At 70.1% G+C, this 113,649-nt stretch carries 105 protein-coding genes and 2 pseudogenes (2 of these 107 cut by a window edge); 68 read left to right on the top strand and 39 right to left on the bottom strand.

The window, feature by feature from the left end; translation table 11 throughout:
• The 3 genes in view from OG729_RS06445 to OG729_RS06435 are tightly spaced (each overlapping or abutting the next) and all read left to right on the top strand, a layout consistent with a single transcriptional unit that may run on beyond the window.
• Positions 1-914, top strand: the 3' portion of a protein-coding gene (locus OG729_RS06445) for a glycosyltransferase family 4 protein (protein ID WP_405804843.1). It extends 208 nt beyond the left edge of the window; the window shows 914 of its 1,122 coding nt (coding positions 209-1,122); its start codon lies off the left edge, out of view; its stop codon occupies positions 912-914.
• Positions 842-1,756 carry a class I SAM-dependent methyltransferase gene (locus tag OG729_RS06440; protein WP_405804841.1) on the top strand — a complete coding sequence of 305 codons (915 nt, stop codon included), beginning with the start codon at positions 842-844 and terminating at the stop codon, positions 1,754-1,756. The genes OG729_RS06445 and OG729_RS06440 overlap by 73 nt, the downstream gene beginning before the upstream one ends.
• On the top strand, positions 1,753-2,871 hold the full coding sequence (locus OG729_RS06435) for a lysylphosphatidylglycerol synthase transmembrane domain-containing protein (RefSeq protein WP_360881122.1): 1,119 nt from the start codon (positions 1,753-1,755) through the stop codon (positions 2,869-2,871). The genes OG729_RS06440 and OG729_RS06435 overlap by 4 nt, the downstream gene beginning before the upstream one ends.
• Here the strand turns inward: OG729_RS06435 and OG729_RS06430 are convergent.
• Both OG729_RS06430 and OG729_RS06425 read right to left on the bottom strand, forming a co-directional pair.
• Positions 2,863-3,513: pseudogene (locus tag OG729_RS06430) on the bottom strand (RibD family protein); the annotation flags it as partial. The gene OG729_RS06435 and the pseudogene OG729_RS06430 overlap by 9 nt on opposite strands.
• A complete protein-coding gene (locus OG729_RS06425; RefSeq protein ID WP_360881124.1) occupies positions 3,510-4,256 on the bottom strand; it encodes a creatininase family protein in 747 nt (248 codons plus the stop codon). The pseudogene OG729_RS06430 and the gene OG729_RS06425, both read right to left, overlap by 4 nt.
• A gap of 127 nt (positions 4,257-4,383) precedes the next feature.
• On the opposite strand from OG729_RS06425, the gene ribA reads away from it, so the two are divergent.
• The gene (ribA, locus tag OG729_RS06420; RefSeq protein WP_360881126.1) at positions 4,384-5,034 is read left to right on the top strand and encodes a GTP cyclohydrolase II; all 651 of its coding nucleotides are present in this window, start codon (positions 4,384-4,386) and stop codon (positions 5,032-5,034) included.
• A gap of 197 nt (positions 5,035-5,231) precedes the next feature.
• Here the strand turns inward: ribA and OG729_RS06415 are convergent, their stop codons facing one another.
• A complete protein-coding gene (locus OG729_RS06415) occupies positions 5,232-5,597 on the bottom strand; it encodes a LuxR C-terminal-related transcriptional regulator (RefSeq protein WP_405804838.1) in 366 nt (121 codons plus the stop codon).
• 395 nt (positions 5,598-5,992) lie between these two features.
• Between OG729_RS06415 and OG729_RS06410 the strand changes: the two genes are divergently transcribed.
• Complete coding sequence (locus OG729_RS06410) at positions 5,993-6,685, top strand: hypothetical protein (protein ID WP_360881130.1); 693 nt, start codon at positions 5,993-5,995, stop codon at positions 6,683-6,685.
• 214 nt (positions 6,686-6,899) lie between these two features.
• Complete coding sequence (locus tag OG729_RS06405) at positions 6,900-7,379, top strand: hypothetical protein (RefSeq protein WP_405804836.1); 480 nt, start codon at positions 6,900-6,902, stop codon at positions 7,377-7,379.
• Positions 7,380-7,427: 48 nt separating this feature from the next.
• On the opposite strand, the gene OG729_RS06400 is transcribed toward OG729_RS06405, so the two are convergent.
• From OG729_RS06400 to OG729_RS06385, 4 genes are all read right to left on the bottom strand, one after another.
• On the bottom strand, positions 7,428-10,289 hold the full coding sequence (locus tag OG729_RS06400) for an NHLP bacteriocin export ABC transporter permease/ATPase subunit (protein ID WP_405804834.1): 2,862 nt from the start codon (positions 10,287-10,289) through the stop codon (positions 7,428-7,430).
• A 1-nt stretch (position 10,290) separates the two neighbouring features.
• On the bottom strand, positions 10,291-12,558 hold the full coding sequence (locus tag OG729_RS06395; RefSeq protein ID WP_405804832.1) for an NHLP family bacteriocin export ABC transporter peptidase/permease/ATPase subunit: 2,268 nt from the start codon (positions 12,556-12,558) through the stop codon (positions 10,291-10,293).
• Complete coding sequence (locus tag OG729_RS06390; protein ID WP_405804830.1) at positions 12,555-13,361, bottom strand: HlyD family efflux transporter periplasmic adaptor subunit; 807 nt, start codon at positions 13,359-13,361, stop codon at positions 12,555-12,557. The genes OG729_RS06395 and OG729_RS06390 overlap by 4 nt, the downstream gene beginning before the upstream one ends.
• 224 nt (positions 13,362-13,585) lie before the next feature.
• A complete protein-coding gene (locus OG729_RS06385; RefSeq protein WP_360881140.1) occupies positions 13,586-13,822 on the bottom strand; it encodes a type A2 lantipeptide in 237 nt (78 codons plus the stop codon).
• 611 nt (positions 13,823-14,433) lie between these two features.
• On the opposite strand from OG729_RS06385, the gene OG729_RS06380 reads away from it, so the two are divergent.
• Positions 14,434-16,305, top strand: a complete 1,872-nt coding sequence (locus tag OG729_RS06380; RefSeq protein WP_405811069.1) for a cellulase family glycosylhydrolase — start codon at positions 14,434-14,436, stop codon at positions 16,303-16,305.
• A gap of 1 nt (position 16,306) precedes the next feature.
• Here the strand turns inward: OG729_RS06380 and OG729_RS06375 are convergent, their stop codons facing one another.
• The 5 genes from OG729_RS06375 to OG729_RS06355 all read right to left on the bottom strand — a co-directional run bounded on the left by OG729_RS06375 (position 16,307) and on the right by OG729_RS06355 (position 19,411).
• The gene (locus OG729_RS06375; protein WP_405804828.1) at positions 16,307-17,104 is read right to left on the bottom strand and encodes an N-formylglutamate amidohydrolase; all 798 of its coding nucleotides are present in this window, start codon (positions 17,102-17,104) and stop codon (positions 16,307-16,309) included.
• Between the two features lie 68 nt (positions 17,105-17,172).
• On the bottom strand, positions 17,173-17,601 hold the full coding sequence (locus OG729_RS06370; RefSeq protein ID WP_405804826.1) for a DUF6234 family protein: 429 nt from the start codon (positions 17,599-17,601) through the stop codon (positions 17,173-17,175).
• Positions 17,602-17,725: 124 nt separating this feature from the next.
• On the bottom strand, positions 17,726-17,881 hold the full coding sequence (locus OG729_RS06365; RefSeq protein WP_405804824.1) for a hypothetical protein: 156 nt from the start codon (positions 17,879-17,881) through the stop codon (positions 17,726-17,728).
• A gap of 7 nt (positions 17,882-17,888) precedes the next feature.
• Positions 17,889-18,182, bottom strand: coding sequence for a DUF397 domain-containing protein (locus OG729_RS06360; RefSeq protein WP_405804822.1), 294 nt, complete (start codon positions 18,180-18,182; stop codon positions 17,889-17,891).
• Positions 18,179-19,411, bottom strand: a complete 1,233-nt coding sequence (locus OG729_RS06355) for an SGNH/GDSL hydrolase family protein (protein ID WP_405804821.1) — start codon at positions 19,409-19,411, stop codon at positions 18,179-18,181. Before OG729_RS06355 ends, OG729_RS06360 begins: the two co-directional genes overlap by 4 nt.
• A 244-nt stretch (positions 19,412-19,655) precedes the next feature.
• Between OG729_RS06355 and OG729_RS06350 the strand changes: the two are divergent.
• The 4 genes and pseudogenes from OG729_RS06350 to OG729_RS06335 form a co-directional block, all read left to right on the top strand.
• Positions 19,656-19,829: pseudogene (locus tag OG729_RS06350) on the top strand (SAM-dependent methyltransferase); the annotation flags it as partial.
• Between the two features lie 88 nt (positions 19,830-19,917).
• Positions 19,918-20,355, top strand: coding sequence for a hypothetical protein (locus OG729_RS06345; RefSeq protein ID WP_405804819.1), 438 nt, complete (start codon positions 19,918-19,920; stop codon positions 20,353-20,355).
• On the top strand, positions 20,352-22,601 hold the full coding sequence (locus OG729_RS06340) for an NACHT domain-containing protein (protein ID WP_405804817.1): 2,250 nt from the start codon (positions 20,352-20,354) through the stop codon (positions 22,599-22,601). The genes OG729_RS06345 and OG729_RS06340 overlap by 4 nt, the downstream gene beginning before the upstream one ends.
• Positions 22,601-23,662, top strand: a complete 1,062-nt coding sequence (locus OG729_RS06335; RefSeq protein ID WP_405804815.1) for a DUF6801 domain-containing protein — start codon at positions 22,601-22,603, stop codon at positions 23,660-23,662. The genes OG729_RS06340 and OG729_RS06335 overlap by 1 nt, the downstream gene beginning before the upstream one ends.
• A 63-nt stretch (positions 23,663-23,725) precedes the next feature.
• On the opposite strand, the gene OG729_RS06330 is transcribed toward OG729_RS06335, so the two are convergent.
• Positions 23,726-24,019 carry a hypothetical protein gene (locus OG729_RS06330; RefSeq protein WP_405804813.1) on the bottom strand — a complete coding sequence of 98 codons (294 nt, stop codon included), beginning with the start codon at positions 24,017-24,019 and terminating at the stop codon, positions 23,726-23,728.
• 538 nt (positions 24,020-24,557) lie between these two features.
• Here OG729_RS06330 and OG729_RS06325 point away from each other — a divergent pair.
• The gene (locus tag OG729_RS06325) at positions 24,558-25,112 is read left to right on the top strand and encodes a hypothetical protein (RefSeq protein WP_405804812.1); all 555 of its coding nucleotides are present in this window, start codon (positions 24,558-24,560) and stop codon (positions 25,110-25,112) included.
• A gap of 226 nt (positions 25,113-25,338) precedes the next feature.
• Here the strand turns inward: OG729_RS06325 and OG729_RS06320 are convergent, their stop codons facing one another.
• The gene (locus OG729_RS06320; RefSeq protein ID WP_405804811.1) at positions 25,339-26,463 is read right to left on the bottom strand and encodes a S8 family peptidase; all 1,125 of its coding nucleotides are present in this window, start codon (positions 26,461-26,463) and stop codon (positions 25,339-25,341) included.
• 234 nt (positions 26,464-26,697) lie between these two features.
• Here OG729_RS06320 and OG729_RS06315 point away from each other — a divergent pair, with 234 nt between their 5' ends.
• From OG729_RS06315 to OG729_RS06285, 7 genes are all read left to right on the top strand, one after another.
• Positions 26,698-27,603 carry a LysR family transcriptional regulator gene (locus OG729_RS06315; protein ID WP_360881282.1) on the top strand — a complete coding sequence of 302 codons (906 nt, stop codon included), beginning with the start codon at positions 26,698-26,700 and terminating at the stop codon, positions 27,601-27,603.
• A 108-nt stretch (positions 27,604-27,711) separates the two neighbouring features.
• Positions 27,712-28,281, top strand: a complete 570-nt coding sequence (locus tag OG729_RS06310; RefSeq protein WP_405811068.1) for a cysteine dioxygenase — start codon at positions 27,712-27,714, stop codon at positions 28,279-28,281.
• Positions 28,281-29,324 carry a YeiH family protein gene (locus OG729_RS06305; protein WP_405804810.1) on the top strand — a complete coding sequence of 348 codons (1,044 nt, stop codon included), beginning with the start codon at positions 28,281-28,283 and terminating at the stop codon, positions 29,322-29,324. The genes OG729_RS06310 and OG729_RS06305 overlap by 1 nt, the downstream gene beginning before the upstream one ends.
• A 256-nt stretch (positions 29,325-29,580) precedes the next feature.
• Positions 29,581-30,099 (top strand): toxin-antitoxin system, toxin component, encoded by a 519-nt coding sequence (locus tag OG729_RS06300; RefSeq protein ID WP_405811066.1) that lies wholly within the window; start codon positions 29,581-29,583, stop codon positions 30,097-30,099.
• A gap of 3 nt (positions 30,100-30,102) precedes the next feature.
• Entirely contained in the window at positions 30,103-31,299 is a 1,197-nt protein-coding gene (locus OG729_RS06295; protein WP_405804808.1) for an MAB_1171c family putative transporter, read from the top strand.
• Positions 31,296-32,750 (top strand): FAD-dependent oxidoreductase, encoded by a 1,455-nt coding sequence (locus OG729_RS06290; RefSeq protein ID WP_405804807.1) that lies wholly within the window; start codon positions 31,296-31,298, stop codon positions 32,748-32,750. The genes OG729_RS06295 and OG729_RS06290 overlap by 4 nt, the downstream gene beginning before the upstream one ends.
• A 13-nt stretch (positions 32,751-32,763) precedes the next feature.
• Positions 32,764-33,966 (top strand): MAB_1171c family putative transporter, encoded by a 1,203-nt coding sequence (locus OG729_RS06285; RefSeq protein ID WP_360881294.1) that lies wholly within the window; start codon positions 32,764-32,766, stop codon positions 33,964-33,966.
• Between the two features lie 90 nt (positions 33,967-34,056).
• On the opposite strand, the gene OG729_RS06280 is transcribed toward OG729_RS06285, so the two are convergent.
• Positions 34,057-34,587 (bottom strand): toxin-antitoxin system, toxin component, encoded by a 531-nt coding sequence (locus tag OG729_RS06280; RefSeq protein WP_360881408.1) that lies wholly within the window; start codon positions 34,585-34,587, stop codon positions 34,057-34,059.
• A 105-nt stretch (positions 34,588-34,692) separates the two neighbouring features.
• Positions 34,693-35,325: a helix-turn-helix transcriptional regulator gene (locus tag OG729_RS06275; RefSeq protein WP_360881296.1), complete on the bottom strand. Its 633-nt coding sequence runs from the start codon at positions 35,323-35,325 to the stop codon at positions 34,693-34,695.
• A gap of 369 nt (positions 35,326-35,694) precedes the next feature.
• On the opposite strand from OG729_RS06275, the gene OG729_RS06270 reads away from it, so the two are divergent.
• The 15 genes from OG729_RS06270 (at position 35,695) to OG729_RS06200 (ending at position 55,325) form a co-directional block, all read left to right on the top strand.
• Positions 35,695-36,645: a transcriptional regulator gene (locus tag OG729_RS06270; protein ID WP_360881298.1), complete on the top strand. Its 951-nt coding sequence runs from the start codon at positions 35,695-35,697 to the stop codon at positions 36,643-36,645.
• Positions 36,646-36,904: 259 nt separating this feature from the next.
• Complete coding sequence (locus OG729_RS06265) at positions 36,905-38,725, top strand: glycoside hydrolase family 15 protein (RefSeq protein ID WP_405804804.1); 1,821 nt, start codon at positions 36,905-36,907, stop codon at positions 38,723-38,725.
• A gap of 354 nt (positions 38,726-39,079) precedes the next feature.
• Entirely contained in the window at positions 39,080-40,855 is a 1,776-nt protein-coding gene (locus tag OG729_RS06260) for a fatty acyl-AMP ligase (RefSeq protein ID WP_360881302.1), read from the top strand.
• The gene (locus tag OG729_RS06255; protein WP_405804800.1) at positions 40,852-42,684 is read left to right on the top strand and encodes an acyl-CoA dehydrogenase family protein; all 1,833 of its coding nucleotides are present in this window, start codon (positions 40,852-40,854) and stop codon (positions 42,682-42,684) included. Before OG729_RS06260 ends, OG729_RS06255 begins: the two co-directional genes overlap by 4 nt.
• A complete protein-coding gene (locus tag OG729_RS06250; RefSeq protein ID WP_405804799.1) occupies positions 42,678-44,429 on the top strand; it encodes an acyl-CoA dehydrogenase in 1,752 nt (583 codons plus the stop codon). The genes OG729_RS06255 and OG729_RS06250 overlap by 7 nt, the downstream gene beginning before the upstream one ends.
• 28 nt (positions 44,430-44,457) lie before the next feature.
• The gene (locus OG729_RS06245; RefSeq protein WP_360881308.1) at positions 44,458-44,787 is read left to right on the top strand and encodes an acyl carrier protein; all 330 of its coding nucleotides are present in this window, start codon (positions 44,458-44,460) and stop codon (positions 44,785-44,787) included.
• A gap of 2 nt (positions 44,788-44,789) precedes the next feature.
• The gene (locus OG729_RS06240; RefSeq protein ID WP_405804797.1) at positions 44,790-47,690 is read left to right on the top strand and encodes a beta-ketoacyl synthase N-terminal-like domain-containing protein; all 2,901 of its coding nucleotides are present in this window, start codon (positions 44,790-44,792) and stop codon (positions 47,688-47,690) included.
• On the top strand, positions 47,687-48,739 hold the full coding sequence (locus tag OG729_RS06235; RefSeq protein WP_405804795.1) for a 3-oxoacyl-ACP synthase: 1,053 nt from the start codon (positions 47,687-47,689) through the stop codon (positions 48,737-48,739). The genes OG729_RS06240 and OG729_RS06235 overlap by 4 nt, the downstream gene beginning before the upstream one ends.
• Positions 48,736-50,673: an HAD-IIIC family phosphatase gene (locus OG729_RS06230; RefSeq protein ID WP_405804793.1), complete on the top strand. Its 1,938-nt coding sequence runs from the start codon at positions 48,736-48,738 to the stop codon at positions 50,671-50,673. The genes OG729_RS06235 and OG729_RS06230 overlap by 4 nt, the downstream gene beginning before the upstream one ends.
• A complete protein-coding gene (locus OG729_RS06225) occupies positions 50,652-50,879 on the top strand; it encodes a phosphopantetheine-binding protein (RefSeq protein WP_405804791.1) in 228 nt (75 codons plus the stop codon). The genes OG729_RS06230 and OG729_RS06225 overlap by 22 nt, the downstream gene beginning before the upstream one ends.
• Complete coding sequence (locus OG729_RS06220; protein ID WP_360881318.1) at positions 50,876-51,727, top strand: 2-oxo acid dehydrogenase subunit E2; 852 nt, start codon at positions 50,876-50,878, stop codon at positions 51,725-51,727. The genes OG729_RS06225 and OG729_RS06220 overlap by 4 nt, the downstream gene beginning before the upstream one ends.
• Positions 51,624-52,490, top strand: coding sequence for a 4'-phosphopantetheinyl transferase family protein (locus OG729_RS06215; protein ID WP_404722292.1), 867 nt, complete (start codon positions 51,624-51,626; stop codon positions 52,488-52,490). Before OG729_RS06220 ends, OG729_RS06215 begins: the two co-directional genes overlap by 104 nt.
• On the top strand, positions 52,487-53,737 hold the full coding sequence (locus OG729_RS06210; RefSeq protein ID WP_405804788.1) for an FAD-dependent oxidoreductase: 1,251 nt from the start codon (positions 52,487-52,489) through the stop codon (positions 53,735-53,737). The genes OG729_RS06215 and OG729_RS06210 overlap by 4 nt, the downstream gene beginning before the upstream one ends.
• Positions 53,734-54,855: an alpha/beta hydrolase gene (locus tag OG729_RS06205; RefSeq protein ID WP_405804786.1), complete on the top strand. Its 1,122-nt coding sequence runs from the start codon at positions 53,734-53,736 to the stop codon at positions 54,853-54,855. Before OG729_RS06210 ends, OG729_RS06205 begins: the two co-directional genes overlap by 4 nt.
• The gene (locus OG729_RS06200) at positions 54,852-55,325 is read left to right on the top strand and encodes a DUF4260 family protein (protein ID WP_360881326.1); all 474 of its coding nucleotides are present in this window, start codon (positions 54,852-54,854) and stop codon (positions 55,323-55,325) included. The genes OG729_RS06205 and OG729_RS06200 overlap by 4 nt, the downstream gene beginning before the upstream one ends.
• Before the next feature lie 12 nt (positions 55,326-55,337).
• On the opposite strand, the gene OG729_RS06195 is transcribed toward OG729_RS06200, so the two are convergent.
• A complete protein-coding gene (locus OG729_RS06195; protein WP_360881328.1) occupies positions 55,338-56,537 on the bottom strand; it encodes a cytochrome P450 in 1,200 nt (399 codons plus the stop codon).
• A gap of 126 nt (positions 56,538-56,663) precedes the next feature.
• Here OG729_RS06195 and OG729_RS06190 point away from each other — a divergent pair, with 126 nt between their 5' ends.
• Entirely contained in the window at positions 56,664-57,269 is a 606-nt protein-coding gene (locus tag OG729_RS06190; RefSeq protein ID WP_360881330.1) for a response regulator transcription factor, read from the top strand.
• 23 nt (positions 57,270-57,292) lie between these two features.
• Here the strand turns inward: OG729_RS06190 and OG729_RS06185 are convergent, their stop codons facing one another.
• The 3 genes from OG729_RS06185 to OG729_RS06175 all read right to left on the bottom strand — a co-directional run bounded on the left by OG729_RS06185 (position 57,293) and on the right by OG729_RS06175 (position 61,222).
• Positions 57,293-58,510 (bottom strand): sensor histidine kinase, encoded by a 1,218-nt coding sequence (locus OG729_RS06185; protein ID WP_405804784.1) that lies wholly within the window; start codon positions 58,508-58,510, stop codon positions 57,293-57,295.
• A 137-nt stretch (positions 58,511-58,647) separates the two neighbouring features.
• Positions 58,648-60,900, bottom strand: a complete 2,253-nt coding sequence (locus tag OG729_RS06180) for a TOMM precursor leader peptide-binding protein (RefSeq protein ID WP_405804783.1) — start codon at positions 60,898-60,900, stop codon at positions 58,648-58,650.
• A 7-nt stretch (positions 60,901-60,907) separates the two neighbouring features.
• A complete protein-coding gene (locus OG729_RS06175; RefSeq protein WP_405804782.1) occupies positions 60,908-61,222 on the bottom strand; it encodes a hypothetical protein in 315 nt (104 codons plus the stop codon).
• A gap of 329 nt (positions 61,223-61,551) precedes the next feature.
• On the opposite strand from OG729_RS06175, the gene OG729_RS06170 reads away from it, so the two are divergent.
• The 3 genes from OG729_RS06170 (at position 61,552) to OG729_RS06160 (ending at position 64,164) form a co-directional block, all read left to right on the top strand.
• Positions 61,552-62,394, top strand: coding sequence for an AfsR/SARP family transcriptional regulator (locus OG729_RS06170; protein WP_360881338.1), 843 nt, complete (start codon positions 61,552-61,554; stop codon positions 62,392-62,394).
• A gap of 118 nt (positions 62,395-62,512) precedes the next feature.
• Complete coding sequence (locus OG729_RS06165) at positions 62,513-63,280, top strand: thioesterase II family protein (protein ID WP_405804780.1); 768 nt, start codon at positions 62,513-62,515, stop codon at positions 63,278-63,280.
• 23 nt (positions 63,281-63,303) lie between these two features.
• Positions 63,304-64,164 (top strand): AfsR/SARP family transcriptional regulator, encoded by an 861-nt coding sequence (locus OG729_RS06160; protein ID WP_360881342.1) that lies wholly within the window; start codon positions 63,304-63,306, stop codon positions 64,162-64,164.
• A gap of 57 nt (positions 64,165-64,221) precedes the next feature.
• Here the strand turns inward: OG729_RS06160 and OG729_RS06155 are convergent, their stop codons facing one another.
• From OG729_RS06155 to OG729_RS06135, 5 genes are all read right to left on the bottom strand, one after another.
• Positions 64,222-65,394: a hypothetical protein gene (locus tag OG729_RS06155; RefSeq protein ID WP_405804778.1), complete on the bottom strand. Its 1,173-nt coding sequence runs from the start codon at positions 65,392-65,394 to the stop codon at positions 64,222-64,224.
• A 52-nt stretch (positions 65,395-65,446) separates the two neighbouring features.
• A complete protein-coding gene (locus OG729_RS06150) occupies positions 65,447-66,856 on the bottom strand; it encodes a DUF6002 family protein (RefSeq protein ID WP_405804776.1) in 1,410 nt (469 codons plus the stop codon).
• Positions 66,857-66,935: 79 nt separating this feature from the next.
• Positions 66,936-68,291 carry a condensation domain-containing protein gene (locus tag OG729_RS06145; protein ID WP_405804774.1) on the bottom strand — a complete coding sequence of 452 codons (1,356 nt, stop codon included), beginning with the start codon at positions 68,289-68,291 and terminating at the stop codon, positions 66,936-66,938.
• 3 nt (positions 68,292-68,294) lie between these two features.
• A complete protein-coding gene (locus OG729_RS06140; RefSeq protein WP_405804773.1) occupies positions 68,295-69,569 on the bottom strand; it encodes an MFS transporter in 1,275 nt (424 codons plus the stop codon).
• Between the two features lies 1 nt (position 69,570).
• Positions 69,571-70,953 carry a hypothetical protein gene (locus OG729_RS06135; RefSeq protein WP_405804771.1) on the bottom strand — a complete coding sequence of 461 codons (1,383 nt, stop codon included), beginning with the start codon at positions 70,951-70,953 and terminating at the stop codon, positions 69,571-69,573.
• A gap of 286 nt (positions 70,954-71,239) precedes the next feature.
• Here OG729_RS06135 and OG729_RS06130 point away from each other — a divergent pair, with 286 nt between their 5' ends.
• The 11 genes from OG729_RS06130 to OG729_RS06080 are packed head-to-tail and all read left to right on the top strand — an operon-like array spanning position 71,240 to position 80,967.
• Entirely contained in the window at positions 71,240-72,493 is a 1,254-nt protein-coding gene (locus OG729_RS06130; protein WP_360881354.1) for an aldehyde dehydrogenase family protein, read from the top strand.
• A 26-nt stretch (positions 72,494-72,519) separates the two neighbouring features.
• Positions 72,520-73,080, top strand: coding sequence for a hypothetical protein (locus OG729_RS06125; protein WP_405804770.1), 561 nt, complete (start codon positions 72,520-72,522; stop codon positions 73,078-73,080).
• The gene (locus tag OG729_RS06120; protein ID WP_405804768.1) at positions 73,077-74,786 is read left to right on the top strand and encodes a thiamine pyrophosphate-binding protein; all 1,710 of its coding nucleotides are present in this window, start codon (positions 73,077-73,079) and stop codon (positions 74,784-74,786) included. Before OG729_RS06125 ends, OG729_RS06120 begins: the two co-directional genes overlap by 4 nt.
• Positions 74,783-76,177, top strand: a complete 1,395-nt coding sequence (locus OG729_RS06115) for a class I adenylate-forming enzyme family protein (protein WP_405804767.1) — start codon at positions 74,783-74,785, stop codon at positions 76,175-76,177. The genes OG729_RS06120 and OG729_RS06115 overlap by 4 nt, the downstream gene beginning before the upstream one ends.
• Positions 76,177-77,577, top strand: a complete 1,401-nt coding sequence (locus OG729_RS06110; protein ID WP_405804765.1) for a beta-ketoacyl synthase N-terminal-like domain-containing protein — start codon at positions 76,177-76,179, stop codon at positions 77,575-77,577. Before OG729_RS06115 ends, OG729_RS06110 begins: the two co-directional genes overlap by 1 nt.
• Positions 77,574-78,800, top strand: coding sequence for a hypothetical protein (locus tag OG729_RS06105; protein ID WP_405804764.1), 1,227 nt, complete (start codon positions 77,574-77,576; stop codon positions 78,798-78,800). The genes OG729_RS06110 and OG729_RS06105 overlap by 4 nt, the downstream gene beginning before the upstream one ends.
• Complete coding sequence (locus OG729_RS06100) at positions 78,779-79,117, top strand: TcmI family type II polyketide cyclase (RefSeq protein WP_360881366.1); 339 nt, start codon at positions 78,779-78,781, stop codon at positions 79,115-79,117. Before OG729_RS06105 ends, OG729_RS06100 begins: the two co-directional genes overlap by 22 nt.
• The gene (locus OG729_RS06095) at positions 79,114-79,374 is read left to right on the top strand and encodes an acyl carrier protein (RefSeq protein WP_360881368.1); all 261 of its coding nucleotides are present in this window, start codon (positions 79,114-79,116) and stop codon (positions 79,372-79,374) included. Before OG729_RS06100 ends, OG729_RS06095 begins: the two co-directional genes overlap by 4 nt.
• Positions 79,371-80,126 (top strand): SDR family oxidoreductase, encoded by a 756-nt coding sequence (locus tag OG729_RS06090; RefSeq protein ID WP_360881370.1) that lies wholly within the window; start codon positions 79,371-79,373, stop codon positions 80,124-80,126. Before OG729_RS06095 ends, OG729_RS06090 begins: the two co-directional genes overlap by 4 nt.
• A complete protein-coding gene (locus OG729_RS06085) occupies positions 80,126-80,506 on the top strand; it encodes a SchA/CurD-like domain-containing protein (protein ID WP_360881372.1) in 381 nt (126 codons plus the stop codon). The genes OG729_RS06090 and OG729_RS06085 overlap by 1 nt, the downstream gene beginning before the upstream one ends.
• 5 nt (positions 80,507-80,511) lie before the next feature.
• Entirely contained in the window at positions 80,512-80,967 is a 456-nt protein-coding gene (locus tag OG729_RS06080) for an anthrone oxygenase family protein (RefSeq protein WP_360881374.1), read from the top strand.
• A 58-nt stretch (positions 80,968-81,025) separates the two neighbouring features.
• On the opposite strand, the gene OG729_RS06075 is transcribed toward OG729_RS06080, so the two are convergent.
• Positions 81,026-82,453 (bottom strand): multicopper oxidase family protein, encoded by a 1,428-nt coding sequence (locus tag OG729_RS06075; RefSeq protein WP_405804762.1) that lies wholly within the window; start codon positions 82,451-82,453, stop codon positions 81,026-81,028.
• 10 nt (positions 82,454-82,463) lie between these two features.
• Positions 82,464-82,853, bottom strand: coding sequence for a SchA/CurD-like domain-containing protein (locus OG729_RS06070; RefSeq protein ID WP_360881378.1), 390 nt, complete (start codon positions 82,851-82,853; stop codon positions 82,464-82,466).
• Between the two features lie 205 nt (positions 82,854-83,058).
• On the opposite strand from OG729_RS06070, the gene OG729_RS06065 reads away from it, so the two are divergent.
• Genes OG729_RS06065 through OG729_RS06015 form a run of 11 tightly spaced genes read left to right on the top strand, consistent with a single transcriptional unit; the run spans position 83,059 to position 92,048 of the window.
• Positions 83,059-83,493 carry a cupin domain-containing protein gene (locus OG729_RS06065; RefSeq protein WP_360881380.1) on the top strand — a complete coding sequence of 145 codons (435 nt, stop codon included), beginning with the start codon at positions 83,059-83,061 and terminating at the stop codon, positions 83,491-83,493.
• Positions 83,490-84,767 carry a beta-ketoacyl-[acyl-carrier-protein] synthase family protein gene (locus tag OG729_RS06060; protein ID WP_360881382.1) on the top strand — a complete coding sequence of 426 codons (1,278 nt, stop codon included), beginning with the start codon at positions 83,490-83,492 and terminating at the stop codon, positions 84,765-84,767. Before OG729_RS06065 ends, OG729_RS06060 begins: the two co-directional genes overlap by 4 nt.
• A 3-nt stretch (positions 84,768-84,770) precedes the next feature.
• Complete coding sequence (locus tag OG729_RS06055; RefSeq protein WP_360881384.1) at positions 84,771-86,003, top strand: ketosynthase chain-length factor; 1,233 nt, start codon at positions 84,771-84,773, stop codon at positions 86,001-86,003.
• Positions 86,004-86,053: 50 nt separating this feature from the next.
• Positions 86,054-86,524 carry an SRPBCC family protein gene (locus OG729_RS06050; protein ID WP_360881386.1) on the top strand — a complete coding sequence of 157 codons (471 nt, stop codon included), beginning with the start codon at positions 86,054-86,056 and terminating at the stop codon, positions 86,522-86,524.
• Positions 86,525-86,534: 10 nt separating this feature from the next.
• Positions 86,535-86,996: a DUF1772 domain-containing protein gene (locus OG729_RS06045; protein WP_360881388.1), complete on the top strand. Its 462-nt coding sequence runs from the start codon at positions 86,535-86,537 to the stop codon at positions 86,994-86,996.
• Positions 86,997-87,024: 28 nt separating this feature from the next.
• A complete protein-coding gene (locus OG729_RS06040) occupies positions 87,025-87,777 on the top strand; it encodes an SDR family oxidoreductase (RefSeq protein ID WP_360881390.1) in 753 nt (250 codons plus the stop codon).
• Positions 87,777-88,106: an antibiotic biosynthesis monooxygenase family protein gene (locus OG729_RS06035; protein WP_360881392.1), complete on the top strand. Its 330-nt coding sequence runs from the start codon at positions 87,777-87,779 to the stop codon at positions 88,104-88,106. The genes OG729_RS06040 and OG729_RS06035 overlap by 1 nt, the downstream gene beginning before the upstream one ends.
• Entirely contained in the window at positions 88,096-88,407 is a 312-nt protein-coding gene (locus OG729_RS06030) for an antibiotic biosynthesis monooxygenase family protein (protein ID WP_405804758.1), read from the top strand. The genes OG729_RS06035 and OG729_RS06030 overlap by 11 nt, the downstream gene beginning before the upstream one ends.
• 31 nt (positions 88,408-88,438) lie before the next feature.
• Positions 88,439-90,175: an acetyl-CoA carboxylase, carboxyltransferase subunit beta gene (gene accD, locus OG729_RS06025; protein WP_360881396.1), complete on the top strand. Its 1,737-nt coding sequence runs from the start codon at positions 88,439-88,441 to the stop codon at positions 90,173-90,175.
• On the top strand, positions 90,172-90,702 hold the full coding sequence (locus OG729_RS06020; RefSeq protein ID WP_404722256.1) for an acetyl-CoA carboxylase biotin carboxyl carrier protein: 531 nt from the start codon (positions 90,172-90,174) through the stop codon (positions 90,700-90,702). Before accD ends, OG729_RS06020 begins: the two co-directional genes overlap by 4 nt.
• Positions 90,703-90,704: 2 nt before the next feature.
• Entirely contained in the window at positions 90,705-92,048 is a 1,344-nt protein-coding gene (locus tag OG729_RS06015) for an acetyl-CoA carboxylase biotin carboxylase subunit (protein ID WP_360881400.1), read from the top strand.
• Between the two features lie 58 nt (positions 92,049-92,106).
• On the opposite strand, the gene OG729_RS06010 is transcribed toward OG729_RS06015, so the two are convergent.
• The 4 genes from OG729_RS06010 to OG729_RS05995 form a co-directional block, all read right to left on the bottom strand.
• Positions 92,107-94,224 carry a multicopper oxidase family protein gene (locus tag OG729_RS06010; RefSeq protein WP_405804755.1) on the bottom strand — a complete coding sequence of 706 codons (2,118 nt, stop codon included), beginning with the start codon at positions 94,222-94,224 and terminating at the stop codon, positions 92,107-92,109.
• Positions 94,225-94,304: 80 nt separating this feature from the next.
• A complete protein-coding gene (locus OG729_RS06005) occupies positions 94,305-94,931 on the bottom strand; it encodes a hypothetical protein (RefSeq protein ID WP_360881404.1) in 627 nt (208 codons plus the stop codon).
• 38 nt (positions 94,932-94,969) lie between these two features.
• On the bottom strand, positions 94,970-96,613 hold the full coding sequence (locus tag OG729_RS06000; protein WP_405804753.1) for an FAD-dependent monooxygenase: 1,644 nt from the start codon (positions 96,611-96,613) through the stop codon (positions 94,970-94,972).
• Between the two features lie 79 nt (positions 96,614-96,692).
• The gene (locus tag OG729_RS05995; RefSeq protein WP_405804752.1) at positions 96,693-98,453 is read right to left on the bottom strand and encodes an MFS transporter; all 1,761 of its coding nucleotides are present in this window, start codon (positions 98,451-98,453) and stop codon (positions 96,693-96,695) included.
• Between the two features lie 151 nt (positions 98,454-98,604).
• Here OG729_RS05995 and OG729_RS05990 point away from each other — a divergent pair, with 151 nt between their 5' ends.
• Positions 98,605-99,084: a MarR family transcriptional regulator gene (locus OG729_RS05990; RefSeq protein ID WP_360884623.1), complete on the top strand. Its 480-nt coding sequence runs from the start codon at positions 98,605-98,607 to the stop codon at positions 99,082-99,084.
• A gap of 79 nt (positions 99,085-99,163) precedes the next feature.
• On the opposite strand, the gene OG729_RS05985 is transcribed toward OG729_RS05990, so the two are convergent.
• The 3 genes from OG729_RS05985 to OG729_RS05975 all read right to left on the bottom strand — a co-directional run bounded on the left by OG729_RS05985 (position 99,164) and on the right by OG729_RS05975 (position 102,158).
• A complete protein-coding gene (locus OG729_RS05985) occupies positions 99,164-100,225 on the bottom strand; it encodes a methyltransferase (protein ID WP_405804749.1) in 1,062 nt (353 codons plus the stop codon).
• 29 nt (positions 100,226-100,254) lie between these two features.
• Complete coding sequence (locus OG729_RS05980) at positions 100,255-101,268, bottom strand: methyltransferase (RefSeq protein WP_405804747.1); 1,014 nt, start codon at positions 101,266-101,268, stop codon at positions 100,255-100,257.
• A gap of 92 nt (positions 101,269-101,360) precedes the next feature.
• On the bottom strand, positions 101,361-102,158 hold the full coding sequence (locus tag OG729_RS05975) for an SDR family NAD(P)-dependent oxidoreductase (protein WP_360884614.1): 798 nt from the start codon (positions 102,156-102,158) through the stop codon (positions 101,361-101,363).
• 331 nt (positions 102,159-102,489) lie between these two features.
• Here OG729_RS05975 and OG729_RS05970 point away from each other — a divergent pair, with 331 nt between their 5' ends.
• The 5 genes from OG729_RS05970 to asnB all read left to right on the top strand — a co-directional run bounded on the left by OG729_RS05970 (position 102,490) and on the right by asnB (position 107,407).
• Positions 102,490-103,521 carry a methyltransferase gene (locus tag OG729_RS05970; RefSeq protein WP_360884611.1) on the top strand — a complete coding sequence of 344 codons (1,032 nt, stop codon included), beginning with the start codon at positions 102,490-102,492 and terminating at the stop codon, positions 103,519-103,521.
• 67 nt (positions 103,522-103,588) lie between these two features.
• Entirely contained in the window at positions 103,589-104,791 is a 1,203-nt protein-coding gene (locus OG729_RS05965) for a cytochrome P450 (RefSeq protein ID WP_405804744.1), read from the top strand.
• 13 nt (positions 104,792-104,804) lie between these two features.
• Positions 104,805-105,047, top strand: coding sequence for a ferredoxin (locus tag OG729_RS05960; RefSeq protein WP_405804742.1), 243 nt, complete (start codon positions 104,805-104,807; stop codon positions 105,045-105,047).
• 2 nt (positions 105,048-105,049) lie between these two features.
• Positions 105,050-105,538 (top strand): hypothetical protein, encoded by a 489-nt coding sequence (locus tag OG729_RS05955; protein ID WP_360884602.1) that lies wholly within the window; start codon positions 105,050-105,052, stop codon positions 105,536-105,538.
• Positions 105,539-105,565: 27 nt separating this feature from the next.
• Positions 105,566-107,407, top strand: coding sequence for an asparagine synthase (glutamine-hydrolyzing) (asnB, locus tag OG729_RS05950; RefSeq protein WP_405804740.1), 1,842 nt, complete (start codon positions 105,566-105,568; stop codon positions 107,405-107,407).
• 72 nt (positions 107,408-107,479) lie between these two features.
• Here asnB and OG729_RS05945 read toward each other — a convergent pair whose 3' ends face one another.
• Entirely contained in the window at positions 107,480-108,679 is a 1,200-nt protein-coding gene (locus OG729_RS05945) for a cytochrome P450 (protein WP_405804739.1), read from the bottom strand.
• Between the two features lie 232 nt (positions 108,680-108,911).
• Here OG729_RS05945 and OG729_RS05940 point away from each other — a divergent pair, with 232 nt between their 5' ends.
• A complete protein-coding gene (locus OG729_RS05940; protein ID WP_405804737.1) occupies positions 108,912-110,423 on the top strand; it encodes a peptide MFS transporter in 1,512 nt (503 codons plus the stop codon).
• A 103-nt stretch (positions 110,424-110,526) separates the two neighbouring features.
• Here OG729_RS05940 and OG729_RS05935 read toward each other — a convergent pair whose 3' ends face one another.
• Positions 110,527-110,841: a hypothetical protein gene (locus tag OG729_RS05935; RefSeq protein WP_405804736.1), complete on the bottom strand. Its 315-nt coding sequence runs from the start codon at positions 110,839-110,841 to the stop codon at positions 110,527-110,529.
• Positions 110,842-110,925: 84 nt separating this feature from the next.
• On the opposite strand from OG729_RS05935, the gene OG729_RS05930 reads away from it, so the two are divergent.
• Complete coding sequence (locus OG729_RS05930; protein WP_405804734.1) at positions 110,926-111,816, top strand: hypothetical protein; 891 nt, start codon at positions 110,926-110,928, stop codon at positions 111,814-111,816.
• Positions 111,817-112,043: 227 nt separating this feature from the next.
• On the opposite strand, the gene OG729_RS05925 is transcribed toward OG729_RS05930, so the two are convergent.
• The 3 genes in view from OG729_RS05925 to OG729_RS05915 are tightly spaced (at most 15 nt apart) and all read right to left on the bottom strand, a layout consistent with a single transcriptional unit that may run on beyond the window.
• Positions 112,044-112,736 carry an SDR family NAD(P)-dependent oxidoreductase gene (locus OG729_RS05925; protein ID WP_360884587.1) on the bottom strand — a complete coding sequence of 231 codons (693 nt, stop codon included), beginning with the start codon at positions 112,734-112,736 and terminating at the stop codon, positions 112,044-112,046.
• A 15-nt stretch (positions 112,737-112,751) separates the two neighbouring features.
• Positions 112,752-113,606: an LLM class flavin-dependent oxidoreductase gene (locus OG729_RS05920; RefSeq protein ID WP_405804732.1), complete on the bottom strand. Its 855-nt coding sequence runs from the start codon at positions 113,604-113,606 to the stop codon at positions 112,752-112,754.
• A protein-coding gene (locus tag OG729_RS05915) for a nucleotide disphospho-sugar-binding domain-containing protein (RefSeq protein WP_405804730.1) crosses the window boundary here: on the bottom strand, positions 113,606-113,649 show its 3' portion. Its footprint extends 1,168 nt past the window's final position; only the last 44 of its 1,212 coding nucleotides appear in the window; its start codon lies off the right edge, out of view; the stop codon is at positions 113,606-113,608. The genes OG729_RS05920 and OG729_RS05915 overlap by 1 nt, the downstream gene beginning before the upstream one ends.

The raw sequence follows: 113,649 nt of genomic DNA, 5'->3' as shown, positions 1-113,649 counted from the left end.
CCCGCGTCCTGGCCCACGCCCCGGACGGCGCCGTCGTGCTCCTCGACGGACTCGTCGCCTGCGCCGTACCCGACATCGTCGTCCCCGAGGCCGAACGGCTGCGGCTGGCGGTGCTGGTGCATCTGCCGCTGGGCGACGAGACAGGACTCGCCCCCGCCCGGGCGGCGGACCTGGACGCCCTCGAGCGGGAAACCCTGCGCGCCGTGCCGGTCGTCGTGGTGACCAGCATGTGGGCCGCCCGCAGGCTTGTCGCCCACCACGGGCTCGCCCCCGGCCAGGTCCATGTCGCCGCACCCGGCGCCGACATCGAACCCGAGGCGCCCGGCACCGACGGTGTCTCGCGACTGCTGTGCGTCGCATCGGTGACCCCGCGCAAGGGACAGTACCGGCTGGTGAAGGCACTTGCGGCCGTCGCCGACCTGCCCTGGGTCTGCGTGTGCGCCGGCGGCCTCGACCAGGACCCCGGCTATGTCGCCGGGCTCAGACAACTGATCGAGAAGTCCGGCCTCGGCGACCGGGTCCAGCTCGTCGGACCGCAGACCGGTGCGGAGCTGGATGCGAGCTACGCCGCCGCCGACCTCATGGTGCTCACCTCGTACGCCGAGACATACGGCATGGCCGTGACCGAGGCGCTCGCGCGCGGCATTCCGGTGCTGGCGACGACCGTTGGCGGTCTCCCGGAGGCGGTCGGGCAGGCGCCGGACGGCAGCGTGCCGGGCCTGCTCGTACCGTCGGCAGACCCGGCGGCACTCCCCGCGGCGCTGCGCAGCTGGTTCGGAGATCCGGGCCTGCGCAGTCGCCTGAAGGCGGCCGCAGCAGAGCGGCGCACCGCGCTGGACGGGTGGGAGACGACGGCCCGGAATCTGGCCGGCGCGCTGGAACGCATACGAATCGAACCCCGGAGGGCCGCGTGAGTACGACCGACGCGCCTGGTTATGCCCCCGAGTGGCTGGAGCTGCGGGAGGGCGCCGACGCCACCGCCCGCGCCACCGGACTCCTCGAACCGCTCCAGCACTGGTTGTCGGGCCGGGACCGAGATCACGCCGGGCAGGTGATCCGCGATCTCGGCTGCGGGACCGGCTCCATGGGGCGCTGGCTCGCACCCAGGCTGAACGGCACCCAGCACTGGATCCTGCACGACCGCGACCCCGCTCTGCTCGACCTGGCCGCCGTGCGGACGCCCGACACGGCGGCCGACGGCAAGCCCGTGACGGTCACCACCGAACGCGGCGAAATCGCCCGCCTGAGCGCGCGGGACCTGGCCGGCGCCTCCCTGTTGACCGCCTCCGCCCTGCTGGACGTGCTCACCCGAGGCGAGGTGGACGGGCTGGCCAAGGCGTGCGCGGGGGCCGAATGCCCCGCGCTGCTGACGATCTCCGTGGTGGGACGGGTCAAGCTGACGCCTGCCGAACCGCTGGATGCCGAGATCGCCGCCGCGTTCAACGCCCACCAGCGCCGCAACGGCCTGCTCGGACCCGACGCCGTCACGGTGGCCTCCGAAGCCTTCGCACGGCAGGGAGCGACGGTACGGACCCACGCGAGCCCCTGGCGGCTCGGCGCCGACGATTCGGCGCTGATCGCGGAGTGGCTGCGGGGCTGGGTGGGTGCGGCCTGCGAGCAGCGCCCGGCCCTCGCGTCGCGCGCCGACACGTATCTACTGCGCCGCCTGGCGGCGTGCGCGTCGGGCGAGTTGCGGGTGGTGGTGCACCACAGCGATCTGCTGGCGCTGCCCCGGCCGACGGGCGGGACCTCATGAGCGGGCAGACGCTCCGGGCCCGTGTCGGCACGCTGGCCGGAGCGGGCATCCTCGCGGTGCTGGTCTGGCGTCTTGGCACCGGCGCATTCCTGGACGGGCTGCGCAGGATCGACGGACCCACCCTGCTCGCCGCGCTCGGACTCGGCCTGCTCACGACCGTGTTCAGCGCCTGGCGCTGGTGCATCGTCGCCCGCGGCCTGGGCATCCGGCTGCCGCTGGGCCGGGCGGTCGCCGACTACTACCGCGCGCTGTTCCTGAACGCGGCGCTGCCCGGCGGCGTACTCGGCGATGTGCATCGAGCGGTACGACACGGGCAGCACACCGGTGACGTCGGACGAGGCGTTCGCGCTGTCGTCCTCGAACGGACCGCGGGCCAGCTGGTCCTGATCGCCGTCGGTGTGGCGGTACTGCTTGCCCAGCCGTCCCCCGCCCTGGCGCAGCCCCGCCACCTGGCCACCTCACCGGGGACCGCCCTTGCGCTCGCCGTGGTGTCCGCGCTGGTGATCGCGGTCGCCCTCCGGCTCAGAGGCAAGCCGGGCACATCGCGATGGCACCGGGCGGTCCGCGCCACGCTGGCCGAGGCACGCCTCGGACTGCTCGCCCGCAGCAGCTGGCCGGGCGTCGTGATCTCGTCCGTCGTAGTGCTGGCGGGGTACCTCGGTACGTTCCTTCTCGCCGCCCGGGCCGCTGGGTCGACCGCGCCGTTCGCCGAGCTGGTGCCCCTGATGGTGCTGGCCCTGCTCGCCATGGCGCTGCCGCTGAACGTCGGCGGCTGGGGCCCCAGGGAAGGCGTCACCGCGTGGGCCTTCGGCGCCGCCGGCCTGGGCGCCGCCCAGGGCCTGACGGTCGCCGTCGTCTATGGAGTGCTCACCTTCGCCGCGAGCCTGCCCGGTGCCGGGGTGCTCGCCGGCCAGTGGCTCGCCCGCTCACGGCGCCCGCAACTCCAGCTCGAAGAGCGTGTCCTCGCCGAGGGCGGCACGTCGCGCCGGTGGACGGAGCGCGTCCCGCATCACCGGCGTACCCGCGAAGCGGAGCCCCGGGATGCCGTCGCCGAGCAGGACCGGCGCCACGGTGACGTAGAGCCGGTGCAGCGCCTGCTCGTGCAGGAAGCGTGACACGGTGACGCCGCCGCCCTCGATCAGCACCCGGCCCAAGCCGCGCCGCGCGAGCGCCTGCACCAGGCGGCCCGGCGCGAACGCCTCGCTGTCCGGCAGCGTCAGCACATCAACGCCGTCGCGGCCCGGAACGGACTTGCTGCGGTCGCTGCCCTCGGCCACCACCCACAGCGTCGGCGCTGCTTCGTCGGTGAACACCCGGCGCCCCAGCGGTACGCGGCCGTGCGGATCGACGACGACGCGCACGGGGTTGTCACCGGGGCAGGCACGCACGGTCAGTTGCGGGTCGTCCGCGACCGCTGTGCCCGCCCCGACGACCACCGCGTCGGCGAGTGCACGCAGGCGGTGCAGATGAAGACGGTCCTCCTCGCCCGTGACGTAGTCGGCGTCACCGGTACGCGTCGCTATGAAACCGTCCAGGCTCTGCCCGAGTTGGGCGAAGGTGAAGTGCGGGCCGGCCAGGCACAGCGGCAGATAGCGGTCGGCGAGCACCTCCGCTTCGGGGGTGGCGGCCTGCCTCCAGCGCCGGCGGCCGTCCGCGCTCCGGACAAGTCCGGCGGCCTCGGCGTCCGCCTCGGAGCGGACGCCGCGCAGCCGCTCCCAGGCCTCGGCCGCATCCAGTACGTCGCTGCGGTTGGTCATCGGGTCTCCTGCCGGGTGAGCAGTGAGACGTACTCACTGAAGGATTCGACAAGTGAGGCCAGCAGTTTCTTTCCCTTATCCGCGGATGCCATTGACGGACGGCCGATGACACCGGACTTGGTGTAAGCCGTCATACCGAGAGTGAGCAGATGCTTACGATCGTCGGCCAGGAAATCGGAGGTTTCATAACCAGGGCGGACGAGTTCGGGATGGGAGTGCAGCAGGATGGACGTTTCCACTTCACCCGCGTGCATATCGCTGTGCGACGGGGTCTGTACACCGGCCGCGGCCCGTGCCGCATCCCAGTCCGCCGAGCCCGGGAAAAGCGCCATGCGCAGCCCGCTGCCCGCGGATTCCTGAACGACATTGCGCAGTACGTAATTTCCGCCGTGGCCATTGACAAGAATCAGGGAACCGACACCGGACTGGCTCAGCGAGTCGGCGATGTCCCGTACGACGGCGTGCAGGGTCGCGGCGGAAATGCTGACCGTCCCCGGCCAGGCCGCGTGCTCGTGCGAGCACGAGATCGTGAGAGGAGGAAGGTGGTGAACCGGATGGGCTGCGGCGATCTCCCGGGCGATGGTGCAGGCGACGACCGTGTCGGTCACCAGGGGAAGGAAGGCTCCGTGCTGCTCGAAGCTGCCGATGGGGAGGACGGCGACATCGGCCTGCCTCCTGCGCACGTCCTCCGTGGAGTCCCCTGGCAACAGGCCCGATGCCGGGGGCGTTTGTGAACCACTCATTGTTTTAGGGCCTTTCGTTGTTCGCTCCGCGCGCCCATGGTCGAATGTGATGAAACGGGCAGGCAGTTGATGCCTCTTCGCTATTTTGGCCTACGATGCACGGAGCTTGCCAGATTGGATCGGGGTCATGACAGTAAGTGATGGCGTGTTCGGCGACAGTGTTCGTACGTCAGGTGTCGAACGAGTGGTGGATGTACGGCTGTCCACCTCGCACGGCGATTTTCTCGCCATCGGCTACCTGGACCGCGAAAGCGGGGACGAACAAATGGTGCTGGTATACGGCGAAGCCGAGAAGGAGGGAGCACTTGTCCGCATGCATTCGGAGTGCCTGACCGGAGATGTCTTCGGGTCCAAGCACTGTGAATGCGGCGATCAGCTGTCCGCCGCACTGCACGCCATCGTGACGGAAGGGCGCGGCATTCTCGTCTACCTCCAGGGTCACGAGGGACGCGGGATCGGCCTGTTGGGCAAACTGCGCGCGATGAAGCTCCAGGCGGAGGGGCTGGACACGGTCGAGGCGAATCTCGCCCTCGGGTTCCCGGCGGACGCCCGCGACTACCGGGTGGCGGCGGATATCCTGCACGAGCTCGGTGTCCAGTCCGTGCGGCTGCTGTCGAACAACCCGCTCAAGCGGGAAGCGCTGCTGCGGCACGGCATCAAAATCACCGAGCAGGTTCCCCTGTTGATACCGCCACGGGAAGAGAACATGTCCTATTTGTGGACCAAGCGGGAACGCCTCGACCACTACCTGCCGCACTTGGACAGTGCGGTCGACTAGGGCGAGTATCAGAAGTGGATCTTGGCAGGAGATGATCTTGGTTCGTGGCGGGTGGAGATCTGACCCGACAGGGTATTCCGCGGCTTCCCCGACAGCGATTGACTTCCGCTCCACCGGCTGAAGCCGGTGGAGCGGAAGTCACTGGTGGATCCGGCCCGCCGAGGCTGGCGGGCCCCTCACCGCATCGACGCACAGACCTACTTGGTGCCCCACTCCTGGCGCAGGACGGCCGCGTCGGAGGTGTTCAGCTTGTTCAGCACCATCTTCGTGCCCGCCGTGCTCTTCGGTGTCGCGATCACCTGCCCCCGCGCGTACAGCGACAGGAACCGGCTGGACTGCGCATCCCACTGCTGGCCCTTGTTCTTCCAGTTGGCCGTGACGTGGCGGCATGCGCAGCGAGGATCAGCGCACAGCTTCCCGTGGGCGAGCACCCCTAGCATCGCGACCTGAAGACGCGTCTGCTGGCCCAGCTTCTCCACGATCCGCGCGATATGCGCCTTCACCGTCCGCTCCGCGATACCCAGCTCCCGCGCAAGCTCGCGGTTGCCAACTCCCGTACCCACCAGGAGAAGAACCTCCTTCTCCCGATCCGTCAGCCTTTTGAGCTTCCACAGACCACGCACAGGGTCAGCCCCCATGCGCCGGTAGGCGCAGCTGCTGTCACCTGCATCGGACCGTTTGGTCATGTCGGTCCCTCCTGAACACCGCTCTTCCCAGCAGAGCCCCGTGCCCCGGGTGCGGCGGTGATCGCCACTCAACCTAACCCCGAGCCCGGATGCGCGTACATCAAAAAGGCGTTCGCCGAGGTGCGTGAACTAGCCATGTTCGAAAGGGAGTTGGCCTTTTGGGCAGTGGCTCATCGGGCGCTGCCTGAAGAGACAATTTTGGTCAAGCCCCAAGATTCCTAGGCTCGTTGGCGAACCCCATGGAACAAGCACCCTCAACGGGAGGAACGTTCATGATCACGCGCTACACGGGCCGTATCGCCACCGGAGCCGTCGCCGTCGCCGCCGGTCTCGCCGTCCTGTCCCCGATGGCCCACGCTGCCGACCCGGCCGCCGGACCGGCCAAGCCCGCCAAGCTCACCGTCGCGTCCTACACCAAGTACCTCAAGACGCAGAACACGCCTGAGGCCAAGCAGACCCTGAAGAAGTTCGGGGCGCTGAACAACAAGCAGAAGGCGGTCTTCCTCAAGGACCTCCAGGACCGCAAGATCTACAAGGCGCTCCTGGGCGCGGCCAACGGCAAGGTCGGCAAGCCGGTCAACATCACCGACCGCTACAACAAGGAAGTGTCCTTCGTCGTCAAGGGCAGTAGCTTGGTGGCGAAGGACAAGAAGCGCACCGTCACCGCGCGCTTCTCCGTGACGGAGAAAATCTTCAACATCCCGGTCACCACTGAGACGATCTCCATCTCTGTGCCGACGGCCGGCAAGGGCCCCAGGCTGGCCTCCGCCAAGGCCGAGGTGAAGAACGTCAACGCGGCCATCAAGATCACCAACAACCGCGTCAGCGTCAAGGGCCGCGCCGCCCAGACCTTCTGGACCGCCACGCCGCAGGTCTCTTCCTTCGGCAAGAAGCCGGTCTTCAAGAAGGAGCACATCCTGGCCGGCAACGTCACCTTCCGCGCCAGCCTGACGAACAACGACTGATACTCACCGCGCTTGCCTTCCCTCTTGGGGAACCGGTGACCGCGAGGTCCAGGACACTCCACCCGTCCTGGACCTCGCCCTCTTCGGCAGGGAACCCGCCATCCGTCGCCCGTCCCAACGCCACCGGCGCCGCGGTCACGGCCGCCACCTGCCTGATCCCCGCGGTCCTCGTCCTACTGCTGTCCCGCCCTCCGCGCCCGAAGGAGACCCCCCGATGCGACCCCGCACCGCCGTCCCGCTCCTGACTGCCCTCGCCCTCGCGCTGGCCGCCCCGAGCGCTTTCGCACATGCCGCCGCCAAGCCGAAGCCGCCCAAGGTCACCTGCACCGCCAAGGCCAAGCCCACCGGCTCCCACTACTGCCACACCACCACGGGAAAGCCCGGCAAGACGCCCGCCAAAACGCTCGCGATCGTCGCGAACAAGAAGACCAACACCCTGTACTGGGCCAGCGGCGACTGGATGCCGACCAAGCCCGGCGGCATCACCTCGATGCGGCTCATCATCGAAAAGCCGAACAAGAAGCCCGCGCCCTACCCCGATGCCCGCTACAGGGCCGCCCGCGACGAGTCCGAGATCGTCTACCTCCACCGCGCGAAGTGGGACTTCAAGAAGAGGCCGCTCAAGCTGCCCAACAACACTCGCGTCTGGATCGAGATCAAGGGACACGGCGTGACACCGTCGATCACCCTTTGATCCGATAGACGGAGCGGACTCGCGGGACACTCGTGCCCGCTGTCGCCTTCACCGGCTGTGCAACTGGCGCCGCACCAGTTCGTGGAGATGCCCGCCCGCATGGGCGAGCAGATCGGACGGCCGGCCCTGCTCCACCACCCGGCCGTCCGACATCACGATCACGCGATCGGCGTCCATCACCGTGGACAGCCGGTGGGCGATCACTACACGGCTCGCGCTCAGCGCTCGGGTGGACTCGATCACGATGCGCTGGGTCTCGTTGTCCAGCGCGCTCGTCGCCTCGTCGAAGAAGAGGATGCGCGGGCGGCGGATCAGGGCCTGGGCGATCATCAGACGCTGGCGCTGGCCGCCGGAGATCGCACCGCCGCCGGAGATCATCGTGTGCAGGCCCATCGGCATGCGCTTGATGTCCTCGGCGAGGCCCGCCAACTCCGCGGCCGCCCAGGCCTCTTCCTGGGAGAAGGCCTCGGCGCCGCAGATGCAGTCCAGGATCGATCCCGTGAGCGGCTGGGCGTTCTGCAGGACGACGCCGCACTGGCGGCGGACCGCCGCCTGGTCCAGGGCCGCCAGGTCCTGGCCGTCGTACAGGACGCTGCCCGAAGCCGGTTTGTCGAAGCCGATGAGGAGTCGCAGCAGCGTCGACTTGCCGCAGCCGCTGGGGCCGACGATCGCCACGAACTCGCCCGGCCGCACCTGGAGAGAGACGTCGTCGAGGACGAGCGGGCCGTCGTCGTTGTAGCGGAAGGAGAGCTTGCGGGCCTCGATCGCCCCGGACAGAGTGCCGGGCTGGGCACTGGCGCCGCGGACCTCCGGGGCCTCTGCCAGGACGGGCTTGATCTGCTCGAACATGGGCAGTACGGCGGCGGCCGAGACGAGCGCCCCGGAGATCTGGGTGACCGACGTCAGCAGCATGGTCACGGAGGTGTTGAAGGTCAGGAACTCGCCCGCCGACATGCTGCCGCGGGCCGGACCGGCGAGCAGCATGAACATGGTGAGCGAACAGAGCGGCAGATAGACCGCGTCGAGGACCGTCGTCAGATTTCTGATCCGGCCCGCCCGCTGCTGGAGCTCGCGCGAGCGGGCGAACTCCCGCGCCCAGGCGGCGTACGCGAAGCTCTCCGCCGCGGCGACACGCAGCTTGGGCAGTCCGCGCAGGGTCTGGAACGCCTGGTTGTTGAGCTTGTTGCCCAGCTCGACCAACTGCCGCTGCCAGCGCAGCTGCCACAGGCCCATGCCGAGGAACACGGCTCCGATGACGAGCAGCATCCCGATCGCCGTCAGCGCCAGCGGCACGCTGTAGCAGAGCAGCAGCATGAGATTCATGGCTCCGACCGTGCTCGCCTGGACGGCCACCGGGCCGATACCGGAGAGCACCCGCCGGATCGCGCTGATACCCATCGCCGCGCTGGCCAGCTCGCCGGTGGAGCGCTCGGTGAAGAACCGGGTCGGCAGCCGTAGCAGCCGGTCCCACACGGCCGGTTGCAACGACGCCTCGATCCGTCCTTCCATCCGCAGGACGGTGAGGTTCTGCAGCAGCATGAACGCGGCGGAGACGATGCTCGCGATCATGACGGCCAGCGCGACCTGGACGATGAGGCTCTTCTCGGCCGTCGGCACATAGACGCCGAGCACCTGTCCGGTGGCGATCGGCACCAGCGCGCCGAGGCCGACGGTGACCAGCGCGGCGAGCGTCAGATTGCGGACGTCGGCGCGCGTGTCGCGCAGGCTGAAGCGCATCAGCCGCCATGCGCTCATGGGGCGTTCGGGCAGCGGACGGTAGAACATCACCGCGCGCGGCTCGAGTTCCTCCGCGGTGGCCCCGCCGATGCGCATCCGCAGGCCGGAGGCCGGGTTCACCGCCTCGTACCGGCCGCGGCGCCACAGCAGGGCGACCGGGGCGCCGGACTTGGCCCAGTGACCCACCAGCGGACCGGTGTTGGTACGCCACCAGCGGCCGTCGAGCCGCACCGCGCGGGTACGGATACGTGAGGCGACGGCGATGCGCTCGACCGGACTGATCCGGTCATTCACCGCACCGCCCTTCGACCGCTCGCCGAGAGTGATCCCCGCCGCCTCCGCGACCCGTCGGCATACGGCGTACGTGGCGTCGTCCTCGGCGCCGTCCGAGGCGGCGGAGCCCCGGCCGGCCCGCTCCGGCTTTCCGATGGAAGCGACCAACGCCGCCTCCGCCCGGGCGCGGACGGCTTCGCCCGCCTTGATGCCCGCGGCCGTACGGTCCTCGTGAGCCCGCTCAAGACCTTCGATCCAGCGGTCCACGGCGGAGAGCAGCCGGTACTGCTGGTTGACCATCTGCTGCCACAGCGCACTGTCGACCAGCAGGTCGCCCGCCGCATCGGCGCTGTACGTGGCGCCGTACTGCACGCTGCCCGGCGGGACCGGCATCCACAGAATGTCGTCGTCGGCCATGGCCCCGTCGGTGGCCCGGCCCTCCAGGGGAGCCTGGAACAGGATGCCCAGGCCCCGTCCGGTGCCCAGAGCGAAGGCGTACTCCAGCGGGGTCGGTGCCTCGTACCCACTCTGATAGCCCGTCTCGTAGACGGTTTCGTACGTCCCGTACTCCGGCCGGTACAGCTCCCGCAGCCCAATCCGGTGCAACCGGCAGTCCTGTGACGGCCTGCCGATCAGCGTGTGCCGTGGGCCCTCCACCGGGCCGAGCAGCAGCGTGCCCGCCTCGAGCCGGCCCAGAAAGTGCCAGTGCCCCTGCTGAGCGGCATCCACCGCGAAGAGATCCAGGGCCCCGCCGACGACGAGCCACAGCACCTGTGGCCCCTCCAGCGACAGGCTGCGCAGCCCGGTGCAGTCGACCGGCGCGCCAAGACCCCCGACTGCATGGGTCACCGCGTCGGACTCGCCCGGTCCCGCGACCGCGGACGGGTGAACGGAAGCCACGTCAGTGCTCCTTGACCAGCTCGGCGTACGGACCCCCGGCGGCGACCAGATTCTCGTGCCGGCCGCGCTCGACGACCGAGCCGTGGTCGAGTACGACGATCTCGTCGCTGTCGCGCACGGTGCTCAGCCGGTGGGCGATCACGACGCAGGCGCAGCCGCGCCGCCGCAGATTGTCGATGATGATCCGCTCGGTCTCCGCGTCGAGAGCGCTCGTCACCTCGTCCAGGACGAGGATGCTCGGCCGCCGCACCAGCGCCCTGGCGATCTCCAGACGCTGGCGCTGTCCGCCGGAGAAGTTGCGGCCGTCCTGCTCGACCCGGCTGTGGATGCCTTCGGGACGCCGTGCGATCACGTCGTACAAGGCGGCGTCTGAGAGGGCGGCGACCACGGCATCGTCCGGAATCGAGGGGTCCCACAGCGCCACGTTGTCCCTGACCGTGCCCTCGAAGAGGAAGACGTCCTGGTCGACGAAGGAGACCGAGGCCGCGAGCGCGCTGCGGGAGATGTCGTCGAGGCGCTGCCCGTCGATGCGGATCGTGCCCTCCCACGGGCTGTAGAGACCGGAGATGAGCCGCGAAACGGTGGACTTGCCGCTGCCGGACCCGCCGACGAGCGCAACCTGCTGCCCGGGACCGACCGTCAGCGAGAAGTCGCTGAGGAGAGGCTTGTCGAGCGGGCTGTAGCCGAAGGTGATGTTCTCCAGCGACACATGGCCCTTGAGCCTGCGGGTGTTCGCGTCGGTCTCCCGGCGCGAGTACAGCGAGTCGACCGGGAAGCTCTCGACATCCTTGAGCCGGGCCACGTCCGCCGCGAAGTCCTGGATCCTGCCCGCCACCCCGTTGAGCCGGGTGATGGGTGCGGTGAAGCGGGTCACCAGCGCCTGGAAGGCGACGAGCAGACCGATCGAGATATGGCCCTCCACCGCCCGCAGGCCGCCGATCCAGAGGATCAGCGCGCTGTTGAGGGTCGCGAGGGTGGGCGCCACCACGGCCAGTACCGCGCTCGGCACACCGAGACGCTGCTGCTCCTCCAGTGTGGTGGCATGCTGGCCCGCCCAGCGGCGGAAGTATCCGTTCTCCCCGCCGGTGGCCTTCATGGTCTCGATCAGCTGGAGACCGGTGTACGAGGTGTTGGTCAGCCGGGCGCTGTCCGCGCGCAGCTTCTGGGTGTGGGTGGCCCGCAGCCGGACCACGATCCGCATCGCGACCACATTGAGCAGGGCGATCCCTATGCCGATGACGGTCAGTTGGGGGTCGTACGTCCACAGCAGTACGGCGTAGAGGATCACGACGACGCCGTCCACGCCCGCGGCGGCGAGGTCACGCGCCAGTGTCTCGGCCACCGCGTCGTTGGACTGGAGCCGCTGGACCAGATCGGCCGGACTGCGCTGGGCGAAGAAGGTGACCGGCAGTCTCAGCAGATGCCGCAGGAACCGGGCACTGCTGAGTGTGGAGGAGATGATGCGCCCTCGGAGCAGGTTCGCCTGTTGCAGTGCGGTCAGCACCGCGGTGAGCGCGACCATCGCCGCCATCGAGGCGAACAGCGGCCCGAGCATTGAGGTCTGATTGCCGATCAGGAACATGTCGATGTACGTACGGCCCAGCGCGGGCACGGCCGCCCCGACGGCGACGAGCAGCAGGCTGGCCAGCAGCGCCGCCAGCAGCGTGCCGGTCGTGCCCCGCATCCTGGCGGGCACGGCCCCCATGACGCCCGGCTTGCGGCCGCCCCGGCGGAAGCCGGCGGCGGGCTCGAAGATCAGGGCGACCCCGGTGAAGCTGGTGTCGAAGTCCTCCGTCGCGAGAAAGCGGCGGCCCTTGTCGGGGTCGTTGATGTGCACGCCACGGCGGCCGAACCGCCGTCCCATGCCGTCGTACACGACGTAGTGGTTGAACTCCCAGAACAGGATCGCGGGCGCCCGCATCTCGGCGAGCGCGGCCGGTTCCATCTGCATGCCCTTGGCCTGCAGGCCGTAACTGCGCGCCGCCTTCAGCAGATTGCTGGCCCGTGAGCCGTCCCGGGAGACACCGCAGGCGATTCGCAGCTCTTCGAGCGGCACATGCCGCCCGTAGTGCGCGAGCACCATGGCCAGCGACGCTGCGCCGCACTCCAGCGCCTCCATCTGAAGAACCGTGGGGGTGCGCACGGTCTTCTGCTTCTTCGCCTTGGGGGCGGGGACGGCGCGGCGCGTGCCACGCCGGCCAGACGGCGCATCTTCGGGACGATGGCGGCCGCGGCCGCCTGCCGGCGGCAGTTGCTGCTGGGCGGTCATGGAAGCAGCCAACCGATCGGATGCTGCTCGGCCAGCCGGATGGCGCCGGTGGCGAGCGTCATGGAGTCGACCGCGTACGGCGGGCCGTCCGACGACGACCAGGCATAGCCGGACTTGGTGCGCGACGAGGGGTCGAGCCGTACCAGGACCGCCACGGGCTGGCCGGACTTCGAGAACAGCTCGCCCAGCTGGCTGCTGCCGAGGAAGCCGGTGATCCGCTGCCGGGTCTGAGCGGTCCGGCCGACGGCCTTCACACGGCCGCGCAGTACGCCGTACTGCTGGGTCGGCACCGACTGGACGGTGAGATCGACCGACGCGCCCACCGGTACGTTCGATCCGCTGTCGGCCGGTACGTACAGGACGGCCATCAGAGGGTCGTCGGCCTGCTCGACCCGTTCCACGGCGGCCACGTCGGTGCCGGTGGTGACCACCGAGCCGATGTCGGCGACCAGAGCCGTCAGCCGGCCGGCGGTGAGTGTGCGGACGGTGGTGTCGCCCTTCGCCGTACGGACCTTCAGCAGGGGAGCGTTGGCGGGTAGCCTCTTGCCCTCTTCGGCGAGCACCTCGGTGACCTGGCCGGAGACCGGGCTCTGCAGGACATAGCTGCCCTGGGCATGGGTGAGGATTCCGGACGCGCCGAGGGTGGAGCTCACGGTGCCGGTCACGGCCCAGACGGATGCGGCGAGCATCACGGCGACCGTGACGGTGAGCACGAGCCGGCCCTGGGGCCGGGCGAAGCGCACCGGAAGGTCGATTTCCTCGGGCGACTGCAGCTTGGAAAGGGCCTGTTGGCGGAACTGCACGACACTCTTCCCTCAACTGCGGCGGTCTGGGCGGGGGAGCCGGGTAGGCGCCTCCGTTGGCGGGCGTGGGTGGTGGACGCGGGTGGTGGGCGCGGGGTGGCGGCCGTATGCCCCGGACCCTGGGGCGGGTCCGTGGCATTGGGCCCGGCCGGTCGGCAAGGAGGGGAAGCCGACGAGCCGAAGTCACCGCTGGTGGCTGTGCCGCTCGGCGGCACAGAACCGGCTCAGAGACCGGCGACGAGGCCCGTGACGCCGGCCGTGTTGATGCCGGTCGCGCCCTCGGCGGTGCCGATCACGGAGCCGACGGTGCCCGACGCGGCGCCGACGAGACCCGAGACCGGGACGACGGAGTCGAGGGTGGTCGTGGTGGCGCCGACAGCCGTGCCCACGAGACCGCCGGACACGCTGTCCAGGTCGGCGTCGGAGATTTCCTGGGTCGCAACCTGGGGGGTGGAGTTCATGATGAGCTTCCCTTCGCATGGATCTCGAATTGCTGCGACTGAGCCTTTCGGCCGCCGCAGTGCGATGGATCAAAGCACGCAGGCTCGTATGGCAGCCAATCCGACTGCCGCTGATCCGGGCGGTATGCGGCCGCAGAATTACCTCTCGTGGACATGCGTCCATGGATTGGTGGCAGCTTCTTCACGTCCCGCCCCCTCGGCAATTCCGTTGAACCGGCGCCCGCTTGACGGTGAACGGGACATTCCCGCATCAACTGGCTGAAGCCCTGGTCAGGGCCGGTGTGCCGCACCGGATGCTGTGTGACGGCTGCGCCTTCGATGTGCAGATTCGCTGGAGGAATAAATTCCGGCGCCAGGTGTCGTACGCGCCGCACTCGTCTATGTGTGGGGAGTGTTTCTGCGGTGTGTCTTCAGGTCCTGAGTGCCGGTTGTGTGCGACTCCTGAAGAAAGGGACATCAGCCAAAAACGCCGTTGCATCGGGTGAGTGCGGAGAAGTCGATTTCCGTCCGATATCTCAAGGCATTGCCGCCTCGGCGCCTGCTCGTGGCCTTTTGGGCGGTCGCGGCGCAGCCGTTGACAGCTGACGATCCGTCAGGAAACGTGGATGGACATGGCGAAGATGCGCGCGCGTCTCATCGGTCTCCTCGTCCTCATGACTGCCTCCCTGACACCGCCGGGCGCACCGTCGGCCGCGGCGCCCGTTGCCGATCCCCTCTGGTTCGACGAGCAGGCGGCCACCGCCTTCACGGTCGAAGGCGGCCGTTTCGCCGACGGACTGGGCCGCGAGGTGGTGCTGCGCGGATACAACGTCTCCGGCGAGACCAAGCTGGAGGAGAACGGCGGACTGCCCTTCGCGTCCGTCGCCGACGCCGAGAAGTCCGCGACCGCGCTGCGTGCGCTCGGCGGCGGCAACACCGCTCGCTTCCTGCTGTCGTGGGCACATGCCGAGCCCGTACGGGGTCAGGTGGACCGCGCGTACCTCGCCGCCGCCACCGCACAGATGCGGGCATTCATCAAGGCCGGCATCCGGGTCTACCCCGACTTCCACCAGGACCTCTACTCCCGGCATCTGTTCAACCAGGGCAGCTGGTACACCGGCGACGGAGCGCCCAAGTGGGTCGTCGACGCGGGCGGCTATCCACGGGAGTCGTGCGGGATCTGCCTCTTCTGGGGCCAGAACATCACCCAGAACGAGGCCGTGAAGAAGGCGACCTACGACTTCTGGCACAACAGGGGCGGCGTCCAGGACGCCTTCCTCGCGACCGCGCAGACCGTCATGACGTACTTCGCCGAGCACCTCACCGGGGCCGAGTTCGCCGCTGTCGTCGGCTTCGACCCGTACAACGAGCCGCACGCCGGCTCGTACGACTCCGGCCAGAGCAGCCGCGGCTGGGAGCGGGACCTGCTGTGGCCCTTCTACGAGAAGTTCCGGGCCCGCATGGACACGGCCGGGTGGCGCAGCAAGCCCGCCTTCGTCGAACCGAACCTCTTCTGGAACGCCAACCTCGCCTTCCAGAAGCAGGAGGGCGGCCTCCTCGACGCGGGCGGCGCCATCGGCCCTCGGTACGTCTTCAACACCCACTTCTACGACCAGAAGGCCATCTCAGGCGTCTTCATGTGGGGCAAGGCCGCCGACGGCCAGTACGCAGGCGACTTCGGCGCCGTACGAGACCGGGCGTCGGACGCCGGTACGACGGCGGTCGTCAGCGAGTTCGGCCACCCGCTGAGCGGAACGGTCTCCGACAAGGCTCCGACCGTGTACAAGGCGATGTATCAGGCCCTGGACTCCCGGCAGTCCGGGGCCGCTTGGTGGTCCCGCCCTCATGACTCGGGGCCGGTGCTGTCCGGTACGCAGTGGCAGTGGGACATCTACCACGGCCGCCACCACGAGCTCATGAACGGCAACCCCGACAAGGTCCTGACGGCGGCAGACGCCTGGAACGAGGAGGACCTGTCGGCCGTACGCCTCGACGACTCGGGCAGGCCGGTACTGCGCCAGGACACCAGGCTGCTGGACCGCCTCTATCCGAGCGCAACGGCGGGCCGGGTGATGGCTTTCACGTACGAGGACCGGTCGCGCGACGGCACCATCACTCTGACCTGGAACCCGGTGCCGAAGTCGCTCCCGCGCGTGGCTGAACTCGTCGGCGCGGGGCAGTACGGCCTGTTGCTGTGGCGCTCGGACGGCACCTTGGCACCCACTGAACTGCACCTGCCTGCGTCCTTCGACAGTCCTCGCACGACGGTGGTCTCGGACCTCGGCGCACTGTACGGGCTGCCCTCGTACGGGGCGGGCGTGCCGATCGCGGCTGCCCCGGAGCCGGGCGGGACGGGCAGCCGCCGACTGCTGCTCACGGCGCCGGGCCCGGCGGGCCTGCACTACGCCCTGGTGACGAATGGCGCGAAGGCGCCGTCGGCCGGTCTGTTGAAGGGCGCGCAGGACGAACTGGCCGCGTGGGCGGCCGACAGGGCGGGATTCTGACTCAGACCGACAGCGCGTCGACCAGCCCCGCCAGCGCGGCGGCAAGGGCGGTGAGGCCCGGGCCCGCCGCCCCACCTGGTTCCGACATGTATGTGTCCCGGCGGATCTCGATCATCAGGGCGCTGACACGTTGGTCCTTGCCGTAGTACTTCAGCGGCCCGTAGGTGCCGGCGAATGGGCTGTTGATCCCCGTGCCGCCGAAGCCGGCGAACGCTTTCTCCGCGTGGGCGAGCAGCTGTGGGGGAGTGTGGAAGTCGTCCGTACCCAGGCAGATCGGCGGGCGCGTTCCATGACCATGGAGTTCGTAGGGCAGCGGCTCGGTCGGATACGAGTGAACGTCGATGACGACGGCACGCCCCGTCGCGGCCAGCCGCTCGCCGACCGCCGCGGTCATCGCCTGCGCGTACGTGTGGAAGTAGCAGTCGATCAGCGGCTGCGGGTCCGCGCCCGGCGGGCGGAGCCGGTCGCGGTGCGTGGTGTGCGTATAGACGGCGCCCATGCCGACGGCCAGCATCTCCTCACGCTCGTCCGGGAAACGCTCGGGGTCGGTCACCAGGCGGGACAGGCCGTTGACGAACCGCCAGGCAGTGACGGGCGCGGCTCCCACCGCTGCCGCGGCGATCTCGGCCGTGTGGGAGTCGGTGATGTGGTCCAGCTCCGACTCGAGCGCACGGTCGTCCAGCACGATGCCGTCACGCACCGACTCGGGAATGACCCGCGAGGAGTGCGGGACATGAAGGATTACGGGCGAGTCGGCGGCGCCGGGAAGGAGCTGGAAGGACTGTGGTGGGTGGTTCATGTCTTTCTCTGCGCCTTGTCGTCGACGGAGTGCCACGGTGAACACCTTGCCCTGCGCACGGGCCGGGTTCAGCCGCCGGTGTCCGAACATTCGCTGTTGTCGCCGCCACTGCGGCACCCCACTTCGCCGGTGAACGAGGGCGCGGGAGCGGGGTGGTTGCGCTTGTCCTCATACTGCTGGACCGCAAGCCCGCCGAAAAACCCCGCCGCCAAGATGACGGCTATGAACCCCTGGCTGCACACCGTCACCACAGCACCGGACCGCGACGCGATCACACACGCCACCAGCGCCAGGGCCCCGACCACACCGGCGGCGACGAGATAGCCCCACAACGGGTCGGCTCTCACCACCTTCCCCGTGTCGAGATTGAACGCCGACAACGCCCAGCGGCCGAAGATCAGCAGCAAGGCAAGGACTTCGAGGAACAGCAGCCCCAGGGCAGCACCCACGTCCGCGCCCCGATCAGCACGAGGCTTTACGGAGGCGTCGAACGCCACGGGCGCGGAAGGAAGGTCCATATCCACAATCCTGGCGAACGGATCAGGCCGACACATGGGTACGGGTACTCAGTGCGTCGGACTCCGTGCTCGCCCCTCGGGCCCGCCCGGTGACCGCCTGCTCCTAGTCGATCAAGCGGCTGATGCCGCCCTGGCCGTCCATGCCGTTCCAGATCACGGCCCCAAGCCAGATCGGGTACCAGAACACCTGCTCCGGCAGGATGGAGGCAGCAAGGAGCCAGACAACGGGCAGCAGGCTGAACAGCAGACAGCAGCACAAGCCGCCCCTACCGGTAGGGGCCGTACCGAACGAAGCGCTCCCAGCCGCCGCGGCCCACCGCGACAGGGGAGCGGGACACATCCTTCGAGTCGCGGACGAGGACGGTCTGTTCGTTTGTGGCTACCTCGACGCATGCTCCACCTTCGTTGGAGCCGTAGCTGCTCCGTATTAAGGCGAGATGTGCAGCTGTCTCCGTGGAACCATGCAGGTCCTGATGCTGCCGTAACGCCCACGGTGGCGGAGCAGTCCCGGCCCGCGGGGAGGAGCCCCCAGGCCGGGACGGGTGACCCGTCCGTGTCACCTCTTGGAGCAGCGCAGGTGCTCAGGGGCGACGGCGGAGCCCATGACCCGCATGCCGGTGTCGTTCGGGTGCAGATGGTCCCCGCTGTCGTACGCCGACAGGATCCGGGTCGGTGCGGCTGGGTCCTTGATCGCCGTGTCGAAGTCCGCCACCGCGTCGAAGGCTCCGCTGTCGCGGATGAAGGAGTTGACCTCCAGCCGGACCGCCTCGCCGCTCGGTGTCCACTGGCGCCAGCCCTCGTACGGCATGACGGTCGCCCCGACGACGCAGACGCCCGCGGCATGGGACCTCGCGATGATCTGCCGGTATCCGGCGATCAGTTCGGCGGCGGTGGGGGCGGGGGTCGCCTTGATGTCGTTGACGCCTTCGAGGAGGACCACGGTGCGCAGGCCCCGCTGCGACAGGACGTCCCGGTCGAGTCGCCTCAGCGCGCTCTGGCCGGCGCCGTCGGTGAGGACCCTGTTGCCGGAGATCCCTTCGTTGGCGACGCCCTTGATGCGGGTGCGGGGATCGTTCTGGAGGGCGCGGGAGAGGACCTCGGGCCAGCGACGGTTGGTGTCGGCCGTCGACGAGGCGCCGTCGGTGATCGAGTCGCCGAGCGTGACCACGGCGCCGGTGCCGCGCCGGGCGTCCACGACGGTCGCGTCGAGGTAGAACCAGGAGTTGGTCCGCGTGGTGTACGCGGTGGCGGACTCGTCCGCGGAATGGTCGCCGGTGGGCGCGATGTAGGAGGTCTGGAGCGCCATCTTGTGGCCGGTCACGGGGCCGCCCGCCTGCTGTACGTACAGGCTGACGGCCAGGTCGGACTGCGGGCGCACGGTGCCGAGCAGCGGATCGCTGTACACGCGGCCCCTGGGCGGGACGGTGACCGTGGCCGAACCGGCGAAGGACAGTCGGCGGTTGCTGCCGGGGACCAGGGCCGCGCCGGAGGACCGCAGCCCCGCATAAGCGCGGCCGAAGGTCACCGGCTGGTTGCCGTAGGCGTTGGAGAGCCGGATCCGCAGCCCGCTGCCGCCGGCGCTGGTGTGCACGACGAGCCGGTAGGTCCTGTCCTGGGCGGCGGCCGGGCCGAGCAGGTCGGTGCTGGCGGCCCACGTGACGACGGGCGACGTGCGGGGCGCGGGTGCGGAGTGGGCAAGGTTGGTGGTGAGGAGTGCGGCGACGGCCGCGGCGGCGGTCAGGGTGGGCAGGGCGCGTCTGCGTAAGAAGGATCTGTTCGTGATGCTCATGTGCCGATTCCTCCTGGACGGCTCGGGACTCGGTGAGCCCCGGGGATGAACGCATGAACATGCCTGTGCAGGTGCTGTAGGTATTCACTCCCGGCACGCCGAGCGCCGTCCATACCGCCGCACGCGGTCCGACCTGCAATGAACTCCCGTTCCTGGGAGCCGGGTTGCTTGCCGCAGGCCACTCCTCCTGCGAGGACCACATGATCGACTGACCGAGAATTCCTGAGCACCCAGGGAGCTTCGTATGACTGGGAGTGAGCTGTCCGTCCCCAGGATCGACACCAGCAGGCCGCACCCGGCGCGGGTGTACGACTGGTTCCTGGGCGGCAAGGACAACTACCCGGTCGACGAGGAACTCGGCCGGCACTCACGGAGGACGAGCTCCGGCCGATTGCCGCGTTCGGGCAGGAGCGGGCGAGGCTTGAACATCGTCGGATCTGCTGACCGACGGTGCCTGCGTGGCTAGCATGAAACCTGAATTCGCTTACGCGACAGGGGGAACGTCTGTGCTGGAGATCGATGCGATGCTCGACCAGATCGTGCCGGCAGCCGAAGCGGCGGTCGTCGCCTATGGAGTGAGTGTGCTGACCCGGGCCCAGGACGAGACGGCAGGGGCGACCGTACGGCTGGGGCAGCGGCTGCTCGCCAGGATCCTGAACCGCGGCGTCGACGCGGACGCCGACCCCGTTCGAGCGACCGTCACCAGCCTGGCGGACGCGGACGCGGGCGCGGACCGGGACATGCTCGCCCTGCGGCGCGCGGAGTTGAGGATCGCGCTGCGGGAGGCGCTCAGGGACTCCCCAGGCCTGGCCGATGAGCTCTCGGCGCTGCTGCCGGAGCGTCCCGCCGTCCAGGCCGACGGCGAGCGCAGCGTCGCCCTCGCCGGAAACAACTCCGGGATCATTTCCACCGGCGACGGTGCGAAGAACACCCTGCACCAGTGAGCGGCAGGCCCGGTCTGCAGAAGCCGGACCCCGCTGTGCATACCCCTGGCCAGCCGGGCGGCGACCGGTCGATCAAGGTCGACGGTGGCAACTCGGGCATCGCGAGCACCGGCGACAACGCGATCAACGTGCTCATCAGCGCCGGAGAGATCTCCGCCGAGGACACGCTGGCCGAGATGGTCGATCGGCTTGTGCAGGCCGTCCGCGCCAGGCGTAGCTCCGTTGAGGACACGCTGGCCGACAAGGCCCATCTCCTCGCGCAGAACGTCAGCGACCGCCTGCAGCGTGAGGAGGAACAACAGCGGTTACGGGATCCGCACCCGTTGCCTGTGCACTGGCAACTGGCACCTCCGAAGGCGCCCGGCCGCCGGGACAGCATCCGCAACGCCCTGGCCGGGGCGACAGCTGCTGCCCCGCTGGACCTGGCCGGTCAGCTGGATGAGATCGCGGCCGTCTACGAGCGGACAGAGTCCGGCTGGCTGATGGTGCTGGGCGGGGCAGGCTCGGGGAAGAGCATCCTGACGCTGCGTTTCGCACTGGCCCGGCTGAAAACGCGCACTCAATCCGACAGAACACCGGTACCGGTGATCTTCAGCCTGGGATCGTGGAATCCCACCACCACCCCACTGCGGGACTGGTTGATCAGCCACTTGGAGCGGGACCAGCCCTTTCTGGCGGGAGCCAGCCCCAACGGATCAACGTGGGCCGCCGCGCTGGTCGGTGCCGGCTACGTCCTACCGATTCTGGACGGGTTCGACGAGATCGCCAACGGCCTGCGCGGACCCGCGCTGAAAGCACTCAACGCGGCCACCCTGCCGCTGCTGGTGACCAGTCGCCACGCCGAACTCGAAGCCGCCGTGAGGGCAACCAAGGTTGTTCCCTGCGCCGTCGGTATCGAATTGACCGACCTCACCCTGGACGACTCCGTCAACTACCTGCTGCGCGCCACCAATACGACCCTCACCAACGGCACGGACACCACCACCCCGACCGGGTGGCAGCACGTCCTGAACGAGTTGCGCTGCCATCCCCACACACAAGCCGGCGCCAATCTCGCCGCCGTGCTGACAACCCCCCTGATGGTCACACTTGCCCGCACCATCTACGAATCCGACCGCAACCCATCGGAGCTGCTGGACATCAAGCAGTTCAGCACCCGAGAAGCCCTTGAAGACCATCTCCTGGACAACGTCATCCCCACCGCCTACTCGCGCTTTCTCAGCAACCCACCCGCGGCAGAACAGCGGCGCTGGGACCCCGAACTCGCCCAGCACTGGCTCGGCTACCTCGCCGCGCACCTGAGACAACTCAAGACACATGACATTGAATGGTGGCGGCTGGGAACGAGCATGAATCTCTCCTCACGGATGCTCGTGGTCGGGGTCACGGTCGGAATTCTGTCGGGGCTCACGGTCGGGCTCGTGTACGGGTCCACGCTCGGGCTCGTGTACGGGCCCGCGTGGTGGCTCAGTGAGGGAGTCGTCGACATTCTTCTGAATGGGCTCGGGATCGGGCTCGCCTTCGGGCTCATGCACGGCTTCGCCACGAAGCTCAAGGCCGGCGGCCCGGTATTTGAGCCGTCGCGCATGCACATACAGATCCGCGGCGGGTCGAAGAGAGTGAAGGAGAGTTTCCTCCCCAGAGTTCGGGGCGGGCTCGCGGGCGGGCTGGTCTTCGGGGTCGTGTTCGGGCTCGGAATGGCGGTCTATGTGGGTCTCCTGGATTGCCCCTGGACCATGATCGCCTTAAGGCTCGGGGACTGGCTCGTGGCCGGGCTCGCGCTCGGCCTGGCGGTCGGGCTCGTACTCGCTCTCATGGCCGGGCTTGAGGCTCTCATCGAGACGAAATCCTCGGTCAGCCCGTCGGACCTGTTGAACACGAACCGCACGACCGTGCTCGCCCAGGTGCTCGCGGTCGGGCTGGCGCTCGGGATCGGGTTCGGGATCGTGATCGCGCTCGTGAACGGGTTCGCACTCGGGGTCACGAGCGGACTCGCGGGCGGGCTCACGGTCGGGCTCGGGGTCGGCACGTTGACCGCTTGGGGCCGGTGGGTGGTCCTGGTCCGCCTCTGGCTGCCCCTGACAGGGCGGCTCCCCTGGGCGGTGAACGCTTTCCTGGACGACGCCTACCAGCGAGGCGTGCTGCGCCAGGCCGGCGCGGTCTACCAGCTCCGCCACGCGCGGCTCCGGGATCGCCTGGCCGAGGTCTACGAGCAACACGAACAGTCGACGGCAGGTGGTCGCTGATGAGTGTCAGGCATCGCACGGCAGGCAGCACAAGGAGGTACGGGGAGCCAGTCGCCCTTGGAATCGCGGCGACCGTGACAGCCGCGGTCTCAATCGTGGGGGCGTCAGGCTCCCGAACCGCTTCCGCTGAACCGGTTTCGCTCACGCTGCACTACACCTGCACATTTTCGGGCCTCGGCAACCAGCCCGTGACGATGGAGCTCGAATCGGATATCCCGAATTCGATGAAAGTCGGCAAGGCCAGCCCGAAATCCGCCTTGGACGGAGTGGCGACCGTGGGTGCGAGCTTCACGCAGTTGGCCGCCCTGGCCGGCGCGAAGACCCTTGAGGGCTCGTTGGACGGGAACGCCACCGTGACCGCACCGCAGGGCAGCATCCCCCTGACCGTGCCCATGACGATCCCCAGGACCCCCATCCCGCCGTCCGGTTCGTTCGACGTCACCGCCAGGGGCACCGCGCCCTCCCTCACCTTCAGCCGACCGGGCAACGCGAAGGTCACCGTTGGCGACCTCACTTTGCACCTCACCCCGAAGGACGCAAACGGCCGCACGACCGCCGTTGGCACGATCAACGCACCCTGCGCACTGGACTCCGGGCAGAACACGGTCCTGCAGTCGCTCGTCATCACGGAGCCGGTGAAGGCAACGGCAACGACGACCGGCGGGGCCTCCTCCGGGACGACCGGCGGGACCGGTTCCGGAGGGAGCGGAGACGGGACCGGTCCCGGATCCGCCGGCGGGGCCACCACGGGCACGCGGCCCGGAGCAGGGTCCGGCCGCTCGACGTCGGGTACGTCGGGTACGTCAACTACGCCGAGTGCGTCGGCACACAGCTCGACCGGGTCCGCACCCCGCCCCCCTACCGCTTCGCAAGGAGCACCGACCGTCGATACGGCACGGGACGATGCGACCAGCGCCGCCGACGACAACACGGCCGATGAGCTGGACCCCAAGAATCCGATCGTGCTGACGATGGGCGTCCTCGTGGCGGGCGGCGCCGCCGCCGTTGTCGGTTTCGGCTCACGGCTGAGGAAGCGCCACTCCGGCAGCGCAGACGACTGAGCTTGATCTCTCTGCGGTCGCGCTGGTTGCTGTACTTCGCTGCTGTACGGCCAGGGCCGACGGTCAGGTGGTGGCTGTCAGCCCCACCGCGACGATCAGACACAGGACGCCGAAGACGGCGCCTATCCATCCGACTACGAGGACGACCATGCGTGCCAAGGGCGTAGCGAGCGCCGATCCTTCCAGGCGCGACGGTTCACGCCTCCATTGGCGTTGCTTGTAGATGAGGTACAGCCCCAACAGCAAGAACCATGGCGCCATGGAAAAGAAATAGTCTGGCGGCGGCGAACCGTGCTGGGCCGCGGCGTAATCGTGGATCATTTCCCACCCTGTAGGACTGATGTTGGCGGCGATCAACTCATAGCCGTACTGCGACGGCCGCTCCCCAACGGGGGGCTTCACTACTCATGGGACGGCATGGAGACCGCTCGTGCCTGTTTCCTTGATCGACGGTATCGATGCCAACGTTCGGAGAGCGTGCCGGACGTCAGGGCGACCGAGGCGAAGACCGCGCACGTGATCCAATCCGCCGGCACGCCTGTCGCCTTCCCCAGCAGCCAGTACGCCAACACTGTGCCGACCCAGGTGACAAGCCACAAGACACCCTCTGACATCCAGCGCGCGTTCCTCACGGCCGAGACCATACACACTGCGGCGCGAGCCACAGAAGCCCCAGTTTGGAAGGTCCCGTATGCGGACGCCTACCGAGCTTCGACGGCGCTGACCTGCGGTGCGGCTGAACCGCCTCATTCCCCGTGGGTCCCCGCCCGCCTCCCACTGAGCGGGTATGCAGGGGGACGCTGCGCGGGGGATCTGGACAGAGGGGCTCTGCTCCGACATGCTGCATCGGCGATCATGCGCAGCGGCGGCTGCACGGTGCAATGGGGTGGGGTTGGTGAAGCGAGCACAGGCCGAGGCTTCGCCGCCGGAGCGCATCCGCTACTGGCTGACCCCTTTCCAGCGCGCGCTGCCCTTTCTGCCCATTGCTGTCCTCGGTGTTGTCATCGAGATCGCCGAGATCGTGGACTGGATGAGAGGGGATCCGTTCAGCTTTGGGGCTGCCAACCCGTTTTGGCTGTGGATTGTCATGCCGTTGTTGGGAGTGATCGTTTTCCCGCGCCAGGGGATCACCCTCACGCCGTCGGCGGCCGTCGTGCACAATCTGCGCAAGCGGATCATCCCGTGGTCCGACGTGCAAGGCGTCCACACCGAGTCTTCCCTGGGGCGGCGGACCGTCGTGATCTATGAGGCCACCGGTCGCTGCACCCTCCTGCGGGCGCCCGTTACCGGGGTCCTCAGCCGGGATCGCAGATTCGAGGAGAAATTCCACGCCATCGAACGATGGTGGCTGGCTCACCGCGGACCGGATTGGACTCCTGTCCCGCCACCGCGGACGCGGCGAGACGGTCAATCGTCGTCCAACGGGAACCCTTTCGCGCCTCCCGCGTAGTCGGCGGCTGACGCCCAACCGGCCCTGGAAACCACTCAGGGGCCCGACCCGCGATGCGGATCAGGCGCCAGACCTGGTACTTCACTGTCGGCTTGGCGGGATTTGAACCCACGACCTCTTCGTCCTCAACGAGCGGCTCTTCTACTGCTGGCGGCGCGACTTGCGCCCGCTGTTCCGGTGAGGCGCGGCGCTTGGGTGACCCTGCGACCGGGGCGGCCGGGGCAGGTCAGAGGCCGCCGGTGTTGAGCAGCCGGTTGGGAGTGTCGGAACGGACGCCGCGCACGACACCACGGGTGGCCGTGTGGTCGAGCCAGACGTGGACCTCGTGGGCCGTGGCGTGGGGGTGTGCCGACAGGTACAGCGCGATCACGCCGGTCGCATGCGGCGCGGCCCAGGACGTCGCACCGTCGTTTTCCGTGGTCGTACCGCCGCCGGCGAGGGCGGCGGTCACCTTCTGGCCGGGGGCGTACAGGTCCACGCACCGTCCGTAACCCGATCCGTAGGAGCCGCCGTCGCTCCACGCGCGGTCGTTCGAGGTGGAGGCCGCCACGACGATCGTGCCGGGGACGCCGGCCGGGGAGTGCTTGCAGGCGTCGTCATGGAAGTTGCCGGCCGACACCACCGTCGGGATCCCCGCGTCGACCATCTTCTTCACGGCGGACTCCACGGCCGCCGACCGGTGGTCGAAGTTGAGCGACATGTTCACCACCGCAGGCTTCTGCGCGTGCGAGGTGACCCACTTGACCGACTTCACCACGGCCGCCTCGGCCGCCGCCGGGGAACTGCCGCCCTCGCTCTCGCACAGGATGCCCTGGACCCGTACGAGCTCCGCCTTGGGCGCCACCCCGTACCTCGCCCCGCCGATGATGCCCGCCACGAACGTGCCGTGGCCGATGCCCCCCTCGCTGAAGCAGTCACCGGAGTCCTTCGGGCCCACGAAGTCGGCGCCGAGGTGGGCGCGTCCACCGAACTCCTTGTGAGCGATGTCCATCCCGGTGTCGATCACATAGACGTGAACGCCCTTGCCCGTGGCGGTGGTGGTGAACTTCCCGTTCAGCGGCCGCGACCGCTGGTCCAGAATGTCCAGGTTCCACGGCACGTGCCGGGTGATGGGCGACGCCGCGGTCTGCGCGATCCCGGACAACTTCCCCACGGTGCCGGGAGACGTCGGCGCCGAGCCGGACGACGCCCCGTCCCCGAAGGGCGCCACGGACTCCCCCTTCCCGTGCGCGGGGAGCGTCCCGCCGGTCCCCCCTGCCGCCGCGCCGGCTTCCCCGCCGCAGGCCGAGGCCCCGAGCACCGTCGCCATGGCCACCACCAGGAGACCGGCCTTCGTTACGTTCCGCGTCACAACGTCCCCCATATCCCTGCTTCGTACGCAGTCAGCGCACAAGACGACCACAGGGGGCGGGCGGTTCCGGCAGGGCGTGGGGGTGGGTCGGTTCACGCGCTCATGCCTACGAACGACCAGATCAGACCCACGCGTGAAGGGTAGGACAGCCCTCGGCTTCTCGGCGACAGCCGAATTTCGGCCGGACCAGGGAGCAAAGGTCCTGGATACCCAAATTCTCCTTATGATTCAGGTGTGTTCGACTCGCGGCACATCAAGACGTTCCATGAAGTGGTCACGACCGGTTCCTACTCGGCGGCCGCTCGCGCGCTCGGCTACACCCAGCCCGCGATCACCCAGCAGATGAAGGCCCTCGAACGGGACGTCGGCACACCGCTGTTCGTCCGCGTCGGCCGGGGCATTCGGCTCACCGAGGCGGGACAGGCGCTGTCTCGCCACGCCACGGTGATCCTCGACACCTTGTCCGCGGCCCAGCAGCAGATGAATGCCCTCACCCGGCTGCGCTCGGGGCGGGTCCGCGTCTGCGCCTTTCCCAGCGCCAGCGCCACCCTGATCCCCGAGGCCATGGCCCGGCTTGCCGCCGCCCACCCCGGCGTGCGCGTGGACCTGATGGAGAGCGAGCCGCCCGAGTCGCTGCAGCGGCTGGTGCGTGGGGAGTGCGACATCACGCTCGCCTTCACCTATCCCGGCCTGCATGAACAGGTGCCGGAGGAACTGGTGGAGATCCCGCTGCTGGAGGACCAGCTGACGGCACTGCTGCCGGCCGGGCATCCGCTGGCGCGGCGACGGGCCGTCCAGCTGACGGATCTGGCTCAGGAGCGCTGGATAGCCGGGTGTCTGCGCTGCCGGGCCAATCTGCTGCATGAATGCGCCGAGCAGGGCTTTGTGCCGGACATCGCCTTCATGACCGACGACAACCTCGTGGTGCAGAGCCTGGTCGCGGAGGGTCTGGGGGTCGCGATGATGCCGGCGCTCGTACTGAACTTCCTCTGTCACCCAAAGGTCACCGGGAGGGCGCTGCAACCTGCCTCGCGGCGCCAGATCTCGGCGTACGTACTGAAGGAACATCTGCGGATCCCGGCGACGGCGCTGGTGCTCGACGGGCTGAAGACGGTCGCGGCGAACAAGGTCGGCTGCTGAGCGTCACTGAAACGGGTCTGTCTTCTTCCTGAACTCATAAGCGGAGTTTGGGAAGTGGCGAACAAACCCTCCTTGGACGTGATGATCGGGCAGGCCGACTCTGCCCATATGACCACCTCGACCGCTTTCAGCGCCGCGCGCACGACCGCCCGTCTCGATCTGCTGATCGCCGAGGTTCGCGAGGCCGTCGGGCGCGGACTGCCACCGGATCTGACGGCGTATCTGGTCGGCGAGCGCCTGGCGCCGCACCTCAGTGCGGACGATCTGCTCACCCCGGAGCAGTGCGAGAGCGACCCCGAGCGCTACCGCCAGCATCTGCTGCACGCCGAGCACGACGGCAGCTTCTCGGTCGTCGCACTCGTGTGGCTGCCCGGCCAGGGGACCTCCGTGCACGACCATGTGTCGTGGTGCACGACAGGTGTGCACGAGGGCGAGGAGTACGAGAGGCGCTACCGCCTCGTCCCGTCCCAGGCCACGGGCGCGGCCGCCCGCCTCGTCGCCACCGAAGACGTCGTCAACGCCCGCGGCGCGGTCTGCGGATTCGCCCCGCCCGGTGACATCCACCGGGTCTGGAACGCGGGCACCGGCCGCGCGATCTCCCTGCATGTCTACGGGGCGGACATCTCCCGCCTCGGCACGAGTGTCCGCCGCGTCTACGAGCTGCCGGCCGACCGCTGATGGCGCTGCTGAGGGAACGGGCCGCGGCAGCCGGTCCGACCGCCTCCGCCGCGCCCGGCAAGCTGCCCGGTCTCGCGCTCGCCGTGCTCGGCGTCGGCGTCGCCTGGTGCGTCCATCGGCTGCTGCCGGACATACCGATGCTGACCGCATCCGTTGTGCTCGGCATCGTCGCGGCCCATCTGCCGCGCGTCCGAGCCGTCGTCCGGGGCGCCGCCCGCCCCGGACTCTCGTACGCCGGAAAGCGGCTGATGCGCATCGGCATCGTGCTGCTCGGACTGAAGCTGAGTCTGGACGATGTGCTCGGCCTCGGCTGGGCCACGGTCACCATGGTCCTCGGTGTCGTCGCCGCGACCTTCCTCGGCACCTGGTGGCTGGGGCGGCGTATCGGCCTGCCCGGCGATCAGCCGCTGCTCATCGCCGCCGGTTACTCGATCTGCGGGGCGTCCGCCATCGGCGCGGTGAGCGAGGCGAGCGACAGCGACGAGCGTGATGTGGCGACTTCGGTGGCACTGGTGACGCTGTGCGGGACGCTCGCCATCGCCGTACTGCCCCTGCTGCAACAGCCGTTGGGGCTGAGCGACGCCGAGTTCGGGCGATGGGTCGGCGCGAGCGTGCACGACGTGGGTCAGGTCGTGGCCACCGCGCAGACCGCCGGGCCCGATGCGCTCGGCGAGGCGGTCCTGGTCAAGCTGATGCGGGTGGCACTGCTGGCCCCCCTGGTGGCGGCGGTAGCGATGTCCGTACGGCACAGGAGGCGCGCGGGTGCGAGTGCGAGGAAGCGGCTGCCGCTCGTCCCGCTGTTCGTCGTCGGCTTCCTGGCGACGGTGGCTCTGCGCAGCACCGGACTGCTGCCGTACGCCGCGATCGACGCGGCACAGCACGCACAGGAACTCCTGCTTGCCGCCGCGCTGTTCGGGCTCGGCAGTGCGGTCGACCTGCCGTCGCTGACCCGCACTGGCGGGCGCGTCGCGGCGCTGGGCATGTGCGCGTGGGTGGTGGTCGCGGGGGTCTCGTACGGGGGTGTGCTGCTGGTGATGGCCTGAACGCAGCCGGGCAGTGCCGGGCTGCGCCCACCCCTCGACCCGTCCCGGCCGGACTTTCTCACGTTTACTGGCTCTCGCCCGGGTCGGGCGGTTAATCTCCAGGCAGCCGTAGTACGGCAGTTCAGCTCCTTCTGACCCAGGGAGCCCCACCGGTGAGCGACCCACACGCCCGCCGGATTGGGCGGAAGGACGTGGCGCCGCCGCAGTCCGGTGACAACTGACGACCGGGGGGAGTGAAGTGAGCACCAAGAGCGCCATGCGCGAGCTCCGCGACGAACTGGCGCGTGCTCTCGAGCTGGCCCAGCCGTCCAGTCCCGACGATGTGTTCACAGCTCTCTGTGCGCAGCTCAGCAGGCGTCGCGGCAGGCCGGTGGTGTACCGCCTGGTGGAGTTCCCGCCCCGGACGGCCAGCGGACTGTATCTGGACATGGTCGACCGGGACATCATCTGCATCCAGGCACACACCCGCCCCTGGCACCAGCTGGTCATCTTCGGCCACGAGGTCTGGCACATGGTCGCCGGCCACTGCGGGCAGCACCAGGCCGGTTCGGCGGTGGCCGGGCGTCTGGTCACGGACGACGCCGACCTGAACGCGACCCTCCACAACGTGGCGGCGCGCACGGACTTCCGGCAGGCCGAGGAAGCCGAAGCAGAAACCTTTGGCCTGGAACTCGGGGCGGCTCTGCGCGGGTGGCTGGAGGGGGCGGACAGCGCTGCACCGCGCAGCGCACTCGCCCAGCGGATCCACGACGCTCTCGGGCACCACCAAGGCTGACCCATGCGGAACTCTGACTACTACCTCCCGGCCGTCGCTCTGGGCATCGCCTTCGTTGCCAAACTGCCCGCCCTACGGCGCGGATGGCGCAATCCACTGGTGCGCTCGGTCTGCTTCCTGGTCTTCGCCGCGGGCATCTGCTTCTTCTTCGCCGCCCCACCCACCATCAAGGCGGTCAACGATCTCACCGGCGTCCCGAACTTTTCGGGTCCGCTGGTCTACTGCATCATGTCCGCCTTCAGCTGCGCCTGCCTCGTGCTCATCGTCAACTGGCGTGGTGGTCCACCGGAGTTGGTCAGGCGCAGCTCACGAAGGTGGATGGCCTGGTACGCCGCGGTCATCACCGCCCTGCCCGTCTTCTTCGCGCTCAGCAACGCGCCGGTCGAGCGGCTCCGTGACCTGGACACCTATTACGCGACCACGCCGTTCATCCGGGAGATGATCGTCACCTACCTCGCCGCACACATGGTCGCCGCTGTCGTGACGACGACGCTGTGCGTGCGCTGGGCACGGGCCGTCAGCGAGTGGCTCCGCGTCGGCCTGGTCGTGCTCGTGATCGGATTCGTACTCAACCTGCTCTTCGGTATCGCCAAACTGACCGCGGTCATCGCCCGTTGGACGGGCCGGGACCTGGACTCCCTCAGTACGACGGTGGCACCGCCCATCGCCGCTTCCGGAGGCCTGATCGTGACCGTCGGGTTCCTGCTGCCGCTGCTGGGCCCGCAGATCAGCGGCGTCTGCCATGCCTGGATCACCTATCTGCGGCTCGGCCCGCTGTGGCGGCAGCTGCGCTCCACCCCGGGGGACCATGTGCCGCTGCCGCAGATCCCCTGGTGGGCCGCTCCCGATATGCGGCTGACCGTCCGGGAGACCGGCATCCACGACGAGCTGCTCAAACTGCAACCGCACCTCGACGACGTCGTACGGCAGCGTGCGCATGACGCGGCGATCGGCAACCGGGCCTCGACGCAGGCCGCGGAGGTCGTGGGGGTGGCCGCCATGGTGGTTGCCGCCGCCGAGACGAGGTGCAACAAGCCCGAGCCGGAAGCCGATGCCCACATCCCCGCCGGAGCGGTCGCGCTGACAGCGACCCTCAGCCCAGGACGCGAGCGGCTCGTGCAGCTTTCGCGTGCCCTCAAGTCCCCCTTCGTGGCCGCTGCCCGCAAGCAGGCGGCCCCTACAGAGAGCAGTTCGCGATGACGCGCCCCGACCAGCCCGCCCATTCCGCCACGTCCCGCCGTGCCGTGGTCATCGGCGGTGGAATGGCCGGCATGCTCGCGGCTGCGGTTCTGGCCGACTTCAGCAGCGAGGTCACGGTCATCGAGCGCGATGAGCTCCCGGAAGGGCCCGAGCCTCGTAGATCGCTGCCCCAGGCGCGTCATGTCCATGTGCTCTGGTCCGGCGGGGCCCGCGCCTTCGAGCAGCTCATCCCGGGCATCACCGACCGCTGGCTGGCCGCCGGAGCCCGGCGCATCCCGCTGCCAACGGGCCTGGTGTCGATGACGGCACAGGGCTGGCTCAGACGCTGGCCGGAGATGCAGTACATGATCGCCTGCACCCGCGATCTGCTGGACTGGGTGGTGCGCAAACAGGTCCTCAGCCTGCCGGGCGTCACCCTGTTGCAGCGTCACGAAATGCAGGCCTTGGAGGGCAATGGCAGCCAGGTGACCGGCGTGCGGGTGCGCACACCCGAGGGAGACGAGATCACCGTCGGCGCCGACCTCGTCGTCGATGCCAGCGGTCGCGGCTCGCGAGCCGTCGAGTGGCTGCAGGCGCTGGGCGTCGGCGCCATCGAGGAGGCTGAGGTCGACTCGGGCCTGGTGTACGCCAGTCGTCTCTACCGGGCGCCCGAGGGCAGCGAGAACTTCCCCATCGTCAACGTCCAGTCCGACCCCGGCGACCATGTCCCCGGCCAGACGGCGACGATCGTCCCCGTCGAGCAAGGGCGCTGGCTGGTCACACTCTCGGGTACGCGGGGAGGCGAGCCGTCCCGCGATCCGTCCCGGTTCGAGTCCTTCGCCCGCTCGATCCGGCACCCCGTCGTCGGCGAGCTGATCTCGATGACGACACCGCTCTCGGAGGCCGTGTCCCTTTCCCGCAGCACCGTCAACCGCCGCCGGTACTTCGAGAAGGCCTCGGCATGGCCCGGCGGATTCATCGTGGTCGGCGATTCGGTGGCCACGTACAACCCGCTGTACGGCCAAGGCATGACCGTGGCGGCACAGGGCCTCGTGGAGCTGAAGAACGCCCTGAAGCGGCACGGGCTCGGTGCACCGGGGCTCGCCCGCCGCGTCCAGCGCGCCATCGCCCGCCCCGCCGGTCTCGCCTGGGAACTGGCGACGTCCCAGGACATCCTCTACCCGGGCGCCGTGGGCCAGCAGCCGCGAGCAGGCACCGCGGCCGCGAACCGCTATGTCAACAGGCTGGTCCGTACGGCGACCGGTCGCGCCCAGGTCACGCGGGCGTTCCTCGGCGTCGTCACCATGTCAGAGCCCGTCACGTCGTGGATGCACCCGGACATCGTGGCGGGAACCCTGCGCGGTCCCGGCAGGAAGCCGCTGAGCGGCCCCCCGCTGACCGAGGAGGAACTGAAGGTGGTCGTCGGCCGGGGCGGCCGCGCCACGCAGGTCCAGCCCACCTCCGCGCAGTGACGATCCGACGTCGATGAACGACGGCCTCATCCTCTACATTCCCGGCGTCGTTCTGCTGACCGCCCTGGTGATCAAGCTCCCCACGCTCAGGCGTACCTGGCACGACCCGCTGATGCGGTCCGTGTGCGCCCTGCTCCTCGTGGGCTGCGCCGTCCTCTTTCTGGCGGCGCCGCCCACGATTGCCGCTGTCAACGACCTGACCGGCGTCGTCAACTTCTCGGCTCCGCTGGTCTACAGCGTCCTGACGGCCTTCAGCGGCTCGTGCATCGTGCTGATCATCAACTGGCGTGGCGGCCGGCCTGAGCAGATCCGGCGTTCGACCGTCCTGTGCCTTGGCGCGTACGGCGCGGTCACTCTCGCCATAGTCGTCCTCTTCGTCCTGGCCGACGCCCCCGTCGAGCGCCTCCGCGACCTGGACACCTACTACGCGACCACCCCGTTCATGCGTGAGATGATCACGCTCTACCTCGTCGCCCACGCTTCGGGAAGCGTCGTCCTGACCACCCTGTGCTGGCGATGGCTGCGCCAGGTCGACGGCTCGCTGCGCACCGGTCTGGCACTCATCGTCCTCGGCGGCGCGCTGGACGTCGGCTATCTCGCGACGAAATTCGCGGCCGTCCTCGCCCGCTGGACACACCGCGACTGGGACTACCTGAGCACCTACGTCGCCCCGCCACTGGCGTCCGCCGCAGCACTCATGTGTGGTGTCGGGTTCATCCTCCCCCTGGTGGGCCACCGCGCAACGTCGACCTGGCGCGCCTACCTCCAATATCGCCGGCTCAAGCCGCTGTGGCTGGAACTGCAGGGATCGACGACGCCATGGGCCGCGACCATGACGATCGCCTGGTGGTCCTCGGTGGAACTGCGCAAGTGCCACCGGGAGGCCGCCATTCACGATGGTCTGCTCAACCTGGCCCCCTACCTCAGCAGCGGGGTCAGGGAGCACGCTCTTGCCACGGCGACCTCGCGAGGTGTCCCGCCCGATCGGGCCGGTCTGGTGGCCGAGGCGGCGATGATTGCCTCAGCGTGCAGCGCGCACACGGCGGCAAGCCGTTCGGCGGCCCCACTTCCCGATCCGCGCTTCGACGCACCCCGTCTCGAGTACGCCGACGCATCGGACGGGCTGGTCGCCCTGTCCCGAACCCTGTCCCGGTCTTCGATCGTTGCCGCTGCACGCAGCAGCGCGGCCCTGCCGGAAACTGCCCGGCAGGTGTGAAGGCATGCCCGTCTCGAGTGCAGGCACCAGGGGACTCCCCAGTGCCTGCACGCCATCGTCATCGAGGGAGGGCCGCCCACCGGCAGTGCGTCAGCCCTGTGGCCCGCGGTACCCCAAGGATGCCTCGATCCGGCCGGCGAGTCCGTCCCGTCGTACCGGTCCGCGACCGGTGGAACCGGCCAGCCAGGAACGGCACTTGCTGCCGAGCAGCAGACCGAAGCTCTCCGCCTCGTTCTCCTCGGCCTGGTCGAATCGGGTCCGGGCAGCGACCTTCAGCACGGTCGCCTGCAGGTCGGCCTCGTCCGAGAGCAGCCGGGCCGCGACGGCGGCGCCTGCGACATGATGGGTGCAGTGCCCGGCCTTCATGTGCCACAGCTCATGGCCGAGAATGACCAGTTGGTGGTCGGGTGCGGTGCGCTCCTCGATGACGATCAGATCCTGGTCCGTCATGTCGAGCCAGAGCCCGCTCGCCGTGCCCGGCGGGAACGCGGCCATGCGGTGCCGGACCGGCCGGCCGCGGCGCTTGCTCATTCCGTCGCACAGCGCGGCATAGAGATCGGCGGGCTCCGCCGGGGCGGGCAGATCGATTCCGGCGATCAGCTCGCCGCACAGCCGACGCATCTCCTTGCCAATGCTCACCGTTCTCCTCTCCCCGTCAGCAGTCGCGTGCACACGCGTAGTTGAAACCGTGTCCTGAAAACACGGTTCCACACATCGCTCCGTAGGTCAGGGCTCGGTCGGCTTGACGCTCTCCAGGAGCATGTCGAGCCATTCGGTGACCTTGTCGCGGTGCTTGTCGGTGGGCAGCTGCGCGGCCCGCCAGGCGATGCCGCGTACACCATGGTCCTGCAGCAGGCGCTCCAGTGGGTCGCTTTCGTCGGCGTAGTCCTGAAGCAGTCGCTGCTCGGTGCGCTGAAGGGTGCCGTTGAGGGCGTCCGCGTCCTCGGCGCTGAGGAATCCGGCATGGACCCCGAAGAACCTCTGAATCGCATCGCAGTGCTCCATGGTCGGCCGGCGGTCGCCGTTGATCAGGGCGCCCGCCTGCTGCCGGGACATGCCGGCCCCGTCGGCGATCTCCTGCTGGGTGTACCGGCGGCCGTTGGGCTTCAGCCGCGTCCTGCGCAGCAGGTCGAAGCGCTGCAGAAAGCGTGCCTGGAGATCGGGTTCACCGGCCGGACGGCCGTCGAGCAGGTCGCTGACCACGTCCGCCGGGACGCCCGAGGCATCGGAGAGCTGGTGAACGTCGAAGACATCGCCATGACTCAGACCGAGTTTTATGGCGAGTTCGGCGACGCGGGCGACGGATGCCGCCAGCGGGCCTGTGGCCGTTGGGCCCGGAACCAAGAAGCCGTCTGTCACCAGTAGGTCTCCTAGATCACGCGGGGTCACTCCGCACACATTGGCTGCCCGGAGATTAACCGTTCGGGTGGCGCACAGTCAGGTCTTGCCACAGCTGTGGCGCGATCTGAGCGCTCAACGGCGCGGAATGCCACGATAGTTGACATCACTGTGCGTGCGGTAGCAGGATCGCCAAGCAGTTGAAGATCGAAAGGGCGCTCCCACAGCGGGACTTCGAGAAGGGTGGCGTTCTCGATGACACATGAGGCAGGCGCTGAACGGCCTGGTGTTCAGGGGCGTCGAGGGTGCGCGGGGACGACCCGTGGCGCGCTCCGCGCCAGGCGGCTCACGGATGTCCTCAGACGGCGCCGTGAGGAGCTCGGGCTGAGCGTGGCGGACGTCGCCGCACGCCTCGAGATCAGCACCGGTGCGTACGGCAGCTGGGAGCGGACGCCCGCCCAGGAGTGGACCGACGACGCGCTGTGCGCCCTGGTCAAAGCCCTTGAGATGACCGACCAGCAGGGTGGCTGGCTGTTCCGCCTCGCCGTCGACCGTGATCCGCCGCAGGCCTTGAGCAGGCCCCCGGGAGCCTCCCGGCCGACGCATCCGCTGGGGCCTGCGCGCCCGTCGGGGCCCGCCTTCCCGTCCGGGCCCGTGCGCCCGTTCGGGCCCGTCACCGCGCCCGCGCTGCCCACCGTGCCCGTGGCGCCCGCCCGGCCCGCGGAGCCGGTGGACCCTGCCGACCCGGAGACGCAGGCCTATCTGCGCGACTACGCCGCGATGATGGACGCCGTGCCGATGCCGTCCGTGCTCTTCGACCGGCGCTGGGAAGTGACGCACGCCAACCACGCCTTCGAGGCGCTGTTCCACGGCATCGCGCCGCATCCGACTGCCATGCCGGGCCAGAACTTCCTCCGCTTCGTGCTCTTCCATCCGGACGCGGGCGTCGTGCTCGGCGACCGCGAGACGAGTTGGTGCCTGCCCCTGCTGGCCCAGCTCGACGCGGCTCTGGAGTGTGACTCCGAGGACCGTGTGCTTCAGGCCATTCGGGACGACATCGCCGACGACCCGATCATGGACGCCGCCTACCGGTCCGGGCTGCCGCACTGGATGCGCGCGATGGGGGCGGCCGCCGTGCACCACGACGGAGCCGTACGGCCGCTGAACCACCCGGACCCGCGGTGGGGGCGCACCGAGTGCCGGATCGTCGACGAGACCCCCGGGACCCTCCAGGACCGGGGGTTCACCCGGATGACGCTGGTGCTGCGGGAGGCGCGGGCCGCCGTGCCGCCGGATGTGCGGCGCGGCAAGTCGCATCTGAGGGCGGTCTCCAGCGGCTGACTGGCTGCGTCGTATTCCGCGTGGTTGAGGGGTTTCCGGCCGCAGCCAGTGTGTGTCGTCCTGTCGCGTTCGCACGTTTGCCGGCGCACGCCGGGCCTCGACCGCCAGGCGTTGCCCACTGGAACACCGGTTGCCGCGCTGCCCCGGCGGCCAGCCGAGATTCGAGGTGTCACGCGTAACGTGCCCGAATCCCCTGCGCTGTGCCGGGGAGACGGGGGTCCGCCTCCGGGACGGTTGCGACGGTGTTCCGGGAGTTCGTGTGGCTGCGCTCATCGAGGACTATGCACTGATCGGGGACATGCAGACCGCGGCCCTGATCGCCAGGGACGGTTCGGTCGACTGGTTCTGTCTGCCCCGCTTCGACTCGCCCGCGGTCTTCGCCGGGCTGCTCGGCACGGAGGACCACGGCTTCTGGCGGCTCGCGCCCGCCCAGTCCGTAGACGGCGCGGGCGCCGCCACCCGACGGCGCTACCGCGGTGACTCACTCGTCCTGGAATCCGAGTGGGACACCCCCGAGGGCACGGTGCGGCTGATTGACTTCATGCCGCCCAGGGGCGCAGGCCGCGGTAGGCCGGATGCCGCACCCACTCTCGTACGAATGGTGGAGGGCGTCTCAGGGCGGGTCCGCATGACGTCCTCACTGCGGATGCGCTTCAGCTACGGCCGGATCGTGCCCTGGGTGCAGCGCGAGCACGGACCGGGCGGCAGGGACCGGCTCGTTGCCATCGCGGGGCCCGACGCGCTCTGGCTCGACGCCGACGTCGACACGTACGGCAGCGATCTGACCACCCACGCGGCCTTCAGCGTCGGCGCGGGCGAGCGGGTCACCCTCACACTGAGCTGGCAGCCCTCGCACGGCGACGCGCCCCCCAGGCCCGACGCGGCGGGGCTCCTCGCCCACACCGAACAGTTCTGGTCCCGCTGGACCGCCCAGTGCAGTTACTCCGGCCCCTGGCGCGAAGCCGTGGTCCGCTCGCTGATCACCCTCAAGGCGCTCACGTACGCCCCGACCGGCGGAATCGTCGCCGCCCCCACCACCTCCCTGCCGGAGGAGATCGGCGGCGTACGCAACTGGGACTACCGCTATGCGTGGCTGCGTGACGCCGCCATGACGCTCACGGCCCTGCTGCGCACCGGCTACCGCGAAGAGGCGCGCCGCTGGCGCGAATGGCTGCTGCGGGCCGTGGCGGGCGACGCGCAGAACCTCCAGATCATGTACGGGGTCGCTGGTGAACGCGAGCTGCCCGAGGCGGAGTTGCCGTGGCTGCCCGGCTACGAGAAGTCCGGCCCGGTTCGCATCGGCAACGGCGCGGCCAACCAGCTCCAGCTCGATGTGTACGGCGAGGTCGTGGACGCGCTGTGGCTCGGCCAGACCTCGGGGCTCTCCCGCGACGACAGCACCCACATCCTTCAGATGAAGCTCATGAACCACCTGGAGTCCAACTGGCGCGAGCCCGACGAGGGAATCTGGGAAGTGCGCGGTCCGCGCCGCGACTTCGTCCACTCCAAGGTGATGACCTGGGTCGCGGCCGACCGCACCGTACGCAGGCTGAGCAGGCTCCCGCTGGAGAGCCCGGTGGAGCGCTGGCGCGCGCTGCGGGACGAGATACACCGCGACGTCTGCGCCCACGGCTACGACCCCGAACGCAACACCTTCACGCAGTACTACGGCTCGAGGGAACTCGATGCTTCGCTCCTGCTCATCCCGCAGATGGGCTTTCTGCCGGCCGACGACCCCCGGGTGGTGGGCACCATCGAGGCCGTCCAGCGGGAGCTGTGCGACGACGGGTTCGTGCGCCGCTACCCGGTGCCGGACGGCGGCTCACAGAGCGTCGGCGGGGACGGACTGCCCGGCGGCGAAGGAGTCTTCCTCGCCTGCTCCTTCTGGCTCGCCCACGATCTGGCCCTGATCGGACGCCGGAACGAGGCCCGGCAGCTGTTCGAGCGGCTGCTGGCGCTCCGTACCGACCTCGGTCTGCTGGCCGAGGAGTGGGACACCCGGCGCGGCCGGCTGGTGGGCAATTTCCCGCAGGCATTCAGCCATGTGCCGCTGATAGACACGGCTCTTCGGCTGTCCTGACATGTCCTGAACGCAGGTCCGGGGCATAGTCCTAGAGCGAGAGTCGACCGGCGAGGCGCATGGTCGTACGGCACTGGCATTTCTGCGCCAAGGAGAGTACGGCCATGTCGTCGTTGCGAAGTTTTTTGCTCGTCAATGTGCTGCGCCCCATGGGCAGGGCACTTATCGCCTACGGGATGTACTGGGTGTGGATCCCCGGCGTCGACCATGAAGAAATCCTGCCCGGGGACAGTTTTCCGCGAGAGGACAGCGCTGAATATCTCAGTCTTTTCCCGGAGGTCGAGTCGCCTTCAAGGTGGTCTTGAGACGGATTTCCCAAGCTCTGGCCATAAGTACGCGGCTCTGGGGGAAAAGATGGCTGCACACCGGAACTTCACCGAACTCGCGTTGCACAGAACATCGGAACTCGCGCGCCAGGAGGCCTACTTCTGCGTACGTGCGAATCAGCAGGGTGAGCTGGAATCCGATGTGCTCGGCTATGGCGAACTCGGCGAACGGGCCAAACGGCTGGCGTCCTGGCTCCAGGAGCGCGGCTCGCACGGCCACCGGGTGCTCATCCTCCAGAACGAGGTACGGGAGTTCATGAGCAGCTTCCTCGGCTGTCTGTTCGCCGGGGCGGTGGCCGTGCCCGCACCCGCTCCCGTGGGCTCCCGGCAGAACGTCGAACGGGTCGCCAACATCGTCCGGGACGCCTCGGTCAGCTACATCCTCACCGACGCGTCCCTGGCGTCGACGGTCTCCCAACTCCTCGCCAACATCGGCCACTCCGAGGTCGCCTGCCTGGCCACCGACCGCGCGGAGGTCGGTGACGCGGCCGCCTGGCAGCATCCCGGCCTGTTCCCCGACGACGTGGCCTTTCTGCAGTACACCTCCGGCTCGGTGAGCGAGCCCAAGGGCGTGATGGTCACCCACCGCAACCTGCTGGCCAATCAGCGCGCCATCCAGCAGGCGATGCGTACGAGCAGCGAGTCGCGGGTCGGCGGCTGGCTGCCGTTCCACCACGACATGGGGCTCGTCGGCCATCTGCTGCATCCGCTCTGGCTCGGCAGCGCCGGAGTGCTGATGCCGCCGATGACCTTTGTGAAACGGCCGCTGCGCTGGTTGCAGATGGTCGACCAGTACGGCATCACCACCGGCGGCGGACCCAACCTGGCGTACGACCTGTGTCTGCGCCGGATCAAGGACGACCAGATCGCACAGCTCGACCTCTCCCGGTGGGAGACCGCCGTCAACGGCGCGGAGCCGGTACGGGCCGAGACGATGGACGCCTTCGCCGAGCGCTTCGCCCCCGCAGGCTTCCGCAAGGAGGCGTTCTACCCCTGCTACGGACTGGCCGAGTCCACGCTGCTGGTGAGCGGCAAGGAGCGCGGCAGCCTCGCCGCGACCCGGGTCGTGGACGCGGCCGAGCTGGAACACCACCGGTTGCGGCCCGCACCCGAGGGCAGGCCTGCCAGGACGCTCGTCAGCTCGGGCACGCCGCGGAACTGCGAGGTGGCCATCGTCGACCCGGCGAACTGCCGCAGGCTTCCGGCAGGCGCGGTGGGCGAGGTCTGGATACGCGGCGAGAGCGTGGCTCGCGGCTACTGGAACCGTCCCCTGGAGAACGCCCACGCCTTCAAGGCCGCCACCGACGACGGCGAAGAGGGATATCTGCGCACCGGAGACCTCGGTGTCATGGATGGGGACGAGCTCTACATCACCGGCCGCATGAAGGACATCATGATCGTGGCGGGCCGCAACCTCTACCCCCAGGACATCGAGCGCAGCGTGCAGCGGGTGAGCGCCCTCTTCGGCTCCAGTGCCGCCTTCGCCGTCGAGTCGGACCGCGACCATGTCGTCGTCGTCCAGGAAGTGCGCACCGGCTCGGGCTTCGAGGCCGAGCTGGCCTCGCTGTCCGCCGCCGTACGGATGTGTGTGTCCAAGGAGTTCGAGGTCGCCGCCGAGAACGTCTTACTGGTCCGCCCAGGCACCGTACGCCGTACCACCAGCGGCAAGCTCCAGCGCACCGCGATGCGTCAGCTGTTCCTCGACGGGCGCATCCAGCCGCTGCACGAGGTGCTGCACCCCGAGGTCCGCGAACTGGTCTCGGTGGGCGCGCCCACCGACAGGGCGTCCGGGGACGGCGGATGACGGCGACCACCGAACGCGCCGGCAACCGGCACAGGGCCGAGGACGCCGGCCTGCGCTGGGAGCTGGCGGAACAGCTGGACGAGAGGCTGGGCGACCCCAACGGCGCGGGACCGCTGTCCTACGCGCGAGCCGCGAGCGAGGACGCGGCCGAGGAGTTCCCGGCCGCGGCCTGCGAACTGCTCGGCGCGCTCGGGGTCCACCACTACTACATCCCGGCCGAATACGGCGGCGCGCTCACCGGCTTCCCCCAGCTGCTCGAGATCGTGCGCACCATCGCCCGCCGCGATCTGACCACGGCCATCGGACACGGCAAGACCTTCCTCGGCGCGGTCTGCGTCTGGGTCGCGCAGGACTTCGCCGGAGCCGAACGCCTCGCGTCCCTGGTCGCCGCCGGCGAGCCGGTCTCCCTCGGCCTGACCGAACGCACCCACGGCAGCGACCTGATGGCCGGAGAGGTCGTCGCCGAGCGCACCCGGGGCGGCTATGTGATCAGCGGCGAGAAATGGCTGATCAACAACGCGACCCGGGGACGTCTTGTCTGCCTGCTCGCCCGCACCGCTGCCCAAGGCGGCCCGCGCGGCTTCAGCCTGCTGCTCGTCGACAAGAACGAACTTCCCGAGGACACCTACCGCACCCTGCCGAAGGTGCACACCCTCGGCATCCGTGGCGCGGACATCAGCGGTATCGCCTTCGACCGCGCACCCGTGGACGCCGGCGGCCTTGTCGGCCGCGAGGGCGAAGGCCCCGAGACCGTCCTCAAGGCCCTGCAGATCACCAGGTCGCTGTGCACCGCGCTGTCGCTCGGTGCCGCCGACCACGGGCTGCGGGTCGCGTATCAGTTCGCCGCCGAGCGCGAGCTGTACGGACGCAAGCTGCTCGACCTCCCCGCCGCCCGCAGGACCCTCGCCGAGACCTACGCCGACCTGCTGGCGATGGAAGCGCTCAGCACCGTCGCCGCGCGTTCCATCCACACCCTGCCCGGCGAGCTCAGCGTCACCTCCGCGGTCGCCAAGTACCTGGTGCCGACCGTCGCCGACGACATCCTGAACCGGCTGCGCGGGGTGCTGGGCGCCCGCGCCTTCCTCAGGGACTACTACGAGCACGGCCGGTTCCAGAAGCTGGAGCGCGACCACCGCATCGTCGGCATCTTCGACGGCAACACCATGGTCAACCTGTATGCGTTGACTGCCCAGTTCCGGAGCCTGGGCCGGTTCCATCCGGTCCACGCCCCCGACCCGGAAACCCTCGCGGCGACCTTCTGCCACACCCACGAACTGCCCGGCCTGCGCCCGGGGCAGCTCAGCCTGCTCGCGCGGTGCGGCAGCACCGTACTCGGATCGCTGCCGAACAATGCCGAAGTGCTCGGCGCGCAGGCGTCCCGGGAGCCGGAGCTCGCCCGGGCCGCCGCATTCGCCCGAACCCTCGCCGTGGCGGCGGACCAGCTGCACACCAGAATGCGGGCCGCACGGCCCGTGCCCGGCGGCGCGCCGGTGGAGAGCTTCGACCTGGCCCGGGGGTACAGCGTCTGCTTCGCGGCCGCCTGCTGCCTCGGCGTCTGGCGGCACAACCGGCGGCTCGCGCAGCAGACGGGCACCGCCGGGCACTGGACGGCGGGCCTGTGGCTCGAAGCCTGCCTGGCCCGGCTCGTGGAACGGCTCGAACAGGCGGTGCCCGGCCTCACCGGACCGCAGCCACGCAGGCCCGCGGCCTACGACAGCGAACTGGAGTCGCTGTTCGAGCGGTTGCTCGCGCGGCTGACCGAACAGTACGAGGCGGGAGAACTGTTCTCCCTGCTGCCCGGCCGTATCGCAGAAGGACCGCCATGCTGACCCCGAGCCAGACCAGCCAGGAAGAATTCCTCATCCAGCGGCGCGTCGCCGACCTGGAGAGGCGGCTCGGCGACCCCGGCGACGCCGACAACCCGCTCGGCCTGGACGCGCTCCTCGCCGCCGACGAACGCGGCGAACTGCTCGCCGAGGCCGAAGAAGCCCTCGCCGGCTTCCGGCTCAATGCGGAGTTCGTGCCCACCGAGCTCGGCGGCCGCCTCGACCGCATCGACACCCTCGGCCGGGTGCTGCGCGGCGTCTTCCGCCGGGACGCCAGCCTCGGGCTCGGCTACGGGGCCACCACCTTCCTCGCGGCGACAGCCGTCTGGGCGGCGGGCACCCCCGAACAGCAGCGGCGGGTCGCCGATCTCCTCCTCGGCGGCGGCCGGCTGGCCATCGCGTACCACGAACTCGCCCACGGCAATGACTTCGTACGCAACGAGTTCCGCGCCACGCCGACCGACGACGGATTTGTGATGTCGGGCGCCAAACACGTCATCAACAACGTCGAACGGGCCGAGGCACTGGTCCTGTTCAGCCGCACCGAGGACACCGTCGGCAGCCGCAGTCACTCCGTGCTGCTCGTCGACAAGAGCGTCGTTCCCGCCGACCGCTACAGCTATCTGCCGCGGTACGAGACGGTCGGCGTACGCGGCTGCCGGAACGCGGGCGTCGAGTTCACCGACTGCCCGCTGCCCGGGGACGCGCTCGTCGGCAAGCTGGGCGACGGCGTCGAACTGGCCCTGCGCTCCTTCCAGATCACCCGCAGCGTGCTGCCGTCCATGATCCTCGGCGGCGGCGACACCGCGCTGCGCACGGCCGTGTCGTTCGCGCTGGACCGCAAGCTCTACCACCGCTCCGTACTGGAGATCCCGCACGCCCGCGCCACCATCGTCGGAGCCTTCACCGATCTGCTGATCAGCGACTGCCTGGCGCTCGCCGCGACCCGGGCCGTGCATCTGGTCCCCGAGGCCACCAGCGTCTACGCGGCCGCCGTGAAGTATCTGCTGCCCAAACTGCTCACTGAGACCGCCTACGACCTGTCCATCGTCCTCGGCGCCAACTTCTATGTACGCGACGGAGCTTACGGCGCCTTCCAGAAACATGTCCGGGACCTGCCGATGATCAGCCTCGGCCACGCGGGCACAGCGGCCTGCCAGGCCACGATCATTCCGCAGCTGCCGCGTCTTGCCCGCACCTCCTGGTTCTCCGGGAAGCCCGCGCCCGAGGGGCTTTTCCGGGTCCGCGACGGGCTGCCGCCGCTCGACCCCGCCCGGCTGGTCCTCGTCGCGAGCAGCGACGCGCTCGTCGGTTCGCTGGAGGGCGCGGCCGAGGCCATCGCCGGCGCGGCGGGATCCCGGGCCGGCCAGTACGCCGAGGCGCTCACCGCGCTGGCCACGGCGCTGGAGGACGAGCTGCGCAGCCTGCAGGCGGAGTGCAGCGACATGTCGCCCAAGGACCGCACCGTACTGGCCAGTCCCAAGGCGTACGCCATCGCCGACCGCTACACGCTGCTCCTGGCGGGCGCCGCCTGCCTGGGCGTATGGCTGCACCAGGAGCCGCAGGACGACGCGTTCCTCGCCTCGCCCGCCTGGCTCGCCGCCGCGCTGACCCGCCTGGTGAAGCGGCTCGGCCACCCGCTCCCCAAACTTCCGGACGGCTGGGAGGACCAGCTGCTCGACGAGGTGCTGAACCGCTATCACGAAGCCCGCAGTTACGACCTGTACGACACCCCGATCGCCGGCTGACCACAGACACGTTGCTGAGGAGCATCAGATGGTGCTGCATTCCACCGGGCCAGACGCCCCGGGCCCCTGGTCGACCAAGCCCGTGGCCGAGTTCGACGAACGGGACTTCCGGCGCTGGCTGATCAACCGGCTCAGCGAGTACCTCCAGCGCCCCGCCGACGAGATCGGCGCACACACACCCTTCGCGGAGTACGGGCTGGACTCGGTGGCGGCGCTCAGCCTCTACGGAGACATCGAGGAGGAGTTCGGGCTCTTCCTGGAACCGACCGTCGCCTGGGACCACCCCACGGCCGACGATCTCGCCCACCACCTCGCCGAGGAGTTCACCAAGGCCGGCGGCGAGCATCGGGAGGTATGACCATGGGCCGTCCATCGGGCCCGTCCCGGCACCCGGTCGCGGTGGTGGGTCTGGACTGCAGATTCCCCGGCGCGCCAGGGCCGGACGCGTACTGGCGGCTGCTGATGAGCCGGGCCGTGGCGATCGGCGAACGTCCCGCCTCACGCGGCCCCTATGACGTGCCCGGCGGCTTTCTGGCCGATGCCGACGCCTTCGACCGCTCCTTCTTCGGCGTCCCCACGGCCGAGGCGAGCGCGATGGACCCGCAGCAGCGGCTGCTCCTCGAATGTTCCTGGCGGGCCGTCGAGGACGCCGGAATGTCGCCGACCCGGCTCGCGGGCGGCTCGGTGGGCACCTTTGTCGGCTCCATGTCCGACGACTGGCTGCGGCTCAGCCTCGCCGCGCCCGAGGGGATCACCCCGCGCACCGGCACCGGCAGCGGCCGCTCCATGCTCGCCAACCGCATCGCCTACCAGCTCGATCTGCGCGGCCCCAGCCTCACCGTGGACACCGCGTGCTCCTCCTCCCTGGTCGCCGTGCATCTGGCGTGCACGGCCCTGCGCGCGGGGGAGTGCGACCTCGCGCTCGCGGGCGGCGTCAACATCGTGGCGGGTTCGGTGCTCGACGAGATCTACGCCCAGGCCGGACTCGCCGCGCCCGACGGCCGGTGCAAGCCCTTCTCGGCGGCCGCGGACGGCATCGGCCGCGGTGAGGGTGTCGGCGTGGTGGCTCTGCGGCTGCTCGACGACGCGGTACGGGACGGCGACCCCGTCCACGCGGTGATCCTCGGCAGCGCCGTCAACCAGGACGGCCGCAGCAACGGCATCATGGCCCCGCACCGCGCCTCCCAGCGCGAGGTGATCGCGACCGCGTGCCGGCGGGCCCAGGTCGCCCCCCAGCACATCCGCTTCGTCGAGGCACACGGCACCGGCACCCCGCTGGGCGACCAGATCGAAGTCCTTTCGCTCGGCGATGTGTTCCGCGACCCGCAAGGCGTACGGGAGTGGCCGCTCGCGATCGGCGCGGTCAAGGGCGCGATCGGCCACACCGAGGGCGCAGCCGGGATGGCGGGACTGATCAAGACCGTACTGGCACTGCGCCACGGTGTTGTGCCCGGCAGCCCTTCGTACGGCGCGGAGAACCCTCGGCTCGGTCTTGCCCGCCGCTCCATGGAACTGATCACCGAGCCGCTCGAACTGCCCGCCGACGGATGCCGGGCGGGCGTCTCCAGCTTCGGCATGGGTGGCACCAACGCCCATGTCGTCCTCGAAACCGCCCCGGTGACCGAGGCGTCCGCCGCAGCAGGCCCGCGCGCCGGGGTGTTCACGCTGTCCGCCGACACCCCCACGGCCCTGCGCCGCAATCTGCGTCTTCAGGCCGTGGACGTCGCCGGCCGCACCGGCGACGAGCTCGCCCGACTGTGCTGGACCAGCAACCGGTCCCGGGCCGCCCTGCCGTACCGCTTCGCCACCGTCGCCGACAGCACCGAAGAGCTCGCCTCCCGGCTGTTCGCGGGCGCGGAGCTGGAGACCGAATATCCGGCGGCGGCCGAAGAGCCCGGGCTGGCCTTCGCGTTCACCGGACAGGGCTCCCAGTACCCGCGGATGACCGCCGGACTGTACGAGGGGTCGGCCGTCTACCGCACCTTCCTGGAAGAGGCGTCCAAGGCGCTCCAGCCCTACACCGTGACCCCGGTCCACGAGGTGATCCTCGCCGGGGACCCCGTCGTGCACCGTACCGGCACCACCCAGCCCGCACTGTTCGCCGTGCAGTACGCACTCGCCCGCACGCTGATGGAGCTCGGAGTGCGGCCCGCCGCCGTCATCGGGCACAGCATCGGCGAGTTCGCCGCAGCCGTCGTCGCCGAGGCCCTGGACCTGGCGGACGCGGCCAGGCTCGTCGCCGTACGCGGCGCCTTTATGCAGCAACTGCCGGAAGGCGGCGGCATGCTGGCGACCAGGGCCCGCCCCGCTGAGGCCGCCGCTCTCGTCGAGGACGAGACAGACGTCGGCATCGGCGCGCTCAACGGGCCCGGCGCCACTGTGCTCTCCGGCGACCTCGACGCCCTCGCCCGCATCCGCAACCGCCTCGAGGAGCGCGGCCTCGCCTGCACCCCGCTCAAGGTCTCGCATGCCTTCCACTCCCCGCTGATGGCACCCATGCTGGGCCGCTTCGAGCGGGTCGCGTCCCGCATCCCCGGCGGACGGCCCCGGCTGCCCTTCCACTCCACGGTACGGGGCAGGCTGCTGGCGCCCGGCGAGGAACTGGACGCCGCCTACTGGACGGACCACATCTCCGCGACCGTACGGTTCGAGGACGCCGTCACCTCGCTGAGCGAGCGGCCGCCCACCCATGTCGTCGAGATCGGCCCCAAACCGGTGCTCAGCAATCTGCTGCGGCGGATCGGCCCGGCCCGCGACATCCCCGCCCTCGGCGTCTGCCGGGGCGAGGGCTCCGGGCCGCGGGAGGTCGGCGAACTCCTCGCCCGGCTGCACCAGGACGGACTCGACCCCGCCTGGGACACCTTCTACCCCGACGCAGAGAAACGGGCGGTGCGCATGCCGGCACATGCCTTCTCCACCCAGTGGCGCTCCTGGCACCAGCAGCCCACCGGCACCGCCGCCGCACCGCAGCCGCCCGGCGTGCCCGCCGCCGCGCCCGACCCCGACCGGGTGCGCCGGGGAGTGCGCGAGGCCGTCGTCAAGGTCCGCGGCGGCCGCCACGACGAACTCGACGACACCCTGCGCTTCTACGACGACCTCGGCTTCGACTCCGTAATGCTCATGGAGCTCAAGTACCGGCTGGAGGTGCGCTTTCCGGAGGTCGGCGAACTGTCCATGCCGGAGATGCTCTCCAGCCTGGTCAGCGTCGAGTCCCTGATCGGCTATCTGAGCGAGCAGCTCAACGCGGCGGTGGCCCCATGACCTGGCCCGCGGGCCGCGGCGGGCCCATCGGGCTGGCCGGGGTCGGCACCGCCCTGCCGGGTGAGCCCGTCGACAACGTCAAACTGTCCCGGCGGCTCGGCATCGCGCCCGAGTGGGTCGAGACATTCATCGGCACCAGAACCCGGTACTTCGCACGGGACCTCGACGGCGGCAACGTCCGCTGGACGCTGGAGGACCTGTGCACCGACGCCGCCGACCGGGCGCTCGCGGACGCGGGAGCGGATCCCGACGATGTGGCCTTCGTCGTTGTGGCAACCGCGACCCCCGACGCGCTGATGCCGACCACGGCCGCGCTGGTGGCCGACCGGCTCGGCATCGACGGCGTGCCCGTGTACCAGCTCCAGTCCGGCTGCTCCGGAGCCGTACAGGCGCTGGCGCTCGCCTCGACGCTGCTCGCGGGCGGAGCACGCGGCGAGCGTCCGGTGGGCCTGGTGATCGGCGGCGACGTCTGCAGCAAGCACCTCGACCTGCGCCAGGACTTCCGGGAGCTGCCGCCGTCGCAGCTGGTCAACTATGTACTCTTCGGCGACGGAGCGGGAGCCGCCGCACTCAGCCGCCAGCCGGGCGCCGCCCGGGCAGTGCTGGCCCGGGCCGAACACTGGCTCGGCGGACTCGGCCGCGCGCCGGGACAGCGGGTCGAGTGGTTCGGTCTTGCCGATCGCCACAGCGAGCTGCCCGCCGTGACGGAGGACTACAAGGCCGTCGAGGCCCAGGTCCCCGTGATGGCCCAGGAGGTGCTCGACACCCTGCTCGACAGGCTTGGCTGGCCCGCCGGATCGCTCGGTCATGTCCTGCCGCCTCAGCTCGGCGGCCGGATGACCGAGCGCATCACGAGGGGGCTGCGGCAGGGCCTCGAGTGGGAGGAGGTCTCCTGTGTCGCGGACACCGGAAACAACGGAAACGCGCTGGTCTTCTTCCAGTTGGAGCGGCTGCTGCCGCGGCTGGGGGCGGCAGGCCGCGCCGTCGGCATCGCGATCGAGTCGAGCAAGTGGATCAAGGCCGGCTTCGCAGTGGAGGCGACGGAATGAGCGCGCGAGGCGAAGCACAGCAGGAGGAGGCGCGGCAGGAGCTACGGGCGCTGCATGCGGCGGGCCGGCTCGCCGGCGCATACCCGGCCCTGTCCGCGATGCTCGCCCGGCTCCACGGCGACGCGCTCGACCACGCCGGACGGCTGCTCGCCCGTCTCGACCCCGCCGATGTGCTGGCCGCCCACCCGTCGACGCCCACCGTTCGCATCGCGGTGACCGGGCGCTCCAGCACCGCCGGACTCCTGCCCGCGCTCACCGCCGAACTCGCCCGGCACGGACTGCTGCTGATCCCCTACGCGGCCGGCAGCGGCGGCTATGTCCAGGACCTGGCCGACCCCGCTTCCGAACTGTATGCGCACCGGCCCGACCTCACACTGTGCGTCCTGGACCCGCTGACGGTCTGGGACCGGGTACGGCCGCCCTGGCAGCCGTACGAGGTGGCACTCGAAGCAGAACGGCAGCGGCTGCTGCTGGCCGAACTCGCCGCCGGCCACGCGGCGCACGCACCGGAGTCCTCGTTCCTCGTACTGAACACCGTCCCGCTGCTGCGACGCTTCGCCCACCAGCTGACCGGACTCGCCCAGCGCGCCGAACTGGGCGCGATCTGGCGGGAGTTCAACGCGGATCTGCTGCGGATGTCCGACCCGGCGGCGGGAGTGGCCGTACTCGACCTGGAGCCGCTGACCGCCGCGGGAGTGCGCGCCGACGATCCGCGCCTCGGCGCGTACGCCGACGCCCACTGCACTGCCGAGCTGCTGGCCGGATACGCCCGCGAGGCCGCGCACCTCGCCAGAGCACTGCGCGGCGACGCCAAGAAATGCCTCGTCCTCGACCTCGACGGCACCCTGTGGGACGGCGCCCTCGCCGAGGACGGCCCGGAGCGGGTGCGCGCGGCGGACTCCCTGCGCGCGGGCGCGTTCGGCCTCTTCAGGCGGACGATCGAGCAGCTCGGCTCGCAGGGCGTACTGCTCGCCGTGTGCAGCAAAAACGATCCTGAACCGGTTTCCCGTGCCCTCGCCGCTCACCCCGACTGGCCGCTGAGCAGCGACGACTTCGTCGCCGTCGTCGCCGACTGGGGCTCCAAGGCCGACGGGATCCACAAGATCGCGGCCGGCCTCGGCATCCCGGCATCCGCCGTCGTCTTCGCCGACGACAGCGCCTTCGAGCGCGAGGTCGTACGGGCCGGGGCGCCCGGAGCAGCAGTCGTACCCCTGGACGACGAGCCGGCCCGGCACACCGAACACCTGCTGGCCGACGGCTGGTTCGATGTCCCCTCCGTCACCGAGGAGGACCGCGGTCGGGCCGCGCGCTACCGGGAACGCGAACAGCGCGAGAGGCGGCGCGCACAGGCGAAGGACTACCAGAGCTTCCTGACGGGCCTCGGCATCGAGGTCGACGTCGGTCCCGCGGGCAGCCATGAGACCGCCAGGATCGCCCAGTTGAGCCTGCGCACCAACCGGTTCAACCTCACTGGAGCGCGGCTGACGAGCACCCGGATCCAGAGCCTGGCCCAGGACCCGGACGCGCTGGTGCTCGCGGTACGCGCGGCCGACCGCTTCGGCGACGACGGCGTGGTCGGCGCGGTGTTCGCCCGCCGGGACGGCGCGGGACTGCGGCTGGAGAACATGGTCGTCAGCTGCCGGGTGCTGGGCCGCGGCATCGAGGACGCCGTACTGGCCGGGCTGCTGGGCGCCGCGAGCGCCGCCGCCCTGCCCGCCGTACATGCCCGGTGGCGGCAGACCGCCGCCAACGAGGCCCAGCGCGCGTACTACCCGGCGCACGGCTTCGAGACCACAGTCGAGACCGATGGCGAGACCCGCTACCGGCACGACCTGGAGCAACTGCCGCCCGTGCCGTCCCATGTGCGGCTGCGGCTGCGACTGGCCGACAGCACGGCCCAGGAGGTGGAGTCATGCACACCGTCGTCGATCTGATCTCTCTGGCCAACGAACATCTGGGCACCGATCTGGCACCCGAGGACGCCGGACGCGATCTGGCCGAACTCGCCTGCTGGGACTCGGTCCATCTGCTGCGCCTGGTCGCCCTGCTCGAACGGGAGCTGGGCAGGCCGATAGCGGTTGCCGAGATGCTGCAGGCGCGAAGCCTCGGGGAGATCTGGACGGCAGCGGTGACCGCATGAGCCTCTCCCGGGACCGGGCCAGGCGCCATACGCGCCACTTCCTGAACTGGGCGCGGGCGGCGACCCCCGTCCATCTCGGCGCCGACGTCGACATGACCCGTGTCGAGGAGCACCGCAGCGCCGAGCGCGCAGCAGGCCGGCGGTACTCGGTCGTGAGCTATCTGCTGTACGCCGCCGGGCGGATCGTCGCCCGGCACCCCGAGGCCCGCGCGATGGCGCGCGGCGTGCTGTGGCCGCGCACCGCGCCGCTGCCCGACGTGGCGGCCAAGCTCGCACTCGACCGCACGACCGAAAGCGGCGAGCGCGTGGCGCTCACCGCCGTACTGCCGCGCATGGACGTGGCGACCCTTACGGAGATCCAGGATTTGGTGGACCTGTGCCGCGAGAGCGACCCGCACGACCTACCGGGCGCCGCGGCGGTGCGGCTGCTCAACCAGCTGCCGCCGCCCGTCGGGGAGTTGGCCTTCCGGCTCGGAGTACGCACTCCGGGCGCCAGGGCCCAGCGGCTCGGGACCTTCGCGGTGAGCTCGCTCGGGCACCGCGCTGTGGATGTATTTCACTCCTACGGCGGCACGGCGGTCACCTTCTGCGCGGGACGGGTGGCCGACCGTGCCGTGGTGCGTGGCGGCCGCATCGCGGCGGCGCCGGTCATGCGTCTGGGGCTGACCTTCGATCACAGAGTGCTCGACGGAGCTGCCGCGGCGGACGTACTCGATGGAGTGGTGAAGCGGCTGGAGGGCTGGCATGGTGATCTTTCCGGGACCCGTGGCGAACCCCGCGACGGAGCAGGGATTCGCACGGCCCGTGCGGGTGACCGGCCCCGAGGGCCCCTGGGAGCAAGTCCGTGACGCGGTACGGGAGTACGGCAGCGTCGTGGTCCACGCCCAGCTCGACGACTGGCTCCCCGCCGACCTGGACGCACCGGAGCTGCGCCCGCTGCTCGGCCGCGACTACGCGCGCTTCGCCGCCATGACGCACTATCAGATCCGGTCCCGTTTCGTGGCGTCCAGGCTGCTGCTCAAGCATGTCGCCTGCGCGGTCATCGAGGCGTCGCCGCAGTCCGTCGAGCTCGCCTACAAACCGGGCGGACGCCCGTATCTGCGCGGCCTCGACCAGATCGACATCAGCCTCAGCCACACCGAGACGCTGCTGCTCGTCGGGCTGACCCGGCGGGGCTGGATCGGGGTCGACGCCGAACTCAAGGACCGGCCGATGCTCGGGCTCGGCACCGAGAACCAGGTGTGTACGCCGCACGAGCGCGAGGCCCTCGCGCAGATTGCCGACGAGCGGCGCAACGGCGCGCTGGTGCGGCTGTGGACGCTCAAGGAGGCGTACAGCAAGGCGATCGGGCAGGGCATGCGATTCCGCTTCACCGAGTTCGGCTTCGGGCCGCAGGAGCGCAAGGTGCAGGTCCTTCGGCCGGACGGATCGCGCGGGACCGGCGACGAATGGACCTTCCACACCTGCTTGGTGGACCGCCGGTACACGGTCAGCGTCGCCCTGTTCGACGCGGGCTTCGGCGACACCAGTGACACCGCCGCCTCCACCATGCTCGACGCGGGACTGATGGCGGCTCTGGTGGCCACCGGACAGGACGAGACGCAGCCATGACGATCAGGACAGAGGTCTGTGTGGTGGGCGGCGGCCCCGGCGGCCGCGCGCTCGCCCTCGCGCTGGTGCGCCTGGGCCGCCGGGTGGTGCTGCTGGAGCAGCGCGCGGGCGGCGGGCGTGCGTTCCGCGGCGAGTCGGTGTCGCCGGACGGGGTACGGCTGCTGGCCGGGCTCGATGTGCTGGAGCGGGTGCGCGGGCACACCCATGAGGTGCACCGGCTCGAGATCGCCGACGGCGGTTCGCGGGTCCTCGACGTGCGCTTCGAGAGCTTCCCGTACGCCTACCGCTTTCCGGTGGAGCTGGCGCAGCCGGTGCTGCTGTCCGCACTGACGCGGGCGGCCGACGAACGCGGCGGCTGCACCGTGCTCGAACCGGCCTCCGCGATCGGGCTGCTGGTGGATGCCGGCGCGGTCCGCGGGGTGCGCGCCAAGACAGCCGACGGGACCGAGGAGATACGAGCCGATGTGACCGTCGGAGCGGACGGCCGCTACAGCTCCGTACGCCGCCTCGCGGGACTCGACCACAGTGCCGAACGCACCCCGCTGGAGCGGGACGTGATCTGGCTGAAGCTGCCGTTCCCGGCGGCCTGGGACCGGCGTGCCTACCGGGTGCGGATCAGCGCCGGCCGGCACGGGCTCTTCCTGCCCAGCACCGACGGCACCCTGCGGGTCGGCCTCAACATCCCCAAGGGCGGCCTGCGCGAGCTGCGTTCGGGCGACATCGGGCAGCTGCACGCGCGGCTCGCCGAGCTCGCGCCGGAACTGGAGCGGGAGGCGGCCGAGGCCATCCTCGGCTGGTCCGACACCCATCTCCTGGACATCTTCACCACCGATGTACGACGCTGGTCGGCCCCCGGAGTCGTGCTCATCGGCGACGCCGCGCACACCCTCTCGCCGATCCTCGGGCAGGGCGTCAACCACGCCCTGGCGGACGCGGTCGCCCTTGCCCCGCTGCTCGCCGGCGCACTCGAAGCCCCCCGCAGCGGACGCCAGGCGGCGCTCGGTGCCGCGGTGGCCGCCTTCCAGCAGGAGAGGGAACCCGCGGTGCGGCGCTCCCGGGGACTGCAGCTGCGCCAGGAGCGGATGTTCGGCCTCGCCGCCGCTCCGGCGGCGGCGCTGCGGCGGACCGTCTACCGCGTCCTGAACGCCAGCCCCGCGCTGCAGCGCCGGGTGCTGGCCCCCGCCTACTTCCCCGGTCAGCGACCCGGGCCCGCCGCCACGCCCGCCAGGACGGAGCAGCGGACATGACCGACACACTGCCGGGACCCGGGCTCGCCGAGCTGCGGCGCTATGTGCTGCTGCACGCCCGCGCGCAGGGACTCGCCCCCGCCCACTGCCGCGAGCTGCTCGCCGGGGTGAGAACCGTGCACGGCTCGGGCCACGACTCCTGGCCCGCCGTCTGGAGCCGCGCGGGCGACGTGCTGGCGGGCCGCGACAGACAGCTGGAGGCCTGCCGCCACTACGGGCTCGCTCGCTTCCCGTACGCCGCGGCCGACGATGTCGTACGCCGTCGCGCGCAACTGCTGTGCGTCCAGTCGTTCGACCAGTGGCGGCGGGGCCGGGCGGGTCTCGACCGTATCGACATCTGTCTGCCCGAGGGCAGGTTCGCCTGCTGGACGGCCGGACTGTCGAAGACCGAGCCGCGTCCGCTGATCGTCGTCATGGGCGGCATCGTCAGTGTCAAGGAGCAATGGGGCCCGATCCTGGCCCGTGCCGACGCGCTCGGCGTGGCCCTGGCGGTCACCGAGATGCCCGGAGTCGGGGAGAACACACTGCCGTACCGGGCAGACAGCCATCGCATGCTCAGCGTGCTGCTCGACACGGTCGCGGACCGGGCGGATGTCCGGCGAACCTGCGCCGTCGCGTTGAGCTTCGGCGGCCATCTGGCACTGCGTGCGGCCCTCGTCGACGAGCGCGTGCGCGGGGTCGCCACGGTGGGCGCCCCGCTGCGCCACTTCTTTCTGGACCGTGACTGGCAGCGGGGTGTCCCGGACACGACGGTGCTCACGCTGGCGCATCTGATCGGCTGCAAGCCGGGGGATGTCTTCGACGCCGTACGTGAATGGGCCCTGGGTGAACAGGAGTTGGGGCGTCTCGACATCCCCGTGACGTACGCGGCGGCGCTGCGGGACGACATCGTGCCGCTCACCGAGACGGCGGCGCTGCTAAGCCGGCGCACGGCCCGGCGGGAGGTACTGCTGCTCGACGACGAACACGGTGCGCCGGCGCAGCTTGCCCGGGTGCGGGTCGCGCTGCTGCGTGCGGCGCTTCGTACGGTGGGGGCGCGTCCGGTGGGCAGAGGGCTGCTGGCCGCGGTGGGCGGGACGCAGCGCCTGCTGAGCAGGAGAGGACGGCTGACCGTATGAACGGCGCCATCTTTGAGCCCCACCGGCGATTGAGGCGTGGGGATCTCCCCACGTCCGCAGGGCGTAGGGGGAGGGTCTGGGGCGGAGCCCCAGTTGGGCAACGCTCCGGCTGGAGCTACCGCGCCCCCGCGGGCCGCACCCTCAGCGGCCTCGTCGGCGTCGCCGCGCTCGTCGCGGGCGCGCGGGTCGGCGGAGGGCGCAGCCGGGTGCTGTGGACGACCGCCGTGCTCCCCGACATCGCCCTGCTCTACGGCATCGGGGCCGCCCCCACGTTCGAGCGCCTGCCGAGTCACGCCGTACGCCCCTACAACGTTCTGCACTCGCCCGCCGTACCCGCCGCACTGCTCACTCTCGCGGCTCTCACGCGCAGCCGGCGCACCGCGGTGGCCGGGCTCGGCTGGCTCGGCCATCTCGGTGTCGACCGCGCCTTCGGGTACGGGCCGCGCAGGCCCGACGGCACCCGGTACTGAACTGCCGCTGTCTCAGCCCCAGTTCACCGGCAGCGACGTGAGCCGGTTGACCAGCAGCCCGGTGTGCATCCGCACCTCGTCCACCGGCGCATCGAGCCGCAGTCGGGGGAAGCGGCGAGCCAGCGAGGACAGCGCGATCTGCAGCTCGGCCCGCGCCAGCGGCGCGCCCAGGCAGTAGTGCGGACCGTGCCCGAAGGCCAGATGCGGGGCGCCGCGGCGACCCGGGTCGAAGCGGTCCGCATCGGGGAAGCGGTGCTCGTCCCGGTTGGCGGAGCAGATCGCCCCGATCACCGCGCTGCCCGCCGGCACCGTCCTGCCCGCCACCTCGATCTCGGCCGTGGTGACCCGGAGCGGACCGCCGTCCCCGATGGGGTTGATGCGCAGCAGCTCCTCCACGAGCGTGGCCAGCGCCTCCGGTGCCTCGGGCACCAGGCGCATGCCACCGTCGTGCCGCAGCAGCGTGAACACCGAGGCGCCGAGCACGCCCACCGTCGTCTCGTGCCCGGCGATCAGCAGTGTCATCGCCAAGGTGATCAACTCGTGCTCGGTCAGCGGCCCGTCCTCGTCCCGTACCAGAACGAGCGCGCTCAGCAGATCGTCGCCCGGCCGCCGCCGCTTCTCCTCGACAAGGTGCTGGAGATACGCGACGAGCGCGAGCTTGCGCTCCAGCATCTGCTCGGGGGTGTGTGCGGTGAGTGACAGGATCGCGTCCGACCAGCCCCGGAAGAGCTCGCGGTCCTCGAAGGGCACACCCAGCAACTCACAGATCACGGCGACGGGATACGGAAAGGCGAAGGCCTCGTTGAAGTCGACCGGACCGCCCTGCTCGGCCATCTGCTCCAGCAGCCCGTCCGCCAGCTCCTGGATGCGCGGCCGCAGCAGGTCAACACGGCGCGCCGTGAAGGCACTCGAGACCAGGGAGCGCAGCCGGGTGTGGTCGGGCGGGTCCATGGTGAACAGGCCGCCCGCGTCGAACGGGACGGCCGTGAGCTTGGGCGACTCGGGAAGCACCGTTGCCGCTCTGCTGCACCGGGCGTCGGAGAGCACGGTACGTACATCGTCGTACCGGCTGAACAGATACGCTCCGTCACCGCTGGGCATCACGACGTCGGCCGCCGGAGCTTCACTGCGCAGCTGCGCATACTCGTCGGGGATGTCGGTCGCCGAGCGGCGAGGAGGCGGGTAGCTGCGCACGGCGGAGTCCTGAGGCATGACCACACCGTCCGACCTGGGACTCGGGATGTGCTCGAGCTGGTGTTCAGAACGGGTCGGGGAGGTATTGTCGGCCTTCGCTGACGGCAGGCTGGGGGAGGCCGAGTGCTGCGTGAACCATCGCACATGATCAGAGTGGTCCTCGCTGAGGACATGCACATGGTTCGGGGAGCATTGGTTGCTCTGCTCAATCTCGAGCCCGACATTCAGATAGTGGCGGAAGTCGGTGCGGGCCGGGACATTGTGCCCGCCGTGCTGCAGCACGATCCTCATGTCGCGGTGCTCGACATCGATTTACCGGGCATGGACGGTCTGTCCGCCGCCGCCGAGGTGCATGCGAAGCACCCGTCGTGCCGGACCTTGATCCTGACCGGGCTCGGCCGTCCCGGCAATCTGCGCCGGGCGCTGGAGGCCCAGGTCTCGGGGTTCATCCTCAAGGACGCGCCGCCGAGCCAACTCGCCGACGCGATACGACGGGTTGCTGTCGGAGAGCGGGTGATCGACCCGCAGCTGGCGCTCGACGCGTGGGCGGCCCGGGACAATCCGCTCACTGCCCGGGAGACCGAGGTGCTGCGGATGGCCGCGGACGGGGCAGAGGCCCCCGACATCGCCGGACGGCTCTATCTGACCGTGGGGACCGTACGGAACTATCTGACGACGGTCGTCACCAAACTGGGCGCGCGCAACCGCGTCGACGCCATCCGCATCGCCCGGGAACAGGGCTGGCTCTGAGCGCCCCGCCCCCTTGAGAACGCTCACACGGCGCTGCGCGTACCGTCCTCCGACTCGCGGAGCCGCTGGTCCACCAGCAGCCGTGGCCTGGGCACCCGGCGGGTCCCCCCGCAGTCCAGCGGCACCCTCGCCTCAAGATGGAAGCAGCCGTCCTCCCGCACACCGGCGGTGAGTTGGCCGCCGATCGCGCCGACGCGGGCGGAGAGATTCCCGATTCCGCTGCCGTCGTACGAGGACGGCTCGTCGGCACCGGATCGCACCCCGTCGTTCTTCACCCGCAGCAGCACCGCACCGTCGCCCGCGCTCCTGGCCTCGATACGGCAGTGCCGCACCGTGCTGTGTCGCAGGATGTTGGTGATCCCTTCCCGCAGCACGGTCGCGAGGACCGTGCCCACCTGGTCCGGCAGGTCCGCGAGCGTGGAGTCCACCTCGATGTCGATGCCGGCAGCGCCGAACACCGAGCGCGCGGAGGCCAGTTCACCGGGGAAGGACATGTCCCGGTAGCTGCGGGCGACCTGCCGGGTGTCGGCGAGCGCCTGGCGGGAGATCTCCAGCACCGTCGAGAGCTCTTCCCGTGCCCGCGCCGGATGCTGGTCGACCAGCCGCAGCGTGAGCTCGCTGCGCAGCGTGATCGCCGAGAGGCTGTATCCCAGCAGATCGTGCAGATCGCGGGCGAACCGCAGCCGCTCCTGCTCCACGGCGAGCCGGGCGATCTCCTGCTGCGCGCTGCGCAGTTTGAGCACCATCTCGGAGAGCGAGGTCAGTCCGTAGACCAGACTCGCGGTCGTGATGGTGGAGACGCCGATGTACGTGACGTCGAGGTAGGTCTTGCCGGACCAGGTCGTCGTCAGGCCCATGGTGGTCACGACGGTGAGTCCGGCGCACACCCACGACCACGGCGAGCGCAGGACGAGCAGCAGTGATCCGGTGAGAAAGCCGGTGATCCCCACCCAGGCGGTGCCCATCAGCAGGATCGGCGGGTAGCTCAGCGCCAGTTGGATGACCAGGATCCAGTACTGCTGTCTGCGCCTGAGCCGAACCCGTCGGGGTGCCGAGAGCACCACCTGGCACGCGAACATCCCGAGCAGGGCCAGCGCGCCCGCGACGAGTTGGAACAAGCTCTGCTGCACGGTGAGCAGATGCAGGGTCGCAGCGGCCAGCACGCCGCCGAGAGCAACCAGCAGGATGCCCAGGGCGATCTTGGGAGCCAGTCCCGCGTCCCCGCCATCGCGACCGTACATGGCTGGATCGCGGTGGTCTGCGCTGTGCAAGTGTTGTCTCTCCTGGGTTCGATTCACGTCAAGCATGTGACCCCCGTTGCACCGCGAAGCGTGGTTTCAGATCCTAGGCGAGTGCAACGGGGCCGTGACTGTCATTACTAGACAAACAGCGGTATCGGATTGAGCTCCTCATAGGGAATCGGCGTGGTGCGCCGCCCCAGACGCACGGGTACGTCATAGAGCCGGCCGGGGCCGAAGCGTGTCCAGAAGTGGCGCAATCCGGGTACCAGAACCTTGACCGCCGGGAGCCCCAGATCCGGCCGGGTCTGATCGAGGACCAGCAGCTCCATGCCGTGCGCGCGGACCAGTTGCTCCGCGGCCCGGACGTCGTCCAGGAGGTCCGGGCGCAGTGTGTAGCCGTACTCGGTACGGCGCTTCGCCGGGACCTTCGGATCGGGGCCCAGATAGGGCTGGTTGGCAAGTGTGCGGCGGGTGCACCAGTCGAGGAGGGCATAGTCGTCCTCGGCAGGCGCCTCCAGTACGGCGGGCAGCAGCTGGTTCATCTCGGTGAGCGCGCGCCGGAGTGCGATATCGGGATCGAAGTGGCAGCCGAAGCCGAACATGATGTCCTCCTCCGGCTTGTCGGTCCGGCGCGAGATCGCGGCCATCGACGGAATGCCCAGGTCGGTGGTGAGGTCAAGCACCCAGAACTCCCGTTTGAGCAAGGAGTACTCGGCGCGCATCGTGTCGATCCACGGATCGGGGAACGATTCCAGGTCCACCGCGGGCTGTGCGGTGCGGTTGTACCACCACAGCGCGACCGAGTCCCGCTCGACGAGCTCGAAAAAGCCTTGCAGGATGGCGTCTTCGAGGCTGCTGCCCGCGGCATTGCCATTGGAATCGGCCACGGTGAAGCAGGGACCCTTGGCGGGCGGTGGGGCGAAGTAGAGCATCCCGGTCGGCAGCATCCGGTGCCTGCCGTGGGTGACCGACCAGACCGGTGTCCAGTCGACGGCCGCCTTCTCGTCGAACGGGTCGCAGATGTACTGGAACGGCGGCTGTACGGCGTTCCACTGCAGTCGGCCCGTGTACTGCCGCTCGTGGTACAGCTGGCACTCATTGGGGTGGATCGCCTCCCCGGCCAGCTCCCTGAGACTGGCGCGGATCCTCGGCTCGTCCCCGTGCTGCGTTGCGGAGTAGCGTTCCACCGCCTCGCAGAGCGCGCCGACCTTCGCATCCAGCGCGGTGACCCCCTTGCCACCGCTCTGGCTGCGCAACCCGGAGCGGAATGCCGCGAGACTGCGCGCGGTCCACGCCGGATTGGGCCCTGAGTGGTACGCGTTGAGGAAGTCGGGACCGCCGGGCGCGCGGTGCAGCGAGCTGACCACTCCGGTGACCCTGCCGACCAGGTGCTCGTAGCGTTCCATGACCTGTTCGGCCGTCAGGGCCCGGTGGCCGTTTCCGCTGAAGGTCTTCTTGGGCCGCGATGTGAGGGTGATGGGCTGCTGCACGCGGTCCCCGACGAGCCGCGGGTCGCCGCATTCGGGGCATTGCGGCCGCTGACCGACCGGATGTGCCCGGATGGCGAGCTGAAGAGTGTCCAGAACTCGTATGGCCTTCTGGCTCTTGTCGCGGTATCCGGCAACCCACTTGGCGGCTTCCACGGCGATCGCCTGCAGGGCCAGCGAGCGGCTCGCGGCGATGGTCGCGCGTGGTGGCGCCGGCGGCGACGACATGCCGAGCGCCTGCCCGACAAGCTGTTCCGGCTGGCGGTGGTGGTTGAGCCGATAGGCCATACAGCTCCAGCAGGCCCCGTCGCCCGGCTGGAACACCGGCCCGATCCATGGTTCGACGCCATGTGGTTTGGCGAGCAGCCACGGACGTCCGCTGCGGCGCTGTTCCTCGTCGATGTCGCGTAGCTGAGGCAGGAGATAGTCGTCGCACAGGACGACCGTCAGATCACAGCCGCCGGGGCCGCTCAGCGCGACCCCGGCGGTGAAAAAGGCGTCCCGGGCGGTCGGTCCGCCGACGTCACCCAGGTCCAGCAATCGGACCCGGCCCTCGGTCAGCGCTCCTCCGGCAAGCGTCGCCTCCAGACCGGCGGCTTCCCAGTACGCCGATGCGTCCTGGTCCGTCGATTCGGTCTGCGGCGCGGCATACCCGGTGACCAGATTCGCCTGCGTCAGCTTCCCCAGGAGACTGCCGAGTTCGGTGGGCGACAGCAGTCCCTGGGTGTCCCGCACAAGGGCGGGCAGGTCCCGGCTGCCGTCCAGTAGAGGAGCGATGGCTGCTACTGCGTCGCCCTCGATCGCGGTGACACCCTGTTCGGAGACCAGATAGGTCGCCTCGCCCGGTATGACGGCGGTGGTGAGATGTCTCCTGAACCCGATCCGTGGCCATAGGGAATCCATGTGCAGCTCACACGGGCAGGGTGCCGACGGCGCCCTGTCGGACGGCCGGCCCAGGCGGGTAGGGCTGCTCCGTGAAGCAGATGCAGGAACGTACCGCCCCGCGAACTGAGTGTGCGGGGTCCAGTTCCCCGGAGGAGCTGAGGTTGATGATCGTGACTTCCGTGTCGGCCTCCGCGGGCAGTGCGGGTATGGCGCTCCCCGCTGTCATCGGAATGCCGAATTCGGCGAGAACATTGCGCGGCTCCAGCGCGTACCGCAGGGCCAGTTCCGGTTGCAAAAAGCTGCGGGCGACGAGTTCGGCGAAACGCCAGTCGTGCTCCACAGATCCGTTGCAGGCCTCTTGAGCTGCGGTTCCGCTGGGCGCGTAACCAGACATCATGGTGCTCCCATCGTGATGTGAACGGTGCCGGGCGATTCATGTCCCGTGCGGATGTTCGGCTGCGCATACGAAAGCAGTGTGATGTCGGGTGACTGGAACCGAACAGTGGAGACGTCATCACCCTGGATGTGAAGATTTCATAGGCCCGATCCAGGTGATCTCCATACACGGCTTGTGAGCAGCTCACTGTTCCTGCCCCTGTGCTGCGTGGGACTCTCCCGGAAACAGCCTTTCGCCGACGAGGGGTTGTCCGACGGGGTAAGGAAAAGGCCATGCCGAACCGGGGGCGCACCGTACGCGTCGAAGTGCTGGGAACTCTCCGCGGCGAGGCCGCGGGAGTGTCCGTACTTCCAAGTGCCTCCAAGCCGCGGCAGATCCTCGCCCTGCTCGCCCTGAACGCGCAGCACATCGTGCCCGTACCGGTCCTCATGGAGGAGCTCTGGGGCGCGGGACCGCCGCGCAGTGCCCCGACGACGCTGCAGACGTACATCCTGCAGCTGCGCCGCAGACTGCGCTCCGCGATCCCCGAGACCACAGGAGTCTGGGACAAGAACGTGCTGGTGACGCGACACGGCGGCTATCTGCTCGACGCGGACCCGGTCGACATCGACGCCCTGGAGTTCGACCGGCTCACCGGAGCGGGCCACACCGCCTACGAGGTCGGCGACATGGCCGCGGCGTCGGGACATCTGACCGCGGCACTGGAGCTGTGGCGCGGGCCCGCACTGGCCGACGTACCCCATGGCCGGCACCTCGGCATCGAGGTGACCCGGCTGAAGGAGAGCCGGCTCGGAGCCCTGGAGCGGCGTATCGGCGCCGATCTGCGGCTCGGCCGTCACCGCGAAGTGCTGGGCGAGCTGTGCGCGTTGTGCGAACGCCACCCACTCCACGAGAGTCTGCGGGCGCTGCAGATGCTCGCCTATTGCGCGGACGGCCGTTCCTCCGATGCGCTGATCGCCTACAAGCGCCTTCGGGAAACCCTGGTCGAGGAACTGGGCCTTGAGCCCTCTCCCCGTATACAGCGGCTTCATCAGGCAGTCCTCCGAGGTGAGGAAGCCATGGAGGTATGGAGCGGCCCCGTACGCCTGGGCAGTGACGGCGAGCTCACCGGCTGACACCGCACCCGGCACCACCGCTCCCTCTCGCTCCAGCTCCGATCAAGCGGCCTTCCAGTGCCGGTCGTGAGGATCGGGGCCCGCGTAATCGAGAAACGGTGCGGTGTGAGGAGGCGGCGTGAACCACTACTTAGCGGTCTCGCCCGGAATTACGGAAATGCCCCAGACGGCGCTCCGGCTCTTCTGCTTCCATCACGCGGGGGCCGGAGCGCTCACCTTCGCGCGCTGGCGCGCGCGATTCGCAGCGGACGTACAGGTGCTGCCGGTACGGCTGCCGGGTCGCGAGACCAGACTGCGGGAGCCGCGCATCGTCGACTCCGAGCAGCTGCTCGGCGAACTCGACACGCATCTGGGCCCGCTGCTGGATGCCCCGCATGCCTTCTACGGGCACAGCCTCGGCGCCCTGGTGGCCTACCGGTTCGCGCTCCGGCGCGCCCGGGCCGGACACCGGCCGCCCGTCCTGGTCGGCGTCGGCGCCTGCGCCGCGCCCCATCTGCCAACCCCGCTCGTCGAGCAGTCGGATCTGCCCGACGACAGACTGCTGGCCGCCCTCGCGCGGTACGGCACCCTGCCGCCCTATCTCTTCGAGCGGCCCAAGTGGCTGAGCATCCTGCTCTCCACCATGCGCGACGACCTCCAGCTCGCCCGCAGCCTGCGGGAGGGCTCGGGCGAACCGCTGCCCTGCCCCCTGTACGCCTACGCGGGTGCCGAGGACAAGGTCGCAACCGACCGGGTGGTCGCCGCATGGAGCCGCTACACGAGCGCCGCCTTCGACCTGCGGACGGTCCCCGGCGGCCACTTCTTCGTCCGTGACGCCGAGCTGCCCACCCTGCTCGCGTCAGAACTGCGCCGTCTTGCCACACCACACCCGATCGCTCGAGCCTGATCGCCTCGAAGGGAGTAGCGGATATGGACATCAGCGTGCTGGGGCCGTGCCGGGTCGTCCAGTCGGGGGTTTCCGTTGTCCCCACTGCAGTCAAACCACGCAAGGTCCTTGCCCTGCTCGCCATGCACCCGGACCAAGTGGTCTCGGTGGGCTCGCTGGTGGAGGAGCTGTGGGGCGAAGCACCGCCGCGCAGCGTCCAGACCACCTTGCAGACCTACATACTTCAGCTGCGCAATCTGATTGCCGCCGCAATCGGCGGGTCCCGCAGGCCGGAGCTGCCGAACGGCGCCAAGAGCATCCTCGTCACCGAGTCGGGCGGCTATCTGCTCGACACTCAGGGCGGCGTGGTCGATGTCAGTGAGTACGAACGGCTTGCCGGCACCGGGCATCGCGCCCTGGAGAGCGGCAATTGCTCGGTGGCCTCCGACTCCTTCCGCAGGGCGCTCGCCCTGTGGCGCGGTCCCGCGCTCGTCGACGTACAGTGCGGAGCCCTCCTGGAGATCGAGGCCACCCGTCTCGAGGAGTCGCGCCTGAGTATCCTCAACCAGCGCATCGAGGCGGATCTGCGGCTCGGCCGCCACCATGAACTGGTGGGTGAGCTCTCGGGTCTGGCCGCTCAGCATCCGATGCACGAGGACACGCAGGGCCAGCTGATGCTGGCGCTCTACCGCTCCGGCCGGCGCGGCAACGCCCTTGAGGTGTACCAGCGCCTTCGCTCGGTGCTCTCCCAGGAGCTCGGCCTCGACCCCTCGCCCCGGCTGCAGCACCTTCAGCGGGCGATGCTGGAGTCCGCACTCGAACTGGAGATCCCGTCCGAGCCGGTGCGGGTGGGCGTGGGCGTGGGCGCCGGAATGGGCGTCGAACGCGCTCTGCGCGCGCGCTGAGCGCTGAGGCCCGCGCTCTTGGGCCCCGGTGGTGCGCAGGCACGTGCGCCGCCGGGGTCACGTCCCGTTCCACGGCCGGGGCTCATCGGCCCCCTCCTCGCCATGGGCGTGGGCGGTGCCCTGCGCGCACACCGCATCGGCCGGATCCTCCCGGCGGCGCAGCGCGCGGGCCGCCTGCCACATCTGCGCGGCGGCCCGGGCGGTCTCCCGGCCGCTGAACCCCTCGCACAGCTGCGGCAGATGGGGCCGGAGTGCCTCCTGGACACAGGGGGCGAAGTGCACATCACCGTCCGGGTCGATGCGTACGCCTTCGGCGTAGGTGAGCCGTTCGTTGTAGGCGACGGCGTCGGACAGCGAGAGCCCGTACGGCAGATCGAGTTCGATCCGGCGGCGGGTGACCCGGGCCGGATAGCCGCCGGGCAGCCCCTGCGGCCCCGGCACGGCGGCACGCAGCTCCGGGCCGCCGTGCAGCGCCGTGAGCAGGCGGGCCACCGTGTGCGCGGTGACCGGGTTGAGCGCCTCGCGCGGCACACCGCGCTGCTGGGCCAGGAGCTCTCCGACACCGCCCAGTTCATGGTTGCCGAGCCAGACCCTGGCCTCGTCGTCGGGGTGGTCGGGCCGGTGCAGATGACGGTGGTGGGCAAGGACCCGCAGCCCGCGCCGGGCGGCGGGACCGAGCGCGGCCTGGACCGACGCCGTCACCAGAGCGCCGTTGCCCACTCCGCACACGACCGGCAGACCGAGCCGGTACAGCAGCGGATTGACCGCGTCCGGATAGCAGGCGTTGACCAACTGGGCTCGGGGGTGGACCTGTTGGAGCGCCCGGCCGACCCGCAGCGCGACCGCGGCCTGCAGGGGCAGCGTCGCGGCGAAACCGCAGCGGTCGAGCAGCCGCGTCCAGGCGGACGGCGTACGGTCGCGCTCCCACGGCGAATGCCAGGACGCACACACCAGCACCGTGCCGGGCCGCAGCGCCGCCAGCCGCTCTCGCAGCACCGCGTCGTCCGCGTCCAGCTCACCAGGGGTGAAGCGGCGCGGTACCCGGCACAGCGCCGCCTCGGCCCGGGCCGGATAGCAGACGGAGGCGGCCCGTCTGCTGTCCCGGCCCAGCACATGGACCTGGCTCGGCCCCTGGGCGGCGGGGGTGCGGGCGAGCGCGACGCAGACGGCACGGGCGAGGGAGCCCGTGCCGACGACCACGAGCGTGGCGGGGTCCTGTCGCCGGATCACTGGCCGGCCTCCTCGGTGCCCGGGGGACGGGCAAACGCCGATGGGGTGCCCCTCATGGCCGCCGTCCCCGGTGCATCGACGCGGGTCCCATGGCGCGGCTGACAATCGGCAGCAGCCCGGCCGGGTCGTCCGCGTGGTGGAGCCGCTGAGCCGGTATCGGTGTGAAGTCCGTGTCCCCGTACGACCCCGAGCCGTGGACCAGTACCTCCGGCTCGGTCAGCAGCCCCCGGTCGATTGCTTCCAGCACCCCGGTGAAGACCATGACCAGGGACCACTCGCGCAGCCCGCGAGGGTCGTGCGGAAGCTCGACGCCGGCCGGCCGCAGCATCTCGCGGATCTGCGGATACCGGGCCAGGCACTCGTGCAGCGAGACGACGACGCCCCCGCCGCCGTTCTCCCGGATCAGCCGCGACATCGTCCGGCTGGTCTTGGGCGTACGTGTGTAGAACGTCGGGTCGATGACCTCGTCGGGATGGTGGGTGGTGCGCGGGAAGTGGGGGTCGGTGCTCTGGTGGTAGAGCCCGGTGGCCGGGTCCAGGGCGTAGCGGGGCATCCGTTCGCGGGAGAAGTCGCCGTGCAGCAGGTCCAGCACCATGTCGGGGGTGTTCATGTGCTGTACGAGGAAGTAGTGCGGCGGCATGCGGTGCTCGCCGCCGCCGGTGAACGAGGTTCCGTAGTGATGGCCGAGGAGGCCGAACGCGCTGGACACGGCGTGTGCGTGCACCCGCCCGCCGACCGGCGGCGGGGGCAGCAGCTCCTCCTCCATCAGGGCCCTGACCGTGTCCGCGGCCTGGTAGTTGCCGATGTCGAGGGTGTACCACAGGGCGCTGCCGTACCGCGTGCGCAACAGGTCGGCGTAATTGTCGTGGAAGTCGCGGGCGAGCTCCTTGACGGCCGAGGGGTTCGCGCCGGAGTAGCTCAGCACGGGGTTGCGGCGGCGCAGTTCGGGGTCGGAACTGAGCGGCGAGTCCCACAACTTGGTGCGGGCGCGCTCCGGTACGACGCTGACGATCCGCAGGTGGTCCCGGTCCGCGAGCCCGGCCCGGTGGGCGCGCAGGACGGCGTCGCGCAGCGCGGTCGCCTTGTTGCCCGACGACGGAGTGAGCAGGGTGACGGGCTCCCCGGTACGTCGTATGTACGCCACGGCCCTGGCCACCATCAGCAGGGACGCGAAGGTCTTGGTGGTACGGGTGCCGGGATTGCGGCGCAGATCCAGCAGCCGCATCCGGGTGTCCCGGTAGTCGGGGAGATCGACGACGGCGGCCTCGGAGGCTTCGAGGTAGCGCAGCATGGCGTCGTCGAGCGGCGGAAGCTGCGCGCCGGGGGTGAAGTCGCCGGGCAGGGACCGGTTTTCATGCATGACCTGCACGGCCCGGCCCACCGTCTCCCAGTACCGGGACAGGGCGGGGACCGTCGTCGTTCCGGCGCGCTGAAGCTCCTCGGATGTCTCGCTGCTGTTCATGTCCGGCTGACTCCTGATTCTGCTGTGTGAGGGAAGCGGTGGGTCTCGACGGCGCACGTCGGTGGCCGGCGCTGTCATGTCATGTCCAGTGCTGCCGGATCCGCCGGTACGCCTCGGCGAGCGGCAGGCCGGGCCGGGCGGCCGCGGTCCGCACCAGGCCGACGGCGGCGTCGAGGAACGGTGTGCCGTCCGCGAGGACGCGCGGGTCGTGCTCGATACGGAGGATCAGCGGTGCGTCCATGTCCTGGAGCAGCCGGACGCGCAGGGCGAAGCGGGCCGACTGGTCCTCGGGCTCCATTGCGGCGGCCAGTTCGGGTGGGCAGGGCAGGATCCGCAGCCCGGCGGCGGACAGCCGGCCCAGCGGCGGAAGGAAGTTGAATACGGCGATGCGTTGGGCGTCGCTTTCGGGCGTCTCCAGTTCCCGCAGCGAGAGTCCGTAGAAAGGGGGCGATGCGGCGTTGGCGCGTACGAAGGCCTCCAGCCACTCGCCGAGCAGCCATGTCTCCTGAGCCTCCTGAGCCGGTGGAACGGTGACGGCATGTTCGGCGAGGGGACCCGGGACGTTGAGCCAGCCGCGCCGGTGCCGGCCGTTGCGGAAGTAGTTGAGGGGCACGAACGGCGGCTCGGCATCCTCGCTCCAGGCGGAGACGACCAGCTGGGTCACGGCGAGCAGCAGCCGGTGGCGGTCGCTGCCCGCCGACTGGGCGAGCCGGTTGAGCACCGCGAGGTCCCCGTCATCGAGGGCGAGTTGGGCAGCGGCATCGGTGCTGTAGGACGTGACCTCGCTGTCCTTGGCGCCGGGGAAGCGCGGCCGCCGGCGTCGGTCCGCGGCCCGGCCCAGTGCTTCCTGCCAGTAGGCCCGGGCCGCCGACCGCTCGGCGGACGACGCGTCGAACTGCCGGGCAAAGGAGAGGAATGCGGGGAACGGGGCAGGAGCGACGGCAGGCTCTCCCGCCAGCGCCGCGTACCGATGCAGGAGATGCCGCAGGACAAGTACCAGCGTGCGCCCGTCCGCGCAGGAGTGGTCGAGGGCGATCAGCAGGAGATGCTCGTCCGGACCGGTCCGGGCCAGCAGAAAACGCGCGGCCGGATCCTCCTGGAGGTGGAACGACGCCTCGGCGGCTGCCCGCAGCCCGGCCCGGATCACCTGGCGCGCCGGACCCGGCTCAAGCTCCTCGAGACGGGCGGGCGGGCGGCTGCCGTCCGGCACCCAGCGCACCGTACCGCCGCCGCGTAGGCGCAGCCGCCCGCGCAGCACATCCACTCCCTCCGTCGCCTGCCGTACGGCACGGGCCAGCAGCGACGTGTCCAACGGGCCGCGCATCAGCAGGAGTTCATGGACGGGGGGATAGCGATGGCTCGTCGGATGCCCGTCGGGCCCGAACTGCGCGCGCAGCAGCATCTCCCGCTGCAACCCGTACGGCTCGGCATCCATCGGTTATCGCTCCTCGGCGATGACGGCAGCGGCGGGCTCCCGCTTCGGACTGGCCGCCCTGCCGCTCAGCAGCCCGGGCGCGAGCATCAGCGCGGGGCCGGCGATGACGACGGCGATCAGTGCGGCCAGGCTCGGCTCGCCGAAGCCGGTGAGCGCTCCCGAGGCCCAGACGCCCAGCACCAGGCAGGCATCGCACAGCGGGACGAGCAGCGCGAAGTAGCGGCCGGTCATCCGGGCCGCGAGTCGGCTCTGCACCTCGGCGTAGAAGACGACCGTGCCCACCGCCTCGAAGGCGCCCGCGAGCACCAGCACCCCGATCGCCGGGGCCGGGTGGTGAAGCAGCGGAAGCAGCAGCCAGCAGACTCCCTCGATCACATTCACCGTCATATAGACGGCGCCCTGCCGAAATCGCCCGAACATGGCGGCGAGGAATCCGCCGAGCGATGCCCCGAGCCCGATTCCCGCGGACAGATAGCCGAACATCCCCGGGATTTGTGAGTAATGGTGGAGTGCGTACAGCGGGAGAAAGAGTTTGCTGATTCCAAAGCCGAACATGTAGGTGAAGGAGGTGAGCGTCATCACCGCCAGGAAACGGTCCTTGGTGACGAGCCGGGTCAGCTCCCGTACGTTGTCGACGAACATCCGGCGCAGGGTGACGGCCACCAGCGCCGCACGGCCCGGCGGCGCAGAAGCGGCCGAAGTCCGGTCGTCCAGCGGCACGGGCGGGGGAGCGGGCATCCCGATCAGCAGCACGGCCGCGATCAGAGCGAAGGCCGCGTCCGTGAGAAACAGCAGGGAAAGCCCGAAGGGGACCAGCACACCGGCGACCGCCGGGCCGATCAGATTCGGCACCCGCTGCGCCGACACCAGCAGCGCGTTCCCGCGCAGCTCCGCCCCCTTGGGGACGGCGACCGTGCGCAGCGACATCCGGGCGGGCACCCCGAAGGCGTAGGCAACGCCGGAGGCGATGGCCAGCAGCTGGACCTGCCACAAGTCGTTCGCGGCCGCCAGCAGCGGGACCACCAGCGCCCCGCCGAGGGCACCTCCCATGGCATAGCGGCGCGGGTCCCCGCGGTCCACGAGGTCGCCGACCACCGCCCCGAACAGCACGTTCGGCAGCAGCTCCAGGGCGAGCGTGAGCGCCGCCTGAAGGCCGGAGCCGTACCGCTCGAGCACCAGCAGGGGCAGTCCGACGGCCGTCATGGTGGCGCCGAGCCGCAGGGTGAACAAGGACAGGGCCAGTCTGAGAAGCGGCCAGTTGCGCTGCGACCCCCGCATCTCAGGCCCAGGTGAGGACGGCGTTCTCGGTGGCGTTGTACTCACCGACGCTCACCTTTCCCTCGGCGCCGGACCCACCGTCCGGCAGGAACCGGGCCCAGCAGCCGCCCGCCCTGCCGTTGAAGAGCATGGGGCTGAGTACGGGCGAGACCTGCGTGGTCCAGGTCTGCTTGCCGTCGGTCATCTCCAACGGGCAGGAGACGGGCTCGACATACTCCTGCACGACGCTGTCTCCCGCCTCGAACGCGCTGCTGACAGCCGCCTCCCAGCTCTGCTCCGAGGTGTGGCGGCCGACCAGGACCTCGCGCCCCATCTGGCCGATGGCCCGCTTGAGCACGAATCGTTCGCGCTCGCGCAGGAGCAGTGCGGGCAGCTCGTGTTCGCCCTCCCGCCAGCCGGTGCGGCCGGGGATGGTGATGCGGGTCCACGGCAGGTGACGCTCGACAATGCGGCGCTCGGCGCGGGTCATCCAGGGGCGCCCCTCGGAGACCAGCGCCAATGCCTTCTTGTTCGCCAGCAGACCGCTGCTCTGCGGCGGCAGCAGCAGGAAGCCCGAGCGCTGTGACTGATGGACGGGATCCAGGCTGATGCCTCGCTCGCGCCAGTCGGGCAGGGCGAAGTCGCGCAGGCCGAGCGGATAGCGCAGGGCTCCCGGCCGGCCGAGCGCGTCGGGGAGCTGGTGCGGTTCGAAGAAGTCGGCGGTGAAGCCGCGGCGCCGGAACTGCTCGAGCGCGAGTTCATGGAAGCGGATGTCGGAGTCTTCGAGCAGATCACCCAGACTGCCGACGACGGCGACCGCCTTCGGCAGCTGACGCCGGGCACACACGTCCTCATAGGCGCGGACCCGGGCGATGAGCGGATCGGATCCCGTGAACGGCGTCCTGCCCGCCTCCTGGTGGGTCTGCTGCCAGACCGCGGCGAGCGCATGGGTCTCGCTGGGCCCGCCGAAGGTCCCGCTGACGTTGAACTCCAGCAGCTGCGGGCCCTGTTCGCCGATGACCAGGTCCGGGCGGGCCATCATGGCGCAGTACTCGGTCTCGGTGTTGTCCTGGCCCGACAGCAGGGGATAGTCGTCGGGGTCGGCGCCGAGCGCCACGGCGCGGGCGGGCCAGCTGCCGCCCTGGGCCAGCACGGCCCGGCGCACCAGTGACAGCAGCACCCGGCTGACGTCGAACAGCTCCTCGTAGGAGCGGCGCGGCAGGACGAACGGCTGCGCGGGAAGCGCCGGGCCGGGAAGCGAGACGCTCAGTCCGGCCATCTCCCGGCGCAGCAGCTCGGATATGCCGGCGCCGGACAGCCGCCGCAGGTCGGACGGGTCGGGCCGTCCCTCCTCCCGGAACCAGGGGTGCACGGTGGCGGCTGAGGGAGGAACGGTGCTGGTCATGATCGGCCTCCTTTATTCCAGGAGTCTTCGAGTCGAGGCTGAGCGCGCGGGTATTTCTATGAAGAGAATTCCAGGCCCGGAATTCTCTCTTCGGTTTCTGCTGGACACGCATTCGTAGGTCTGCTTACGCTGTCATTTATCGCTGCACCGGGCCGAGTTCCGGGCTCCAATGCCACGTGGCGGCAGGAAGAATAGTCGGACGGTCTCGAGAACTCCTGGAGGCCTTCGGCTGCCACCGGTTCCGTCGGCCCCGCCCGACACCCCAGTGCCGCGAGGAGACAGCTCGATGAGCCATCCGTCCATGCCAGTTCTGGAGTCGTTCACCCGTACCTGGCCCAACCTCGAAGCCGCGCACGAGAAGGCGATGAGGTCGGCCTCTGCCCTGCTGACCTCCCGCGACGAGGTGCTGTCGCTGCTCACAAAGGTCGCTACCTACAGCAGTGCGCGCGATGAACTACTGCGGTCCGTAGCGGCGTTGACCGGCGCGCCCTGGGAGCTGGCCCGCAACTGCCCGCCCCAGCTCTCCCGGCTCTCCGTGTTCCTGCCGTCGAACAACGTCCTCTACTCATATGCCCTGTTCGGCCTGATTCCGGCCCTCTACTGCGACGAGGTGGTCATCCGCCCCTCGGCCCGGATCAGGAACACCGCCTATGCCGTGCACAAGCTGATCAGCAGCCGTCTCGACCCGGATCTTGCCCAGCGGATCAAGGTGGTCGACGTCTCCCAGCGGCAGTTCAAGCCGATCTGCTCGGAGTCCGACGCGGTGGTCTTCACCGGTCAGCCCTCCAATGCCTACGACGTCATGAAGTCCGTCGGCGACCGGCCGCTGTTCCTGGTGATGGGCTCGGGCCCCAACCCCCTGGTCGTGGGCCCGCGCACCGATCCGGGCGCCGCCTGCAGGGCCATTCTGCGCGCCCGGCTCTACAACTCCGGTCAGGACTGCCTGTGCCCGGACGTCATCTTCGTGCACCGGCTGCGCCTCGACGCCGTTGTCGAGCAGCTGCGCGCCGAACTGTCCGTGCTGACCATCGGCGCGCGCAGCTGGCCGGACACCGTGCTGACCCCGCTGGCCTACGAAGACGCCGTGGAAGGCGCGGCGCAGTTCCTGTCCGAGCATGCCGACCATCTGGTCAGCGGTGGCGAAGTGGATCCGGACCGGATGCTGGTCGAGCCATCGCTGCTGGTCTTCCCGGAGGGCGTGGACTTCCATCCGCCGGAGCTCTTCTCACCCATCTTCTGCATCGTGCCCTACGAGGACCCGGAGATGCTCCGCGAATGGGCGCGCAGCCCCCAGGAGCTGGAGCGGGGCATGTACGTATCCGCGCTGGGCGAGCCGCGGCTGACGGGAGAGACCCTGGGCACCGGCGTGATCAGCCGCAACGCCACCACCCTGGACGCCGAGAACGGCAACCAGCCCTTCGGCGGGTACGGCGTGCACGCCAGCAGCATCCGGCGCGACGGGCGGCTGATCGGCCGGCCGCTGTTGCTGTCGGCGGAGGCCGGACTGCGGCAGTCGGTCATCACCGGGCCGCTGCGGTGAGCGTCGCGACGCGGCCGGACAGTGGGGTGGCAGGGTTCGCGCGGACGCTGGTCGCGGGCGCCGGGCGGCCGGGGCCGGGGACCGTACAGCTGGTCACGCGCGTCCTCGGCGCGCTGGTCGCGGAGCATGCTCCGCCACCGAGGGACGCACCCATCGTTCTTGCCGCGACCGACCACTGCCTGAGTGCCGTCGCCGAGTTCGTCGCCAAATGCGAGGACACCACGAGGCGACTGCGGCCGTCGGTGTCCCTCGCGTTGGAGCCCTCGCTGCTGCTCGGCCGCTTCACTATCGAGCAGCGGTGGGCGGCGCCGTGCTACGCGCTGGTGACGCCCGGCGGCGCCGGGGCGTCGGCGCTGGGCTGGGCGACGGCGGCCGTCGGCAGCGGCAGCGTGCCGGCCGCGGTGGTCTGCGAGGTCGTACACGGCCAACTGGCCGGACAGACAACCGTGTTGGCGGTCGCGGCGCTCATCGGCCCGGGCGGCGTCGGCACCAGCGGCGTACACGCCGTGACCGAAGGCCTCGATGCCGGCGCCTTCGACAGCGTGCTGCTGCGCGCAGCCCGCGGGGAGGAGGTGGGCGGCACATGAGCGGCATTCCCTCCGCGTGGCAGCAGGCCGCCGACTGCCTCGCCGAAGCGGGCTGCGAGACCGTCTTCGGCCTGCCCACCGACGAACCCGGGCTGCTGGACGCGGCCGACGCACACCCCAAGCTGCGTGCGGTAGGCGTACGAGGCCACCGCGCCGGGGCCTGCATGGCGATCGGACATGCGGTGGTCACCAGTCGGCCCGTCGTGCTCGCCCTCGGTGCCGGACCGCCGTTCGGCGACGCGGTCACCGCCCTGATCGAGGCCGACTCGGTCTGCGCCCCGATCGTCGTGGTGACCACCCGCATACCCGCCGACGGCCTTGGCCGCGGTGGCTTCCAGGATGTCGACCAGGCGGCCCTGGCCACCGCGTTCACCAGCACGTATCTGCGGGTCCAGGACGCGGGAACGCTGACCTGGGCGCTGCGCAGGGCCGTACATATGTCGCTGAACGGGCGGCCCGGAGTGAGCGTCGTGGAGGTCGCCCAGGAGGCAATTGAAGCAGCCGTCCCGGCCGTCGTCCCCGCCGACGGTCCTGCCGCCAACGGACCGGTACGCCGACTGCGGTCCGTTCCGGAAGAGCCCGAACTGCGCCGCGCCGCACGGCTCCTGGCCGCGGCCGAACGCCCACTGCTCCTCCTCGGCGGCGGCGCACGAGCGGCTGCGGCCGGACCCGCCGCCCTCGCACTGGCCGAGCGCTGGGGAGCCCCCGTGATGACGACGGCGGCGGGCCGCGGCACCGTGCCCGAGAACCATCCAATGGTGTGCGGCTCGGTCGGTCTGTACGCCACACCTCCACTGGACTCCGTCCAGTGCGGCGCGGACACCGTGCTCGCCGTCGGCAGCCGCATCGAGGAGACCGCCCGCATGGGCTGGGACACCCTTGAATCGGTGCGGCTCGTCCAGATCGACTGCGACCCGGCCGCATTCGGCGGGGGAGCGGCCGAGCCCGTGGCCGCGCTGCTCGGCGACGGGGAGGCGACCCTCGCCCGGCTCACCCCTCTGCTGCCGGAGCCGAGCCCGGAACGCACCGACTGGCTGCGGACCGTGGCACGTGCCCGCCGTACCGCGTGGCTGAGCTGGTCCGCCGACGGCGACCGCGCCGGATCTCCTGCCCGCACCGCGCTGCACGCGCTCGCCGAGCTCTTCCCCGACGCCACCACCGTCCACGACAACGGCATGAACGACATCTGGTCGTACCACTGGCCCGTCCACCAGGTCGGCCCGCGCGGGCGGACCGTGGTCCCCGGCGAACAGACGATGCTCGGCTTCGGCGCCGGTGCCGCGCCCGGGGTCGCGCTCGCCGCAGAGGGCCGCCCCACCGTGGTGGTGTGCGGCGACGGCGGGGTCGAGATGGGCCTGGACGCGCTGCCCACCGCCGCGGAACTCGGCCTGGGCATCGTCCTGGTCGTCTTCGACAACCAGGGCTACGGCTGGCCCCGGCTGCTCCGCCAGGAACTGGGCGCGCCCGCGGGACTCACGCGTTTCGCCCGGCCGCTGCCCGTGGACGACGTCGTATGCGGACTCGGCGGTCAGGCCGAGTCGCCGGACGGCGTCGACGAGATCCCGGCCGCGCTTCGGCGGGCCCGGGAGGCGGCGGCGTCCGGCCGTATCGCGCTGGTCCGGATCAGGGTGCCCGACGACGATGTGCCGCCCGGGATCAGGAGGTTGTTCCTGGCCGGGGGGCAAGCCCCGGGAGACGCGTCATGAACGCCGTGCCCGGCCCGCTCGTCATCGACGGGGACCTCATCACACCCACGGCGTTGCGCACCGCGGTCGAGCACACGGTTCGGGACCTGCGCCGTGAACTCGGCCCGGCGGGAGGCCGCGCGGTCGGTGTCGACGCGACGACCGGCCCCGCCGTGATCGTCACCGCCCTGGCCGCGGAACGGCTGCGCGTGCCGCTGTTCCTGCGCGGCCACTCCGCCGCCGCACAGAACTGGCCGCCGCAGGTCGGCGCGGTCGCCTCGCCCAACGGGTCGGAGCTCGCCCCCGCCATCCTGGCCACCGTGCCGCGGGACGCGTCTCAGATCGCCCCGGAGATCGCCCCGGAGATCGCCCCGGACACCGGCGCGGTGTTCTGGACCTCCGGCAGCTCCGGCGCGGCCAAGGCGGTCGAGCTCTCCAGGTCCGCCCTCGACTACCAGGCCGAGGCGACCGCCCGCCACCTCGGGATCGACGGTGACGACGCACTGCTGCTGCCGCTTCCGCTCAACCATGCCTACGGATTCAGTGTGTTCGGGATCTGGCGGCGCCTGGGCGGGGAGCTCAATGTGCACACCCTGCTGCGCCCGGAGGCGGTTTCCGCGGATGTGAAGGGACGCCGTACGACATCGGTGGACGGGGTGCCGTTCCTCTACACGCTGCTCGCCAGGGCCGCGGAGGCCGATCCCGTACTGCGGGCGGCGCTCGCCCGGTTGAAGGTGCGCGGGTGCGGTGGGGCGGTGCTGCCGGGCACCGTCTGCGCCCACTTCCTCGACGTCGTCGGGGCTCCGGTGCACGACGGCTACGGACTGACCGAGGCGGGCCCCAATGTGGCTCTCTCCTCGGCCGCGCACTGCCGCACCGGCACGGTCGGCAGACCGCTGGCCGGCACGGATGTACGGATCGCTCCGGGCACCGGCGAAGTGCTGGTACGCGGGCCGGGGTTGCTGACCGGGTACCTCGGCCGCCCGGACGCCACCCGGGACGCGCTGCCCGGCGACGGCTGGCTGCGCACCGGGGACACCGGCGCGCTCGACGCCGACGGATTCCTGCGGGTGCTGGGCAGGCTGAAGGACATCATCATCGTCCTCGGCGAGAACCATGCGCCGGCCACGATCGAGGACGTGCTGCGCGCGGACGAACAGGTCGCGGACGCGGTGGTGGTGGGCGTCCCCACGCAAAAGGCGCACGGCGACGCGGTGTTCGCCTTCGTGGAGGCGGCGGACCCGCACCGCCCGCCGAGCGAGAAGGCCCTGCGCACCCGCTGCTACCAGGGCCTGCCGCCGCTGCTGCGACCGCGCTTCATCCGGGTAGGTGCCCTGCCGAGGCTGCCGGGCGGCAAGGCCGACCGCCAGCGCTTGCGGAGGCTGGCCGCGACGTCGGGAGGACAGCGCTGATGTCTGTCGTGATCACCGGGATGGGCCTGATCACTGCGTACGGCTGGGGAGTCGACGCGTACTGGGCCGGCCTGCTGGCGGGTTCCTGCGCCCTGCGCCCGCATCCCGCACTGGCGGCGGAGGGCTTTGCGCACACGGTGACGGGGGTGGTCGACGCGGTGGCGCCCCCTGGCACGTCGCGGCGCAGCCGGCTCGCGCGGGCCGCGGCGGCGGAGGCCCTGAGCCAAGCCGCGCTCTTCGGCCCCGGTGGCGCGGGGGCGCCTGCGGCGGGCCTGTTCCCCACCCCGCCCCTTCCCGAACTGGGGGCAAGCCCCAGGCCCGCCCCCTACGCCCTGCGGGCGTGTCCTCAATCGCCGGACGGGCTTGATATGCCCGGGCATATCAAGCCCCGCCGGCGATTGAGGCGCGGGGTCCGGGGCGGAGCCCCAGATACGGGATGGGGGTACCTCCCAGGCGAAGCTCTGGGGGAGGGCGGGGTGGGGGCAAAATCCGCCGCACCCGGCCCTGCCCCCCGCGCCCTCGTCGTACTCGTGGGACAGACCCCCCACGCCGACCCGGGCAGCGCGCCCCGCTGGGGGAGCCATGACCTCTCCGGACCGCGTGCCGACGACCTCCCCGGCATCGGCCCCGGCGCAGAGACCGTCTACCTCTCCCAGGCCTGCGCCTCCCTCTCCTTCGCCCTCGACTACGCCCGCACCTGGCTCCGCTCCGGCTGCGGCACCACCGCCCTCGTCGTCGGCACCTCCGTACTCAACGGCTACGAATACGCCGGCATGGCCATCACCGGCGCCCTCAGCCCCACCGGCGCCCGGCCCTTCGACGTGGCGCGGGACGGCACCAGCCTCGGTGAGGGCGCGGGGGCGCTCGTGCTGGAGACAGCGGACGCGGCCCGGGGCCGTGGAGTGCGGCCCCTCGCCGTGCTCGCCGGCGCCGCCGCCCGTGTGAACGGCCGTAGCCCTGCCGCCTCGGACGAGGGAGCCATCGCCGACTGCATCAGCGCCGCACTCGACGATGCCGGGCTCGACAGCGTCCAATACATCCACGCCCACGCCACCGGCACCGTCCAGGGCGACACCGTCGAGCTCGCCGCGCTGGATGCCATAGGGGCCGAGCGCGGCTGGGACGCCGTCCCCGTCAGCGGCCACAAGGGCGGCATCGGCCACCTCATGCACGCATCGTCCGCCCCCGGCATCGCCGCCGCCCTCGGCTGTCTGCGTACCGGCGGTGCCCCCGGCACGCCCGGTCTCGGCTCTGCCGAGTCCACCGGCCGGACCCTGCGACTGCTCACGGCCGCCGAGCAGTTGAACGACGCGCCCCGCAGCGTCCTCGTCAACAGCTTGGGCTTCGCCGGAAACAACTCCTCCCTCGTCCTGACCGCACCGGATGGGAGCACTTCATGATCCGCACGCTCCGCGCCCGCGTCGACTACGGCTGGCGGCACAGCCCGCAGCCATACGTCGCCCGGCTGCGCCTCCTGCTCGACGGAGAGCTGCGGGCCGCGTTCCCGGGCCGACCCGTGCACACCGGACCCGTGCACACCGCAGGCGGGCTGCGCCTCACGTACACAGGCCCGTACGAGATCGGCAAGGGAATGCTCGCCCAGGTGGCGCGTCACCCGGACTCCGACGCGGGAAACAGCCCAAGGGCCACCGGCGCCGATCTCGAACTCTTCGCCGCCTCCGCCCGCAGACTCGCCGCTCTGCCCTCGGCCCGCACGCTGCAACTGCCGCCCAGGGTCCATCAGATCGTACGGATACGCGAAGACCTCGAGACGACTCTGGGTGGCAGATGCCGACGCGAGCGGCAGCGCTTCAACCGCAACCGCCGCAAGGAGCTGTGGACGTGGGAGCACTCCGAGGCGGCCGAGGACGTGGAGTTCTTCCACCGCAGGATGCACGTTCCCACGGTCCGGGCGCGGCACGGCGCGGATGCCGTGAGCGAGCCGCTGACCGTGGCCCGGGAGTGCCTGTTCAAACAGGGGCATCTGTTCTTCATCCGGGCGGGCGGGCCGGACGGCGAGCGGATCGCCGGAACCCTCTGTCGCTGGGACGCGCGCCGCCGGACTCTGACCTACCGGCTCGTCGGCATCCTCGACGGTGACCATGCCCTCCGGCTGGCCGGCGCCCTGACCGCGCTGCAGTTCTTCGTCTTCGAATGGGCCGCACGGCACGGCGTCTCGACAGTGGACCTCGGTGGCGGCGCCCCCTTCCTCAGCCGCGGCATCGTCCAGCAGAAAATGCGGCTCGGCGCCGAAATGGCCGTCGCCCCCGTCCCCGTACGACATCTGCGGATGCGGTTGCGTGTTGCGCGGGACACCGAGGGGGTACGTGACTTCCTGGTCGCCAATCCGCTCCTCGCCACCACCCCCGGCGGAGGGCTGGAAGCCGTCTACTTCCACGACCGCACGCGGCCGATCCGCGACGACGTGGCGTGGCGCAGCCCGGGCGTGGACCGCCTGCGCATCGTCGACCTCGATGAATTCCTCGACCGGCAGGTCAAGTTGGACGGTGGATCGAGCAGAGCTCCAGCGCTGCCTGTCACGGTTGGGACGAGCCCGCCAACCGCAGGGCTTCTCAGCACATTCCACGAAGGAGGCCGACGGTGGCACACCGGACGCTCATAGTGGCTCGGATGGAGCCGGGCAAGGCCGGCGACATCGCCAAGATCTTCGAGGAGTCGGACTCGAGCGAGCTGCCCCACATGATCGGTGTGACGAGGCGGTCGCTGTTCACCTTCCACGATCTCTATTTCCATCTGGTCGAGGCGGACGAGGACATCAGCCCGCGGCTGTACCAGGCTCGCAGCCACCCGCTCTACGACGACATCAACACCCGGCTCGCCGAGTGCGTTTCGCCGTACGACCCGAACTGGCAGGAGCCCAAGGACGCGATGGCGCAGTCCTTCTACATCTGGACCAAGGAAGGAGGGCGAATCCAGTGAGCGAATTCACCCTGCCGGAGCTCGCCGACAAGCTTCGCGAATGCGCCGGTGAGTCCGAGGGCATCGACCTCGACAGCGACGCGGTGCTGGACGTCCCGTTCATCGACCTCGGCTACGACTCCCTCGCGCTGCTCCAGGTGACCGGAGTCATCAAGCGCGAGCGCGGCGTCGACCTCTCCGACGACGCCGTGGTGGAGGCCGAGACCCCGCGCCTCCTGCTCAAGATGATCAATGCCAACCTCCCCGAGGCGGCATGAGCACGGAAGATGCCCTCACCTCGGGTCTGGCCGGCAAGCGCGTGCTCATCACCGGCGGCACCCGCGGCATCGGACGGGCGTCGGCTCTGGCCTTCGCCCGTGCCGGGGCACAGGTGGTGGCGGGACACAGCAAGGACGGCGAGGCCGCCCAGTCGCTCGCGCGGGACCTGGGCGAGCTGGGCGCCGGCCATCTGACCGTGCGGGCGGACGTCACCACCGCTGACGGCGCCAGGAAGCTCGCCGGGGCCTGCGAGGAGCAGCTCGGCGGGCTCGACGTACTGGTGAACAACGTCGGCATCGACGGGCACGCGAAGTTCGGCGATCTCGAAGCGGCGGAGTGGCAGCGGCTGTTCGACCACAACGTCACCTCGGCGTATCTGGTCACCCAGGCAGTGCTCGACCTGCTCTCCGAGGGCGCGTCCGTCATCAACATCGGTGCCTCGGTCGCCCTGCGCGGCCGGCCGTTCAGTGCCCACTACTCGGCCTCCAAGGCGGCCCTCGTCGGCTTCGGACGGGCGCTGTGCAAGGAGCTCGGGCCGCGCGGCATCCGGGTCAACACCGTGGCCCCGGGCGTCACCGAGAGCGAGACCGGCGGAGATCTGCCGCCGCACCTGCGGGAGCGGATCGCCGCGATGACCGCCCTGGGCCGGCTCGGCCGGCCCGAGGACGTGGCCGGGACGGTGCTGTTCCTGGCGGGGGACGCCTCCCGCTACGTCTCCGGTGCCACGATCACCGTCGATGGAGGAATCTGATGCCGTACGCAGCGATCACCTACCGGGTCAAGCCCGGCCACGAGGACGAGATCGCCGAGATATTCGCCAAGTTCACCCGCGTCGACACCCCCGACTTCAAGGGTGCGGACGGCTCGGCCGCCGGGCGTCTGCTGGGCACCGGCGTCTTCATCAAGGACGACGTGATGGTCCGCGTCATCCACTACGAGGGCGACTTCGCGGCCGTCGGCCGGCACATGGCCACGCAGCAGGGCGTGCACATCCTGGAGGAGAAGCTGCAGCCGTATCTGGCCGAGGAGCGGGACACCAGCTCGCCGGCGGCCTTCGCGGCGTACTTCCGCAACGCCACCATGCGCTCCATCGCCCAGCTCACCGTCGACTCCCACCCGGCCGGGGCCTGAGCGCCATGACCGAGGTGCTGGGGATAGCTGTTCTCCTCGGCAGTGGTGTCACCGCGGGGGTGCTGTTCGCCGTCGCGCTCAGCGTGCTTCCCGCGCTCTTCGCGATGGAAACGGGCACTTATGTGTACGCGCACAAACTGCTGGGCCGCAACTGGGACCCGACCATGCCGGTCGTCGTCCTCACCTCCACGCTGCTCGCCGCGGTCCTCGCCCTGACCGCCGACGACGGCGCGGCCCAGGCGCTGTTCGCCGCCGCCGCGGTGCTGCTGCTGGGTGTTTCCGCCGTGTCCCACCTGTGCAATGTGCCGATCAACCGGCGGGTCAAGTCCGTGGAGAACCCGGACGAGCTGCCCGCCGACTGGGAGGACCCGCGCCCGCTGTGGCGGCGCTGGCATCTCCTTCGTACCCTGCTTGCGGTCCTCGCCCTGGCGCTCAACGCGGCGGCGGTCACCGCCCTCTGACACCACAAGGCCCGGTACGGAAGTCCCCACCGGGGGCTGCCGTACCGGGCCTGCTTCCTTACTTCACGATCTCCATCTGGCCCATCATGCCCATCATCTGATGGCCCAGCATGTGGCAGTGGTACATGTACGGGCCGGTGTAGTCCGTGAACCGCAGCATGATCTCCGCGGACTGGCCGGCCATCACCGTGATGGTGTCTTTCAGGCCCGCCTCGCCCGGCGCCGGTGCCCGGCCGTCCCGGCTCACCACCCGGAAGTGCTCCAGATGCGGGTGGAGCGAGTGCGGAATACCCAGGGTGTCGGAGTTGCGGATCGTCCACACCTCGGTGACGTCCAGCCGGGGACGGATGTCGATCCGGTTGATGTCGAACGGCTTGCCGTTGATGAGGTGCTGGCCGCTCGCCGGGTCGAAGGCGACGTGGAACTCCCGCCGCACCTGCGCTGTTCCCAGGTCCGGCACCGGGCGCAGCGTGGCCGGCACGGAGCTCGCGTCGGGTGCCGTACGCACCACGTCGAACCGCATCACCTCCGGGGTCTCCCCCTCGAAGGCGGCCAGGTTCTCCAGCACCAGCTTGGTGCCGACCGGGTAGCGGGAGAAGTCGACGACGATCTCGTTCCGCTCGCCCGGCCACAGCGCCAGCGCACCGGTGGGCGCCGGGGCAGGCAGCAGGCCGCCGTCCGTCGCGATCTGCACCAGCTCCGCGCCGCCCTGGGTGCCGTCGTTGAGGCGGAGGAAGAAGCCCCGCTCATTGGCGGTGTTCACCAGACGCAGCCGGTACTTGCGGGCCGCCACCTCGAAGTACGGCTTGGGGCGCCCGTTGACGAGGATCGTCGGCCGGTCCTCCGGCTTGTGCATGTCGTAGACGAATGCGCCGTTGTCGTCGAACTTCGCGTCACGCAGCTGCAGCACCACGTCGTACTGCCCCTTCGGGAGCGGCAGTGCCTCCTCGAATCGGTCGGTGAGCAGATAGGTCGCCGACAGACCGCGGTAGATGTTCTCCGCGTGCGCGTGGTGGGTGTGGTCGTGCATCCACAGCGTCGAGGCCCGCTGGGTGTTGGGGTAGTAGTAGCTGCGCCGGCCGCCCGGTCGGATCTGGTCCTTGGGGTGGCCGTCGGAGCGCACCGGCACATGTCCGCCGTGCAGATGCAGCGCGAACGGGTCGGCCAGCTCATTGCTCAGCTCGACCAGGACGGGACGGTCCCGGTGGGCCACGATCAGCGGCGCGAGCACGCCGTTGAAACCGCGGATCCGCGTGCGGGTGCCCGGCAGGATCGTCGCATCCCCTTCCCGCGTCTGAAGCCGGTACAGGTCGTGGCCGGGCAGCCGGGTCGGCCGCAGCCGTTTCGGCACCGCCAGCGGGACGGTGAACGGGGCGGTGGCCGCCTCTGCCCTGCTGGGCCGTCCAGCGACGATCAGCCCGGCGGGTGCGGCGACCAGCAGCCCCACGGCCGCGCCTCTTCTCAGTAACTGTCTGCGGTTGAGCACGAATTCTCCCTCAGTTCGCCGACTGTGCCGCCGCCGCGTCGCGTACGGACATCTGGGCCATACAGGTGAGCAGGGACCGCTTGAAGGTGGCCACGAAGCCCTCGACCGTGCCGGTGTCCCGGGGCCGGGTCAGATAGGGGGCGAGCTTCTCCTCGACCTCCTTGACGCCGGGCTGGGTGGCCATGTGCCGCGCGATGGCGTCGAGGTCGCCCTCGTACTCGATGACGCGGACCATGGTGTCGTCGCGGATGAAGACGGCGGTGGCGAGAATGCGCGCCGTCTCGCCGCCCCCCGCGCCCTTGACGACGGGGGAGCCCACCCGGCGGAAATTGCCGAAGATCTCGCTGATCTCCTTCTCGTAACCGGCCTTGATGTCATACGTGATCGCGGCGAACGGCATGCCAGCTCCTTCAGATGGGCGAAGTCTTGCCTCGCCAATACGCCGCATCCCACTCGCCATGTACTTGAGCGCCGGTACACCACTCTCCCGGCCGATTCCAAGCCGCTCATCGGGTGGTTTTTCCGTCAACGCGTGTTCGAGCCGCCTTCTAGGCACGGCTGAGAACGTGCTGGCGCTGAAGAAGAGGCTGTTGAGGAGGCGGGCAGTGACCACCGAGATCACGCGGACCGTCCGGGTTCACGCCGATGAAGTCGAGCACAACACTCGGCGCGGCGGCGATATCCGGACGACGCTCAGCCCCAAGACCGTGGGGTGCACCTCCGGTTTCGGCGGAGTGCTGAGCCTGGAACCGGGCGACTTCATCACCACGCACTACCACCCGTACTCCGAGGAGTTCCTGCACGTCGTCACCGGCGAGCTGGAGATGACGCTGGACGGTACGCCGGTCAGCCTCGGCCCGGGCGACTCGCTGCTGGTGCCCATCGGAGTACGTCATCGACTTGTCAACACGGGTAAGGAGACCGCTCACGCGGCCTTCCATCTCTCCCCGCTGGCCCCGCGTCCCGAACTGGGACACGTGGACATCGAGGAGGTCCAGCGGCCGCAGGAGCCCAATCCGCAGGTGGGCGGTGCCGCGTGAGCCGCAAGGCCGTCATCACCGGCATCGGGGTGGTGGCGCCCGGCGGGGTGGGCCGGGAGGCCTTCTGGGACCTGCTGTCCGCCGGCCGCACCGCGACCCGCCGCATATCGCTCTTCGACCCCTCGTCCTTCCGGTCCCAGGTGGCCGCCGAGGCCGACTTCGACCCGGTCGAGGCCGGCCTGTCCCCGCGCCAGGTACGACGGATGGACCGGGCCGCGCAGTTCGCGGTGTTCAGCGCGCGCGAGGCGGTCGACGACAGCGGCTACGACTTCGCGAACACGCCGCCCGAGCGGATCGGCGTCAGCATCGGCAGCGCCGTCGGCTGCACCACCGGGCTTGAGGAGGAGTACGTTCTGCTCAGCGACGCCGGCAAGCACTGGCTGGTGGACCACACCTATGGCGTGCCGCATCTGTACGGCTACATGGTGCCCAGCACTCTCGCGGTGGAAGTGGCGTGGGAGGTGGGCGCCGAGGGGCCCGTCGCGCTGATCTCCACCGGCTGCACCTCAGGTCTCGACTCCATCGGCCACGGCGCGCAGCTGATCGAGGAGGGTTCCGCCGACGTGGTGCTCGCGGGCGCCACCGACGCACCGCTCTCGCCGATCACCTCGGCCTGTTTCGATGCCATCAAGGCCACCTCGCCCAGCAACGACGACCCCGAGCACGCCTCGCGGCCGTTCGATCAGAACCGGGACGGCTTCGTCCTCGCCGAGGGCTCGGCCGTGCTGGTCCTGGAGGAGAAGGAGGCCGCCGAACGGCGCGGCGCCCGGATCTACGGCGAGCTCGTCGGCTTCGCCAGCCGCAGCAACGCCTTCCACATGACGGGCCTGAAGGCGAACGGCCGGGAGATGGCCGAGGCGATCCAAGTGGCGCTCGACCAGGCCAGGCTCGCCCCCACCGCCGTGGACTACATCAACGCCCACGGCTCCGGCACCAAGCAGAACGACCGGCACGAGACCGCCGCCTTCAAGCGCTCGCTCGGCGAGCACGCCTACGACGTCCCGGTCAGCTCGATCAAGTCGATGGTGGGCCACTCGCTGGGCGCCATCGGCTCCATCGAGGTCGCCGCCTGCGCCCTGGCGCTCGACCGCCAGGTGGTGCCGCCCACCGCCAATCTGCACACCTCCGACCCCGAGTGCGATCTGGACTATGTGCCGGTGACCGCTCGCGAGCACCGGATGGACGTGGTGCTCAGCGTCGGCAGCGGCTTCGGCGGCTTCCAGAGCGCGATGCTGCTGGCCCGCCCGGGTGTGGTCCGAAACGGGAGGAGCTAGACGGTGAGTACCACCGCTGCACAGGCACCGGTCGTCACCGGCCTCGGTGTCGTCGCGCCGACCGGGCTCTCCGCCGAGGCCCACTGGGCCGCCGTACTCGCCGGGAAGACGGCCATCGGACGGATCAGCCGCTTCGACCCGTCGACCTACCCGGTACGGCTCGCGGGCGAGGTGCCCAGCTTCGTCACCAAGGAGCAGGTGCCCAGCCGGCTGATCCAGCAGACCGACCGCTGGACCCATCTGGGGCTCGCCGCGGCCGAGGCGGCGATCAACGACGCCGATGTGCACCCGGCCGAACTGCCCGAGTACGAACTGGCCGTGGTGACCGCGAGCTCGTCGGGCGGCACCGAGTTCGGCCAGCACGAGATGGAGAACCTCTACCAGCACGCCCCGGACTGGGTCGGCGCCTATCAGTCGATCGCCTGGTTCTACGCGGCGACGACCGGCCAGGTCTCCATCCGGCACGGACTGCGCGGCCCCTGCGGAGTGATCTGCAGCGAACAGGCCGGCGGTCTGGACGCCATCGGCCAGGCCAGGCGGCTGATCCGGGGCGGCTCGCGGCTCGTGGTGACCGGCGGGACCGACGCGTCGCTGTGCCCGTACGGACTGACCGCCCAGCTCTCGACGGGCCGGCTGTCCACCGTGCAGGACCCGGCCCGCGCCTATCTGCCGTTCGACTCCGAGGCATCGGGCTATCTGCCCGGCGAGGGCGGCGCGATGCTGCTCGTCGAGAGCGCGGAGGCCGCCGAGGCCCGCGGCGCGCAGCAGATCTACGGCCGGGTGCTCGGCTATGCGGCCGGCTTCGACCCTCCGCCGGGATCGGAGCGCCCGCCGTCGCTGCGCCGTACGATCACCGCCGCGCTCGCGGACGCGGAGCTCGAACCCGGCGACGTGGACGTCGTCTTCGCAGACGCGTTCGGCGTGCCCACCGAGGACCTCGCCGAGGCCGAGGCGCTCGCCGCGGTCTTCGGCCCGCGCGGCGTCCCGGTGACCGCACCCAAGACACTGACCGGGCGGCTGTACGGCGGCGGAGCCGCACTCGACGTCGCCACCGCACTGCTCGCCCTGCGCGACCGGATCGTCCCGCACACCGTGGGGCCCACCGCCCCGGCGCCCGGCATCGAGATCGACCTGGTGCTCGGTGAACCGCGCCGACAGGAGCTGCACACCGCGCTCGTCGTCGCCCGCGGCCACGGCGGCTTCAACGCCGCGCTGGTCCTCGGGCGGGCGGACTGACACACCGGCCGACCGACACACGCCACACCGACTACCGGGAGGAGGCCGCCATGGCGGGCCACACCGACAACAGCATTGTGATCGACGCGCCCATGGAGCTGGTCTGGGACATCACGAACGACCTGAAGGGCTGGCCGCAGCTGTTCAGTGAGTACGCCTCGGCGGAGGTGCTTCAGGAGAAGGAGGGCGAGATCACCTTCCGCCTCACCATGCACCCGGACGAGGACGGCAATGTGTGGAGCTGGGTCTCCCGTCGCATCCCCGACGCCGAGGCCAGGACCGTGCACGCGCACCGCGTCGAGACCGGGCCGTTCGAATTCATGCGCATCTACTGGGAGTACACCCAGGAGAAGGCCGGCGTGCGCATGCGCTGGGTGCAGGACTTCCATATGAAGCCCGAGGCCCCGGCGAGCGACGAGGGGATGACGGAGTACCTCAACCGCAACACCGCCGTCCAGATGAACCTCATCAAGCAGAAGGTCGAGGCCGCGGCCGCAAGCCGGGCCGAGGCGGCGGGCTAGGAGGACACAGGTGCTCGCCTTCCTGGTCCCCGTCGTCGTGCTGCTCAACGGCCTGGCGGCCGGGGTGCTGTTCGGCACACAGCTGGGCGGCTGGCCGCTGCTCGCGGCGCTCCCGGCCGACCGCTATGTGCACGCCCACGCCTTCTTCGCCACCCGCTACGACCCGGCGATGCCGCTGTGCCTGCTCGGCACGCTGATCGGCGACGTCGTACTGGCAGTGCTCGCCCCTGATGCCGCGGTCCGCGTCCTGTTCATCGTCGGGGCCGTGCTCGCGGCGGTCACGGTCACGATCTCGCTCACCAAGAACGTCCCCGTCAACAAGTGGGTGCAGACCCTCGATCCGGACAATCTGCCGGACGACTTCGAGGCCAATGACCCGCGCTGGAACTGGGGCGCCTGGAATCTGCGGCGCAGTGTGATCACCGTGATCGCCCTCTTCGTCAACTGCTCCGCGCTCGCCCTGCTGCTCTGACGCCATTCGACGCTTACGGAGGAAAATCATGGATCTCGGCCTCAGGGGCAAAAAGGCCCTGGTCACCGGCGGCACCCGAGGGGTGGGCCGGGGCATCGTACGGGCACTGGCACAGGCCGGCGTCGATGTGCTCACCTGCTACCGGCAGGAGAGCGAAGCCGTGACGTCGCTGGAGAACGAACTCAAGGAGACCGGCGGAGCGCACCATGTGGTGCGGGCCGACGTCGCCGACCCCGCGGATGTCACGGCCCTGATCGAGCACGCCCGTACCCACTACGGACACCTCGACCTGGTGGTCAACAACGCGGGCGCCATCAGCCACATCCCGTACGAGGATCTGTCGCTGGCGGAGTGGCGGCGCATCGTCGACACCAACCTCACCGGCTCCCACCTCGTCATCCAGACCGCACTGCCGCTGCTCGGCGCGGGCTCCTCGGTGATCAGCATCGGCTCGAAGGCCGTCGACGCGGGCATACCTCTGCGCTCCCACTACACCGCCACCAAGGCGGCGCTCGCCGGTCTGAACCGGTCCCTGGCCAAGGAGTTCGGCGGTCGCGGTATCCGCTTCAACATCGTCGCGCTGGGCGTCGTCGAGACCGAGAACCTGTACGCCCTGCCCGAGGACCAGCAGAAGCTGATGATCGAGCGGTACAGCGCGAAGACCGCGCTCGGCCGGCTCGGCACGCCGGACGAGGTCGCGGGCGCGATCCTCTGGCTCACCAGCGACCTGGCCCGCTATGTCACCGGCGCGACGATCAGCGTGGACGGAGGAATCTCCTGATGGCCTCCACCGTGTTCCGCGTACTGCTGCGCATGGACATCGAGCCCGGCCTGGAGGAGGAGTTCGAGCGGGAGTGGCTCGCGGGCACCGACGCGGTGACCGGACACCCCGCCAACCTGGGTCAGTGGCTCTCCAAGGCCACCGACGCACAGAGCAGTTACTACATCATCAGCGACTGGGTGGACGAGCCGCGCTTCCGCGCGTTCGAGGAGAGCCCGGCCCATCTGGAACACCGCGCGAAGCTCCACCCCTACCGCCGTGGCGGCGAGTTCCACACCATGAACGTCGTCACGCACATCGAAGGCAAGGCGTCCGCCGATGCCCGGTGAAGTCAGGGTGCTGGTCTACCAGGCGGCCCACGACGAGGAGCAGCTCCAGGCGGTGCGCGAGGCGTACCACCTGGTCAGCAAGCGACTGGCCCAGGTCCCGGGGATGCTCGGCAACGAGCTGCTGCGCTCCCCGGCCGACCCCACCGCGCTGATCGTCGTGAGCCGCTGGGCCGATCTGGCCGCATTCCAGCGCTGGGAGGAGGGCGCCGGGCACCGCGAGGACACCGCGCCCCTGCGCCCCTACCGCGACACCCGGCTCGCCGTGCCGTTCGGCATCTACGAGGTCGATGCGTCCTACTGAGTCGATGCGTCCTAATGAAGGGCAAGCTCCGATGACCACCACCGCACGACCGGCCAGGACTGCCGCCGAGAGTGAGCCGGCGGCCTGGGTGACCTGTTCCCAGTGCCGCTCCCTGGTCTACGGAAAACGCTATATACGCCTGCTGCAGGTCTGCCCCGAATGCGGTGCGCACGCCCGGCTGGATGCGCCCAGCCGGATCCGGCAGCTCTTCGACGGGGGCACGGCACAGCCCGTCCGGGTGCCCGAAACCCTCATCAACCCGCTGGACTTCGTGGACCAGCGGCCGTACGGAGAACGTCTCGACCAGGCCCGCCGCAAGACCGGCCAGCAGGACTCGGTGCTGGTGGTGCGCGGCCGGATCGACGGGCGGCCGCTCGTCGCCGCCGTCATGGACTTCCGGTTCTTCGGCGGCAGCCTCGGCGTCGCCGCCGGGGAGGCGATCACCACCGCCGCCGAGACCGCACTGAAGGACCGTACGCCCCTGCTCATCGTCACCGCCTCCGGCGGGGCGCGGATGCAGGAAGGCGCGCTGTCGCTGATGCAGATGGCCAAGACCAGCAACGCGCTCGCGGAACTCGACGAGGCGGGCCTGCTCACCATCACCCTGGTCACCGACCCCACCTACGGCGGAGTCGCCGCCTCCTTCGCGACGCTCTCCGACGTGGTGGTCGCCGAGCCCGGCGCGCGGATGGGCTTCGCCGGCCCCCGGGTGATCGAGCAGACCATCCGGCAGAAGCTGCCGCCCGGCTTCCAGACCGCGGAATTCCTCCTGGATCACGGCCTGGTGGACGACGTCTGGCAGCGCACCGAACTGCGCGCCCGGCTCAGCCGGCTCCTTGCGGCCACGGAGGTCCCGGGACCGAGCTGGGGCGCCGGCGAGGAGGACCCGGTGGTCCGCGACAGTCAGCTGCTCGACCAACTGCCCGCCTGGGAGTGCGTACAGCTCGCCCGTGAGGCCGGCCGGCCCACCGCCCTCGAGCACATCGGCTACTGGCTGGACGGCTTCGTCGAACTGCACGGCGACCGCGCGGGCGAGGAGTGCGCGGCCATCGTCGGCGGAATCGGCCGGCTCGACGGGCTCCCGGTCATGGTGATCGGACACCAGAAGGGCCACACCACCGCCGAACTCGTCAGCCGCAACTTCGGCATGCCCTCGCCCGCCGGATACCGCAAGGCCGCCCGGCTGATGCGGCTCGCGTCCAAACTCGGCATGCCGGTGATCACTCTCATCGACACCCCCGGCGCCTATCCGGGGCTGACGGCCGAGGAGAGCGGCCAGTCCAACGCCATCGCGGAGAATCTGCGGCTGATGGGCTCGCTGACCATCCCCGTGGTGGCCGTGGTGACGGGCGAGGGCGGCAGCGGAGGCGCGCTGGCACTCGGCGTCGCCGACCGCGTGCTGGTGTGCGCCAATGCGACCTACTCGGTGATCAGCCCGGAGGGCTGCGCCGCGATTCTCTGGAAGAACGCCGCCGAGGCCGCGGTGGCCGCCGACGAACTCGCCCTGGACGCCGCTTCGTTGCTGCGCCTCGGCGTCGTCGACGGCGTGATACCGGAGCCCGAGGGCGGCGGCCACACCGACACCACGGTGATGAGTGACGCGGTACGCCGGGCGGTCGTCGTGGCGCTGCGCGAACTGCGCGGCACGACCACCTCCAGCGCCGCACGGCGCGCCCGCTTCCGCGCCTTCGGGCTGGCGGACGGCGCGCATCTGCAGACATCAACAGGTGCAACCGCAACGGCAGGTTCTACGGAGAGAGACCGATGAACGAAGTCACCAAGGACAGCGTGCGCAGCGGGTCCGGCGGCCCGCTCGCCGGACTGGACTACGACACCAGTGGACTGGCCCTCACCGACATCTGCCGCAGCATCGCGGAGGTCGTACGGGTCGGGCCGAGCCACCCGCGCCGGGTACGGGTGGCGCTGGGCGCAGCGAGCGTGGAGGTCGAGTGGGAGGAGGGCGAAACGCCCCCCGGCCCGCGAGCCACCGCGGCCCCGCCCCGCGAGGAGGACGAGGAGGCACTCGACGGCTTCCGCGAATGCGCGCCGCTGGTCGGCACGTTCTACGCGGCGCCGTCCCCGGGCTCCCCGCCGTTCGTCCAGGTCGGCGACCACGTCGAGGCCGGCCAACAGCTCGGCATCATCGAGGCGATGAAGCTGATGAACCCGCTGGAGGCCACCAGGCCGGGGCGGATCGTCGAGGTGCTGGTCCAGGACGGGGAGCCCGTCGAGTACGGACAGCCCCTGGTCCTCCTCGACCCCGAGGCCTTCACCGGCACCGACAAGGAGGACTGACCGTGGCCCTGGACACGGTTCTGGTGGCGAACCGGGGCGAGATCGCCCTGCGGGTCATCAGGACATGCCGCGAGATGGGCATCCGCACGGTGGCGGTCCACTCCACCGCCGACAAGGACAGCGCCCATGTGCGCGCGGCGGACGCCGCCGTGCAGATCGGCCCTGGCATGCCCCGCAAGAGCTATCTGTCAGCCCCCGCGGTGATCGAGGCCGCGCTGCGCACCGGCGCCGACGCGGTGCACCCCGGCTACGGTTTCCTCTCCGAGGACCCGGACTTCGCCGAGATCTGCGCCGACAACGGCCTGGTCTTCATCGGCCCGCGGCCCGAAGTCCTGTCCCGGCTCGGCGACAAGGCGGTGGCGCGGGCACTGATGACGGACGCCGGGCTGCCCGTCCTGCCCGGCAGCCCGGGCACGGTCGACAGCGCGGCCGAGGCCACCGACCTCGCGGGCCGCATCGGCTTCCCGCTGATCATCAAGGCCGCGGCGGGCGGCGGCGGCCGCGGCATGACCGTCGTACGCCAGTCCTGCGACCTGCTGCCCGCCTACCGGCAGACCCGCGCGACCGCGCAGGCCGTCTTCGGCGACAACCGGGTGTATCTGGAGCGCTTCTGCGACAGCGCCCGCCATATCGAGGTCCAGGTGCTGGCGGACGGTCACGGCAAAGTGCTGCACCTCGGCGAGCGCGACTGCTCCGTACAGCGCCGGCACCAGAAGCTCATCGAGGAGAGCCCGGCGCCCGGGCTGCACCCGGGCCTTTCCGAGGCCATGGCGAAGGCGGCGGTGCGCGGCGCCCGCGCCGTCGGCTACACCGGCGCGGGCACCTTCGAGTTCCTCGTCCACGACGAGGGCTTCTCCTTCATGGAGATGAACTGCCGCATCCAGGTGGAACACCCGGTGACCGAGGCCGTGTTCGGTGTCGATCTCGTACGCGAACAGATCCATGTCGCGGCGGGGGAGACGCTGGCCTTCAAGCAGGAGGACCTGGTCCCGCGGGGCACGGCCGTCGAGTGCCGCGTCAACGCGGAGGACCCGGCCCGCAATTTCGCACCCTGTCCGGGCATGCTGGACGAGTTCGTCCCGCCGGGCGGCCCGTTCGTACGGGTCGACACCCATGGCTATGCCGGCTGGCGGGTGCCGTCCCAGTACGACTCGCTGCTCGCCAAGGTGATCACCTGGGCACCGGAGCGCGGCCAGGCACTGGACCGGATGGACCGGGCGCTCGCGGAGTTCCGGGTCGTGGGTCCTGGGGTGCACACCACGATCCCGCTGCTGCGGGACGTGCTGGCGGACCCGGTCTTCCGCGACGGCAAGCACAACACGTCGTTCCTCGACGAGCGCCGCTGAACGCAGCTGCGCAAAAGGCCCGGCCCCTTCGAGGGCCGGGCCTTCCTCGTGCGTCACGTCATTCTGGCCGGTTGTGCGCCTTGCCACCGACGGAGTACGGGGTGGTGACGCCCTCGTACGCCAGATGCATCACCATGCCGAGACCGGTGTGGACGAAGTTGTGGCAGTGGTCCATCCAGATGCCCGGGTTGTCGGCCTTGAAGGCGACCTCCCACTGGTCGCCCGGCCGGACATTGATCGTGTCCAGCCAGACGGGGCTGCCCGTCGTCTTCTTGCCGTCCTTGCTCAGCACCAGCATGTGGTGGCCGTGCAGATGGATCGGGTGGTCCTCCTCGCCGCGGTTGATGAACTTCGTGCGGACGAGGTCGCCCTCCTTGACCATCAGCATCGGCGCGTCCGGGAACACCTTGCCGTTGATGGTCTGGCGCAGGCCGAACTTCCCGTTGTAGAAGCCCAGCCAGTCGTCGAATGTCAGCTTGAAGCTGCGCTCGCTCTTGCTGCCGGCGTCGAAGGGCGTGCCGGTCGCCTCGCCGTACTTCGTGAGGTCGAACTCGGGCCCGTCCAGCTTCGGTTCGATGTCGCCCTTGCCGTCGGGGGAGTAGATGATCCCCGCGTCCTTCGCCGCCGCGTCCGTCAGCCGGACCGGCGAGAGGGGCATGGTGAACTCCACGTCCATCCGCTGGGCGCCGCCCACCACCAGCAGCTCGTCCTTGATCTCACCGGGCTTGTTGATGTCGGTGCCGTCCAGCGCGGTGACCTTGAACGGTACGCCGGTCAGCGCGAAGGTCTTGGTCAGATTGCTGCTGTTGACCAGCCGCAGCCGTACCTTCTCGCCCGCCTTGGCCGTGCGCCGCTCCAGCACGTCGGAGTTGCCGAACGCGGGGTAGCTGCCGCCGGGGGTCTCCCAGTCGTGCGCGACGACCGTCACATCCTTGTCGGCCTTGTTGACGGAACGGGCCTGCTTGGCCGGCTCGATCACCAGTGGACCGAAAAGACCCCGCTTGACCTGCTCGGAGGCCTGCTGGTGGGAGTGGTACCAGCGGGTGCCCGACTCCTCGACGCGGAACCGGTAGGTGTACGACTGGCCGGGCTGCACCGCGTCCTGGGTGGCGCCCGCTACCCCGTCCTCGCCGTTGGGGATGTCCAGGCCGTGCCAGTGGATGGTGACCGGGGTCTTCCCCGACAGCCGGTTGGTGAGTTTGATCTCCACCAACTCGCCCTGTTTCACCCGCAGTTCAGGGCCGGGTATCTGCCCGTTGTACGTCCATGCGGTGAAGGTCCTGCCCGAAGCGAGCTTGACCTGCTTCTCCTGCGCGGTGAGGTTGAAGACACGGTCCGGCTTGCCCTCGCGCGGGCCCTTGAGCGAGTCGACGCTGACGGCCGCGGTGGTGCCGGTCCCGCCGTGCAGATGGGGCCCGCCCGCCATATGGCTGTGGCCGCCCGCCGGGCCGCCGCCGTAGTCGGGCTCGCCCTGCATCATCGAGAAGGTGCCCGGCAGCCTGCTGTCGTTGATACCGAAGGTGACCAGGCCGAACGCGGCGCCGAGCGCGACGACCGTGGTGCCCAGCCGCACACCCCAGGTGCGCCCGGCCGAACGCCGCACGGGCGCGGCACCCCGGGAGAACCGGCGGACCCGGGCGCGGGCGCGGACCGTGAGCAGCACGCCGGCCAGCACCAGAACGCCGAGGCCCACCGCCAGATTCAGCACCGTCGAGCGGTGCGGCGGAAGGAACTTCTCGAAGAAGCCGCCCAGCGCGCCGACCGCGGTGATCTGCGGCGGCAGCACGGTGCGTACGGAAGCCGCCTGCGCGCGCTCCGCTTCCGAGGGGGCAGCATCCCGGTCGGCCGGCCGCCTTCTCGCGGCGGACACCACCCGGGGCAGGGTCAGTACCAGGGTGGCGAGAGCACCGGGAAGCAGCAGCGCCAGGGTGCTGATCGCGCGCCGGTCCTCGACGAACACCCAGTCCAGATTGGCGAGTTGGATGAACCCGACCAGCCGCGCGACGGTGGCGATCAGGGCGAGGGAGAGCAGCACGAGAGCGATACGAGCGGTGCGACGCGCCCGGCCGGCCGTGGGACGGCCTGCCTGGCGTCGCACCAGTAACGCCGCGGCGAGCCACGCGGGGAACAGGACGAGGCCCAGGATGAAATCCAGCCTCGAAAGGGTCACATACATGTCAGTACTCCGGTCGAGGGCGGTCGCGTCGAAGCGGTCCGGGAGTATCCCGGACCGCCTGAGCGCCTGAGTCCCTGGTGTTAGGGGCGGTCGATGGTCAGGGAGCTGGCGCCCCCGACGACCTCGATGTCGTACCGGTTCTCAGCCGCCTCGAACTCCGGGACGGCCAGCTCCAGTCCGCCGCCGACGGCGTCCAGGTGCTGGTTGTCCAGGGTCAGATGGGAGGCGCCGCCGGTGACCTTGACCCGGGCGGGCACGTCCTGCGGCCGGCGGAACGTGACATTGCTGGCCCCGCCCCCGATCCGGATACGTACCGTGCCACTGGGCCGCGGCAGGACGATCGAGACATGGCTGGCCCCGCCGCCGAGGTCGAGCCTGGTCAGTTCGAGCGAGGACAGATCGGCCGTGACCCGCCCGGCGCCGCCGTCGATCTCGACCGCCCAGGGCACCGACGCATTGACCGTCAGCTGCCCGTTGTGCCGGCGGATGGAGAACGGGTGCAGGCGGCGCGGGTAGCGCACCGTCACCACACCGGCGGCGGCGTGCACTTCGGGGACCAGCCCGGAGAAGCGTCCGCGGTAGAGATCCTCGCTGTTCTTCTCCTCGGCGGCGAGGGTCAGTTCCGACGCCCCTCCGACGAACTTCAGCAGCCCGGTCGTCACCGACCCCAGAGCCTCGCTGAACTGCTGTTCCTGGTCCTTGGCCATGATGGATCAACTCCTTCTCTCTCTTCACACGTCTTGCTTCACACGAGCCGGTCGAGCACGTGGCCCAGGACCTGTTCGAGTTCCTGCTGCGGCTCGGCGGCAGCGCCGTCGCTGCGCCAGGCCACAAATCCGTCCGGACGCACCAGCACCGCCCCGTCGTTGCCGACGGCGTAGGCTGCGGTCCAGGAGTCCTCCGGGTCGGCGGGCGCGATGCCGTTGCCGACTCGGTGTACGTCGATGTCGACGCCGAGCCGCTGGGCGGCGGGTCCTGCCGCGTGCTCCCAGCCGGTCGCCTCGGGTCCGGTGAGCAGCACCAGCGATTCGCCGAAGAGGTCCAGTACGGACAGCTCCTTGCCGTCCTTGCGCAGCGCCAGGTGCGGGGCGCGTGTCCCGGGGCGGCCGAGACGGCGCGGGTCGATCGCGGGCGGCGCCTGCTCGTCGCCCTTCTCGGGCAGCAGAGCGCCGGCTTTGTAGCGGTAGCCGAGGATGGCCGCGGCGTAGCTGACTTCCTGGCCGTCCTCATGGCCGTCGGTGGCCGAGCGGCCCTGCAGTTCGGCCAGCGCGTAGTCGATGGTGAAGCGGGCGACGGGCCTGCGCTCCGCCTCGTACGTGTCGAGCAGCCCCTGACCCGCGGTGCGGTCGAGCACGGCGGCCAGTTTCCAGGTGAGGTTGTGCGCGTCCTGGATTCCGGTGCTGGCGCCGAACGCCCCGGTGGGCGGCATGGAGTGGGCGGCGTCCCCGACCAGGAAGACCCGGCCCTGGCGGTAACGTTCGGCCAGTTGGGCGGCGATCTCGAAGCCGAGGATCTTCTCGCCGGTCTTCTCGATCTGCACCTCCAGGCCCTCGACATGGAGATCGGGCACGCCGACCGCGGCGCGGATGGCCTCGATGCAGCGGGCCTCGTCGAAGTCCTCCAGCCGCTCGCCCCGCTCGGGGTGGTACGGGGTGTAGAAGACCCAGCGGGAACCGTCGAGCGGCATCAACAGCGTGCCGCTGTCAGGCTGGTCGAAGTAGCCGAGTCCGAGATCGCGGCCGCGCAGCGGCCCGGTCAGATCGGCCTTGAAGACGACGCTGACGGTGTGCACCAGGGTGCCGGGGCCCTCGGCGGCGATGCCCAGCTGGTTGCGTACGGGACTGCCCGCGCCGTCCGCACCCACCAGGTAGTCGGCGTGGACGGTTCGCTCCTCGCCGGTGACCGTGTCGCGGACGACGGCGGTGACCCGCTCATCGGACTGCTCGAACGACACCAGCTCGGTGGACCAGCGGATGTCGGCGCCCTCGTCGGCGGCGCGCGCCGCCACGATGCGCTCCAGCTTGTCCTGGTCGATGGAGCACCAGGTGACCGGCGTGACCGCGGAGGTGAGCTCCGGGGCCTCGTCCTGCATGGGGGCGGAGAAGATCTCCGGCCCCGCAAGGTTCTCGGCGCGGACCATGAGCTTGACGCTGAGGTCGGAGGTGAGGGAGCGGTCGGCGAAGATCGCGTCCTCGAGGCCGGCCGAGCGGTAGACCTCGACGGTACGGGGGTTGATCACCCGGGCCCGCGGGTGCAGCAGGGCGCTCGGGTGGCGCTCGACGAGCAGGGTGCGAATGCCCTTGCGGGCGAGGAACAGTGCGGTGGAAAGGCCGACGACAGCGCCGCCGACGATGAGCACCTGCACCTGTTCCGTGTTCTGTTCCGACATTGGGTGGACCTCCTCGACGGGGGTGGGCGGGGACCCCGCGGACGGTGCCGCGGGGCCCCCGGCGGGGGGTGAGGGTTGGTCAGGACGTGCTCTGCGGCGAGGGCGCAGTGGCCGGCGCGGTCTGGCCCGGGACCTGCCCGGCCGCGGCTGCCTCGGTCTCGTCCTCGAACGTCTCCTCGTGGTGCTGCGCCTTGCGCGGCAGCAGGAAGATCAGCAGGAAGACGACGGCGACAAGGCCGATCTGCGCGAGGATCGTGCGCTGCAGGGCGGTGCTGAAGGCGATCCGCCGTGCGTCCTGCGCGGCATCGCCGATCGCGGCCTGGGCGCCCGCGCTCTGCACGGAGTTGAGGGCCTCGCAGCTCTTGGGTGTGTCGGTCGGGTCCGCGGCCGAGGTGCGGTCCGCGAAGCACTCGGCGAAGGAAGCGGTGATCTCGCCCTGCTGGCCCGGCGCCACGGCGGCCTTCTCGAGCCCGGCCCGCAGCTGCGGTGTGACGTCCTTGGTCGCGCCGTCCGCGGCCCCGCCGAGGAAGCCGAGGAAGATCGCGCCGATGACGGCGATGCCGATGGCTCCACCCACCTGCTGGACGGCGTTGACCACACCGGAACCCGCGCCGGAGTGCTCCGGCGGCACGTCGGAGAGGATGAAGTCCAGGATGGGGGCGATGATCATGCCCATTCCGAGACCGCCGACGAGCAGGGTGGGCAGCAGCCACCAGGAACCGATCTGGTCGCCGCGCCACTCGACGGTCGCTGAGATGCCGCCCAGGCCGGCGGCGAGCAGGACCGCGCCGATGACCAGGACCTTGCGGCCCAGCTTGGCAGTGAGCACGGTGGCCGAGAACGCGGCGCCGAAGCTGACACCGAAGGACCACGGCAGACCGGTCAGACCCGCTCGCAGCGTGGAGAACCCGAGGCCCGTCTGCAAGAAGATGATGAAGATCAGGAAGTGCCCGATGACCACGGCGAAGAAGACGACGTTGGCCAGCAGACCCGCGGAGAACGAGCGGCTCTTGAACAGGCCCGGCAGGATCAGCGCCGAACCGCTGGAGGCGTGCCGCCGCTTCTGGTGCACGGCGAAGATCACCAGCACCGGCACCGAGGCGACCAGCGAGACGAACGCCCAGGCCGGCCAGCCGGCTTCACGGCCCTGCACCAGCGGGAACAGCAGCAGCAACAGGCCGAGGCTGACCAGGATGGTGCCGACGACGTCCAGCTTGATCGGGTGCGGGGACCTGGAGTCGCGCACCACCGCGGAGGCGGCGGCCAGCAGCGCGATCCCGACCGGGATGTTCAGCAGGAAGATGACCCGCCAGCCCAGGTCGAAGAAGTCGGCGTTGATCAGCACGGCTCCGACGATCGGTCCGCCCACGGTGGCGAGCCCCGCCACGCCGCCGAACGCGCCCAGTGCGGCACCCCGCTCCTTCGGCGGGAAGGTCGCGGTGATGATGGAGAGCACCTGCGGCACCATCATCGCCGCGGACGCGCCCTGCAGGGCACGCGAGGTGATCAGCATCTCCGGGCTCTGCGCCATCCCGCACAGCGCCGACGTCAGCGTGAACGCGGCGACGCCGAGCAGGAAGAGCTTCTTGCGGCCGAACATGTCGCCGAGCCGGCCGCCCAGGATGAGCAGCACGGCGAAGGAGAGCAGGTATGCGGCGACGACCCACTGGACGGCCGAGTAGCTGGCGCCCAGGTCACGCTGGATCGGCGGGATCGCGATGTTGACGATCGTGGAGTCGAGGAGATCCATGAACGCCGCGAAGAGCACCACGATGAGCGCCTTCTTGCGCTGTGGATCAGCCCCGACGGCGGTTGCCTGTACGGCTGGGGACTCGGACATGATGCGACCTTTCGGTGATCTTCACTGCGTCCGGTGGGGAACCCGGCCGGGTCTAGACTGGGCCGGTAGGTCAGCGGCTAAAACTCTCTCGGAGTGATTGTCTTAGTCGCTAAGATAATGACTTAGCTAGATGATACGGAAGGCGGGACACATGTCAAGCGAGGGCCGTGAGGAGCTCGTTCGGGAAGTCGACCGGGAACTTCGCAACCTGGTGTCCCGCTCGGTGCTCTTCCACCAGGCGGTGGCGGACCGACTCGGCATGAGCGTGCTCGATCTGAACTGCCTGGGCGCCCTCGTCCAGCGAGGCCCCATGAGCGCGGGCGGGCTCGCCGAGGAGAACGGCGTCACCACCGGCGCGATCACCGGAGTGATCGACCGGCTGGAAGGGGCCGGATTTGTACGCAGAGACAAGGACCCCAAGGACCGCAGGCGGGTCATCGTGACCCCGCTGCCCAACCTCGAGGCCCAGATTTTCCCGCTCTTCGAAGGCCTTGCGACCTCACTCGTCGAGCTGAGCGGGAAGTTCGGTGACGACGAGCTGAGGACCGTCGTCGAGTTCATGCGCGCCGCCGCCCCGGTCACCCAGGAGCAGACCGCGAAGCTGCGGGCCGCCGGCAGGCCGAGGAAATGACCAGCGCAAGGCGGCCGGTGCGCCCCGAGGGGTGCACCGGCCAACGCTTTGCGCTCCTGGAACCCGAATAAGCCGTTCACTACGGGATCCTGCCCTCGATCAGTCGCAGCGGAGTGCCCGTGGGAGTGACCCCGGTGAACTCCATCCCGGCCCGCTCGAACATGACGCGGTACTCGTCGGCGGTACGTTCCCAGCCACCCATCACCAGCAGCATGTGCAGGTCCATCAGGGCGTCCCAGGGCGTCTCCGGCGGATCCGCGACCAGCTGTTCGAGGAGTACGACCCGGCCACCGGAGTGCCCGGCCTCCACGCAGTTGCGCAGCACCGTGTTGCAGGCGTCGTCCTCCCACATGTGCAGCACCTGGCGGATCAGATGGACGTCCGCCGCCGGTACCCGCTCGAAGCAGTCGCCGATCACCAGCTCGCAGCGGTCGCCGAGCGAACCGCCCTCGCGCAGTTCCGGCAGCGCGGCGTCGATGGCGTGCGGCCGGTCGTACAGCACCGCGTTCACGTGCGGATTGCCCTCCAACAGGCTCCGCACCAGGCTGCCGTGACCGCCGCCGACATCGCAGAAGGTCGCAACCCCGCTCAGATCGAGCGCCTTGACGACCCCCGGGTTCATCGCCTGGGACTGCGCCGCGTACCCGCGCAGGCACTGTTCGCCCGCCGCGTTGTCGTCCTCGTGGAAATAGGTGAACAGGTCCTTGCCGTACGTCTCCTGGAAGGCGCACTTGCCGCTGCGGACGCTCTCGGCGAGCTTGCCCCACATTGCCCAGCCCCAGCTGCCGCCGGTCAGCATGATGTCGGTCAGCGACGCCGGGGCGTCCGAGCGCATCGCGCGCGAGGCCTCGCTGTGCGAGTACCTGCCGGGTCCCTCCTGACGGAAGATGCCGAAGCCGACCAGCGCCCGCATCAGCCTGGTGAGCGCCGACGCGTCGGCGCCGACGGCCGTCGCCAGCTCCTCGACCGTGATCGGTTTGTCGTCCACGGCGTCGGCCAGGCCCAGTTGGGCCGCGGCCTGGACAGCGGCGCTCGCCCACATGCCCCAGCCGAGTTCGGCGACATGCTGGGCGGCCGGCGGACCTATCACTGGAGCGCCCTCGCAGGCAGGCACCTGATTTGCCGTCACATCACTGGTCATCACATACCACCTCTGATTCTCCTCCGGCCTCAGGGGCGGACGGATTCGAGCAAAACGATGGGGGCCCGCTCATGGCCGGCCAGGGGAAGCCGCCTGGCCGGGCCGAACCCGGCCTTTGCCAGCAGCTCCTCGTACTGCGCCGGAGTGCGGGCACGGCCCCCGGTCAGCACCATGAACTCCACGTCATTGGCGTGGACGTGCGAGGAGTGCTCGGTGTACTCCCAGTCCAGGAGCAGCAGCCGGCTCCCCGCCGGCGCCGCCTCGAAACAGTTGGACAGCAGCCGTGCGGCGCCCGTGTCGTCGAGATCGCACAGCACGTTCTTGAGCAGATAGTGCGAGCCGCCGGCCGGTACCTCGCGCAGGAAGTCACCGGCGACCACCTCGGCCCGGTCGGCACTGCCGGCCAGCGTCAGCGTCTCGTCGGCGTACGGCACCGCCCAGTCGAGGTCCAGCAGCACCCCGCGGGCGGCCGGGACCTCCTTCAGCAGCCGTGCCAGCACGGTGCCCGGGCTGCCGCCGATGTCGACGATCGTCCGCGCGCCGGTGAAGTCGTAACTGGCCACCAGCGCGTCCGCGGCCTCCAGGGACAGCGAGGCCGAGGTCTCGGCATAGCTGCGCGCCTCATCGGGGTTGGCGGCGTAGTACTCCCAGTGATCCAGACCCCACACCGCCCGCGTGGCGGGCTCGCCGGTACGCACCACGTCGGCGATCCGCTCCCAAGGGCGGGTCATTCCGGGTGCGTTGACCGCAATGGAGAAGCCCCGCAGCGACGGGATGTCGGAGCGCAGCAGTTCACCCGCCTCGGTCAGCTGCCAGCGGTCCGGGGCAACAGGGGCGATCAGTTCATGCAACTCGCACACCCGCAGAAAGCGGGTGAGGCTCTCCTCGTGCGCGCCGATCGCCGCGGCCAGTTCGGACGCCGTACGCGGCTTCTCGCCGAGGTGATCGGCGATACGCAGCTCCGCCATGCCGCGGATGACCAGACCGGCGGACCAGTGGAAGGGGTTGAGCCGGCGCAGCGCGCCGAGCGGGGAGAACGTCACTCGTGACCTCCTGTCGCCTCTCGTCGGCACGGGATGTGCGGACGAGCGGCACTGTCCAACGGAGCGGTCGTGAACGGCTCGCGCCGCGGCGATCAGTGGCCGCCGTCGACGTTGATCACATTCCCGGTGATGTTTCCGTTGGCCGCGGAGGCAAGGAACAGCACCGTGTTGTTGACGTCGTCGACGGTGGAGAACCGCAGGTGCGGCATGCCCTCGTTGAGCAGGCGCTTGGCCTGTTCGGGAGTGACGTCCGCGATGCGCTCCTTGAGGCTGTCGGGAAGCTTGCCGAGCAGCCCCTCGGTGACCGTGGGCCCGGGGGCCACGACATTGCTGAAGATGTTGTCGGTGAAGAGCTCGGTGGCCAGGGTGCGGCTGAGCCCGTGCAGCGCCGCCTTGCTCGCGGTGTACGCCTCTTCGCCCTTGCGGCCCCGGTGCACGATGCTCGCCGACATGAACACGATGCGGCCCCAACCGCCGGACTTCATCGTGGGCAGCACCGACTGGACAGTGTGGAAGGCGCCCTCAATCTCGGAGCGCAGCAGCGGCAGCCAGGTGTCGGCGGAGATCTCCTCGAAGCCCACGGGCTTCGGGTTCGGGCCGCCGGTCGCCGAGGCGTTGACCACCAGAATGTCGATCGCGCCCCATCTGTCGACCACCTGGCCGACCGCCGAGTCAATGGATTGACGGTCCGTCAGATCGAGCTGGACCGGCAGCGCCTCGCCGCCGGCCTCCTCGATCGACGCCGCCACTTCCTTGGCGGCGTCCGCACGCCGCAGATAGCTGAGCGCCACCCGGGCACCCTCGCGGCCGAAGGAGCGCGCCAGAGGGCGGCCGATGCCGCCGCTGCCCCCGGTGAGCAGCACGACCTTGCCGGTCAGTCCCAACTCCATGCCATGCTCCGTCTTCCCGGCCGCGGCCGGCTCGGCAACAGGTCCAGCCCCGGCCGTTCCCGGGCACGGAGCTGATTCATGGCTACAGCAGTGCGCTGGAGATCCACTCAAGGATCGGTCGACCCGGCATTGGCCCCCAAACCGGACCAGCCAGGCCCTGTCCGGCCGATCAGGCCGGACAGGACCTGGATGCGCGGGGTTCTGTCCGGTCTCCAGGTGTCTTCGAGGCGCGGCACCAATAGTGCTCCCGGCTCTCACCGCGCCTTCCCGGCGTAGCGGGAGGCCACGGCGCAGACACGTCTCTCCGTCACACCGGGAAAGGACCTGGCGCATGACAAGCACACCCGAAAAGCAGGGTTCGCTGAGCCTCCAAGACATCGTCGGACTGGGTATGGCCTTCGGAAGCGCCAAGGTCCTTCTGACGGCCACCGAACTCGAGCTCTTCACCAAGCTGAGCGAGACCGGGCCTGCGACCGAGGGGGAGATCCGCGAGCGGCTGGGCCTGCACTCCCGAGGCTCCCGCGAGTTCCTCAACGCGCTGGTCCGCCTCGGGCTCCTGGAGCGCAAGGACGGCAAGTACGGCAACAGCGAGGCGTCCGAAACCCACCTCGTCAAGGGCAAGCGCACCTACGTCGGCCGCTTCCTCGACCGCTCGAACGCCGTCCTGTACCCGGCGTGGGGCGGCTTCACCGAGTCCCTGAAGACCGGTGAGTCGCAGATCGAGGGCCACGGCGACGACAACATGTTCAAGCACCTGTACAAGAGCGAAGAGCAGATGCGCGACTTCGTCGCCATGATGGACGCGCTCAACTGGGCCGTCGGCCCCGAGCTCGCCAAGGAGTTCGACTGGAGCTCCGTCAAGACCGTCACCGACGTCGGCGGCGCGCGCGGCAACCTCCTCGCCACCATCATCGACGCCCACCCGCACCTGACCGGCACCGTCTTCGACCTGCCGACCGTGCAGCCGGCGTACGAGGACCACATCGGCGGACTCGGCCTCAAGGACAAGATCGCCTTCCACGGCGGCGACTTCTTCGCGGACCCGGTTCCCACGGCCGACGTCGTCATCATCGGACACGTCCTGGAGGACTGGTCCCCCGAGCGCCGCCAGCAGCTGATCAAGAGCGCGTTCGCCGGTCTGAAGCCGGGCGGCTTCCTGCTCGTCTACGACCCCATGCTGGACGACGAGCTCAGCCCGCTGAACAACCTGCTGACCAGCCTGACGATGCTCGTGGTCACCCACGGCGGTTCCGAGTACCACGTCGACGACGCCAAGAAGTGGTTCGACGAGGCCGGCTTCGCCGAGGTCACCGCGAAGCTCCTGGCCACCAACGACATCCTCCTGGTCGGCCGCAAGAAGTGAGGGACGCCGCGTAACGGCCGCCTCACGGCGGCCGCCGCGGCGCTTCGCATACAGAGAAGGGGTAGCGATGTCGATCGACGAAGAACTCCTCACGTTCCCGTTCCCGGCGCCCGAGGGTTTCGAGCCCCCGGAGGAGTTCTCCCGCCTGCGCGAGAAGGCTCCGGTGAGCCGGGTGACCCTGCCGACCGGTGACAAGGCGTGGCTGCTGACCCGGTACGCGGATGTGCGCCAGGCGCTGGTCGACCCGCGCCTGAGCCGGGCCGCGGCGGAGGCGCCCGGGGCACCGCGGATGGGCAACACCAGCCCCGGGCCCAAGACCATCCTGGGCATGGACCCGCCCGACCACTCCCGGCTGCGGCGGCTGGTGATGCAGGCCTTCACCGCCCGCCGGGTCGAGTCACTGCGCCCGCGGATCCAGCAGCTCGCCGACGAGCAGGCCGGCCTGGTGCTGGTAGCGCCGCACCCGGTCGACCTGATGTCGTGCTTCGCGCTCAGCCTGCCGATCAAGGTCATCTTCGAGCTCCTCGGAGTTCCCTACGAGGACTGCGACCGGCTGCACGCCTGGAGCGAGGTCATCTTCAGCCTCGGCGGACACACCCGGGAGGAAGTCGGCGAGGCCCGCGGCAATATCGTCGGCTACCTGCGGGGCCTGATCGAGGCCCGTCGGCAGGAGCCGACGGACGATCTGCTCGGTGTGCTGGTGCACGCCCGTGACGAGGGACAGTCGCTGTCCGAGGAGGAACTCCTCGACTTCGCGATGATCCTGATGACGGTCGGGCACCAGTCCACGTCCAACTCGCTCGGCATCGCCCTGTTCACCCTGCTCCAGCACCCCGAGCAGCTGGAACTGCTCAGGAAGAAGCCGGAGTTGGTGCCCGGCGCGGTCGAGGAGCTGCTGCGTCACAACCCCTTCGTCTTCACCGGCACCCAGCTCAGGGTCGCCACCGAGGACGTGGAGATCGGCGGAGTGACCGTCCGTACGGGCGAGGCGGTCATCGCCGCACTCGGATCGGCCAACCACGACGAAGAGATCTTCGCCGACCCCGACCGGTTCGATGTGGAGCGCACCCCCAACGTCCATCTGTCCTTCGGCTACGGCGTGCACCACTGCCTCGGCGCCCAGCTCGCCCGGCTCGAGATGCAGATCGCCCTGCGGACACTGATCGAGAAGGTGCCGGACACCCTCCGGCTCGCCGTGCCGGTGGAGTGGCTGACCTGGAAGACAGGTCTCACCGCCCGGGCGCTGGCGAACCTTCCGGTCACCTGGTGAAGGCGGGCGGACGATGACCACGCAGACCCCGCCCCAGTGGCGCATCGCGGTGGACCGTGCGTGCAAGCGCAGCGGCATCTGCACCGCGCAGGCCCCGCGCTACTTCACCGTTGACGACAAGCTGCGCACCCGTCCCGTCGCCGAACTCGTCGACCCGGACGGTGAGTTGATCGAGGTCGTCGAGGCCTGCCCGGCGGAGGCCATTTCCGTCACCGACCAGAGCACCGGTCGGCCCGTCGTACCGAACGAGGAGTAACCATGTCCGGCAGACCGTCGACCACTCGCCGCCGGCTGCTCACAGGCACCGGTGCGGTGACGGCAGCAGGCCTGACGGCCGCCGTCGCCGCACCGGCCGCCGAGGCCTCCGCGCACGCAGGCGCCGGCGGCCCGGCGGGCGTGTGGGCGGTCCAGGTGAGCATCGACCAGCGGCCCGGCGAGATCGAGCGCGCGCACTTCTCCTTCGGCAGCGACGGACAGCTCGTCGTACAGACCATCAACGCCTCGCACACCGGGCTCGGCGTCTGGCGCAGGGCCGGCGAGAACAGATTCGTCTTCGTACTGCGCCATCTGTGGACCAACGGCCTCGGCGCCTTCCAGTACGAGGTCAGGATCCGGCACGAAGGGAAGCTGACCTCGCCGACGACCTTCGTCTCGGAGGGGTCCGGCACCGCCGTCGACGCGGACGGCAAGGTCCTGCTGACCGTGAAGGCCAAGGTCAGCGGCACACGCTTCGGCATCGACGACTGAACGACCGATCGACTGAGGAGACACTGAATGTGCGGCATCGCCGGGTGGGTGGACTTCACACGTGATCTGCGCCAAGAGGTCGCCGCCGTAAAGGCGATGACCGACACGATGGCACTGCGGGGACCGGACGCGGGTGACGTCTGGATCACCGAGCACGCTGCCCTCGGCCACCGGCGGCTGTCCATCATCGACCTCGAGGGCGGCCGCCAGCCCATGGTGGCCGAGGAGAACGGGCAGGTACTCGCCAGCCTCACCTACAGCGGTGAGGTCTACAACTTCCAGGAGCTGCGGGAGGAACTGGTCGGCCTCGGCCACCGGTTCCGCACCCGCAGCGACACCGAAGTCGTGCTGCGCGCCTATCTGCAGTGGGGCGCGGACTTCGTCGAGCGCCTCAACGGCATGTACGCCTTCGCCATCTGGGACGCGCGCAGCGAGGAACTGCTCCTCGTACGCGACCGGGTGGGCATCAAACCCCTCTACTACCAGCAGCTGCCCGGCGGCGGCGTCCTCTTCGGCTCCGAGCCCAAGGCCATCCTCGCCAACCGGCTCGCCAGCCGCACCGTGGACGCCGACGGCCTGCGGGAGATCCTCGCGGGCACCAAGGCACCGGGCGTGGGCGCCATCCGTGACATGCCCGAGCTGACACCCGGATACGTCCTCAAGGTCGGCCGCGGCGGATCGACCCTGAGCAGGTACTGGAAGCTGGAGGCCCACGAGCACGAGGACGACCTCCCGACCACCATCAGTACGGTCCGCGAGCTGCTCGAGGACATCGTCACCCGGCAGATCGTCAGCGATGTGCCGCTGTGCACCATGCTCTCCGGCGGCCTCGACTCCAGCACCCTCACCGCTCTCGCCGCGATCGCCAAGCGACAGGACGGCAGCGGAAAGGTCCGCTCCTTCGCGGTCGACTTCGCGGGCTATCTCGACAACTTCGAACCCGACCTCACCCACCCGACGCCCGACTCCCCGTACGTCCACGAGGTCGTCGAGCACGTCGGCGCCGACCACAACCACATTGTGCTCGGCAACGACGACATGATCGAGGCGTCGGTGCGGCGCGCGGTCGTGCGGGCCATGGACTGGCCGGTCCTCATAGCGGGCCCCGGCAGCATGGACATCTCGCTCTATCTGCTCTTCCGCGCGATCCGCGGACAGTCCACCGTGGCGCTGACGGGGGAGTCGGCCGACGAACTCTTCGGCGGCTACCCGTGGTTCCACCACCCCGAGTACGGCCGGCCCGGCACCCTGCCGTGGACCCTCGCCCACAACCTCGGGCTGCCCGCGCTGTTCGGGCCGCTGTCGGCCCATCTGGACGTCCCCTCCTACCAGGCGGACCAGTACCGCCAGGCCGTCTCGGGCATGCCGAACCTGCCCGGTGAGAGCGGCCGCGACAAGCAGTTCCGCGAGTGCACCTACTTCTTCCTCACCCGCTTCATGCGCACCCTGCTGGACCGCAAGGACCGGCTCAGCATGGCGCTCGGCCTGGAGGTGCGGGTGCCGTTCTGCGACCACCGGCTGCAGGAGTACGTCTTCAACGCGCCGCGCGAGTTCAAGACCTTCGACGGCCAGTGGAAGAGCCTGCTGCGTGCGGCGGTCAAGGATCTGCTGCCCGAATCCATCCTGCACCGCCCCAAGACCGGCTATCCGATCTCCAACGACACCGCCTACGACACCTACGTCCAGGAGCAGTTCGGCAAGCTGCTGGCCGCCGGCGACGCCCCGGTGCTGCCGCTGCTCAACCCGACGGTCGTCGAGGACGTACGGCGGGACCAGACGGCGGCCGGCAAGCTCACCCGTATCGAGGTCGACATGGCCCTGCACATCAACGAGTGGCTGTCCGCGTACGACCTGGCCCTCGACTTCTGAGGCGTCTTCGACACATACGACGGTGCCCCAGGCCTTTTGAGGCCAGGGGCACCGTCGTATGCGCGCCTGCCGTCACCAGGTCACAGGCATCGTCTGCGGCCGCTTGAACGCCATGCCCCGCACCCACTCGAACTCCTCGGCCGGCACCGCGAGCCGCAGCCCCGGCAGCCGGTCGAGCAGTGCGCCCAGCGCCTCCTGCAGCTCGATCCGGCCCAGCTGCGCGCCCAGGCAGTGGTGCAGCCCGTGCCCGAAGGTCAGATGCGGGTTGTGCTCGCGGGCGATGTCGACGTCGGCGGCCTGCTCGAAGACCGTCTCGTCGCGGTTCGCCGAGGTGATCGCGGGCAGCACCGCCTCGCCCGCGCGGATCAGCGCGCCGCCCAGCTCCATGTCCTCGGTGGCGATCCGCATCGCGCCGGCGCCGCCGCCCGCCAGCGAGTAGCGGAACAGCTCCTCGACCGCGCTGGGCACCAACTCCCGGTCCCCGAGCAGCCGTTCCCACAGATCCGGCTTGCGCAGCAGTGTGATCAGGGCGCCGACTATCTCGCCGGTCGTCGCGTGATAGCCCGCGACCAGCAGGGTGTGCCCGAAGGCGAGCAGCTCCTCCTCGGAGAGCCGGTCGCCCTCCTCCCGGGCGTCGATCAGTACGGTGAGCAGATCGTCCGCGGGATCGGCCTTCTTCGCCTCGATCAGCTCCGAAAGATAGGTGTTGAGGCTGATGCGCGCCTCCATCACGGTCTCGTGGGAGGCCGCGGAGACGCTGAGCATCACATCCGTCCATTCCCGGAACCGCTCATGGTCGTCGTACGGCACACCGAGCAGCTCACAGATAACCGTGATCGGCAGCGGCTGAGCCAGATGCCCGATCAGATCGGCGGGTGCTCCCTCGGCGGCCATGGATTCGATCAGCCGGTCGGCGGTCTGCCGCACCGCCGGGCGCAGCTGCTCGATCCGTCGCGCGGTGAACGCCTTGGTGACCAGCTTGCGCAGCCGGGTGTGCTCCGGCGGGTCCATCACGAAGATGGACTTCGAGCCCTTGGCGACCGGCAGCAGCCGCGGCGCGTCCGGCTCGGTCAGCGCGGCCTTGCTGAACCGGGGGTCCGCGAGCACATGACGTACGTCCTCGTAGCGGGTCACCACCCACGCCCGGTGGCCCGTGGGCAGCGTCAGCGGCGCGACGGGCTCCGACTCGCGCAGCTTCGCGAACTCCGGCGCCGGCTCCAGCGGATCGGGCGCCGGGAGCGGAAAGGTGCGCGGAGGATCCTCAGCGGTCATCGCGTGACTCCTTTGTGGTTCTGGCTGCTTCGATCGGTTGCAGGAGGTCCTGCACGGTGCTTGCCGGGGGCTTGCAGGGTGCTCGCAGGGGGGCGGACGCACTGCGTCAGGCGGATCGTGACAGCCCCCCTTCGACCCGCGATGGAGCCCGGCTCGATGCGTGCGGCGACATCGAGTCCGTTTCAAGCAAGCCCTGTCAGCCTGCGCGTACATACGCGTATGAGGAGGACGGATGACTACGGATGCCACGGCTCCGGTGGCCAAGAAGCAGGAGCCGCAGCCGCCCCGCCCGTCGAAGAGCCGGCGCACCTTCCTCGGCTGGCCCCGCTGGTTCATCACTCTGTTCGGCACCGACATGTGGGAGCGCTTCAGCTTCTACGGCATGGCCGCGCTGCTCTTCCTGTACGCCTCCGAGCCGAAGGCGGACGGCGGCCTCGGCCTCGGCAACAGCACCGCGGCAGCCCTGTTCGGGGTTTATCTCTCCACCGTCTTCATGGCCTCGCTGCCTGGCGGCTGGATCGGCGACCGGATCCTCGGCGCCCGCAGGGCCGTACTGTACGGCGGCATCACCATTGCGCTCGGCCACTGCTTCATGGCGGTGCCGACCGTGCCGACGTTCTACGGCGGCCTCGGGCTGCTGGCCGTGGGCACCGGCCTGCTGAAGCCGAACCTGGCCAGCATGCTCGCCGCCTTCTATCCGCGCGACGCGCACGCCGAGCGGGACGCGGGCTTCTCCATCTTCTATATGAGCATCCAGATCAGCGCGGTGGTCGCACCGCTGGTGACCGGGGGGCTGGGCGAACTGGTCAACTGGCACCTGGGCTTCGGCGTCGCGGCGCTCGGCATGGCGATCGGTGTCCTGCAGTACGTCCGCGGCAGCGCACACTTCGGGGACGTGGGCAATGAGCCGACCCGCCGGGCCGGTGCGGCGGAGCGCCGGCGGGTACTGCGCGGCGCACTGGTGATCCTCGCGGTCGTGGGCCTGATCCTCGGGGCGGACGCGGTAGCGGGCACCCTGAAGCTGCGTCATGTGCTGATGCTGGCAGGGCTGTTCGCGATCGGGTCGACCATCGCCTGTTTCACCTATCTGCTGCGCAGCCGTGAGGTGACGACCGAGGAACGCGGGCGCGTGAAGGCGTACATCTGGGTCTTCCTGGCGGCCGCGATCTTCTGGATGATCTTTGTCCAGGGCGGCTCGGTCTTCAGTCTCTTCGCCAAGGCGTCGACCGACCGCACGATCGGCGACTTCACCATTCCCGCGAGCTGGTTCCAGTCCGCCGTACCGCTGTTCATGATCGCGGTGGCGCCGGTCTTCGCCCGGCTGTGGGTGCGGCTCGGGGACCGCGTCGGCGCCCCGGCGAAGCTCGCCTGCGGGCTCGGCTTCATGGGGTCGAGCCTGGTCGTGATGGCACTGGCCACCGTCGCGGCGTCGGGCGGTAACGATGTCTCGCCGCTGTGGCTGCTGGTTGCCTATCTGCTGCAGGCCTGCGGTGAGATGTCGTTCGCCCCGGTGGGGATGAGCGTGACGACGAAGGTGGCTCCGGCGACGTTCATCAGCCAGATGATCGGCGTCTTCTGGCTGGCGGCGGCGCTGGGCGCGGGCGTCGGCGGCCAGGCGGTGCGCTTCTCGGAGGACAACCTGCCGGGGCCGGGGTACTTCCTGGTGATGGCGGGGCTGGCCGCGGTGGTGGGCACGGCGTTGGGGCTGGCGTCGGGCCGGCTGCGCCGGGGACTGGGCGTCTAGGCCGACCTTGGGCTCCGCCCCGGACGAGTCGCCCGTGCCCGCTATTGGCGCGACCGCCGGACCGGCACCCTGTGGAAGCTGTTGCCGGGCGCGGACGGCCGGGTCATGAGGTGAGGTTGTTCAGCGCGGCTTCGGCCAGGTTCGGCCACTGTGCGGCGTGGGCGTGAGGAACGGAGACCCAGTCCTTGAAGGGGCGGTGGTTGCCGGACGGATCGAAGAGTTCAGCTTGAGGGAGGGCGAGGGCTTCGGCATGGGTGGGGGTGCCCTCGCCGAGTTTGAAGGCAAGGTGGTCGCCTTTGAGGCAGGCGAAGGCCTTGCCGTGGGCTTTGAGGGCGCGTTTGCCGAACATCGCACCTGCGACGGCGCCGAGCGGCGCGAGGTCGGCAGCGATGTCGTCGAAGAGTCCATCGGGGGTCATGGGTGGGGTCCCCTTTCTGAGTGGAGTGAGCCACCGTAACGTCATCCGGGACGATGTGACTTGTTCGAAGGGGGCGTGCTTCCGGTGCGCGATGCCGAATCCGGCGGGCTCACCCTGCGTTTCGCGCCGGAGGTGCGAGCCGGAGTTCTCGAAGGGCACGCCGTGATCGTGGCGGAGCCCCCGGCTGATCTCGATCCGGCGTCCGGTGTCGTCCTGCGGTTGCGCCTGTTCTGCGCCCGGATCACCTCAATGCGACGCCGTACCGCCTCCTCGGAGGATCGGCCGGCGGACGTCACGCCCCTGGTGCAGACGGAGCAACCGCGCGTCGTCCACTGTCCGTTGGACATTCCCCCTGCCGCCGGCGCCCTGGAGTACCACCTCAGCTGGGCAATCGACCCGCCTGACGCGGGATTCGGAGCCGACGGGGAGGAAAGGGCGTTGTTCGACGTCCGCCTGCTCGCCCAGCACCCCGATGGCGAGGACCAAGTCCTGGCCGCGGGGCACATCAATGCGGCCTGGGTGGCACCCCACTCCGTCAGGAGCCTTGGACAGCTTGCCCACCTCGGGACCAGCGGCTGCCTGCCCCCATCGCTGGCCGACGCCATCGGCGACGTGATTCGCACCAACGAGGGGTCGGTGCCCTGGTGCGGGCACTGCGCGATGTGCTGGGAACTGGAGCTGCTGACGCACGCCGACCGGGTGCGGGAACTGGCCGAGCACTACAAGGAAACAGCCGTCAGTGTCCTACTGGCACAGTGGGATCCCAGTACCGGTCCCGACTACTACGACCGCTCGCGCTACAGGCCCTGCCGCTGCCAGCGCCTCCGCCTCGGCGCGCGCCCGGAGGCCCGGGACAAATGGTGGGCAGCGGACCTGCTCACCCGCGAGCGCCTCGACACCCAACTGCGGCAGCATGTCACGGCCGCCCGCCTCCGACACCTCGCCCACCAGCGCCGCACGCTGGGCAGCCCCTGACACTCGTCGTCACGCCGGCAGAGGATCGGGGAGTGATGTCCATCCTCACGCCCGCCCGTTGATCGAAGTAGACGTACGCGGGCTCGGGGCGGTGCACCAGCCCCAGCACCACCAGGATCACGACCCAGTCGAGGAGGTGCCACGCCATGAGCCACCCGTGCATATCGCCGTTGGCGTAGAGCGGCAGGGCGACAAGTACGTGCAGCGCCGGCAGGAAGCCCCGCCGCTCACCAGCCAACAACCGCCCCGCTGCGGAAGAACACCCCGCTCGGCGCCCCGTCCGGCAGCGTCGCCGCATACGCGATGTCCCCTGCCGCGTCCTCGGCGGACCGCTCGGCCTCGGGACGCATCCGGGTGCGGACCAAGCCGGGGTTCACCGCGTTCACCAGCACCCCCGTGCCCGCCGTCTCCTTGGCAAGCAGCACCGTCACCGCGTTGAGCGCGGCCTTGGAGACCGAGTACGCCGGAGCCTGCGGGAAGAGCCCGTTGGTGAAGGAGCCCGTACCGCTGGAGACCATCACGACGCGTCCCCAGCCGTGCTCCACCATCCCGGGCAGAAATGCCTGGGAGACCCGCCAGGCGCCCAGCACGTTCACCGAGAGCGTGGCTTCCACCAGCGAGAGGGGCACTGCGGACGGCGCGTCTCCGCGGTCCAAGAAGGTCCCCGCGTTGTTCACCAGGACGTCGACGCGCCCCACCCGTTCGGCCGCGCTCTTGACCGAGGCGTCGTCCGACACATCGAGGACGACGGCCGCCGCGCCCTCGCCGAGCGAATCTGCGGCGGCCGTCACCGCCTCCTCGTCGCGTCCGCCGAGCACCACCCGAAACCCCCGGGCGTGCAGCAGGGCGCTGACCGCGAGGCCGAGCCCCCGATTGGCGCCCGTCACAAGCGCCGTACGGGAGCGGAGTACCGGTGTCATTCGTCGTCAGCTCCTTCAGAGCACTGCGTCGGCGAGGAGTTCCAGCTGGCCGGTGTCGCTGCCGCAGGGCATGAAGACGATCTCGTCGCAGCCCGCCTCCTCGTACTCCTTCACCGCCCGCCGCAGCCGGTCCGCATCGGTGAACGCCATGCCCACGATCGACTCGGCGCGCCCGCTGAAGGCGTAGTAGTCCAGCAGATACTCCTTCGCCCGGTCGGTGGCAGCCGTGCCCAGCGAGAAGTAGAGCAGTGTCACCAGATGCGGCCGGTCCATCCGGCCGGCCTTCGCCCAAGCCGCTTTTACCTGCACGGCGTTGGCCCGATAGCCGGAGGGGGAGCTGCCGCCGGCGATCCAGCCGCGGCCGTACTGCGCCGCGCGCCGGAACGCCGCGTCGGACGTGCCGCCGATGAGCACCGGCGGCAGCGTCGTCGGCGTCGGGCCGACCGGACGGTCGAGGCCCAGGCCGTCGCCGCCCCAGATCCGGCGCAGATCCACCAGCAGGGAGTCGAGCACGGGACCGCGCGCGGAGTGCGGGACGCCCGACACCGCGAAGTCGTCCTCGCGGTTGCCCGCCGCCACCCCCAGCGTCAGCCGCCCCCCGGAGAGGCGGTCGAGCGAGGCCAGTTGCTTGGCCAGCAGAGGGGTGTTGTTGCGGTACGGCGGGGTCAGCACGGTCGTCGCCAGCTTGATCCGGTCGGTCACCGCGGCGGCCGCCGCGAGCGCGATCAGCGGCTCGTAGTTGTCGTACACCAGGCGGTCGAGTACGCCGAGCGTCGAGAAGCCGAACTGCTCGGCCTGGCGCGCCCAGTCGATGATCTCCTCCCGGCGGGCGCCGGGGACGGTGGAGGGGAGTCCCACACCGATCAGCATCAGCGGCCTCCTTCGGCCGGGTCGGTGGTGGCCGAGCCCGCTG

Source organism: Streptomyces sp. NBC_00210 (genome assembly GCF_045160975.1).
In the GTDB taxonomy this organism is placed as follows: Bacteria; Actinomycetota; Actinomycetes; order Streptomycetales; family Streptomycetaceae; genus Streptomyces.
Note: the sequence above shows the minus strand (reverse complement) of the source record. Positions and strands in the feature narration are given on the sequence as shown.

What these genes read in the sequence shown, in the direction of transcription:
- OG729_RS06435 (WP_360881122.1), top strand. Translation starts at nt 1,753, where the DNA reads ATGAGCGGGCAGACGCTCCGGGCCCGTGTCGGCACGCTGGCCGGAGCG.
- OG729_RS06425 (WP_360881124.1), bottom strand. Translation starts at nt 4,256, where the DNA reads ATGAGTGGTTCACAAACGCCCCCGGCATCGGGCCTGTTGCCAGGGGAC.
- ribA (WP_360881126.1), top strand. Translation starts at nt 4,384, where the DNA reads ATGACAGTAAGTGATGGCGTGTTCGGCGACAGTGTTCGTACGTCAGGT.
- OG729_RS06410 (WP_360881130.1), top strand. Translation starts at nt 5,993, where the DNA reads ATGATCACGCGCTACACGGGCCGTATCGCCACCGGAGCCGTCGCCGTC.
- OG729_RS06405 (WP_405804836.1), top strand. Translation starts at nt 6,900, where the DNA reads ATGCGACCCCGCACCGCCGTCCCGCTCCTGACTGCCCTCGCCCTCGCG.
- OG729_RS06395 (WP_405804832.1), bottom strand. Translation starts at nt 12,558, where the DNA reads ATGACCGCCCAGCAGCAACTGCCGCCGGCAGGCGGCCGCGGCCGCCAT.
- OG729_RS06385 (WP_360881140.1), bottom strand. Translation starts at nt 13,822, where the DNA reads ATGAACTCCACCCCCCAGGTTGCGACCCAGGAAATCTCCGACGCCGAC.
- OG729_RS06380 (WP_405811069.1), top strand. Translation starts at nt 14,434, where the DNA reads ATGGCGAAGATGCGCGCGCGTCTCATCGGTCTCCTCGTCCTCATGACT.
- OG729_RS06375 (WP_405804828.1), bottom strand. Translation starts at nt 17,104, where the DNA reads ATGAACCACCCACCACAGTCCTTCCAGCTCCTTCCCGGCGCCGCCGAC.
- OG729_RS06355 (WP_405804821.1), bottom strand. Translation starts at nt 19,411, where the DNA reads ATGAGCATCACGAACAGATCCTTCTTACGCAGACGCGCCCTGCCCACC.
- OG729_RS06335 (WP_405804815.1), top strand. Translation starts at nt 22,601, where the DNA reads ATGAGTGTCAGGCATCGCACGGCAGGCAGCACAAGGAGGTACGGGGAG.
- OG729_RS06310 (WP_405811068.1), top strand. Translation starts at nt 27,712, where the DNA reads ATGACCACCTCGACCGCTTTCAGCGCCGCGCGCACGACCGCCCGTCTC.
- OG729_RS06305 (WP_405804810.1), top strand. Translation starts at nt 28,281, where the DNA reads ATGGCGCTGCTGAGGGAACGGGCCGCGGCAGCCGGTCCGACCGCCTCC.
- OG729_RS06300 (WP_405811066.1), top strand. Translation starts at nt 29,581, where the DNA reads ATGCGCGAGCTCCGCGACGAACTGGCGCGTGCTCTCGAGCTGGCCCAG.
- OG729_RS06295 (WP_405804808.1), top strand. Translation starts at nt 30,103, where the DNA reads ATGCGGAACTCTGACTACTACCTCCCGGCCGTCGCTCTGGGCATCGCC.
- OG729_RS06290 (WP_405804807.1), top strand. Translation starts at nt 31,296, where the DNA reads ATGACGCGCCCCGACCAGCCCGCCCATTCCGCCACGTCCCGCCGTGCC.
- OG729_RS06285 (WP_360881294.1), top strand. Translation starts at nt 32,764, where the DNA reads ATGAACGACGGCCTCATCCTCTACATTCCCGGCGTCGTTCTGCTGACC.
- OG729_RS06280 (WP_360881408.1), bottom strand. Translation starts at nt 34,587, where the DNA reads ATGCGTCGGCTGTGCGGCGAGCTGATCGCCGGAATCGATCTGCCCGCC.
- OG729_RS06260 (WP_360881302.1), top strand. Translation starts at nt 39,080, where the DNA reads ATGGCTGCACACCGGAACTTCACCGAACTCGCGTTGCACAGAACATCG.
- OG729_RS06255 (WP_405804800.1), top strand. Translation starts at nt 40,852, where the DNA reads ATGACGGCGACCACCGAACGCGCCGGCAACCGGCACAGGGCCGAGGAC.
- OG729_RS06250 (WP_405804799.1), top strand. Translation starts at nt 42,678, where the DNA reads ATGCTGACCCCGAGCCAGACCAGCCAGGAAGAATTCCTCATCCAGCGG.
- OG729_RS06245 (WP_360881308.1), top strand. Translation starts at nt 44,458, where the DNA reads ATGGTGCTGCATTCCACCGGGCCAGACGCCCCGGGCCCCTGGTCGACC.
- OG729_RS06240 (WP_405804797.1), top strand. Translation starts at nt 44,790, where the DNA reads ATGGGCCGTCCATCGGGCCCGTCCCGGCACCCGGTCGCGGTGGTGGGT.
- OG729_RS06235 (WP_405804795.1), top strand. Translation starts at nt 47,687, where the DNA reads ATGACCTGGCCCGCGGGCCGCGGCGGGCCCATCGGGCTGGCCGGGGTC.
- OG729_RS06230 (WP_405804793.1), top strand. Translation starts at nt 48,736, where the DNA reads ATGAGCGCGCGAGGCGAAGCACAGCAGGAGGAGGCGCGGCAGGAGCTA.
- OG729_RS06225 (WP_405804791.1), top strand. Translation starts at nt 50,652, where the DNA reads ATGCACACCGTCGTCGATCTGATCTCTCTGGCCAACGAACATCTGGGC.
- OG729_RS06220 (WP_360881318.1), top strand. Translation starts at nt 50,876, where the DNA reads ATGAGCCTCTCCCGGGACCGGGCCAGGCGCCATACGCGCCACTTCCTG.
- OG729_RS06215 (WP_404722292.1), top strand. Translation starts at nt 51,624, where the DNA reads ATGGTGATCTTTCCGGGACCCGTGGCGAACCCCGCGACGGAGCAGGGA.
- OG729_RS06210 (WP_405804788.1), top strand. Translation starts at nt 52,487, where the DNA reads ATGACGATCAGGACAGAGGTCTGTGTGGTGGGCGGCGGCCCCGGCGGC.
- OG729_RS06205 (WP_405804786.1), top strand. Translation starts at nt 53,734, where the DNA reads ATGACCGACACACTGCCGGGACCCGGGCTCGCCGAGCTGCGGCGCTAT.
- OG729_RS06200 (WP_360881326.1), top strand. Translation starts at nt 54,852, where the DNA reads ATGAACGGCGCCATCTTTGAGCCCCACCGGCGATTGAGGCGTGGGGAT.
- OG729_RS06195 (WP_360881328.1), bottom strand. Translation starts at nt 56,537, where the DNA reads ATGCCTCAGGACTCCGCCGTGCGCAGCTACCCGCCTCCTCGCCGCTCG.
- OG729_RS06190 (WP_360881330.1), top strand. Translation starts at nt 56,664, where the DNA reads ATGATCAGAGTGGTCCTCGCTGAGGACATGCACATGGTTCGGGGAGCA.
- OG729_RS06185 (WP_405804784.1), bottom strand. Translation starts at nt 58,510, where the DNA reads ATGTACGGTCGCGATGGCGGGGACGCGGGACTGGCTCCCAAGATCGCC.
- OG729_RS06180 (WP_405804783.1), bottom strand. Translation starts at nt 60,900, where the DNA reads ATGGATTCCCTATGGCCACGGATCGGGTTCAGGAGACATCTCACCACC.
- OG729_RS06170 (WP_360881338.1), top strand. Translation starts at nt 61,552, where the DNA reads ATGCCGAACCGGGGGCGCACCGTACGCGTCGAAGTGCTGGGAACTCTC.
- OG729_RS06160 (WP_360881342.1), top strand. Translation starts at nt 63,304, where the DNA reads ATGGACATCAGCGTGCTGGGGCCGTGCCGGGTCGTCCAGTCGGGGGTT.
- OG729_RS06150 (WP_405804776.1), bottom strand. Translation starts at nt 66,856, where the DNA reads ATGAACAGCAGCGAGACATCCGAGGAGCTTCAGCGCGCCGGAACGACG.
- OG729_RS06145 (WP_405804774.1), bottom strand. Translation starts at nt 68,291, where the DNA reads ATGGATGCCGAGCCGTACGGGTTGCAGCGGGAGATGCTGCTGCGCGCG.
- OG729_RS06140 (WP_405804773.1), bottom strand. Translation starts at nt 69,569, where the DNA reads ATGCGGGGGTCGCAGCGCAACTGGCCGCTTCTCAGACTGGCCCTGTCC.
- OG729_RS06135 (WP_405804771.1), bottom strand. Translation starts at nt 70,953, where the DNA reads ATGACCAGCACCGTTCCTCCCTCAGCCGCCACCGTGCACCCCTGGTTC.
- OG729_RS06130 (WP_360881354.1), top strand. Translation starts at nt 71,240, where the DNA reads ATGAGCCATCCGTCCATGCCAGTTCTGGAGTCGTTCACCCGTACCTGG.
- OG729_RS06120 (WP_405804768.1), top strand. Translation starts at nt 73,077, where the DNA reads ATGAGCGGCATTCCCTCCGCGTGGCAGCAGGCCGCCGACTGCCTCGCC.
- OG729_RS06115 (WP_405804767.1), top strand. Translation starts at nt 74,783, where the DNA reads ATGAACGCCGTGCCCGGCCCGCTCGTCATCGACGGGGACCTCATCACA.
- OG729_RS06110 (WP_405804765.1), top strand. Translation starts at nt 76,177, where the DNA reads ATGTCTGTCGTGATCACCGGGATGGGCCTGATCACTGCGTACGGCTGG.
- OG729_RS06105 (WP_405804764.1), top strand. Translation starts at nt 77,574, where the DNA reads ATGATCCGCACGCTCCGCGCCCGCGTCGACTACGGCTGGCGGCACAGC.
- OG729_RS06090 (WP_360881370.1), top strand. Translation starts at nt 79,371, where the DNA reads ATGAGCACGGAAGATGCCCTCACCTCGGGTCTGGCCGGCAAGCGCGTG.
- OG729_RS06085 (WP_360881372.1), top strand. Translation starts at nt 80,126, where the DNA reads ATGCCGTACGCAGCGATCACCTACCGGGTCAAGCCCGGCCACGAGGAC.
- OG729_RS06080 (WP_360881374.1), top strand. Translation starts at nt 80,512, where the DNA reads ATGACCGAGGTGCTGGGGATAGCTGTTCTCCTCGGCAGTGGTGTCACC.
- OG729_RS06070 (WP_360881378.1), bottom strand. Translation starts at nt 82,853, where the DNA reads ATGCCGTTCGCCGCGATCACGTATGACATCAAGGCCGGTTACGAGAAG.
- OG729_RS06050 (WP_360881386.1), top strand. Translation starts at nt 86,054, where the DNA reads ATGGCGGGCCACACCGACAACAGCATTGTGATCGACGCGCCCATGGAG.
- OG729_RS06040 (WP_360881390.1), top strand. Translation starts at nt 87,025, where the DNA reads ATGGATCTCGGCCTCAGGGGCAAAAAGGCCCTGGTCACCGGCGGCACC.
- OG729_RS06035 (WP_360881392.1), top strand. Translation starts at nt 87,777, where the DNA reads ATGGCCTCCACCGTGTTCCGCGTACTGCTGCGCATGGACATCGAGCCC.
- OG729_RS06030 (WP_405804758.1), top strand. Translation starts at nt 88,096, where the DNA reads ATGCCCGGTGAAGTCAGGGTGCTGGTCTACCAGGCGGCCCACGACGAG.
- accD (WP_360881396.1), top strand. Translation starts at nt 88,439, where the DNA reads ATGACCACCACCGCACGACCGGCCAGGACTGCCGCCGAGAGTGAGCCG.
- OG729_RS06020 (WP_404722256.1), top strand. Translation starts at nt 90,172, where the DNA reads ATGAACGAAGTCACCAAGGACAGCGTGCGCAGCGGGTCCGGCGGCCCG.
- OG729_RS06010 (WP_405804755.1), bottom strand. Translation starts at nt 94,224, where the DNA reads ATGTATGTGACCCTTTCGAGGCTGGATTTCATCCTGGGCCTCGTCCTG.
- OG729_RS06005 (WP_360881404.1), bottom strand. Translation starts at nt 94,931, where the DNA reads ATGGCCAAGGACCAGGAACAGCAGTTCAGCGAGGCTCTGGGGTCGGTG.
- OG729_RS06000 (WP_405804753.1), bottom strand. Translation starts at nt 96,613, where the DNA reads ATGTCGGAACAGAACACGGAACAGGTGCAGGTGCTCATCGTCGGCGGC.
- OG729_RS05995 (WP_405804752.1), bottom strand. Translation starts at nt 98,453, where the DNA reads ATGTCCGAGTCCCCAGCCGTACAGGCAACCGCCGTCGGGGCTGATCCA.
- OG729_RS05990 (WP_360884623.1), top strand. Translation starts at nt 98,605, where the DNA reads ATGTCAAGCGAGGGCCGTGAGGAGCTCGTTCGGGAAGTCGACCGGGAA.
- OG729_RS05985 (WP_405804749.1), bottom strand. Translation starts at nt 100,225, where the DNA reads ATGACCAGTGATGTGACGGCAAATCAGGTGCCTGCCTGCGAGGGCGCT.
- OG729_RS05975 (WP_360884614.1), bottom strand. Translation starts at nt 102,158, where the DNA reads ATGGAGTTGGGACTGACCGGCAAGGTCGTGCTGCTCACCGGGGGCAGC.
- OG729_RS05970 (WP_360884611.1), top strand. Translation starts at nt 102,490, where the DNA reads ATGACAAGCACACCCGAAAAGCAGGGTTCGCTGAGCCTCCAAGACATC.
- OG729_RS05965 (WP_405804744.1), top strand. Translation starts at nt 103,589, where the DNA reads ATGTCGATCGACGAAGAACTCCTCACGTTCCCGTTCCCGGCGCCCGAG.
- OG729_RS05960 (WP_405804742.1), top strand. Translation starts at nt 104,805, where the DNA reads ATGACCACGCAGACCCCGCCCCAGTGGCGCATCGCGGTGGACCGTGCG.
- OG729_RS05955 (WP_360884602.1), top strand. Translation starts at nt 105,050, where the DNA reads ATGTCCGGCAGACCGTCGACCACTCGCCGCCGGCTGCTCACAGGCACC.
- asnB (WP_405804740.1), top strand. Translation starts at nt 105,566, where the DNA reads ATGTGCGGCATCGCCGGGTGGGTGGACTTCACACGTGATCTGCGCCAA.
- OG729_RS05945 (WP_405804739.1), bottom strand. Translation starts at nt 108,679, where the DNA reads ATGACCGCTGAGGATCCTCCGCGCACCTTTCCGCTCCCGGCGCCCGAT.
- OG729_RS05940 (WP_405804737.1), top strand. Translation starts at nt 108,912, where the DNA reads ATGACTACGGATGCCACGGCTCCGGTGGCCAAGAAGCAGGAGCCGCAG.
- OG729_RS05935 (WP_405804736.1), bottom strand. Translation starts at nt 110,841, where the DNA reads ATGACCCCCGATGGACTCTTCGACGACATCGCTGCCGACCTCGCGCCG.
- OG729_RS05925 (WP_360884587.1), bottom strand. Translation starts at nt 112,736, where the DNA reads ATGACACCGGTACTCCGCTCCCGTACGGCGCTTGTGACGGGCGCCAAT.
- OG729_RS05920 (WP_405804732.1), bottom strand. Translation starts at nt 113,606, where the DNA reads ATGCTGATCGGTGTGGGACTCCCCTCCACCGTCCCCGGCGCCCGCCGG.